The following is a 115,343-nucleotide window of genomic DNA, read 5'->3' as shown; positions in this document are numbered from 1 at the left end:
ATGAACGCGCCCGTACCCGGGGTTCGCGCAGAGAGCGGCTGCCGGGCCCGGCGACAGCCTGCCGTCCGGTGCTAGCGTGACGCCCAGCAGCTGCGGACCCGGCGGAGAGGACTCCGCTCGGTGGCGTCGCGGCCACCGAGGAGGGGACGATGAGCATGATCGGCAGCAGCCAGGGCCCGGCGGAGCGTGCGCAGAGGCAGCTGCATGGTCTGTTCCCCGAGGACCCCGCTCTGACGGCCGCGACGACCTGGGCGACCGAGACCCTGCGCAGCGCACAGCTGGACCCCTCGACCGCCCCGTTGCGCTCTCTGCGTGCCCTGCGACGGGCGGACCGCCGCCTCGGGGTGCTGGCTGCGCGCTATCTCGTCGAGGCCGCCGCCGGCCGGCCGGCGGCGCCCGGTCGGCGCCCCCACCCGCCCACCGTGCTCTGACCCTGCGCGGAGCATCAGCGATCGAGGTCGGGCAGTGGCGCTCCGGCGCGGCGCAGGGAGGCTCGTGGGGATCCGGCCGCTCGAGCACCGGGCCGCGTGCTAGCGGACATGCCAATCTCCCTGTAGGCGGACACGGACTTCCCTGCTGACGGACAGTTGATCTCCCTGTCAGTAGCCATGGGATCGGGCCGTGTCGGTCCCGAAATGCGCGTCCCTCCGGGGTTTGCTCGAGGTCTTCTACCACCACGAGCAGGTACCCACCGGAGGGACGCATGAAGAAGTCTGACAGGGAGATCATGGAAATTCTGGAAGCGTTCGACGCCACTGGCAGCGCGCACTCGGCCGCGGAGCTCGCAGGGGTGGACGCGAAGACGGTGCGCCGTTACGTCGCTGCGCGGGATGCGGGCGCTCCGGTGACGGGCCCGGGCCGGCGGCCGCAGATGCTCGATGGGTTCCTGCCGAAGATCGAGGAATGGGTCGATCGCTCCAGCGGCAAGGTCCGCGCGGACGTGGTCCATGAACGGCTGGCCGCGCTGGGATTCACGGGGACGGAGCGGACCACTCGGCGGGCGGTCGCGCGAGCCAAGGCTGCGTGGCGGGCCGGGCACCGGCGCACCTACAGGCCGTGGATCACGGAGCCGGGGCTGTGGCTGCAGTTCGACTGGGGCGAGGGCCCAAAGATCCCTGGCCCGGACGGTGCGCTGCGGCGGACGTGGCTGTTCTGCGCGTGGCTGGCATGGTCACGCTTCCGGGTGGTGGAGGGTGTTTCATTGACTGTGTAAGGGTCCGGTCTCTAATCGAGGTGTGACCTGCGGGCTCGCCTCTGAATAGGACCGATGACATGACCGATACCACTGATGCCCAGAACCCTCTTGCCGGGGTGCTGAGCGCCGACCAGGTCGACGCCCTCGTCAACGCTGCCGAGGACCTCGGAGAGGGCCGCCACGGGGTCGAGGAGCTGCTGTCCCGGATGACTCAGGCCGTGCTGGAGCGGGCTCTGGAGACCGAGATGAGCGACCACCTGGGCTACGAGGCCGGCGACCCCGCCGGTGCCGGCACGGGCAACTCCCGTAACGGCAAGACCACCAAGTCCGTCCATACCCTCCAGGGGCCGGTGGAGCTCACCGTCCCGCGGGACCGCAACGGCTCGTTCGAGCCGGTGATCGTGCCGAAGAGGACCCGCCGGTTGGGCAGGGTCGAGGACATGATCCTGTCGCTGTATGCCCGCGGGATGACCACCCGCGACATCGGCTCCCACCTCGAGGAGATCTACGGCTCGAAGGTCTCCGCCGCGACGATCTCCAGAGTCACCGACGTGGTCGCTGACGAGGTGGCTCAGTGGCAGTCCCGCCCTTTGGAGACGGTGTATCCGATCGTCTATATCGACGCGATCTGGCTCAAGATCCGTGACGGCGGAGTCGTGACCAACAAGGCCTGCCACGTCGCGGTAGGCGTGGATCTGGAGGGTCGCAAGCAGGTCCTGGGCCTCTGGCTGGGGGTCACCGAGGGCGCGAAGTTCTGGGCCAACGTCCTGACCGAGATCCGGAACCGGGGCACCAAGGACATTCTGATCCTGTGCTGTGACGGACTGACCGGGCTGCCGGCCGCGGTGAACAGCATCTACCCCGAGACCGTGGTCCAGACCTGCGTGGTTCACCTGCTGCGCTCGGCGATGAAGTACGCCTCCTACTCCGACCGCAAGACCATGGCCAAGGACATGAAGCCGATTTACACCGCGGCTACCGTGGCGGCCGCTGAGTTGGCGCTGGAGGCCTTCGCCGAGGGCTGGGGCAGCAAGGCGCCGGGGGCGGTGCTGGCGTGGCGGAACGCGTGGGAAGACTTCATCCCGTTCCTGGCGTTCACCCCCGAGATCCGGAAGGTCATCTACACGACGAACCAGATCGAGTCGATCAACTACCAGCTCCGGAAGATCACCAAGACGAGGGGCTCATTCCCCTCGGACGAGGCGGCGATCAAGCTGGTCTATCTGGGTATCCGGAACATCGAGACCCACCGTGGTGGAAAGCTCGGAACCGGCACCCAGGGATGGCACCAAGCCCTCAACGCCTTCGCCGTCCAGTTCCCCAACCGACTTCCGCTCTGACCACCCGGCAGAGAGGCTGATCGACCGGCCCCTTACACAGAAGATTTGACACCTCCGGGTGGTGATCCCGGTCTGGGACCAGACCCTGCCGACGCTGATCACGTGCCTGGATGCGACGCTGCACCGCCTCGGCGGGGTCCCGACCTACGTCCTGACCGACAACCCCAGGACCGTCTCCATCGATCACGTCGCTGGCGTCCCGGTCCGTCATCCGCAGATCGTCGAGGTCGGCCGGCACTACGGCATGCAGGTCCATACCTGTGTCCCCTTCGATCCGGAGTCCAAGGGCGGGACCGAGGCGACGGTGAAGATCGCGAAAGCTGATCTGGTCCCCACCGATGCGAACCTCCGCGCCGACTACGCCTCGTTCGCCGAGCTCGAGGCCGCCTGCGAGACGTTCACCAACAAGGTCAACACGCGCGTCCATCGGGAATCCGCACGGATCCCCGCCGAGGCCTTGGTCGAGGAACGTGCTCGCCTGCACGTGCTGCCGGCGGCTCCACACACGATGGCGCTGGGCCAGACCCGGTCCGTGAACACCGATCAGACGGTGCGGTTCGGGTCGGTGCGGTACTCGACCCCGCCGGGACTGGTCGGGGCCGAGGTCTGGGTCCGAGCCGCGGGGATGGAGCTGGTGATCATCGCCGACCTCGACGCCCTGGCCCGTATCCCGGACTGGGCGGGTGAGCGGCGCGGGCTGGTCGAGGTTGCCCGTCATCGCCTCTCCACCCCGGGCACTCCCCGGATCGACCTGGCTCACTATCCCGACCATCCCCAGGACCCCAGCGGCGCGCCCCGGATCCCGCGACCGCGAGCCCGCACCAGCGCCGAGCGGGACTTCCTCGCCCTGGGTGATGGGGCCACGGCCTGGCTGATCGAGGCCTCTGCCGCCGGGACCGTGCGGATCCGGGCGAAGATGACCGCCGCGCTCGAGCTGGCCGCTCTGGTCGGCACCGATCAGGTTGATGCCGGCCTCGGGATCGCCGCGACCGCCGGACGGTTCGCCGAGGGTGACCTCGCGATGATCGTGGATCACCACTTAAGCGGTGCCGCGGCCGCCGACCTGGTCATCGCCGATGAGGCCCACTCCGCCCAGCCCGGCACCACCAGCTGGGCCGGATTCACCACCACCACGAGCATGGAGACCACCCGATGACTGCCACCACGACGATGTCTGCCCCGCCGCTGCCCGAGGATCTCACCGCGGTCCTGAAACGCATGCGCATGCCCTATCTCCGCGCTGCCGCCCCGGACGTGCTGGCCACCGCGAAGTCCCAGCGCTGGGACCCCACCGAGGTCCTCCGCGTCCTGTTGGCGGAAGAGGTGAGGGGCCGGGACGCGGCCACCAAGACCGCCCGCCGCAAGAGCGCCGGCCTGCCGGCAGGGAAAACCTTCGATACCTGGCAGGAGAACGCCTCCACGATCCCGGCCCCGACCCAGTCAGCGCTGGCGACCCTGGAATGGATCCACCGCGCTGAGAACCTCGCCATCAGTGGCCCCTCCGGCACCGGGAAGACCCACTTCATCGAGGCGATCGCCCACCAGGCGATCGACGCTGACATGCGAGTCTCCTGGTTCACGCTCGAGTCACTTACCGCCGCGATCGGGCGGGCCAGCGTCGATGGGTCGATCAACAAGGTCATCGCCCGGATCACCCGTGCCGACCTGATCGTCGTTGATGACATCGGCATGCTGCCGGCCGGGCAGGCCGCTGCCGAGGCGTTCTACCGCCTCGTTGATGCGACCTACGAGCGCCGGAGCCTGGCCGTGACCAGCAATCTCCACCCCGCCGGGTTCGACACCTTCATGCCCAAGACCCTGGCCACCGCGACCGTCGACCGGCTCCTCCACCACGCCCACGTCATAACCACCGAGGGCACCTCGATGCGACTGGCCGAGGCCACCGCCGGCCGCGGCGTCGTCCCCCTGACCTAACCCCGCAGGGAGATCAACCGACCGCCGACAGGGAGATGAACTGTCCGCGGACAGGGAGATCAGCTGTCCGCCCACAGGGAGATCCCGATGTCCCTTGACACCGCGCTGACGACCGCTCAGGAGCGCAGGGGAGCGGTGCACGCTCCGGTGCCTGCGCAGAGGCTCTTGCGTCGACCGAGCGGTGGATGCCCGCGCGATGTGCGCAGCACGAAGGACGGGCCCCGAGGGAGGAGATTCCCCCGGGGCCCGTCCCGTGTGCCGTGGACCGGCACGGTGGTCGACTCAGTGCACGACCTTCTCGGCCGGGGTGCGGTAGTCCCCGCCGGTCGCCTCGTCGATGACGTGCTTCTCGTGGCCGGCGTGCTCGAGCGCTGCTCGCAGCTCCGCCGGCGTGACCGGCTCGATGCGGTCCTTGAAGAAGAAGCTGGTCGCCTTGGCGCGCAGCGAGGAGATGCCCTTGCCCGCGCTGAGCGGACGGTAGTCGTCGTGCTGGACCAGGACCCAGCGGTCGTAGTCGCTGAGCGGAGCGTGGATCTCCAGCGTCTCGCCGGTGCCCGTGCGGACCACGCGAGAGGTCTCCTCGCCGTGGAGGGCCTTCTGTCGCTTCTGGCGCTGGATCGACAGACACAGTCGCTTCGTGATGAAGAAGGCCAGGACCGGAGCCACGAATATCGCGATGCGGAACGCCCAGGTCAGGTCGTTGATGGAGAGATTCAGACCGATCGCGATGATGTCGTTCGTCGCCGCGAGCGCAAGGATCAGATAGACCATGATCCAGGAGACACCGAGCCCGGTGCGCACCGGGGCGTTGTAGGGCAGATCGTTCAGATGGTGCTCACGATCGTCACCGGTCACCCAGGCCTCGATGAACGGGTACAGCGCGAGGAAGGCGAGCAGAGCACCGTACAGCGCCATCGGGATCAGCATGTTCAGCGAGATCACGTACCCGAAGATGGTGAACTCCCAGCCCGGGATCAGGCGCAGCCCGCCGTCCGTCCAGAGCATGTACCAGTCCGGCTGCGAGCCCGCCGAGACGGGGGAGGGGTCGTACGGGCCGTAGACCCACACCGCATTGATCGAGGTCGTCGCAGAGATCAGCGTGATGACGCCGAAGACCAGGAAGAAGAACCCACCGGCCTTGGCCGCGTACACGGGGAACACCGGGAAGCCGACGACGTTGCGCTCGGTGCGGCCCGGACCGGGGTACTGGGTGTGCTTGTGCAGCACCAGCAGCACCAGGTGGACGCCGATGAGTCCGAGGATCATCGCCGGGACCAGCAGGATGTGGATCGTGAACAGGCGAGGGATGATGTCCGTGCCGGGGAACTCGCCACCGAACAGGAGCATGGACAGGTAGGTGCCGACCACCGGGATCGCCTTCATCAGGCCGTCGATGATCCGCACACCGTTGCCCGAGAGCACATCGTCCGGGAGGGAGTAGCCGGAGAAGCCGGCGACCATGCCCAGGATCATGAGCGTGAAGCCGACGATCCAGTTCAGCTCGCGCGGCTTGCGGAAGGCGCCGGTGAAGAACACCCGGAACATGTGCACGAAGATCGCGACCATGAACACGAGGCACGCCCAGTGGTGCATCTGGCGGAAGAGCAGGCCGCCGCGGAGCTCGAAGGAGATCTCGAGCGTGGACTCGTACGCCCTCGACATGGTCATGCCCTGCAGTGGCACGTACGGACCGCTGTAGACGACCTCCTCCATGGAGGGGTCGAAGAACATCGTCAGGAAGGTGCCCGAGATCAGCAGGATGACGAAGCTGTACAGCGCCACCTCGCCGAACATGAATGACCAGTGGTCGGGGAAGATCTTCCGGGCCATGAACTTGACGAAGCCGCCGCCGGCGACGCGCTGGTCGAGCCAGTCGCCGCCTACTGCGCCGAGCTGGTAGACGCGGGAGCTGTCCGCGTCGACGGAAGCCTGCTTCCGGGTGCTGGGAGTCGTGGTCGTCACGAGATCACTTGTCCTTGGGCGCGTCGGACATGGGCTTGTCCTTGTGGATGTTCCAGAAGCTGGGCCCGATCGGTTCGGTGAAGTCACCGGGGGCGACGAGGTACCCCTCGTCGTCCACCTCGATCGGCAGCTGGGGGAGCGGACGGTGTGCCGGGCCGAAGATCACCTTGGCGCCGTCGGTGACGTCGAAGGTGGACTGGTGGCACGGGCAGAGCATGTGGTGGGTCTGCTGCTCGTAGAGCGCCACCGGACAGCCCACATGGGTGCAGATCTTCGAGAACGCGAGCACGCCCTCGACGCCCATCGACGCACTCTGCTCGTTCTTGGAGAGCGCCGGGTCGATGCGGACGATCACCGCTGCGGCCTTCGCGCGCTCCTCGAGGAGGTGCGGAGTCTCGTGATTGAGACCCTCGGGCATGACATGGAAGATCGAGTTCAGCGCGACGTCGGAGAGCTTGATCGGCGTGCCGTCGTGATCCCGGGCCAGGCGCTGGCGCGGGTGCTGACCCCAGAAGGTGTGGTGGAGCTTGTTGCCCGGCAGCGGGCCCAGCGTGGACAGCGGGGCGAGCACCGCGATCGGCAGAGCCACGAGCGAAGCCACCATCGCGGTGACGATCAGGGGGCGTCGCGCGATGCCGGACTCCTCCAGGCCGTCGGTGATGATGCCCACCGCGGCCTCTCGGGTCTCATCGGAGCTGCGGATGTCGTGGCGCTCCTCGACCATCTCGTCATCGGGCATGAGGGTCTTGGCCCAGTGGACCGCGGCCGCACCGATGAAGAACATGGCCGCTGCGAAACCGAGTCCGGTGACGAGGTTCGACCACCACAGGGCGCTCGGGGATCCCTCCTCGGCGAAGATGTTCATGCCGGTCGGTGTCACCACGAAGTACGCCGCGATGAACACGACGGTGCCCACGACCGACAGCAGGAACATGGTGGCGACGATGCGCTCGGCGCGCTTCTCAGCGACCTTGGAGAGGTCTGCCTGACGAGGGACGTGGGGAGGCAGGCCCGGGTTCGGGAAGCCGCCGCCCTCCTTGGGGGCGACCGCGCTGAGACCACGGGAGGACGGGCTGCCGTCGGGAGTGTTGTTCATGCTCGCATTCACTTCGCCTTCGCTCCCAACCAGACTGCACAGCCCAGGAGCAGGGACAGGATGATCGTCCACGCGTACAGGCCCTCGGTCACCGGACCGAGCGAACCCAGGGAGATGCCGCCGGGGGAGCCGTTCTCCTCGAGCTCCTCGAGGTACGTGATGACATCGCGCTTGTCGGAGGGGTTGAGGTTGTTGTCGTTGAAGACCGGCATGTTCTGCGGTCCGGTCTCCATCGCCTCGTAGACGTGCTTGGCCTCGACGCCGATGACGGGCGGGGCGTACTTGCCGCGCGTCAGCGCACCACCGGCGCCGGCGGCGTTGTGGCACATGGCGCAGTTGATGCGGAAGATCTCGCCGCCTTTGGTGGCGTCGCCCTGGCTGGTGTCCAGCCACTCCTCGGCGGGGACCGCGGGGCCGGGGCCCAGGGAGGCGACGTAGGCCGCCAGCTGGCGGGTCTGCTCCTCGGTCATCTGCGGGGGCTTGCGGGGCGCCTGCACGCCGGAGGACTGCATCGGCATGCGGCCGGTGCCCACCTGGAAGTCGACCGCGGCGGCGCCCACACCGATCAGCGAGGGGCCGAGCGCGCTGCCGTCGGCATCGGTGAGGCCGGCGGCGTTGCGGCCGTGGCAGGTCGCGCAGTTGGCGAGGAAGAGCGCCTCGCCGGCCTCGACATCGTCCTGCGTGTAGGCCTCGGCCTGTGCCGTCTGCGGCTGGAGAGCCGCGTACAGCCCGCCGGTCGCGACGAGCGCGAGCAGCAGGATCACGAGTAGCGCCATCGGGTGATGACGACGTGCGGCGAGAGCCTTCACGGTGCGGACCTCGTTTCGTGGAGGGGACGGACGGAGGAGGGGGATGCTGGGGTGGAGCCGGGCGCGCTGACCGGGCTTTCTGCGGGGATCAGAAGATTCTCCAGTCGAACGTCACCGGGATCACGTGCCCCGAATCGCCGAGCGCCATGAGCGGGTCGAGCATGTACACGATGAAGAACAGCACGATCCAGACCACGTCGACGAAGTGCCAGTAGTAGGAGATGCAGATCGCCGAGACCTGCTCGTGCGCGGTGAACTCCTCCGCCACGTACGCCCGCATCAGCACCATCAGGAAGGCGATCAGCCCGCCGATCACGTGGATGCCGTGGAAGCCGGTGGCGAGGAAGAAGATCGAGCTGAACGGCGAGGACGACATCGTCACACCGTGATGGACGAGCTCGGTGTACTCGAAGGCCTGACCGGAGACGAAGATCGCGCCGAGGATGAAGGTGAGCGTGTACCACTCGATCATTCCCCAGCCGGCGACGTTGAAGACCGAGCCCTCGCGGCGCTTGCGGGGCGGGAACGGCTGGCCCCAGGGGAACCGGCCCTCGGCCATGAAGACGCCGATCTGGCAGGTGACCGAGCTGAACACCAGGATCGAGGTGTTCAGCAGGGCGTAGCCGTGCTTGAAGTTGGCTTCACCGGCCGTGAAGGTATCCGGCGCCATCGAGCGCAGGGTGAAGAACATCGCGAACAAGCCGCCGAAGAACATCAGCTCGCTCGCGAGCCAGACCAGGGTGCCTATCTGCGTCGGGTTCGGGCGGCCGACCGCTGGGGCGGCAGCGGCGGAGGGGCGCTCAGTCAGGGTCGCTGTAGTCACGTCACCATTATGTCGTGTCGTCAGATTCGGTGTGCCGGTACACGACGACCGAGCACATCGCGGGGCCTGCGCCCCGGGCGGACCGGGCCAGCATATCCCTCCTGACGACGTGTCACGAACCAGGACACGCGTCCGATCACTCCTGGTGACCGGCCCCTGCGGGGCTGTGACCGTTCCGTGATCCGTTCCGTGAGCAGGTCGACGGTCGGGGAGCCGGTGATGCGATGATCGGGTCATGAGCGAGAACACCCTGACCTGGTCACGGATCACGTCGCGTCTGGTGCGCGGCGAGGAGCTGGAAGCGGCCGCGGCGTCCTGGGCGATGGACGAGGTCATGGCCGGCGCCGCCAGCCCCGTGCAGCTCGCCGGCTTCCTGGTCGCTCTGCAGGCCAAAGGGGTCACCAGCAGCGAGCTGGAGGCGCTGGCGGACTCGATGATCGCCCACGCCCACGCCGTCGAGGTGCCGCGGCAGGCGGTCGACATCGTCGGCACCGGCGGCGACCTCGCGCAGACGGTCAACATCTCGACGATGGCGTCGATGGTGATCGCCTCCACCGGCAGGACGGTGGTCAAGCACGGGAACCGGGCCTCCACCTCGAGATCCGGGTCGGCGGACGTGCTGGAGGCCCTCGGCGTACGGCTGGATCTCCCGGTGCAGGACGTGGAGGACCTGGTGGGGAAGATCGGTATGACCTTCCTGTTCGCCCAGGTGTTCCATCCGTCGATGAAGTTCGCGGCCGAGGCGCGCCGAGGGCTGGGCATCCCCACCGTGATGAACATCCTCGGCCCGATCACGAATCCGGGCCGGCCGCGTGCCAGCGCAGTGGGCGTCGCGGACACCGTGATCGCACCCACGGTCGCGGGGGTCTTCGCCTCTCGCGGCACCAGTGCTCTGGTCTTCCGCGGCCACGACGGTCTGGACGAACTCACCGTCACCGCCCCCTCGGACGTCTGGGAGGTGCGTGGCGGGCAGGTGCGTGAGCACGTGCTGGACCCCTCGGTGCTGCTGGAGGTGCCGCGCAGCGGGCACGATGCGCTGCGCGGCGGCAGTGCGGAGGAGAACGCCGAGGTCGCGCGTGATCTCTACGCCGGTGTCCGTACGGGGCGGATGGGCGCGATCCGTGATGCAGTGCTGCTCAACGCCGCCGCCGGGGTGGTCGCCTTCGACGGGATCGATGAGGCGGCGGCGGACGGATTCGAGGAGCGCTTCGCCGCCGCCTACGCGGAGGTCGCCGCGGCGCTGGACTCCGGCCGCCCGGCCGCGCTGGTCGAGAGCTGGGCCGCCGCCTCGCAGGAGGTCGTCGCCCGCCGCGGCTGAACAGGCATGTCGCGCAGGCTCTGCTCATCGGGCAGGGTGGCTCCCGCCCGCAGGATCAGCCGTCGATGCCGAGATCGAAAGCGGCGTCGAGGTCCTGCTTCGAGTACGTCTTGAAGGCGATGTTCGTGGTGGTGTCCAGCACGCCGTCGACCCGGCTGAGTGCTCCGGCGATCACGCCGGCCAGATCCTCGTGCGCCCGCACCCGAGCGACCGCGATCAGGTCGACGTCCCCGGTGACCGAATACACCTGCTCGATCCCCTCGATGTCGACGATCTCCTGGGCGACCTCAGGGATGCGGCTGGGCTCGACGACGATCGAGACGATGGCGGTGATCATGGAATCTCCTTCGACGGGGCGCCGGGCACGGCGGGGCGTTCCCCCCGAGCCTAAGCCTCCGCGGCGCTGCCGGTCCGGGCGAAGCGCCGGGCGAGATGGTCCTGGTCGAACCGGGCCCGGGCCGGGACCTGCCAGCTGCCGTCGACCAGCACCGTGCGCACCCCCTCGCCCTCGAGCCACGACAGCAGGATCTCCGCCTCCTGGTGGTAGCCCTGGCACAGCGGTGCGGCCAGGTCCGCCTCCCCGGCCCCGGTCATCTCCAGGGAGCGTGCGAAGGGGAGCGGGTCCTTGCCGGCGGCCACCAAGGTGGTGCCGGAGAAGCGGCCGTGACGGACGGCGAGCAGCTCCCAGCCGCGCCCGCCGATCACCGCCTCCGTGCTGGGGCGCGCGGCGATCAGCAGCGGCACCTCCGCCAGGGCGCGGAGACGGCAGGCGCGCCGCGCCGCAGTGAGATAGGTGTGGGCGAGCCGGCGCAGCTTCTCGGCATCCTCGTAGCGGCCCGCCTCCACGTGGGAGCGCAGCCGGGTCGCGACATGGTCGAGCACCTCGGTGGGATCCTCGAGGATCGCCCGTCGCAGCCGGGCGCGGTGTCCGTCGGCCGTGACCTCCCGATGAGAGGAGGTCTCGAAGGCGGCGCCCCGTCCGAGGATCGCGTCGGTCAGCAGGGCGCGCAGCGGCTCGACCTCGTGCCGGGAGGTCAACGGCCCGAGCTGGGCGGAACCGTCCGTCTCGGCCTTCGCCAGACGGGCGGCCCGCAGGCCCTGCCCGCCGGGGCCCAGGCGCAGCCAGTGCGCCTTCTGCGGGTTCAGGCCGCGGCGGTTCGCCGCCGGCTTCTCACGGCCGATGATCCGCAGCTCCCGGATCCCCGCCTCGGTCGGGGTGGCGCACTCGATGACCCGGATCGACTCGACCCGCGGGAGGATGTCCAGCACCGTGCGCCGGGTCTCCGCAGCGGTGAAATAGGTGCGCACCCGCGACCGCAGGTTGCGGGAGGTGCCGACATAGAGCACCGCCCCCTGGGCGTCGAGGAACTGGTAGACCCCGGGCACCGGCGGGACGCCCGCGGCGAGGTGCTTCTTGCGCAGCTGCGTCGGCGTCGCCCTCCGGTGAGCGGTGCCCAGGTCCTCGAGGGTGGAGGCGCCGGCGGCACCGAGCCGCTCGATGATCGCATGCAGCACGTCGACGGTGGCCCGTGCGTCGGAGAGCGCCCGGTGGTCCGGCGTGATGCTCGCCCCGACGTGCCGGGCCAGGGTGGAGAGCTTGTGGTCGCGGACCTCGTCGCGACGGAACACGGTGCGGGCGAGCGCGAGAGTGTCCAGCACGCGGGGCCGGGGCCAGCTGATCTCGCAGGCGGCCGCCTGGGCGCTGAGGAAGCCGATGTCGAAGCGCGCGTTGTGCGCCACCAGCGCCGCCTCCCCGACGAAGTCCAGGAACATCGGCAGCACCGTGCGGATGGAGGGCGCCCCCGCCACGGAGGCGTCGGTGATCCCGGTGAGCGAGGCGATATAGGCGGGGATCGGCCGTTCGGGGTCGACGAAGGTGCGGAACTCCCCGAGCACCTCGCCGCCGCGGATCTTCACCGCGCCGATCTCGGTGATCGCGTCGGCCGCCGGATCCGTGCCGGTGGTCTCCAGGTCGACGACCACCAGGGTCGCCTCCGCCAACGGGGTGCCGAGATCATCGAAGCTCAGCTGGCGGCGCGCGGACATGGGCGAAGCGTACGACGCGACCCCGACAGCGCAGCGGCGCGAGGCCGCCCCGCCGTCGGGGTCGCGATCCCCGTGCGGTCAGCGCGTCGGCTTCTCGCGCGAGTAGATGGTCTCGATGATCGGCGCGAGGTCCTTGACCACGACGTTGCGCTTCAGCTTCAGCGAGGGGGTGAGGTAGCCGTTCTCCTCGGTGAAGTCCGAATCGATGACCTCGAAGGCACGGATGGACTCCGCCCGGGAGACGGTCTGGTTCGCCCGGTCCACCACCGTCTGCAGCTCCGCACGCACCTGCTCGTCCTTCGCGGCCTCGGCGACCGTCATCTCGGGCAGCCCGTTGTTCGCCAGCCAGGTGCTCAGCATCTCCGCGTCCAGGGTGAGGATCGCCGCGACGAAGGGCTTCTGGTCGCCGATCACCACGCACTGGCTGACCAGCGGGTGGAAGCGGAGCTGGTCCTCGAGCTGGGCCGGGGAGACGTTCTTCCCGGCGGCGGTGACGATGACCTCCTTGGAGCGGCCCGTGATGGTGAGGTTGCCGTCCTCGTCGAGCGCCCCCAGATCCCCGGTGCGGAACCAGCCGTCCTGGAGCGATTCGGCGGTGGCCTCGGGGTTGTTGTGATAGCCGGCGAAGACCATCACGCCCTTGACCAGGATCTCGCCGCTGTCGTCGATCGCGACGGTGCTGCCCGGCAGCGGCGGCCCGACCGTGCCGGGTCGTACGTCCCAGGGAAGGTTCACGCAGATCGGCGCCGTGGTCTCGGTGAGCCCGTAGCCCTCGAGGATCGTCACGCCGATGCCGCGGAAGAAGTGGGCCAGGCGTGCGCCGAGAGGTGCACCGCCGGAGACCGCCCACTGGACCTGGCCGCCCATCGCGTCCCGGAGCTTGCCGTAGACCAGCTTGTCGAACAGGGCGTGCTTCGCCCTGAGCAGGAACGGGACCGTGCCCGCGGAGAGCGCGATCGAGTAGGCGGTCGCGGTGTCGGAGGCGGCGGCGAAGATCTTGCCCTTGCCCCCGGCGATGGCCTTGGCCTCGGCGCTGTTGTACACCTTCTCGAAGACTCGCGGCACTGCGAGCAGGAACGTCGGTTCGAACGCGGAGAGATCCTGCAGCAGGTTCTTGGTATCGGAGGTGAACGCGGTGGTGATCGGCCAGGAGGCGGCGAGCACGGAGATCAGGCGGGCGAACACGTGAGCCAGCGGCAGGAACATCAGCAGGCGGCTGCCCGGGGGGAGCACCTGCTCACCCAGCAGGTTCAGTGCGCTGCGGGTGGTGTCCACGAAGTTCGAGTGGGTGAGCTCCGCGCCCTTGGGCCGGCCGGTGGTCCCGGAGGTGAAGATGATCGTGGCGATGTCGTCCAGCCGCCGGCTGGTGCGTCGCGCCTCGAGGTCCTCGTCGCTCACCTCGGCGCCGCGCGTCGCCAGGGCTGCGAGGACGCCGTCGTCCAGCACGCCGATGTGCGCGAGCTCGGGGAGCTCGCCGCGGACGGACTCCACGTCCTCCTGGTGCCGGGTCGACTCGACGAGCACGTACTTCGCCGCGGAGTCGGAGACGATCCACTGGATCTGGCTGGGGGAGGAGGTCTCGTAGACCGGGACGCTGATCCCGCCTGCCCACCACACCGCCCAGTCCATGAGCGCCCACTCGTAGCGGGTGCGGGAGAGGATCGCGACCACATCACCGGACTCGATTCCCGTGGCGATCAGCCCCTTCGCGATCTGCTTGACCTCCTCGATGAAGTCAGCGGTGCTCACGGGTCGGTAGGTCCCGTCGTCCTGGGCGAGCTCGAAGATGGGGACCGACGGGTTGGTGCGGAGCCTGCCGAGCAGGAGGTCGGTCGTGTTCTCGTCAGGGCGGCTCTCGTGCTGCGGCGGCGAGGTGAACTGCTTCATCGAATCTCCTTCGATCCGGCCAGGGGCGCGAGGCGGGCACGGCCGGCGGCTGCCCGGAAGCGCTGGTGGGGTCACCACAAGCTTACGGCAGGTGACGCATACGATGGCGCATGACAGGCAGAGGGGCGGATGCCCTCGCGACAGCAGTCCTCGGCAGTGTGAGGACGGAACTGACAGGAGCGGCATGCTCTCCATCGGAGTGGACATCGGCGGGACCAAGATCGCGGCCGGGGTGGTGGACGAATCGGGGGAGATCATCACCGCGACCACCCGCAGCACGCCCGCGACCGACGCCGCCCTGATCGAGGCCGCCGTGGCGGACGCGGTCGCCGAACTGCAGAAGGACCACGCCGTCGTCGGGGTCGGGGTGGGCGCCGCCGGTTTCGTGGGTGCCGACCGACGCACCGTGAACTTCGCGGCGAACCTCGCCTGGCGCCAGCATCCGCTGGCCGAGGAGCTGGAGCGCCTCACCGGCCTCCCGGTCGTGGTCGAGAACGACGCGAACGCGGCCGGCTGGGCCGAATACCGCTTCGGGGCCGCGACCGAGGCCGCCCACATGCTCATGGTGACCGTGGGCACCGGGCTGGGAGGGGCCATCGTCCTGGACGGTCAGCTGGTGCGCGGCAGTGCCGGGTTCGCGGGGGAGATCGCACATGTGACCGCGGTCCCGGACGGCCAATGGTGCGGCTGCGGCCGGCGCGGCTGCCTCGAGCAGTACACCGCCGGCACCGCCCTGGTGCGCACCGCGAAGCGGCGGGCCGGGGCGGGCGATGCGCTGATGAGCCCGCTGCTGCAGGCAGCAGGCGGGGACAAGCGGGAGATCGACGGCCCGCTGATCACCCGGCTCGCCCAGCAGGGAGATCCCGGATCGCAGGAGCTGATCGCGGAGATCGGCACCTGGCTGGGGACGGGCCTGGCATCGATCGCGTCCCTGCTGGACCCGGACGTGTTCGTCGTCGGCGGCGGGGTCGCCGCCGCCGGGGACCTGCTGCTCGAGCCGGCCCGTGCGGCCTACGCCAAGAATCTCACGGCGCGCTCGCACCGGCCGCTGGCACCGTTCGTCGTGGCGGGCATGGGCAACCGGGCCGGGATCGTCGGCGCCGCGGATCTCGCCCGCTGACCCCCGGGCGCGACGCCCTCAGAGCTCGGCGCCGTCGTCGCGATCGCCGTCGCGCTCCCGGGGTGCGCGCAGCAGGAGGGAGATCAGCCCTGCGAGCGTGGCGAGGCCGCCGAGCCAGCCGAGCGCGCCCGGCAGGGACGGGGTCACGGCGACGATGAGCATCAGCACGAATCCTCCGAGCAGTGCGGTCCACGACCACATCGCCGCGTCCGAGGGCGTGGGCAGGTCGGGGTCCGGCTCCTTGAAGTCCCCGTAGATGACCTCGTCGTCGTCGAGCTCCCGGGGCGCATCGGCATCGCGCGGTCCGGCGGGCGGACCGAGACCCCCTGCGGAGGGGTGTGCCGCCCGGGACCGGGCCACGGACTCCGCGCTGGGCGGCTCCGGCGGGGAGTCGGCGGTGCCGCCGGGTTCCCCGTCGCCCGGCGGGGCGGGATGCTCCGGTGCCGCGGGTTCCCGCGGCGCCTGCCCGGGACGCAGCTGCAGCCCCTCATCCTTGAGCATCCGGGCGAACTCGGCATCGACGTCCCGAGGCCCGGGGGACTGCCCGTGATCCGTGTTCATCAGCGACCTCCCGGTGCCGGGACGTGCTGGTCGAGGAAGCGTGCGGAGGCCTCGAACAGCAGCTCGGCGTCATGGTCCAGCGTCGCCAGATGGAAGCTGCGGGTCAGGGACAGCCGCTCCACGGGGCCGCGCACCCCGGCGGCGACGATGTCGCTGTCCGTGGGCGGGACGGTGTGGTCGACGCGCGAGGTGGCCAGCAGCACCGGCACCTCCACCGCGCCGAGCTCCCGGCGCGTGCGCCGGAACAGCCGGCGCAGCTGCGCGACCGCCGGCACCGGAAGGCGCCGGTAGGCCTCTTCATGGACTCCGCTCCGCGCGACGTCCGAGCCGATCCCCGGCAGGGTGCGCACCACCGGTGCGATCAGCTCCGCCACGTTCGCCGCCGCAGGCAGGGTCATCCCCGGATTCACGGCGACCACGGCGGCGAGGCGGCCGCGCAGCTGCGGGTCCTCGGCGAGCGCGAGGGCGAGCGCGCCGCCCATCGACAGACCGCCCACCGCGATCGGGCCCCGCTCCTGGGACAGGGTGAGCGCTGCCTCGCGCACGCCCCGGTACCAGTCCCGCCAGGAGGTCGCGGCGAGCTCCCGCTCCGTGGTGGCGTGCCCGGGCAGGAGCGGCAGGTCGACCGCCCATCCGCGAGCGGCATGGTCCTCGGCCCAGGGCCGCATCGATTGCGGCGAACCGGTGAACCCGTGGCACAGGAGCAGCCCGCCGCGCGGGTTAGGGTGTCCGGGCGCGCGCCAGGGGCGGGAGAGTTCACTGAACGCCATGTGCCCATCGTCGCACCCGCACCGTCATGCTTCATCCGGATCCCCGCTCGACAGAGCTCCGACCGAGGAGTCCCCACGTGCTGTACGAGATCGCCAAGCCCGTCGTCATGGCGGTGGTGAGGGTGGTGTGGAACCCCACGATCAGCGGGTCCGCGCACATTCCCGACCGGGGACCGGTGATCCTGGCGTCCAACCATCAGGCGTACTCGGACACGGTCTTCCTGCCCGGGCAGGTGCGGCGCAGTGTGAACTTCCTGGGGAAGTCGGACATCTTCGAGGGGCGCTCGCCGGTGCACCGCCTGGTCGCCGCGGTGATGCGCGGCATCCGGGTGATGCCCGTGGACCGCAGCGGCGGCAACGCCTCCCGCTCCGCGATCGAGGCCGGGCTCGCCGTGCTCGAGCGCGGCGAGGTGCTGGGAATCTATCCCGAGGGGACGCGCAGCCCCGATGGCCGGCTGCATCGCGGGAAGACGGGCGTGGCGCGCTTCGCCCTCGCCTCCGGGGCACCGGTCGTGCCGGTCGCGATGCTCGGCGCGCACGAGGCACAGCGCGGACGGCGCTGGTTCCCGCGGCGTCGGCCGCGCATCCACGCCCTCGTCGGACCACCGGTGGATGTGCAGTCGGTCCTGGCGGAGTGCGCGGGCGCCGAGGAGGCGAGGATCCTGCGGGCGGTCACCGACGCGGTGATGGACAGCATCCACGCCCTGTCCGGCCAGGAGCGGGTGGAGGAGTACGCGAGCGTCATGAAGCAGCGGCTGCGCGCCGCGGAGGGCCGGTCGCCGGGCTCGGCGGAGCCCGACTCCGCGGTGTGAGCGACCGTCCCGTGGGACCGCACCTCCGTACCGGGCGGCGACTGGCTACCCTGGGCGGGTGACTCCCTTCAGCTCTGATGCTCCCGCTCGCGCCCACGCCTTCACCCTGTCCTCGGCCGACGACGGCCTGGCGGCCCTCGGCGCCTGGCGCGAGTATCCGCGGGTGCAGCAGCCGGTGTGGCCCGACGAGGCGGCGCGCGAGAAGGTCTTCGGCGACCTGCGCGCCGCCCCGCCCCTGGTGTTCGCCGGCGAGGTCGACGTGCTGCGTGACCGCATCGCCGCCGCCGCCCGGGGCGAGGCCTTCCTGCTCGCCGGGGGCGACTGTGCGGAGACCTTCGCGGACTCCACCGCCGATCGGATCCGGAACAAGATCCGCACGATCCTGCAGATGTCGGCCGTCCTCACCTACGGGGCCTCGCTGCCGGTGGTGAAGATGGGCCGCATGGCGGGACAGTTCGCCAAGCCCCGTTCGGCCGATGAGGAGACCCGTGACGGGCAGACCCTGCCCACCTACCGCGGAGATGCGGTCAACGAGTTCGACTTCACGCCCGAGTCGCGGATCCCGGACCCCGCCCGACTGTGGAAGACCTACACCACCAGCGCCACGACCCTGAACCTCCTGCGCGCGTTCACCGGCGGCGGCTTCGCCGATCTGCGCGAGGTCCACTCCTGGAACCGCGGATTCACCTCCGGCGCCGGGTACGACCGCTACGAGGAGCTGGCCGGCCAGATCGACAAGGCCGTGCGCTTCATGGACGCCATCGGCGCGGACTTCGATGCCCTGAAGGTCGTGGAGTTCTATGCCTCCCACGAGGCTCTGCTGCTGGACTACGAGGAGGCGCTGTCCCGCATCGACTCCCGCACGGGCGAGATCTACGGCTGCTCCGGCCACTTCCTGTGGGTCGGGGAGCGCACCCGGCAGCTCGACGGCGCGCACGTGGACTTCATGGCCCGCCTGCGGAACCCGATCGGGGTCAAGCTCGGGCCGACGGCCACGGTCGACGACGCTCTGCGCCTGATCGACCGGCTCGATCCGGAGCGCGAGCCGGGCCGCCTGACCTTCATCACCCGCATGGGTGCCGGCACGATCCGCGATCGACTCCCGGCGCTGGTCGAGGGCGTGCGGGACTCCGGCGCGCAGGTGGCCTGGGTGACCGATCCGATGCACGGCAACACCATCACCTCCTCCAACGGGTACAAGACGCGTCGCTTCGAGGACATCCTCGACGAGGTGGTCGGTTTCTTCGAGGTGCACCAGGCGCTGGGGACCGTCCCCGCCGGTCTGCATATGGAGCTCACCGGCGATGACGTCACCGAGGTGCTCGGCGGCAGCGGCGAGATCGACGAGGAGGGGCTCACCCGCCGCTACGAGACCCTCGTGGATCCGCGGCTGAACCACCAGCAGTCCCTGGAACTGGCCTTCCTGGTCGCCGAGATGCTCTCGCGTCGCTGAGCCGAGCGGTCAGAAGACCTTGAGGGTGATGGTCGAGCCCTTCTCGAGCTCCGCCCCCGCGGCCGCCGACTGCTCGTAGACCAGCCCGAACACCGGCTCCCCCTTGTCGTGCACGACCTCGACCGCGAAGCCTGCCTGCTCGAGCGCGGCCTTCGCCTCGGCCTCGGGGGTGCGGAACACGTCGGGCACCGTCACCATCTCCGGACCGAGCGAGGTGACGATGTGCACGCTCTCGCCGCGGAACAGCGTTCCGGAGGCGGGGGACTGGGAGATGACCGCGCCGCGCGGCACGCTGCCGGAGTGCGCCTGCCCACTGGTGACCTCGAATCCGGCGTCCTCGAGAGCGGTGCGGGCGGCCTCACCGCCGCGTCCGCGCTGATCGGGCACCGAGAGCGGCTGGCGTCCCTGGGAGAGCACCACGTGCACCTCGCCACCGGCGGGCAGCGCGTCGGCCGAGGCGGTCTGGGAGATGACCTCGCCCTCCGGCACGGTCTCGGAGTATTCCGGGGCATCCTCCACGAGGTCCAGGCCGAGCGCTCCCACCTCGGTGCGGGCGGTGTCGAGGTCGAGCCCGACCAGCTGGGGGACGGGGAAGGTCTGCTCGCCCTTGGAGACCACCACCTGGACGTCGGCACCCTTCTTGACGGCGCTGCCGGTGGAGGGGGAGGCGGAGATGACATGGCCCGCGGGGACGGTGTCGTCGAACTGCTCCTCGGTGCTGACCGACAGATCGGCGGCGGTGAGGGCGGCCTCGGCATCAGCGAGCGGCGTGCCGATGACCAGGGGGACGGTCCTGTCGGCACCGGGCCCGGTGTTCAGGTACCAGTCACCTCCGGCCCATGCCCCGAACGCGAGCGCGAGCAGCAGGCTCAGCGTCGCGAGCATCGCCATCGGCCGGGAGCGTCGGCGGGTCCCGGGCGGGAGATGGCGCCCCCGGGGTGTGCGCGGGGCGCGCAGCACCACGATCCGCTGATCGCTCTCGTCCTCGGTGTCCTCCTGCTCGGCGGAAGCCTGCTCCGTGCCGTCCGCCGCCTGCGGGTCCTCGGCAGCGGTGGGAGGCTGCTCGGCGTCCTCGCCCGGAGCGAGCAGGTCGGCGGGGAACGTGCGCGGGCCGTGGTCGAGCGCAGAGGCGACCTCCTGAAGCGAGGTCGTCAGCTGCGGGACGTCGGCGGTGCTGCTCGACTCCCGCGTCAGCGGCCGGGAGTCGAGCACCGCGGCCGGGAGGGTCGCGGCGAGCTCCTGCACCGCTCGCAGCAGATCCGCCGCGGTCGCCGGACGCTGCTCGACCTGCCGCGCCGCGGACCAGGTGACCAGGGAGTCGAGTTCGCGAGGGATGCCGGAGACGAGGGAGGAGGGCGCCGGGATGTCCTCATGGACGTGCTGGAACGCGATATGGACCGGCTGCTCGCCCAGGAAGGGCTGGCGCCCGGTGAGCATCTCGAACAGCACGATCCCGAGGGAGTACAGATCGCTGCGCTCATCGGCATGGCCGCGGGTGACCAGCTCGGGGCTGATGTAGGCGACCGTTCCCAGCAGCGCCGCGCTGGCCGAGGAGTTGCTCGATCCGGTGGCGCGGGCCAGGCCGAAGTCCGCGACCTTCACCAGGTCGTCCTGGTCGATGAGGATGTTCTCGGGTTTGATGTCGCGATGGACGATGCCGGCCTCATGCGCGGCCACCAGGGCCTGCAGCACCTGGGTGGTGACATCGAGGCTGTCGCGGAGCGTGAGCCGCTCCTGGGCGACGATGCGGGCCCGCAGCGTCTCACCCTCGATCAGCTCCATCGCGAGGTAGATGCGGTCCTCGTCCTCGCCCTGGTCGAACACGCCGACCACATTGCGATGGGCCAGGCGAGCGGCGGAGCGGGCCTCCCGCCCGAAACGACGTCGGAAGTCCTCGTCCATCGCCAGATGGGGGTGCATGATCTTCAGGGCCACCACGCGGTCGAGCCGTTCGTCATGGCCGCGATGGACGGTCGCCATTCCGCCGCGCGCGATCAGCTCCTCGACCCGGTAGCGGTCGTCGAGGAGCTGGCTGATGCCGGGGGAGGTCGACGTCGCCGCGCTCACGGGGCCAATCTAGGTGGGCCGATGCCCGGTATGCGGCACCGACACACGGCAGGCGCCGGTGCGAATCCGAGGCGGAGCCCACGACGGGCCGGTTCCGGGGTGCGCTCGGGGGCACGGACGTGGCATTGTGGTGCCGTGGACGATCTCGATGACCTCATCCCCGAATGGCTCCCTCTGCCCGACGTCGCCGAACGGCTGGACGTGGAGGTCTCACGCGTCCGACGCCTGATCGAGGAGGGGCAGCTGATCGCGCTGCGCCGCGGGAGCCCCGTGGTGCGCAGGGTGCCCGCCCTGATGGTCACCGAGGACGGGCTCATCCCGCACCTGGCCGGCACCATCACGATCCTCCGCGACGGGGGTTTCTCCGACGAGGAGCTGCTGGCCTGGCTGTTCACCGAGGACGAGAGCCTGCCGGGTCGCCCCATCGACCAGCTCCGCAGCGGTCAGCGCGGCGAGGTGCGCCGACGCGCGCTCGCCCTCGCGCTCTGACCTCGCCGCCGTCCCGGCGCCGTCCCGCCGCGGTGGTGGGCGCCTGCCGGATCAGGCGGTGAAGGACTCCACATCGGTGGCCGTCGCGGCGAGCGCTCCGAGGCCGGTGCGGCCGGTCCCTCCCAGCATCGACGCGTTCGCGAGCAGGTCGCGGCCGTGCTCCGCCCGCTGTCGGACCTCTCGCACCACCGACTCCACCGCCCCGGTGGAGACCATCAGGTCGTGCACCGCCGCGATCTGCTCCGCGGAGCTCCCGGCGCGGCCGACGACCTCGGTCAGCAGGGCCCGGCCCTCCACCCCTGTCGCCGCCTCGGTGCGCGCCAGCAGCACCGTGCGCTTGCCCTCGACGATGTCGCCGCCGATCGGCTTGCCGGTCTCGCGCTGGTCGCCGACCACGCTCAGCAGGTCATCGCGCAGCTGGAAGGCGGTGCCGACCTCGATGGCCCAGCCCGAGAGCGTCTCCAGCGCGTCCTCGGAGGCACCCATCAGCGCGGCGCCGATGCGCACCGGCCGCAGCACGGTGTACGGGACCGTCTTCCACCGGATCACGGAGAGTGCGGCCTGTTCCGCGTCGACGGCGGAGGAGAAGCCCCCCGCCTGCTGCAGGATGTCCAGGAACTGGCCCGACATCACCTCGGTGCGCAGGGCGTCGAACTCGCGGCGGGCCGCGGCGACGGCGTCGGGCTCGCCGGCGATGCCGGCGGCGATCTGCTCCGCCCAGCTCAGCGCCAGGTCACCGAGCACGATCGCGACCGCGATCCCGTAGTCGTCCGCGGAGCCGGCGAGCCCGGCGTCGCGGTGGCACCGACCCGCCTGGACGTGGAGCGCCGGCCGGCCGCGGCGGACGGGGGAGTGGTCGATGACGTCGTCGTGCATCAGCGCCGCCGCCTGGACCAGCTCGATCGCTGCACCGTAGCGGGCCAGGGCGTCGATCTGGGCCTCCGTGGGCTCCTGGCCGAGAGCCGCGACCCCTCCCCAGAAGCAGAAGCGGGGGCGCAGCAGCTTGCCGCCGTCGAGGTAGTCGAGCAACCGGGCGGGCAGCTCCGCGGTCTCGGGGGAGATCGCCGACAGCTCGCGGCGGCGCTCCGCGAGCTCGTCGCGGGTGATCTCTGCGACCCGGGCGACCAGCCGCTCATCGAGGTCATGCGGCACGGCGTCGACGTCAGGGGAGTCAGCGGAGGTCATCGAGGGGTCCTTTCCGGGCGGGCCCCACGATCCTCCCACGTCCCTCCGAGCGGCAGCGCACCGGGGCCGATGGTTCCTCCCCACACCGGGTCCGTCCCCATTCGCCGGCGCGCCTCCCCGCAGCGGCAGGGAGTCGGACAGGGTCTCCTGCATGACGACCGACACCACGCCCGCTGACCATGGCCGCCCCCGCCTCGGGGTGGAGGATCCCGCCGAACTGCTCGCCGAGGCCCGTCTCTGCCTGGGGGAACCGCCCACCGACTGCCTGCTCCTCGCCGGCGGCGAGGGGAGGGGCTCCTCCGCGCTGATCACCCGCTCCCCGCTCCACGATCTGCTGGGCCCCCGCGGGGGCGCCCACCTGCAGCGCCACCTGGCACTGATGCGGGAGCGGGGCTCCGGGGCCGTGCGTGCCCTGATCGTGCTCGGCGACGGCCACCAGGCACTGCTCGCCCCCGTCGTCGAGGACATCCTGCGACGGGCCGGGACGCTCGTGCACGAGGCCGCGCAGGCGCTCGGAGACGAGGCCCGCACCATCAGGAGCGTCCACGGCGCAGCGGGCTCGACCTGCTGGACGCTGCACCGCGTGCCCTCCCGCTCCGGGGGTGCGGAGGTGCGCCTGACGGAGTCCGGGCCGCTGCGGGAGTTCGCCGATACCCGCACTGCGGCGACCGCCGTGCTGCGCGGGCACCCGATCCCGCGGGGCGAGGCGGACGCGGCACGGCTGCACGAGATCGGTCGAGGTCTGGAGCTGCCGGCCGTCGACATCGCCTCCGCCGCGGATCCCGGCATCCTGTTCGCGACCGCGCGAGCGGCGCTCGTCCCGCTCCTGGCGGGGCCCGGGAGGCTCTCGGGCCAGGACCGGATGACGAAGTGTGAACAGGTGGCCGCGCTGCTGTCCGCAGTCGCCGTGGACCGCCTGCACTGGGAGCTCCTGGCGCAGTGCGTCGAGCACGGCGGCGCGCGCGAGATCGACCGGGAGACCCTTCTCCAGGCTCTCGTCGCCGATCGGGACCGGGCCCCGCATCCTGATGTCTGTGCTGGTGGTGAATGGTATGTGGGACTGGAGCGGATGCGTTCGATCGCCACAGCGGCGACCTTAGAGGGGAGCCCGGCCCAGCGCAGCACGGCACGGTCCGCATGGCGGGCGCTGACGGCGCTGCTGGTGCTGCTGGCGTGGTGGAACCACCGCTTCGCCACCGCGGGCGGTCTCGTCGACGAGCTCCGGGAGCAGGAACCGGACTCGACTCTGGCACCCTTGCTGTCACGGATGACCGACACCCCGATCTTCCCCGCCTGGTGGCCCAGCGCCTGACCCGAGGACGCGGTCCGCGGAGGCCGGGAGGGCTCTGAAGGAGCAGCACCGATGACGATTCTCGGAGAGCACCGCGACCTCGATGCGGCCGTCTCCGTCCAGGACGGAGCGTCGGGCCCGGGATCGCCGGCGCCGTCGACCGGCAGCACGGGCGGGGCATGGCATCCGCGGCACGGGATCGGGGAGCGCCGCTTCGCCGGGATCGGTGCGCTCGCGCTCGAGAGCGGCGCCGTGCTCCCGGACGTCACCCTCGCCTACGAGAGCTGGGGGAGGCTGGACGAGGACCGTGGCAATGCCGTGCTGGTGCTGCACGCGCTGACCGGGGACTCCCACCTGCGCGGACCGGCCGGGCGATCGCATCCGAGCGCCGGCTGGTGGGAGGAGATGGTCGGTCCCGGCCGGCCGATCGACACCGACCGCTTCCACGTCATCGCCCCGAACGTCCTCGGCGGCTGTCAGGGCAGCACCGGCCCGAGCTCTCCGGCTCCGGACGGCCGCGCCTTCGGCTCGCGGTTCCCGGTCCTGACCACTCGGGACCAGGTGGCCGCCGAGCGTCGGCTGCGCGAGCAGCTCGGCATCGAGCGCTGGGCCCTGGTGATCGGCGGCTCCATGGGCGGGATGCGCGCCCTCGAATGGGGCGTCTCCTACCCGGAGGAGGTGGAGCGACTGGCCGTGATCGCCTCCTCGGCCCGGGCGACGGCGGACCAGATCGCCTGGAACAACGCTCAGATCGCCTCCATCCGGCTCGACCCGGAGTTCCGTGGCGGCGACTACTACGACACCGGCACCGGCGACGGCCCCCGCACCGGGCTCGGCATCGCCCGCCGCATCGCGCACACCACCTACCGCACCGCCGAGGAGCTCGAGGACCGCTTCGGCAACCGCCCCCAGGGGCAGGAGGACCCCTTCGACGGCCGCGGCAGGCACCAGGTGACCAGCTATCTCGATCATCATGCGGGCAAGCTCGCCCGCCGGTTCGACGCGAACTCCTATCTCACCCTGGCCGAGACGATGAGCACGCACGACGTGGGGCGCGGCCGCGGCGGCGCGGCCATCGCGCTGCAGCGGGTCACGGCCCGCACCCTCGTGGTCGCCATCGACTCCGATCGCCTGTTCCCGCCCGCGCTGGTGCAGGAGGCGGCGCTCCACATCCCCCGGTCCGCATGGCACGTGGCGTCCTCACCCATCGGGCACGACGCGTTCCTGCTCACCCATCCGGGACTGGAGAAGTGGATCAGCGAGCTCCTCGCCGTCTAAGCTGAGCTCGCAGGTCACTGAGCGCCGCCGCCGGCGCCCAGGTCACCGGGAACCGCTCGTGCAGTGAGGAGACGTCGCATGACCATCGTCGTGGGGTACTCCCCGTCGGGCCAGGGACGGGCCGCGCTGCGCGCCGCGATGCGCTACGCGGCACGCAACGCCGAGGGGATCGCCGTCGCCTCGCACCAGTACCACGACCCGGAGCGCGGGGTCGCCGCCGCGACCGAGGACGAGGTCCGGGCGGAGCTGGAACGGGTCGGGGGCGACTGCGGAGACGTCACCGTCCGCACCAGTGCGGAGCGCGACATCGGGGAGTTCCTGCTCGCCGTCGTCGACGAGGTCGAGGCGAGCCTGGTCGTGATCGGGCTGCGGCGCAAACCCCCCATCGGCAAGCTGAACCTCGGAGCGTCCGCGCGCCGGGTCGTGCTCGGGGCGCCGTGTCCCGTGCTGGCTGTCAAGGACGATCCTCTGACCACCGCGAACACTCACTTCTGAAGCGCGCGGACGCGTGGGAATAAACCCGCGCGACGGGCGTTATACTCGACAGGCTTGACGACACCGTGCGTTCGTGCGCCGTGAGACCGGTCCCTACCGGATCCGCAGCGCACAGCGCAGACCGCGAGCCGCGCCGAGAAGACTGATCGCCCGAGTGTGGCGGACCGCCCGCACCGGGCCGCCGCCGGAAGAAGGAACTCTGTGACCTCCTCCAGTACTGCTGAGACCTCGCCCACGGCGAAGAGCTCGACCCGCGCCTCGGCCCCGAAGGCAGCGAAGAACACCGAGGCCGAGGCCGTCGTGACCGACGCCGCCGACTCCTCCCCGGAGGCGACGACCAGCGCCGAGAAGGCGCCTGCGACGAAGGCCGCCGCCAAGAAGGCTCCTGCCAAGAAGGCCGCGGCCAAGAAGGCTCCGGCATCGACGACGGGCCCCCGCAAGACGGCCGCGAAGAAGGCCGCGGTCAAGGCCGTCGAGCCCGAGGCCGAGAACGACGCCGAGGACGAGACCGAGGACAGCGACGCCAAGAAGACCCAGTCCTCGAGCGATGCCAAGGTCGAGGCCTCCGGAGGCTTCGTCTACAACGCCGCGGTGGATGACGCCCCGGCCCAGCAGGTCGTCACCGCCGGCGCCACGGCCGACCCGGTCAAGGACTACCTCAAGCAGATCGGCAAGGTCGCGCTGCTGAACGCCGCGCAGGAGGTCGAGCTCGCCGAGCGGATCGAGGCCGGGCTCCTCGCCGAGCAGAAGCTCAAGGGCGACGAGTCGCTCAAGGACAAGAACGGCCGCCTGACCAAGCACGGTCGCGAGCTGACGATGATCGTCGACGACGGCCGCGCCGCCAAGGACCATCTGCTCGAGGCCAACCTCCGCCTGGTGGTGTCCCTGGCCAAGCGGTACACCGGCCGCGGGATGCTGTTCCTGGACCTGATCCAGGAGGGCAACCTCGGTCTGATCCGCGCCGTCGAGAAGTTCGACTACGCCAAGGGCTACAAGTTCTCCACCTACGCCACCTGGTGGATCCGTCAGGCCATCACCCGTGCGATGGCGGACCAGGCCCGCACCATCCGCATCCCCGTGCACATGGTCGAGGTCATCAACAAGCTCGCCCGCGTGCAGCGGCAGATGCTCCAGGACCTCGGCCGCGAGCCGACCCCGGAGGAGCTCGCCAAGGAGCTGGACATGACGCCCGAGAAGGTCGTCGAGGTCCAGAAGTACGGCCGGGAGCCGATCTCCCTGCATACCCCCCTGGGCGAGGACGGCGACAGCGAGTTCGGTGACCTCATCGAGGACTCCGAGGCCGTGGTCCCGGCCGACGCGGTCAGCTTCACACTGCTGCAGGAGCAGCTCCACTCGGTGCTGGACACCCTCTCCGAGCGCGAGGCCGGGGTGGTCTCCATGCGTTTCGGGCTCGAGGACGGCCAGCCCAAGACGCTGGACGAGATCGGCAAGGTCTACGGGGTGACCCGTGAACGGATCCGCCAGATCGAGTCCAAGACCATGTCGAAGCTGCGCCACCCCTCGCGCTCGCAGGTCCTGCGGGACTACCTCGACTGAGCGGGCTCCCCACCACGGCGACGGACCTCGGGCCCGGATTCGGGAGAATCCGGGCCCGAGGTCCGTCCGAGACCGCAGCTGCGGTCGGAGACGGCACCCATGTTCCCGGGAGAAGGTCGATGAGCACGACGTCGCGGACCGCCGCGCAGACGGGCACGACCCTGCGCGTCCATCGCGTCGGCGCCGAGGACTGGGAGTCCCATCGAACGCTGCGCCTGGACATGCTGGGCGCGGACCCGGACGCGTTCTGGGCCGATCCGGACGAGGCCCGTGCCCGCACCGCGCAGCAGTGGCGCGCGGAGATCGCCGGCCCCCGGCTGCACCTGCAGGCGCGCCGCGGCCACACGGTGCTGGGCGGCATCGCACTGCTGCCGGCCGGGTACACCCCGGAGCACCCGATCCCGCCGGACCGTGCGCACATCGTCTCCCTCTGGGTGCGGCCCGAGGCGCGGGGCCGCGGGATCTCCCGGCTCCTGTTCGCGGCCCTCGCCCGCCTCTCGCTCGACCTGGGGCGTCCGGATCTGCGCCTGGACGTGGACGAGTCCAACCACGCCGCACAGCGGCTGTACGAGCGTCTCGGCTTCGCGGCGACCGGTGAGCGGGATCCGCGTCCGGGCCGCAGCACCGCATGGGTGGAGTACGCGATCCGGACCGAGCACCTGCTGGAGAGCTGACGCGGGGCGTCCTGCCGCGGCTGCTCCGAGGCACGGACCCACGGGGGATGACGAAGGGCGCCCACCCTCAGGTGAGCGCCCTTCGTGCCGATCAGCGGCTGGGCTGCGGCGGTCTCAGCCTCCGCCGCATCGACCGAGCTGCGACCGCTGGGAAGCAGGCTGCTCGTCGATCGGCCGCGAGTCAGTCCTCGATCGGCTCGGGCTTGAGGTGCAGTCGCTCGGTCTCGTCGATGACCTCGGAGGCGACGGTGGTGAACGCGTCCTGGTGGGCGCGCGCGTGGTGGGCGCAGAACATCAGTTCGCCACCGGCCTCGAGGAGGACCTTGACGTAGGCCTGGGCGCCGCAGCGGTCGCAACGGTCATGTGCCGTGAGCCGGGGAGCTTCAAGAGTCAGGTTCATAGCCCCTTTGTAGCATCGCGGAGCATCTCCGGGGGAGTGTCCACAGCCGCGGTTCGCTGGGGGCGCAACGGGGTGTGAGCGGCGACGCGCAGGCGGGGCGCGGCGCCGGCCTGTGAGGGGGACGGCACGGCTCAATGCCGGGTTCGACGTGCTCGGACCCGTAGGATCCGAGGGGTGTCCACCACCAGCGCTGCGAAGAAGTCCGCCTACGATGCCCGCAACCTCCAGGTCCTCGAGGGCCTCGAGGCCGTGCGCAAGCGTCCCGGCATGTACATCGGCTCGACCGACTCGCGGGGGCTCATGCACTGCCTCTGGGAGATCCTGGACAATGCCGTCGACGAGGCGCTCGGCGGCCACGGGGAGTCGATCGAGGTCATCCTCCACGAGGATCATTCGGTGGAGGTGCGGGACACCGGCCGCGGTGTCCCGGTCGACGTCGAACCCCGCACCGGCCTGACCGGCGTCGAGGTCGTCTACACCAAGCTCCATGCCGGCGGGAAGTTCGGCGGCGGCTCCTATGCCGCCTCGGGCGGTCTGCACGGCGTCGGCGCGAGCGTCGTCAACGCGCTGTCCGGCCGCCTCGACGTCGAGGTGGATCGCGGCGGCAAGGTCTACGCCATGAGCTTCCAGCGCGGCCAGCCCGGCCGGTTCGCGGACACCGACGGCCCGGATCCGACCTCGCCCTTCACCCCGGCGGAGGGGCCTGCCGAGCTGCGCGTGGTGGGCAAGGCCAAGCGCGGCGTGACCGGCACCCGGGTGCGCTACTGGGCGGACCCGCAGATCTTCGTCAAGGGCTCCCACTTCTCGCTGGACGACCTGAACCGCCGTTCCCGGCAGACAGCCTTCCTGGTGCCCGGGCTCAAGCTCTCGGTCACCGATCACCGCCCTGAGGCGTCCCCGGACCAGCCGGCGACCCGCACCTACAAGTACGACGGCGGCATCAGCGAGTTCGTCGAGTACCTCGCTCAGGACCAGAGGATCACCGACGTGATCCGGCTGCAGGGCACGGGCGAGTACACCGAGACGATCCCGGTGCTGGATGCGAACGGCCACATGGTCTCCACCGACGTGGAGCGCTCCTGCGAGGTCGACATCGCCCTGCGCTGGGGCGCGGACTTCGACTCGACCCTGCGCTCCTTCGTGAACATCGTCGCCACGCCCAAGGGCGGCACCCACGTCACCGGCTTCGAGCAGGCGATGGTCAAGACCGTGCGCAAGCAGGTCGAGAACCAGGCCCGACGGGTCAAGTTCAACGCCAAGAACGAGAAGATCGAGAAGGACGACACGCTCGCAGGCCTCACCGCCGTGATCAGCGTGCGCATCGACGAGCCCCAGTTCGAGGGCCAGACCAAGGAGGTCCTCGGCACCCCCGCGATCCGCGCGATCGTCGCCAAGGTCGTCGAGGAGCGGCTGACGGACTTCCTCACCTCGACGAGCAAGGGCGAGAAGGAACAGGCCAACCTGGTCATCGACAAGGTGGTCTCGGAGATGCGGGCCCGCATCGCCGCCCGGATGCACAAGGAGGTCTCGCGCCGCAAGAACGCGCTGGAGTCCTCCACCATGCCCACCAAGCTCGCCGACTGCCGCACCCACGACGTGGAGCGCTCCGAGCTGTTCATCGTCGAGGGCGACAGCGCGCTGGGCACCGCGAAGAACGCCCGCTCCTCCGAGCACCAGGCACTGCTGCCGATCCGCGGCAAGATCCTCAACACCCAGAAGGCGTCCGTCACGGACATGCTGAAGAACACCGAGTGCGCCGCGATCATCCAGGTGATCGGGGCCGGTTCCGGCCGCACCTTCGACCTGGACGCCGCCCGCTACGGCAAGATCATCATGATGACCGACGCGGACGTCGACGGCGCCCACATCCGCACCCTGCTGCTGACCCTGTTCCACCGCTACATGCGACCGCTGGTCGAGGCCGGGCGGGTCTACGCGGCGGTGCCCCCGCTGCACCGGGTGGAGATCATCCACGGCGGCAAGAAGAAGAACGAGCTGGTCTACACCTACTCGGAGGCGGAGCTGAACAAGCTGCTGAAGAACCTCGAGCGCCGCGGCAAGAAGTACAAGGAGCCGATCCAGCGCTACAAGGGCCTGGGGGAGATGGACGCCGATCAGCTCGCGGACACCACCATGGATCCCGGTCATCGCACCCTGCGCAGGGTGCAGATCGAGGACGCCGAGGCCGCCAGCGCCGTCTTCGAGCTGCTGATGGGCTCCGAGGTGGCCCCGCGCAAGCAGTTCATCATCGAGGGAGCCGAAGAGCTCGACCTGGAGAGGATCGACGCATGAGCCTCGCCGTCCGAGTGATCCCGTGCCTGGACGTCGACGCGGGCCGCGTCGTCAAGGGCGTGAACTTCAAGGACCTGCGCGATGCCGGGGACCCGGTGGAGCTCGCCGCCCGCTACGGCGCGGAAGGCGCCGATGAGCTGACCTTCCTCGACGTCACCGCCTCCTCCGGCGGCCGGGACACCATGATCGACGTGGTGCGTCGGACCGCCGAGCAGATCTTCATCCCGCTGACCGTCGGCGGCGGCGTGCGCTCGGTGGACGATGTCGACCAGCTGCTGCGCGCCGGCGCCGACAAGTGCGGGGTGAACACCGCGGCGATCGCCCGCCCCGCGGTGATCTCCGAGATCTCCCGCCGCTTCGGCAATCAGGTGCTGGTGCTGTCGATCGACGCCCGTCGCGTCACCGATGACACCCCCGAGGGCACGGCCCGTTCCGGCTCCGGATTCGAGGTCACCACCCACGGCGGCCGCCGCGGCACCGGCATCGATGCGATCGCCTGGATCCGCGAGGTCACCGAGCGGGGGGCCGGGGAGATCCTGTTGAACTCGATGGACGCCGACGGCACCAAGCAGGGCTTCGACCTCGAGCTGATCCGCCTGGCGAGGGAGGCGACGTCCCTGCCGCTGATCGCCTCCGGCGGCGCGGGCACGCCCGAGGACTTCGCCCCGGCGGTCCAGGCCGGCGCCGATGCGGTGCTGGCCGCGAGCGTCTTCCACTTCCAGCAGATGACGATCGCGGAGGCGAAGGCGGCGATGGCCGCCGACGGTCTCGCCGTGCGGTGACCGCGCCCCTCTCGGTCGCGCCCCGCCGCAGTGTGCCGGGGCGCAGCCTCCGGGAACGGTTCCTGCGGACCGCTCTCGTGGCGGTCCTCGTGCTGCTGCTCGTGGCCGGCTGGCTGCTGTGGGACAACCGTCGCCTGGACGTCACCGACTACGACGTCGCCGTCCCCTCCCTGCCGACGAGCGCCGAGGGGCTGCGGATCGCACAGGTCTCGGACCTGCATGCCGCGGACTTCGGCACCTTCCAGGACCGGGTCCTGGCCGCCGTCGACACATCCCGGCCGGACCTCATCGCACTCACCGGGGACCTCATCGACTACCGCACCTCCGACCTCACCGGGGTGCTGGAGCTGGTGGAACAGCTGCAGCTGATCGCCCCGACGTATTTCGTGCTCGGCAACCACGAGGCGGACTCGCCGTTGCGGGACGAGCTGCTCGCAGGGCTCGAGGGCCGCGGCATCGTGGTGCTGCGGGACGAGGCGGTGCAGGTAGGGATCGGGGGCACCGAGCTGACGCTGATCGGACTCGATGATCCCCGCGTGCGGGCCGCCGCCGGTCTGCCCGCGCGGGATCCCGCCGCTCTGCTCGCGAGGCTCGCTCCGTCGGAGCGGGAGACCGCGATCCTGCTCGCGCATCGCCCGGAGCTGCTGGAGAGCTACACCCGCCAGGGGATCGATCTGGTGCTGTCGGGGCATGCCCACGGCGGTCAGGTGCGGCTGCCGATCGTGGGCGGGCTCTACGCGCCGCACCAGGGATGGCTGCCCGAGCTCAGCGAGGGTGTGCACGAGCGGGGCGGCACCACCATGGTGATCAGCCGCGGCCTGGGCAACAGCATCGCCGCGGTGCGGGTGAACGACCCGCGCGAGCTGGTGCTGGTGGAGCTGCACGGCACGGAATGAGACAGGGCACGTCATGACCATGATGCGTGCCCGTGCTGCGTGCTGACGTCATGTGCCGATAGGTCACCGCTGCTGCGGACGCCATGGATCTACTCATCGGGAGTATACCTAGTGTGTATAGTAGTGATATGAGCACCGCGCACGCCTTGCTGGGACTGCTGGATCGGTCACCGGCCTACGGCTATTCCCTCAAGCAGGACTTCGATCGGCTCCTCGCCCCGGAGAGGCCGCTGGCCTTCGGGCAGGTCTATTCCTCCCTGGCGAGGTTCGAACGGCAGGGATGGGCCGAGATCCTCACCGTCGAGAGCGGCTCCGGTCCGGAACGGAAGCTCTACGGCATCACCCCCGACGGGGTCACCGAGCTCGAGACCTGGCTCTCTGCGCCCCAGGCTACCGGAGCCTTCGCCGCCTCCACGCTGTTCGTCAGGATCTCGATCGCCCTGCTCTCCGGCCGTGATGCCCAGGAGGTCCTCACCGCGCAGCGGGAGAGCCATATGGTGCGGATGCGGGAGCTGACCTGGCGCCGCCGGGGCGCCGAGCCCGCGCTGCTGCTGCAGCTGGACTACGAGCTCACCCACCTCGATGCCGACCTGCGCTGGATCCAGGAGGCCGGCCAGCGCCTCGACGCGCTGCGGACGCAGTGGCAGGGCGCAGCCGGTGCACGGCCCGATGAGACCGGGGAGCAGCGATGACCGCCGCCTCCACGCGCCGGGAGCGGGCGAGCACCACCTCCGGCTCGGCGCCCGTCATCGACCTGCACGGAGTCCGGGTCTCCTACGGGCATGACCCCGCGCTGCGTGGCATCGACCTGCAGATCGCCGCCGGGGAGCAGGTCGCCGTGATGGGGCCTTCCGGATGTGGGAAGTCCACGCTGCTGCATGTGCTCGCCGGTGTGCTGGATGCCGACGAGGGCACGCGTCAGGTGCTCGGCGAGGAACTCGGTGCTCTGCGCGAGAAGGACCGCGCACAGCTCCGCCTGGCCCGGATGGGCATGATCTTCCAATTCGGCGATCTGATCGGCGAGCTCACCCTGGCCGAGAATCTCTCCCTCCCGCTGCAGCTGCTCGGCGGCAGGCCCGCGCGGATCCGCGCCGAGGTCGAGGCGATGCTCGAACGCCTGGGACTGGGTGAGGTCGCGGGCCGCCGCGCCGCCCAGGTCTCCGGAGGGCAGGCGCAGCGCGCCGCCGTCGGCCGCGCGCTGATCCACCAGCCCGCCCTGCTGCTGGCCGACGAACCGACCGGCGCTCTGGACACGGTCGCGGCCGACACCGTGATGGACGCGCTGATGGAGACCGTCACGGAGCAGGGCACGACCCTGGTGGTCGTCACCCACGACAATCGCGTCGCCGCGCACCTGGACCGCCTGGTGAGCATGCGCGACGGGGAGCTGGTGAGCTGAGATGCTGCCCTCCCTGCGCCTCGGCCTCACCCTCGCGCTGCGCGCCACCGACCATGGCCGCTTCCGCGCGCTGAGCGCCTTTCTCGTGTCCCTGATCGGCTGCGCGCTGCTGGTGGTGGTGCTGTCCCTGCTGGATGCGGCCAGGCCCCGCAGCCTCGCCCCCGGGATCGGCGCCACGGAGGTGTTCGGGATGATCCTGCCGGGGATCGTGGCCCTGGCGATCGGTCTTCCCGTGCTCGCCGCCGCCGCGGCGACCGGTCGCATGTCCGAGCAGGACCGCTCTCGGCGCATCGCTCGTCTGCAGCTTCTCGGGATGCGTCGACGCGATCAGGTGCTGATGGGCATCGGGGAGAGCCTGCCGCCTGCGCTCCTCGGTGCGGCCGGAGGCCTCGTGGCCGGAGCGCTGCTGGTGCCCTGGGCCGGGCGGGCGCTGCTGGGGATGAGCCCGGCGCCGAGCATCGCGGTGGTCTCGCTCGTCGTGGCCCTCGCGGTGCCGCTGTGCCTGATCGCCGGGACCGCGATGTCGGCTCGGACCTCTGGTGCGGGGACGCTCGAGCGGGCTCGCGGTGAGGTGGCCCGGCGTCCGGGGCTCTGGCGGGCGGTGATCCTGGTGGTCGGCCTGTCGATGCTGATCCTCAGCTGGAGCCTGCCGGGGCTCTCGAACCCCGTGCTCGTCGTGCTGTTCCTCGGCGGAGCCGGGCTTGCCGCGCTGGGCAGCATCCTGCTGCCCGCACTGCTGGTGCGGCGCAGCGCTGACGTGCTCGTCCGGGCCGGCTCCCCGGTGACCGTCGTGGCGGGTCGGCGACTGCAGTCGCAGCCGGCCGTGCTCGGCAGGGTGCTCGGAGCCCTGGTGATCGGCGTGGTGGTGACGACCGCAGGGCAGGGTCTGATCAGCGTCCTGTCCGCCACCCCGGTCTACCAGGCCGGGCGTCACTACCGAGATGTCGAGGCCGTGGCGTCGGCGTTCCTCCCGGACCAGGCGGCCGTCGCAGACCTGGAACGGGCACTGGAGCAGGTCGGCGGAGCCCGGGAGGTCGCCGTCAGCACGGACGGCTTCGTCGTCGCCCCGGGCAGCGCCCCCCAGGAGCACGCCCTGCGGGCGCTGGTGAGCACCTGCGACGAGCTCCGCATCCTCCGACCGGGGGTGGAGGGCTGCCGAGATGATCGTGCGGCGTGGATCCCGGCCTCGCGCGAGCTCGGTCTCGGGACACCGCCGCGGGGCACTGTGGAGCTGTTCGGCACCGAGTACGAGGAGAGCACCGGCGGATTCGGGGACCCCGTGCTGCGGATCGATGTCTCCGAGGACGATCTCACCCGGGTGCCGATCCCTGCGTGGCAGGACACGGATCCGGCACCGACCCTGTTCGTTCCGCGAGCTCTGGTCACGCCGGAGCAGTTCTCGCAGTTCGGCGGGGTGTCCGCGATGATCACCGCATCACCGCGCCCAGACCTTCCCGCAGAGCTCAGAGCCCAGGGCATCGATTCCTACATCGGCTGGACGGCGGAGGACTTCGCCCCGTATCAGGCCACGATCACGACCATCCGCCTGCTGAACCTCGTGGTCCTGGCCGTCGGCCTGGGCGCCTTCCTGCTCGGCACGGCGGACCTGGCGATGGGGCGCCGAGCGGAGCACGCCCGCCTCCGGCTGCTCGGCACCCCCGTGGGCGTGCTGCGCCGTGCGCACTGGCTGGAGGTGGCGCTTCCGCTGGTGGTGGGCGGGGGAGCGGCGCTCGCGATCGGGCACCTGGTCGCCGTCGCCTTCGTCGAGACCGGGAATCGCGGCGCGGATCCGGGCCTGGTGACGCATCTCGGCGCAGGAAGCCTCACGGGACCAGTGCTGGCCGTCGCGGGCGGCGCGGTGGCGATCGCAGCGCTCACCTCGCTCGGCATCGGTGCACCGCTTCGACCGGATCACATCCGTCGGGCCTGATCGGCCCCGCTGGTCATCGGGCGCGGCACAGCCCGATGCAGCACGGGCCCGCCCGGGATGGTTCCGGACGGGCCTGCTCGGACCTCACCGCAGGTGGGCAAGGCCGGTGCCGAGCAGCGCGCGCTGGACGAGCAGCTCGTGCTCCTGGCGCGCCTGCTGGGCGGCCAGCTCCCGGCGGGCCTGTCGCACCGCACGACGACGGACGAGGAAGTCCCGCAGCAGTGCGTCGACGGCGTGTTCGTCGGTCACCTGCTCCAGCTGGCGCAGGCTGCGGTCGGCGATGGTCGGGTCGAAGGTGGTGCCGGTGGCTGTGGTGGACGTGGTGTTCTGGTCGAGGGTCTCGAAGGTGGCGTGCAGGGACACGGCGGGCTCCTGGGGGAGTGGGGTGTGGTCGAGGATCCGGCACGGCGCGGACAGCGACTGTCCGTGAAGCGTGCGGAAGGGTGCGCTCGCTGCGGGCGACGTCCTCAGGTGTGAGGGCGTCGTGCGGCGAGAGCTGGTCTCAGGGGCGCCGGCGGCGTGGCCGCACGGCGGGGCGCGGAGCGGTCTGCTCCGTCAGCCGGCCATCGGCGCGGCGGGCCCGGCGGTGCTGCGACCCCCAGCGGCCGCTCGCAGAGCCACGGGACGTCCGTGAGGCGGGGTGGGGGATGCGGCGAGGCCGGGCGACGCCGCGGCCGGGCCGGCCGAGGTCGTGATCGGGGTCGTGTGCATCTCCATACGGACAGTCGACCATCCCGTCACTGGACGGCACAACTGATTTATCGGCGGTTCTATCGGCGGTCCGCCGGCGCGGGTCCAGGACCGGCGGAGCAGAGCCGGGCACGACGACGAGGACCCAGCCACCCGTCGGGGGCGGCTAGGTCCTCTGCACGGTCCCCGCTGGGCGGGGCGGAGGTCAGCGCTCGATGCGGTAGGTGACCCCGATGCGGTGCGAGTCCCCGGGCGCGAGGGCCACGTAGCCGTCCTTGGCGATGGCCGGCTCGATGCACACGAAATCGGACCAGGCCGCATCGGGGATGTCGGCCATCTCCGTCACCTGAGCGTCCCAGGGGTTCCAGACCACGGTCTTGGCCGTGCCGCGCGGAGTGGAGACGATGCGGCGAGCGTTCTTCGTATCGTGCACCGTCACCTCGGCGGCGGAGTCCACCACCCGGTCGGTGGAGGCGGTCGGCCGCAGCGGCTCTCCCTCCGGCATGACGTCGCTGACCAGGCCACGAGTGTTGTCGAGGAAGGCGGCGCCCTCCAGGCCGTGGATCTCGATCCGGCGCACATCGCCGACGGCGAGATAGGTGTGCAGCGCCGCCTCCAGCTCGAGCGGGCGGGGACCGGCGGTGATCGTGAGATCCACCGACAGCTCGGCGCCGAGGCGGAACCGGGCGGTCGCGGACAGCGCCCTGACGTCCTCGGGGGTGGCCAGGGTGATGACCACCTCATCGCCTGCGCGCTCGGCGGCGGCCAGGTCCCAGCGGAGGTTCCGCAGCCAGCCGTGCTTGACCTCCATCGCCATGTCGCGGCCCGGTCCGAACCAGGGCCCGATCAGCGGGATCCCGCCGCGCACCGCCTCGCGCTCGCCGAAGGCGGAGTCCGGGCTGAGCCACAGCAGATCCTGCTCGCCGGTGGGGATCCAGCTGATCAGCTGCGCCCCGTCCAGGAGCAGCTCGGCCGTGGCGGCCGGGGTCGTCACCAGCAGCGCCGGGACCCCGTGGGTCTCGCCGAGGCGGACCCCTTCGGGAAGCGGGACGGACGGGGTGGGGGCATCGGTGCCGGTGGAGTTCATGACCTCATCGTCGCACGTCACCGCGCACAGGATCCGGGCCGTCAGTCTGTTGCCGCGCCGCCGATCTGCTCCTCTGTGCCCTCCGCGGCGGCCGAGACCGTGCGGATGAACAGCAGCAGCCAGCCGTACACGATCCCCGCGGCACCCATCTCGAAGGCGGTCATGTTCAGATAGTCCACCCCCGCGTACAGCACGATGGCGGTCACCAGCAGGGCGAAGGCGCCGGCAGTGACGGCGATCAGCGCGCCGGGCAGTCGCCGCAGCAGCACCGGCACGGCGAGCAGGGTGAGGCCGAAGACGACCACCAGCGACTGGGCGACCACGTCGTGCCAGACGATGCTCACGGAGCGCGAGATCACCGCCACCAGCGCGACCAGCACCCCGACCGTGGTCAGCAGGGAGCGCACGGCGGTGATCCGCCACGCCGCTTCACCGGCGCTGCGCGCCCAGCGGTCCAGGTCGTGGGCGAGGAATTCGGCCACGGTCACCAGCGCCGCCCCGGTCAGCAGCAGGGTGAGGTTGAAGGTGACGCTCGCGAGGTCCTCGCCCTCGCCGAGCTCGGAGAAGTACTGCTCCCACCAGTACGGGTCCTCAGCGCTCAGGGCGCTCGCGAGCACCCCGACGGTGAGGAACGCGGCGAGCAGGGTGGCCAGGGAGCGGGTGGTCAGCGACGCAGCCGCCGCCGAGGTGACATAGGCGGCGACCCCGCCCGCGACGGCGACCCAGAAGGTGCCGGCCAGGCGATCGAGCGCGACGCCCTGGAACGCCTGCTGGAACACGCCGAACAGCGCCCCGGCGAGGAACAGGCCGAGGATCCCGTAGATCAGGGAGAGGCCGATCACGTCCAGCGCGCGGCGCCACCAGCGACCTCCGCCGAACCACGGCAGGAACTGCCGGGTGAGGGTCGTCAGCGTGAGAGCGGACGAGGTCGCCGCACAGCCGAACGTCGTCAGCGCGGCGACCTGGCCGATCGATCCCGTCCCCGCGAGCGGCGCGGTCCCGCGCAGGGCGATCAGCCCGACGAGGAGACCCGCCAGGGCACCGGCCACTCCGAGGGCGACATGCCGGGACTCCCTCCGCGTGGCGCGGGAGGACCGGTGGCCGCCGGGCCCGGTCGGCACCGGCACCGGCCGGCCCGTGGCGGCGTGCACGGCTCAGCCGACCGCGGCGATCGGCACGGCCACCGGGGTGCCCGAACCGTCCCGGCGTCCCGTCGGCTCCGGCAGATCGATCGGCTGTCCGGCTTCCGAGGAGGCGCGGGCCGGGTGCGGCACCACCCAGGCGCCGATCAGCGCGTCCTCGCCGCGCAGGAAGCGATGGCAGCGCAGCCCGGCCGTGGCCCGGCCCTTGGCGGGGAACTCGGTGAGGGCGGAGACCTTCAGCGAGCCGGTCTGCAGCAGCGGCAGGGTGCCGGAGCTGCCGGCGACGGTGACCACGTCGGCCGGAGCCGTCACATCGATCGCTCCGAAGGACACCACCCGGTCGCCGCCTGCGAGCTTGATGCCCGCGACGCCGCCCGCGGTGCGGCCCTGGGGGCGGATCCCCGAGGCGGGGAAGTGGAGCAGCTGCGCCTCGGCGGTGAGGAAGACCAGATCGAGGTCCTCGTCCTGCTCGAGATCCACGACCCCGACCACGGTGTCGCCGTCCTTCAGCGAGATGATCTCGAAGCCGTCGGACCGCGGGAAGTCGAGCTGGACCCGCTTGACCACACCCTGCGCCGTGCCCAGCGCGATCGCTCCGCCGCGGGCGATGTCCGCCTCGGCCAGACGGACCAGGCCCAGGGCGCGCTCCCCGCGCTCGAGGTCGATGAGGTCCGAGAGCCGGGTGCCCCCGGCCAGCGACGGCGCACCGGCCGTCGGGGCGAGCGAGGGCAGGTCCACGACCGACAGCCGCAGCACCCGGCCACGATCGGTGACCACGCCGACACCCGAACGGGTGGTGGAGCGGGCGTCGGAGACGATCACGTCGTGCGCGCCGCGCGGTCCCTCGCGCAGCAACGGCTCCGCGCCGGTGACCCGGGCGATCAGCCCGGTCCCGGTCAGCAGCACCCGGCACGGCTCATCGGCCACCTCGAGAGAGGCGCCGGAGATCGCGGCCGGCTTCTCCGCGGCCTCCAGCAGCACGGTGCGGCGGGAATCACCGTGCTCGGCGGCCACGGCGGCGAGCTCCTCGGAGACCAGCGCGCGCAGCACGGCCTCGGAGCCCAGGATCTCCTCAAGATGCTCGATCTCCCGGCGCAGCTCATCGCGCTCGGCCTCGAGGTCGATCTGCGAGAACTTCGTCAGCCGCCGCAGCCGCAGCTCGAGGATGTACTCGGCCTGCAGATGGGAAAGGTCGAAGACGGTCATGAGCCGCGTGCGCGCCGTCTCGGAGTCATCGCTCTGCCGCACGATCTGGATGACCTCGTCGATGTCCAGGATCGCCAGCAGCAGGCCCTCCACCAGGTGCAGGCGGGCCTTGCGCCTGCTCAGCCGGTGCTCGGTGCGGCGCCGCACCACCGTCACCCGGTGCTCGACGAACACCTCCAGCAGCTGCTTCAGGCCCAGGGTGCGCGGCTGCCCCTCGACCAGGGCCACGTTGTTGATGCCGAAGTTCTCCTCCAGCGGCGTGTACCGGTACAGCTGCTGCAGCACGGCCTCGGGGTCGAAGCCCGACTTCACGGTCATCACCAGGCGCAGGCCGTGGTGGCGGTCGGTGAGGTCCTGGTAATCGGTGATGCCGGTGACCCGCTTGGCCTGCACCGCATCACGCAGCTTCTCGGCCAGCCGCTCGGGACCCACCTGGTACGGCAGCTCGGTGACCACGATGCCCTTGCGGCGGGAGGTCACGTTCTCGATCCGGGTGGTGGCCCGCATCTTGAAAGAGCCGCGCCCGGTGCGGTACGCGTCCCGGATGCCGTCCAGACCCACGATCCGGCCACCGGTGGGCAGATCCGGACCCGGCACCAAGCGCATCAGCTCCTCGAGCTCCGCGTCGGGGTGATCGATCAGGTGCCGGGCGGCGGCGACGGTCTCGACGAGGTTGTGGGGGGCCATGTTCGTGGCCATACCGACAGCGATCCCGGAGGCCCCGTTGACCAGCAGGTTCGGGTACTGGGCGGGCAGCATCTCCGGCTGCAGCAGCTGGTTGTCGTAGTTGGGGATCATGTCCACGACGTCCTCGTCCAGCGAGTCCGTCATCAGCAGCGCGGCCTTCGCCAGCCGGGCCTCGGTGTAGCGCGGCGCGGCCGGCCCGTTGTCCAGCGACCCGAAGTTGCCGTGGCCGTCCACCAGCGGCATGCGCATGTTGAAGCTCTGCGCCATCCGCACCAGCGCGTCATAGATCGCCGTGTCGCCGTGGGGGTGCAGCTTGCCCATCACCTCGCCGACGACGCGCTGGCTCTTGACATGGCCCTTCTCCGGACGCAGCCCCATCTCGGCCATCATGTACAGGATGCGCCGCTGGACCGGCTTGAGGCCGTCGCGGGCGTCCGGGAGCGCCCGGGAATAGATCACGGAGTACGCATACTCGAGGAACGACGTCTCCATCTCACTGGTGACGTCGATGTCGACGATGGTCTCCTCGGCGGCCTCGTCTGCGGAGGGCGGGGTGGTGCTGCGTGATCGGGCCATGCAGAACATCATGACGCATGACCGGCCATGATCCCGGGAGCCCGGTGCCGGGGAGGTCGTGAATCCCGTCAACCTCCGGGCCCACCCCACCGCCTCGACGCTAGGATCGCACCATGGCGGACAGACGAGAGGGACTGCGCTCCCTGCGCCGTCGCACCCGGGGCGACGAGGAGACCGAGCCCGCCTATCCGGCGCACTGGGAGGCCGACATCGCGCTGGGCGACGGCTCCGCCGCCCATCTGCGTCCGATCCGGCCCGCGGACGCCGACGCCCTCCAGGAGTTCCATCAGCGCCAGTCCGAGCACTCGCGCTATCTGCGCTTCTTCGCCCCGATGGCGCGGCTCTCCCCGCGGGACCTCGCCCGCTTCACGACCGTGGACCACGTGGACCGGGTCGCCTTCATCGTGCTGGTGGGGCAGGACATCGTCGCCGTCGGCCGCTACGACCGGGTCACCCCGCACTCCGCCGAGGTGGCCTTCAACGTCTCCGACTCCCGCCAGGGCACGGGGCTCGCCTCCGTGCTGCTGGAGCATCTCGCGGCCGCCGCCCGGGAGCGCGGCATCGACGAGTTCACCGCCGAGGTGCTGCCGCAGAACGCGAAGATGCTCAAGGTCTTCACCGAGACCGGCTTCGACGTGGACCGCGCCCTGGACGACGGCGTCGTGATGGTCTCCTTCCGCCTGGACCCCACCGCCCGCTCGCTCGCCGTGATGGCCGAGCGGGAGCACCGCGCCGAGTCCCATGCGATGGAGAGGCTCCTGGATCCCCGCTCCGTGGTGCTGATCGGGGTCTCCTCGAGAACGGACTCCTCCGGGGGCCGCTTCCTGACCGCTCTCGAGGACTCCGGGTACACCGGCACGGTGCATCTGGTGGCACGCGACGCCCTCGAACTGCGCGGCCACCGCACCTGGGCGCGGGTGGCGGACGTCCCCGGCGCCGTCGACCTGGCCGTCATCGCGCTGCGCCCCGAGGCCTGCCTGGGCGCCATCGAGGAATGCGCCGCGATCGGCGTGCGCAGCGTGGTGATCCCCACCGAGGGGTTCTCGGACACCGACGAGGGCCGCCGCCTGCAGCGGGAGCTGGTGGCCCGGGCCCGCCGGCACGGCATGCGCCTGCTGGGACCCGGCTCCCTCGGCTTCCTGCGCACCGGCGAGGATCCGATCAGCCTCTCCCTCTCGCCGCGGATGCCCCGTCCCGGCACGGCCGCGCTCGCCGGGCAGTCCAGCGCGCTCTCGGCCATGCTGCTGGCCGGCACCGACGCCCGCGGCATCGGGCTGCACGAGTTCGTGGGGGTCGGCAACCGGGCCGACGTCTCCCTCAACGACACCCTCCAGCACTGGGAGGACGACGAGCAGGTCGGCGTGATCGGCCTCGCCCTGGAATCCATGGGCAACCCGCGCAAGTTCACGCGCATCGCCCGGCGGCTCACCCGCACCACGCCCCTGATCGTGCTGCGCCCCCCGGGCAGTGAGTCGCACCGGCCGCCCGGCCACGACGTGCGGGCCTCGACCCTGCCGCGCCGCGCCCTGGACCAGGTGCTCGATGCCGCCGGCGTGGTGCAGGCCAGGGGAGTGGACCATCTCCTGGACGTGGTCGATGCCCTCGACAGGCAGGGGGTGCCGCTCGGCCCTCGGGTGGGCCTGCTCTCGAACACCGCCGCGCTCGGGGCGTCCCTGCGCGGCGCCGCCGACCAGGCCGGGCTGGAGGTGGTCGCGGACAACGACAGCGTCCCGCTCTCGCCCGACGTGCGCCTGATCCAGCGTGCCTTCACCTCGATGGCCGCCCCCGGCCACGTGGACCTGGTGATCGCCGGGATCCTGGATCCGCTGACCGGGGACGCCGCCGAGGTGCTGCGACAGATGGCGGTGGTGGCGAAGCACGCCGAGGTGGTGCTGCTGGTGTGCCTGGTCTCCTCGACCGAGCGCTTCAGCGCCGTGCAGGAGGCGGTGCGCGAGGACGGCTCGCTGCCTCCGGTCCACGCGACCCCGTACGCCGTCGCGCGCGCCGCGGCCGGCATGCAGGCCGCCGCGCTGCGCCCGCAGGTCGACGACGAGGCACCCGCCCAGCGCGAGGACGTCGACCGCGCCGCCGCCCGGACCGTGGTGGAGCGCTGGCGGGCCGGGGTGGGGACCGCGGGCGGGGACCTCAGCACGGAGGAGACCCGTGAGCTGCTCGCCGCGTACGGGATCGGCCTGCTCCCCGCGCGCCCGATCACCGACGCCGACGACGCCCCGATCCAGGCCGCCGCGATCGGGTACCCGGTCGCGCTCAAGAGCACCGACCCCGAGCTCCGCCATCGGGCGGACCTCGGGGGCGTGCGCCTGGGGATCCCCGACGCGGCCCAGCTGCGCCATGCCGTGGCGCGCATGCGCGAGGACCTGTCCTATTCGAGCGCCCCGCTCGAGGTGCAGGCCATGGGCCCGGCCGGCGTGCCGATGGTGGTGCGCAGCGTCGAGGATCCCTCGCTCGGTCCGGTGGTCTCCCTGTCGGTCGCCGGAGACGCCACCGACCTGCTCGACGACATCGCCTATGCGATCCCTCCGTTCAGCGAGAGCGGAGCGGCGCACCTGGTGGACGCCCCGGCCTCGGCGATCAAGCTGCGCGGAACCCGCGGGCTGCCGCCCGCGGACCGGGAGGCGCTCGCCGACCTGGTGGTCCGCGTCGGTCTGCTCGCGGAGGACCGGCCCGAGCTCGCCCTGCTGGAGCTGTATCCGGTGCTGGTCGCACAGCACGGCCTCGCGGTGGTCGGCGGGCGGGCCCGGCTGGCCCCCGCCCCCAACCGCACCGACAGCGCTCGCCGCGCACTGTCCGGACCGCCCGCAGCGGAACCGCGCGCCGGCGGCGGTCGTGGGACAATGCCGGGATGACCACAGCTCTCCCCGCCGACCTCCTGACGGACCTCGAGACCGCCGGCTACTTCCCGCAGACGGCGGCGCAGAGCCTGGAGCGCCTGCTGCGCACCGCGCGTCCCGTCGCCCATCTGGTGCGGCCCGAGACCACCTTCGACGGCCCCGAGGTGCGCCGCCATCTCACCGTCGTGGTCCTCACCGCCACCCACCTCCTGATCACGCACCTCGACGATGATCCGGCCGACGCGCTCAACCCCAGCCAGGTGGTCTCCACCACCGAGCGGATCCGACTGCGGGCCATCACCTCCACCGGCCTCTCACAGGTCTTCGACACCGACGGCAAGGGGAGCCCCGGCACGGAGGCCGAGATCACTCTCGGGGTCAGCTGGGACGGGAGCCGGCGGGTGGATCTCGAACGAGCCATCTGCGAGGATCCGAACTGCCAGATCGACCACGGTTACACCGGGACCATCGCTCCCTCCGACCTCGCGCTGCGGGTCTCGGCCCTGGCCGACGGCGTCGACGCGGTGGACGCGGCGCTGGCCTTCCATGACCGTCTGGTCGACGCGATCGACGCGGCAGGGGACTGACCGGTGCACGTCCCCCGCACCGCCCGGGACCGCCGATGACCGCGCCGGACCGCCCGGCCGGCTGGCCCGCGGACCTGCTGCCCCCGCCGTTCGCCGGGACGGACCGTCCGGCGCTGCTGGATGTGATCCCACCGCTGCTCGAGCACCCCGACCCCGGACGCGACCTGGTGGTGCTGCTGGACGGGGTGGGAGCCGACCTGCTCGCCGAGCACCGCTCGCTGACCCCCACGCTGCGGCGGGCGGAGTCGCAGATCTCGCGGATCCGCACCGTGACCCCGGCGACCACCTCGAGCGCGATGGTCTCCCTGCACACCGGCCAGCCCCCGCTGAGGCACGGCGTGCTCGGCTATCTCACCCGGGATCCGCGCACCGGGCGCAGCCTCAACCAGCTCACCGGCGCCCCGGGCACCGACCCCGGGCAGTGGATGCCGCTGCTCACCCCGGTCGAGACCGGGTCTCGCCGAGCCGTGCAGGTGGCACCCGCGAAGCACGCCGGTTCCCATCTCAGCGGCGTCGCCTTCCGCGGCTGGGAGTTCCTCGGCCACGGCCGCGGCGACCGGGTCGAGGCGGTGCGCACCGCGCTGCACCGGGCGGGACCGGACGGACTGGTGCACCTCCACGTCGACGACGTCGACCACGCCGGGCACCGGCACGGGATCGACTCCGAGCAGTGGAGGACCGCGCTGGCCGAGGTCGACTCCCTGCTCGGCACCCTGCTGCGCCGGCTCCCGCGCGGCACCCGGATCCACCTCACGGCCGATCACGGGATGGTCGACACCTCGGCGGAGCACACCATCGATCTCGCCGCTCAGCCGCAGCTGCTGCGCCTGGTCGAGGAGGCCGCGGGGGAGGCGCGCGCACTCGCCCTGCACACCGTGCCGGGAGCGGGGGTGGACGAGGAGCTCGCGGAGGGACTCACCGCACTGCTCGGCGAGCGGGCGCTGGTGCTCCGCCGCCCGGACATCCTCGCCGCAGGCCTGCTGGGACCCGCCGGTGCCGCGGTCCCCGAGCGGGTCGCACCCCGGATCCCGGACGTGCTGGTGCTCGCCCGGGGGCGCTGGAGCATCGACGACTTCTCCCGCCGGCCCGACACCGCCCGCCGCATGATCGGCGTCCACGGATCGCTGACCTCGGCGGAGGCCTGGGTGCCGCTGCTGCGCACCGAGAGCTGAGCTGCGCGGAGCGCCAAGCACCATCCCGCAGGGCTGTCCAGCTCCGCGGCGCGGTGCCGTCGCGGGTCAGTCGTGCTTGGAGCCGAAGACGATCTCGTCCCAGCTGGGCATCGAGGCCCGCTTGCTGCGGGGCCGGGACTTCTTCGCCGACTTGGGCTCCGCGGGCTCCTCCGTCTCCTCCGCCGGGGCGTCCGCGGACGAGGGCTCGTCGAAGCCCGGCAGCGGAGTGAGATCCACGGTGTCCTGGTAGCTGAGCGACGCGGCGGCGGCCCCTGCATCCTCCTCCGTCGCGGACCCGGACTGCTCGGACGGAGCGGTCGCCCCGTCCGCGGAGTCCGTGCCGTCGGCGTCGAGCGCTGCGGAGTCGAGGTCCGTGAACACGCTGTCCTCGCCGGCACCGACCGAGTGCTCGAGCGCGGCCTCACGGTCCGGATCGGCCACCTCCCGCTCCGCGGTGAGAGCCGGATCCGCGGATCCGTCGGGCCGCGCGGAGGCGTCCGCGCGGCGTCCCTGCCCGTCGTCCGAGCCGTGCGAGGGGGTGTCCTCGGCCGCCACGGCGGGCTCCGCGTCCTCGAGACCGGACCAGACGGTGCCGGAGTTCTCGGGACGCGGCACCGAGCGCAGTCCCCGACGGGCGTTGAGCGCATCGAGATCGTCGTCGTCGATCACCGAGGGGTGCTCCTCGGGCACCGGCCGTCGCGGCGGCCAGGTGCGGGCACGCGGGGTGGACGCGGGCGAGCCCTCCAGCGAACCGTCGGCCTCGAGGTCGTAGACGGCGCTCTTGACGGCCTGGAGCCGGCCCCGACCGCGGGACGGCTCCGGTGGGGCATCCTCGTCGCTGATCCAGCGGGCCTCGTCATCCACCGGCGCGACCGACCGGTTGTCGAGGTCGGCGACCCAGTGCGCCTGACGCGTGCGGCCGCCGGCGGAGAAGGTCAGCTCGAGGGTCCAGGTGCCGTCCTGCCGCCGCCAGGCGTCCCAGGCCGTCTCCCCGGTCGCCTCCCGCGCGGCGAGCCGCTCGGAGACGACGTCGAGCAGGCTGGGGCCGCCCCGGCCGACGGGGAAGACGCGGGCCCGCTGCGCGGTCCACTCGCGCTCGGCGAGGACGGGGCCCTCATAGCGGCGCACGTGCTCCAGCGGGATCTCGGAGGCCTCCGCGATGTCCTCCGCGCTGCGGCCGGAGCGGAGCATCGCCTGGATCTCCCGGGGCCGCAGGGGCGCGGCGTCGACTGCCTGGATCATGTTCAGCGCCGGGCGGTCCGAGCGCACCGCGGCGCGCAGAGCCTTGTCGATGCGCAGCGTGTACCGCTCGCCATCGGAGTCGACCAGGAGCACATGTTCCCCGTCGTCATGGATCCCGTCGAGTTCGAGCTCGCGCATCGTCGTCCTCTCCGTCGGAGCCTGGTCGCTGGCGTGCAGACGTGTCGCTTGGTGCAGAAGTCTAGGCCGTGACCATATCGTGCGCGGCGCCGCGGCGCCCGCTCCCGGGGCCTGTGCCGGTGGCGTGTTGCCATCCCTTGCGGACACGGTGTTGTAGGTCGCAGTCCACTCTGCAATAATGCCGCCGCATTCAGCGTTGACAGCGTGGCCGCCGCGATGCGGCCCGCGAGGACACCCCCGGCGCGGATTTGCCCCAGGACCCCCGGTCGGATCTTCCGACGACTACCAGGAACGGACCGTAGATGGCCACTGATTACGACGCCCCGCGCAAGAACGACGACGACTCGAACGATGACTCCATCGAGGAGCTGAAGGGTCGGCGGAGCGAGGCCGCCACCCCCACCGTCGACGAGGACGAGGCCGAGGCCGCGGACTCCTACGAGCTCCCGGGGGCCGACCTCTCCGGCGAGGAGCTCTCGGTGCGGGTGCTGCCCCGCCAGGCGGACGAGTTCACCTGTGCCAGCTGCTTCCTCGTCAAGCACCGCAGCCAGATCGACCACGTCGAGGGCACGCTCATCATCTGCAAGGAGTGCGCGGCGGCCTGATCCTCGGCTCGCTGGCGGAGGACGGTCATCGCGCGGCACCGTCACAGCGCAGCACAGCGGCACCGCACCCGAAGGGGGCGGTGCCGCTGTGCATGTCGCTGAGGAGGGCGCCGGCGTCAGCGGCTCCCGCCCTCCCGCAGCGTCTGCGCCGTGCGCAGGGCCAGGGCGAGATCGTCCGGGCGGCGGGTGGAGGCGACCCAGGCCGTAGCGGGGTCCTCGTCGTCGAGCACCTCGATGCGCAGCCCGGTGCGCGTCCAGCCGCGCACGCAGTGGTGCGCCAGGGGCTCGAAGTCCTGTCCGATGGTCCGCGCCCACTCCTGACCACGCAGCACCACCGGGACGCCGAGCAGCTCCACCTCGATCCGGGCACGGCCCAGACGGAACCGGCCCTCGGTGACCTCGAGCACCGGCGAGTACAGCACGACCAGGAGGAGCGCCACGATGATCGCGACCGCCGAGACCACGATCGCGACCGTGAGGTTCACCGGCACCAGGATCAGGCCCAGTGCCCCGCCCACGAGCACGGCGGTGATCCACAGCCCCGGTCCCGGCAGCAGGCGCTCGTGGAACAGCGGGGCATCCTGGGCGGCGGGGAGGTCGCTCCCCGCGGGGGTCGGGGATGCGGGCTCGGCGGTGTGATCGGCTGCTGCGGGCATGCAGTCATGGTCTCACGCACCGTCTGAGGATCTGCTCGGTCGGCCCGCTGCCCGCGAAGCTCCGCGGCGGCTGGATGCACCCGTTCGCAGACGACATACTCTGGGGCCATGCCTGTCGACCACGCTGACACCCTGCCAGAGGCCGCCCAGCCCGCTTCCGCCCCCGAGCCGCCCGCACTGCGGATCCGTCGCCGCGAGGCGGTGCCCATGCCGCACCGCGCCCACCCCGACGACGCCGGACTGGATCTGGCCAGCGCCGAGGAGCTCGTGATCCCCGCCGGGGGGCGGGCGCTGGTGGACACGGGCCTCGCCCTCGCACTGCCGGCCGGGACCGTGGGGATGGTGTGCCCCCGCTCGGGCCTCGCCGCCCGTCACGGCATCACGGTGCTGAACGGCCCCGGTATCGTGGACGCCGGCTACCGGGGCCCGCTCAAGGTCGCCCTGCACAACACCGATCCGTCGGAGCCCTTCGCCCTGCATGTCGGGGACCGCATCGCCCAGCTGGTGGTGGTGCCGTTCCTCGCCCCGCGCCTGGACGAGGTCGAGGATCTGGACCAGACCGCCCGGGCCGGTGCCGGCTTCGGCTCCAGCGGCGGTTTCGGTGGGGGCGGCGCCCCCACCGGAGCCCACGAGACCAGGAAGGGATGACCATGGGACTGTTCTCAGGCAGGAAGCGGAACCGGACCGAGGAGGCCGACGCGACCGCTCACCGCGATCAGCGCCGGCCCGACGAGTTCGCGGAGTCCGCCGAACCCGCAGAATCCGCAGAATCCGACGAACCCGCCGAGCGCGCCGAGGAGCACCGGGAGCAGGACGACGCCGCGCCCCAGCAGGCCGCCGCGGACCGGCCGGAGGCCGAGGTCGACCAGGCGCCCCGCGGTGAGCATCTCGAGGACGGCCCCTACGACGAGGCCGACGCCCCGGAGGAGGACCGCATCGACCTCGGCGGGCTGCAGGTCCCCACCATCGACGGCATGGAGCTGCGGATGGAGGTCGATCAGCGCAGCGGCGCGGTCACCGGCGCGAATCTCGTCCTGGGAGGCTCCTCGCTGCAGGTCCAGGCGTTCGCGGCCCCGAAGTCACGCGGTCTGTGGGAGGACGTGCGCCAGTCGCTGCGCGACTCCGTGGTCACGCAGGGCGGCACCGCGGAGACGCGCACCGGGGCATTCGGCACCGAGCTGATCACCCGGCTGCCGGTCAAGCGGGCCGACGGACGCACCGGCTACCGTCCGGCACGATTCATCGGCGTCGACGGCAGTCGCTGGTTCCTCCGGGCGATCCTCACCGGCAAGGCGCTCGGCGACCCCGAGCAGTCGCGCCGTTTCGAGACCCTGGTCTCACGCCTGGTCGTGGTGCGCGGCACCGGGGCGATGGCCCCCCAGGAGCTGATCCCGCTGCACCTTCCCGGAGAGCGTCCCGGTCTGGACCAGATCCGCTCCGGACCGCTGGACCCGCTGGCCCGCGGTCCCGAGATCACCCAGATCGGATGAGCCCCGCCACGGAGGACCCGGTCCCCTCGCGGCAGCTGCCGTCGCAGGAATCGCCCTCCTCGCCGCCGCCGCACTCCTCGCCGGACCCTGCTCCGAGCGGCGACGAGGAGCGGCGCAGCGGACTGGGCGCAGTCCTCCAGGAGGAGGAGTTCTCGGTCGCCGCCGCCATCGGCGGGCCGCGCGGCATCATCGAATCGGCGCTGCCCACGCTCCTGTTCGTCGTGCTCTTCGTCTCCACCCGCTCGGTGATGATCGCCGCCGTCGCCGCGACCGCGGCGGTGGCGGTGCTGCTGATCGCCCGCATCGTCCAGCGCCAGAGCATCAGCACCGTCCTCGGCGGCCTGATCGCCGCCGCGCTCGGCGCCGTGCTCGCGATCCGTTCCGGCGAGGGCTCGGACTTCTACTGGCCCGGCATCGTCACCAACGCGGTCGCGCTGCTGGTGCTGCTGACCTCGCTGGCCCTCCGCCGCCCTCTGGTGGGGCTGATGGTGGGCCTGCTGGACCCGCGGGTGAAGGACTGGGTCGAGGATCCCGACGCCCGGCGCGTCTACACGCGCGCGACGCTGCTGTTCGTGCTGCTGTACGCCGCGAAGCTCGCCGTCCAGCTGCCCCTGCTGCTGACCGGCCAGGTGGCGGCGCTCGGCGCCGCGAAGATCGCGATGGGGCTGCCGGCCTTCGTCATCGTCGCCTATCTGGTCTGGCTCATGCACCGCGGCCTGCTGGCCCGCCGCGACCGCGGCTGATCACCGGGGCGCGCACGTCGGCGAGCGTCGGAGCGCTGCGTGTCCGAGGACGGTCCACCCGATGAGACAATGGGGACGAGGGTCCTGTGAGCAGGTATCTGCTGTCGGTCCCACCATCCGTACGAGCAGCCACGGTCCGCGTCGTCCCCGACCCGGACGGGAAGAGAGTGTCCGATGAGCCCGGATGCCGACCGCATGCCGAGTGACGCCGCCCTCGGCGATCGCCTCCTCACTCTCACCGTCGGCCCTCCCGCTGCCGGTGGCACCTTCGTGGCCCGCCACGAGGGCCGTGTGGTGTTCGTGCGCGGCACCACGCCGGGGGAGACCGTCACCGCCCGCCTGCTCGAGGATCCCCGCGAGAAGCGCGATGCCCGCTTCTGGCGGGCCGAGGCGCTGGACGTGCTCGAGGCCGGGGTGGACCGGGTCCCCTCGGTCTGGGAGGAGGCCGGGGTCGACGGCGTCGGCGGCGCGGAGTGGGCTCATATCGCCCTGCCGGCGCAGCGCCGGATCGCCAGCGAGGTCCTGCAGGAGCTGCTGCGCCGGGCCGGCGTGACCAGCTACCCGATCGAGCAGGTGCAGGTCGAGCCCGCACCCCACGATGCCGACGGCCTGGCCTGGCGCACCCGCGTCCGCTACGCCGTCGATGCCGAGGGACGGGTCGGCATGCGCGGCTGGCGCTCCCATGCCGTGCGGCCGGTGGGCGAGGATCCGCTCTCCGCCCAGAGCATCCGCGAGCTGCGCCTGGGGGAGTGGACGGCCCCCACGGGCACCGAGGCGATCGACGCCGTGGCCCCCTCCGCCGGTCCCGCCTCGGTGGTGCTGATCGGTCGGGAGCTGGACCCCGATGCCGTGCGGATCCCGGAGACCTGGGGCGATGCGGACGTCGCGGTGCGCACGGCTCGGGAGCTGGTCCTGCTGCGCGGTGACGGCACCGTGCACGAACGCGTGGGCGAGCGGATGTTCACCGTCGGCGCCACCGGCTTCTGGCAGTCGCACCGGCGTGCCGCCGAGCTGCTCTCCGACGTGGTCGAGACGACTCTGCGCGCCCCCCACGGAGGCAGCGCCTGGGATCTCTACGGCGGCGTGGGGCTCTTCGGTGCGGTGGCCGCTGAGCAGGTGGGTCCGGACGGCTCGGTGGTCACGGTCGAGGGGAACCGCCGCGCCTCCCAGCTCGCTGCCGAGAACCTCGAGCACCTGCCGCAGGCCTCCACGGCCACCGCGGACGTCACGGACTGGGTCCGCGCCCGGCGCGGAGGCGTCGACGTGGTCGTGCTGGACCCGCCCCGCAACGGCGCCGGCACCGAGCTGATGGGTCTGCTCGCCCGGGCGGTGCGGCAGCGGATCGTGTACGTCTCCTGCGAGCCGTCCACCCTTGCCCGCGATCTGGCCGCGATCGAGAAGCAGGGCTGGCAGATCGCCGACCTGCGCGCCTTCGACCTCTTCCCGCACACCCACCACATCGAGTCCGTCGCGGTGCTCGAGCGCACGGCGGGCTGACGCCCACGCCGCACCGGCGGCAGCTGACAGCCTGTCAGGACACGGCGGCGCCTCGTGGTATTATTTATCTTGACTTCAAGATAACAGTCGGGGTCCGCCCGACCGACCCTCCCACGACCTGCACGGGCACCCGTCCGCGGCGAGGTGGGCGTTCGCCTGCTTCCCGCGACGGACGCGCCTACGATGGAGGGGTCACCTCAACCCAAAGGAGTTCGCCTGATGAGCACTGTCGACTCATTCGCCGCGAAACAGGATCTCACCGTCGGCGGGACCGACTACGAGATCTACGCGCTCGACGCCGTGGAGGGCGCCGACAAGCTTCCCTACAGCCTGAAGATCCTGCTCGAGAACCTGCTGCGCACCGAGGACGGTGCGAACATCACCGCCGATCACGTGCGTGCGCTGGCGGGCTGGGACCCCGAGGCCGATCCGTCGGTCGAGATCCAGTTCACCCCCGGCCGCGTGATCATGCAGGACTTCACCGGCGTGCCCTGCGTCGTCGACCTGGCCACCATGCGTGAGGCGATGCAGGATCTCGGCGGCGATCCGGAGAAGATCAATCCGCTGGCCCCCGCCGAGATGGTCATCGACCACTCCGTGATGATCGACGTGGCCGGCCGCCTGGACGCGCTCGAGAAGAACATGGAGCTCGAGTACGAGCGCAATCGCGAGCGCTACCAGTTCCTGCGCTGGGGTCAGACCGCCTTCGACGACTTCAAGGTCGTCCCCCCGGGCACCGGCATCGTCCACCAGGTCAACATCGAGTACCTGGCCCGCACGGTCATGACCCGTGAGGTCCCGAACAGCACGGGGGACGGGTCCGTGCTGCGCGCCTACCCCGACTCCTGCGTCGGCACCGACTCCCACACCACCATGGTCAACGGCCTGGGCGTGCTGGGCTGGGGCGTCGGCGGCATCGAGGCCGAGGCCGCGATGCTCGGGCAGCCGGTCTCCATGCTGATCCCGCGCGTGGTCGGCTTCAAGCTCACCGGCGAGATCCCTCCGGCCGCGACCGCCACCGACGTGGTGCTCACCATCACCGAGATGCTGCGCGACCACGGCGCGGTGGGCAAGTTCGTCGAGTTCTACGGCGAGGGCGTCACCCAGGTGCCGCTGGCCAACCGTGCGACCATCGGCAACATGAGCCCCGAGTTCGGCTCCACCTGCGCGATCTTCCCGATCGATGAGGTGACGGTCGACTACATGCGACTGACCGGCCGCTCCGAGGAGCAGCTCGCGCTGGTCGAGTCCTACGCGAAGCGCCAGGGCCTGTGGCACGATCCGTCGAAGGAGCCCGTGTACTCGGAGTACCTGGAGCTGGACCTGTCCACCGTGGTGCCCTCGATCGCCGGCCCGAAGCGTCCCCAGGACCGCATCGTGCTGACCAAGGCCAAGGAGTCCTTCCGCGAGGTGCTGCCGTCCTACGCGGCCCACCACGAGGCCTCCGGGAACGGCGGGGACACCGCCGGCACCTTCCCGGCCTCCGACCCGGCGAGCCAGGGCTCGGACAACGACTCCGGCGGCTCCGCCCCCGAGCACCAGCACGTGGCCGGCCGGGCCTCGAACCCGGTCCGGGTCAAGGGCGAGGACTTCTCGATCGACCACGGCATCGTCTCGATCGCCTCGATCACCTCCTGCACCAACACCTCGAACCCGTCGGTGATGATGGCCGCCGGCCTGCTCGCGCAGAACGCGGTGGACCGCGGCCTGGTCGCCAAGCCCTGGGTGAAGACCTCCATGGCCCCGGGCTCCCAGGTGGTCACGAACTACTACACCAAGGCCGGCCTCTGGCCCGCGCTGGAGTCGCTCGGCTTCCATCTGGTGGGCTACGGCTGCACCACCTGCATCGGCAACTCCGGACCACTGGACCCGGAGATCTCCGAGGCCATCGCCGAGAAGGACCTCGCCGTCACCGCCGTGCTCTCGGGCAACCGGAACTTCGAGGGCCGCATCAACCCCGACGTGAAGATGAACTACCTGGCCTCCCCGCCGCTGGTCATCGCCTACGCCCTCGCGGGCACGATGGACTTCGACTTCGAGAACGACTCCCTGGGCACGGACAAGGACGGCAACGAGGTCTACCTCCGCGACCTGTGGCCGAGCCCGACCGAGGTCGAGAAGGTCATCGCGGAGTCCATCTCCCAGGAGATGTTCACCGAGGACTACCAGGACGTCTTCACCGGCGATGACCGCTGGCGAGCGCTGCCGACCCCCGAGGGCGCGACCTTCGAGTGGGACTCCGAGTCCACCTACGTGCGCAAGCCCCCGTACTTCGAGGGCATGGGCGCGACGCCGGACCCGCTCACGGACGTCTCCGGTGCGCGCGTGCTGGTCAAGGTCGGCGACTCGACCACCACCGACCACATCTCGCCCGCCGGCGCGATCAAGCTGGACTCCCCGGCCGGTCGCTACCTGCAGGAGCACGGGGTCGCCCGCAAGGACTTCAACTCCTACGGCTCGCGCCGCGGCAACCACGAGATCATGATCCGCGGCACCTTCGCCAACATCCGCATCAGGAACCAGCTGCTCGACGGCGTCGAGGGCGGATACACGAAGAACTTCCTGACCGGTGAGCAGGAGTTCATCTACGACGCGGCCCAGGCCTACGCCGCGCAGGACATCCCGCTGGTGGTCCTGGCCGGCAAGGAGTACGGCACCGGGTCCTCCCGCGACTGGGCGGCCAAGGGCACCAAGCTCCTCGGCGTCGAGGTCGTCATCGCCGAGAGCTTCGAGCGCATCCACCGCTCGAACCTGATCGGCATGGGCGTGCTGCCCCTGCAGTACCCCGCGGGCGAGAGCGCCGAGTCGCTGGGCCTGGACGGCACCGAGACCTTCTCGGTCTCCGGTGTGACCGCGATGAACGAGGGCTCGGTCCCGAAGACCGTCAAGGTCGTCGCCGAGAAGCAGGACGGCAGCTCCGCCGAGTTCGACGCGGTGGTCCGCATCGACACCCCCGGTGAGGCGGAGTACTTCCGCAACGGCGGCATCCTGCAGTACGTGCTGCGCTCGCTCGTCGCCGCCGCCTGAGCGACGCACGCGGCGTACGACGCCCCGGCCCAGTGGGCCGGGGCGTCGTCGCGTCCGGGGCCGGGAGGGACGCCCGGGCCCGCTCCCGTGCACCGATGCGCGGCCTCTCTGCACCCTGATGCAGACCTCGGTGATGACCCGTGAACCCTCGGTGAAGATATGCACAGATGTGACCATGTCGCACGTCGTGACAGGTCAGGACCACGTAACCTGGGCCTGTTCCGGCCCCGTCCCCGAGGGAGGTCCACGCGTGTCCACCACTGAGCAGCGTCCCGTCGCCCCGTCCTGCGGGCCCGCCGCGGTGACGCCGTCGATCCCGGCACCGGTATCGGCCGAGGTGCCGATCCCCGCGGATCCGGGCGCGCTGCGGGCACTGTCCGCCGGGCAGCTGCCCGGGCTCGCGCGCACCGTGCGCCGGCGTCTGGTGGAGATCTGCTCGCGCAGCGGCGGGCACCTGGGCCCCAACCTCGGCGTCGTCGAGCTGACGATCGCCCTGCATCGCGAGTTCCGCTCCCCGGCCGAGCCGATCGTCTTCGACACCGGTCATCAGGCCTATGTGCACAAGATGCTCACCGGCCGCGCCGAGCTGGACGGGCTCCGCACCGCGGGCGGCACCGCCGGGTATCCGGACCGCAGCGAATCCGTCCACGATCTGGTGGAGAACTCGCACGCCTCGGGGTCGATCGCCTGGGCCCACGGACTGGACCGCGCCCATCGGCTCGCCGGGGACGGCGGGAGCGCCGTCGCGGTCATCGGGGACGGCGCCCTCACCGGCGGGGTGGGGCTGGAGGCCCTCAACGTGCTGGCGGCCGATCGCGGATCCCGCACCGTGGTGGTGCTCAACGACAACATGCGCTCCTACGCTCCGACCGTCGGCGGCATCGCCGACCATCTCGCAGCGCTGCGCGGAGGGCGGGTCCGGGCCGGGGAGGACATGTTCACCGCCCTCGGGCTCACCTACGTCGGACCGGTCGACGGTCATGATCTCGAGGCCCTCGCCGAGGCTCTGGTCTCGGCGCGCCGTGCCGCCGAGGACCCGAGGAGCGCCGGGGTGCTCGTCCACGTCCTGACCCGCAAGGGTGCCGGTTTCGCCCGCGCCGAGGCCGATGCCGTGGACCACTGGCACGCCACCGGCCCCTTCCCGCTCGAGGAGCAGCCGGCCGCGAGCACCCCGACTGCCACCTGGACTGCGAGGCTCGGGGCCGCGGTGCTCGCTGCGGCCCGCGCCGACGAGCGCGTGATCGCGCTCAGCGCCGCGATGGTCCACCCCGTGGGCCTCACCCCGATGCAGCAGGAGATGCCGGGGCGCGTGCTCGACGTCGGCATCGCCGAGCAGCTCGCCCTGGACACCGCCGCCGGACTCTCCGCAGGCGGCCGCAGGCCGGTCGTCTCCCTCTACGCGACCTTCCTGAATCGGGCGCTCGACCAGCTCCTGCTCGACGTCGCCCTGCATGGCGAGGACGTCACGATCACCCTGGACCGGGCAGGCATCACCGGGGACGACGGCCCCAGCCATCACGGCATCTGGGACCTCGCACTCGCCACGACGGTGCCCGGGCTCTCGCTGTGGGCACCGCGGGACGCCGTCCGGCTCGACGCCGCGGTCCCCGCCGCGCTGGCGACCTCCGGTCCGTCCCTGGTGCGCTTCCCCAAGGGCGCCTGCCCGCCGGAGCTGCCCGCCCTGGCACGCCTGCCCGCCGGGGAGATGCTGGCCGGGGATCCGGAGGCCCCGGTGGACATCCTGCTGGTCTCGATCGGCGCTCTCGCGCCGCGTGCCGTCGAGGCCGCCGCCGACCTCGCAGGCGGCCATGGCGAGCTCAATGTCCTCGTGCTCGACCCGGTCCGCGCTCTGCCGCTGGGCGAGGAGCTCCTGGAGCTGGCCTCCTCCGCCCGGGCGGTCGTCACCCTCGAGGACGGTCTCACGGAGCGCGGGATCGGTGCCGCGCTCGGCACCCGTCTGGCCCGCCGTGCCACGCTCGCGGCCCCCGGCCCGGTGCTGCGCACCCTCGGCATCGACGCGGAGTTCATCCCGCACGGCAAGCGCGAGGCGATCCTCGCGGCGCAGGGACTGGACGCCTCCGGCATCGCCGCGAGCCTGCGCGGCCTGCTGCAGGGTTCCTGACGGGGGACCGGCGCGCGCTCCCGGAACGTTCCCAGCGGTCGGAGCCGCCGGGGGACCGGATCAGCCCTGGGAGCTGCGGGGCGCGGGATCATCCGCCCGGGCGGTGAGGACGATCGGGGCGCCGTCGGTGACCTGCAGCGTGTGCTCGGCGTGGGCGCCCCGGGAGCCGTCGGCGGAGAGCTGGGTCCAGCCGTCGCGCTCATCGACGCGCAGTGCGGACGTGGTCGGCACCAGGAACGGCTCGACCGTGATCAGCTGACCGGCGATCAGCTCGGCCCCACCTCCGGGAGTGCCGTGGTTGGGCACGAACGGCGCCTCATGCATGGTGCGCCCCACGCCGTGGCCGCCGAAGCGGTCGTTGATCAGGTAGCCCAGCGCATGCGCCCGGTTCGTCACCGCATGGCCGATGTCGCCCACCGTGTTCCCGGCCCGCACCTGATCGATGCCGGCCCACATCACCTGCTCGGTGTCCCGGATCAGCTGCAGGTCCTCCGCGCGGGGCGTGCCGACGGTGATCGAGAGGCAGGAGTCGGCGACCCAGCCCTCGACGGCGACCGCGAAGTCGAGGGAGAGCAGGTCGCCGTCGGCCAGCACCCGGTCGTAGGGCCGGCCGTGCAGGACGCCGTCGTTCAGCGAGGTGCAGATGACGTGCCCGAAGGGGGAGGCCCCGAACACCGGGTGGTAGTCGAGGTAGCAGCTGGTCGCCCCGGCCTCGCGGATCAGTCGATGCGCCTCCGCATCGACCTCGAGCAGGTTCCAGCCCACGTCCACCACCTCGCGCAGGTGGGAGAGCGTCGAGGCGACGAACTCGCCCGCCGGGCGTGCCTGGGCCAGGGTGGGCAGCTCCTGCGTGGAGCTGCGGCGGCGTCGGCCGAGGATCATCGTGCCTCCGTGGAGTCGTGGGCGAGGGGCGCGTCGCCGTGGTCCGGGTCGGCACCGGTGTCGGCCTCCTGCCAGGTGACCAGCCGGGCTCCCACCCACGCGATGCTCGCGGCGAACAGCGCCGCCCCGATCATGTGGAGGAATACCACCAGCTCGGGCAGACCGAGGTAGTACTGGATGTAGCCGATCACGCCCTGCGCGAGCGTGAGCACCACCAGCCACCAGGCGGCGACGACCGCCTCGCGACGGGCGCGGGCGCGGTGCAGGACCAGCAGCAGCACGGCGAGCAGCGCGCAGAACGCGTAGACCGCGAGCGCATGCATGCGGGCGGCGATCATCGGGTTCAGGGCGATCCGGGTGACGTCCCCGGAATCTCCGGAGTGCGGCCCGGTGCCGGTGACGATGGTGCCCAGCACCAGGACCACGAATCCGACCACGGCCAGCGGCACGAACACGCCCATCGCCCGGGCGGGGACCGCCAGACGCATCCGGCCGTCACCGTCGTACAGCCGCACCAGCAGCACCATCGAGACGGCGCCGAGCAGCGGGGAGATCAGGAAGTGCGGGCTCACCAGCCCGGGGTGCAGGTCGAGCCAGACCACGAAAGCGCCGATCATCGCCTGCAGAGCGGTGCCGATCAGCGGCACCCAGGCCAGGCGCCGGAAGCCGAGGCCCTTATGCCTCAGCCAGCGCCAGGTCACCAGCAGCAGCGCGATCGCGAAGACGCTCAGCACCCCCGTCAGCATCCGGTTCCCGAACTCCACGAAGGGGTGGATGCCGGAGGCCATCGTCAGCTCCGGCGTGAACTGGCCGGGCTTGCAGTTCGGCCAGGTGGAGCAGCCCAGACCGCTGGCCGTCAGCCGCACCGCCGCGCCGGAGAGGATGATGCCGATCTGGCTGAGGAGGTTGCCCCAGAACACGACGGCGGCCAGTCGGGCCCGACGCCGCGGTCCCCAGGACGTCAGTCGGCGGTCGGGCAGCGTGGTGACGCGGCCGTGTCGCTCGGGCAGACGCGTCGTGGTGTGGGTGGGGCGGGACATGCCTCGAGTCTAGATTCACCGGCCGGGAATTCGCTGGGCCGTGTGGACCGATGCGACGGATGCCGCACCGCTGCCGGGAGGTGCAGCTCAGCTGTCCGTCCACCGGAACCAGCGCACCACGGCGAGGACACCGGCGACGGCCCAGGCGAGCAGCACCAGAGCGGAGCCGGGGGAGAAGGGGCCGGAGGCCAGGCAGGCCCGCAGCAGCTCTCCCAGGGCACCCGAGGGCAGCAGATCCACCAGACCGGCCAGGATCCGCGGGTAGGACGAGGTGGGGAAGGCGACGCCGCCGACGGCGACCAGCAGCACGAACACCAGGTTGGAGACCGCCAGCACCGCCTCGGTGCGCAGGGTGCCGGCCACCAGCAGACCCAGTGCGCCGAAGGCGACGGTCCCCGCCAGCCATACCGGCAGTGCGCCGAGGAGGCCCAGGAGGTCCGGGCGCCAGCCGATCAGCAGTGCGATGACGCCGAGGACGAGCACCTGGAGCACATGGGTGGCGAGGGTGGCCAGGATCTTGCCGGCGAGATAGCCGCCGCGGCCCAGCGGCGTCGTCGCCACCCAGCGCAGCACGCCGTTGCGCCGGTCGAAGCCGGTGATGATCGCCTGCGAGGTGAAGGAGGTGGAGATCAGCGCGGTGGCGAAGGTCGCCGCGACCGCGGTGTCGATCGCGGGGACGCCGTCGAGGCGCCCCAGCGGGAGCAGCCACAGTCCGATCAGCACCATCGCCGGCAGGGCGATGGCGACGGTCAGCTGCTCCCCGTTGGACAGCAGGATCCGGGCCTCCAGGTTCGCATGGGCGAGGATGCGACGCAGCGGCGGGGCGGGGCGCGGGGTGCGCTCGGCGCGGTCGGGGGAGGCGGGCTCGCGCAGGACGGTCATCGGGGGTCCTCCTCGGCCGGGGCGGCGGCTGCGGCGGTCCGGGTCGCGGTCGGCGCCGCCTCCGGGTGATCCGCATCCATCAGGTCCAGCAGCACGGTCTCGAGATCGGCCGCGCCGCCGGAGGTGATCTCCAGCCGTGCGCCGTGCCGGGCGGCGGCGGCGCGGAGATCGGCCTCGAGCGCGGGGACCGTCTCGGGGTCCACGCCCGAGGCGGTGGCCTGCACCACCACCGCACCGTCGGCCGAGCGATGCTCGCTGATCACCTCCTGGACGGAGCCGGAGGCGAGCACCCGGCCGCGGGAGATGACGCGGACCGCATCGGCCAGCCCCACCACGTCGTCCATCAGATGAGTGGTGAGGATCACGGCGGTGCCGGTGCGGGCGAGCCCACGGATCAGCTCCCGCACCCGTCGTCGGATGGAGGGATCCATCCCGGCGGTGGGCTCGTCGAGGAACACCAGATCGGGGCGTCCGATGATCGCCAGCGCCAGCGCCAGGCGCTGGCGCTGGCCCCCCGAGAGGCGCCGCACCAGAGTGCGGGCGAAGTCGTCGATCCCCAGATGCGCGGCGACCTCGGCGACGTCCAGCGGCGCGGCGTGCAGGCTCGCGCCGTAGCGCAGCAGCTGCATCGCGGAGGCCCCGGAGGTGAGACCGCCGTCCTGGACCATCACCCCCACCCGTGCCCGGTGCTCGGGGCTCGAGCGCCACGGATCGGTGCCGAGCACCCGCACCGATCCGGCATCGGGGTGCAGCAGGCCGGTGGCGCAGGAGATGGCGGTGGTCTTGCCGGCGCCGTTGGGGCCCAGCAGCGCCGTGACGGCGCCGCGCTCGGCGGTCAGGCTCAGCCCGTCCAGCGCACGCACGGAGCCGTAGCTGAGCGTGAGGTCGTGGGCGACGAGGGCGGGGGAGTGGTCTTCCATGGCGCGCCCATCGTAGGCCGCGAAGGAGGCAGGGGGCACCGGACCCTCAGCGGCCGCTCACGTGCAGCGGCGTGTGTGCGGGATCGACCACCTCGGCGGCGAGCGGTGCCTGCGGCGCGGTGCCGTCCGGCCCCCAGGTCTCGGTCCGGAAGCGGTCGCGGTCATGAGCCTCCAGCAGCGGGGTCGGATCCGGCCCCAGCGGCACCACCTGCGTGGGATTGAGGTCCTCGTGCACGTAGTAGTAGTGGCGCTTGATCTGCGCGAAGTCGACGGTGTCGCCGAAACCCGGGGTGGTGAACAGGTCCCTGGTGTAGTTCCACAGGTTCGGCATGCTCGCCAGCGTCTGCCGATTGGCCTTGAAATGACCGTGGTAGACGGGGTCGAAGCGGATCAGGGTGGGGAACAGCCTCACATCGGCCTCGGTGATCCTCGGCCCCATCAGGTAGCGGCTGCGCCCCAGTCGCTCCTCGAGCTCGTCCAGCGCCTCCCACAGTGCGGTGAACTCCTTCTCGTACACCTCCTGCGAGCCTGCGAAGCCGACCTTGTACACGCCGTTGTTGACGCGGTGGAGCATCCACCTGTTCAGGGCATCGATCTCCGCACGCTGCGCGGCGGGGTAGAGGTCCGGGGCACCCTCGCGGTGGTGCGCGGTCCACTGGGTGGCGAAGTCGAGGGTGATCTGCTGGAAGTCGTTGGTGACCACGGCCTTCGTGGGGACATCGACGACTGCCGGCACCGTGATCCCGCGCGGGTAGTCGGGGAACCGGGCGAAGTACGCCTCCTGGAGGCGCTCGTGACCCAGCACGGGATCCACACCGCCCTCGTCGAGGTCGAACGTCCAGGAGCGCTGGTCATGGGTGGGGCCGGGCATGCCCACCGACAGCGCCTCCTCCAGTCCCAGCAGTCGGCGGGAGATCAGGGTGCGGTGCGCCCAGGGGCAGGCGCGCGCGGCGATCAGGCGGTAGCGGCCGGCCTCGACCGGCCAGCCGCCTCCGCCCTCGCGCGTGATGCGGTCGTCGATGTAGTTCATGTCGCGGTCGAAGGACGCGCCCGTGACATAGGCGCCCCGGGTGGAGTGCTCCTCGGTGGGAGCGGCCGGCTGCGGATTCTCGGTGGTCATCTGAGGTCCCTTGGGATCGACGAGGAGGACGCCCCCACAGTAGTTGAAAGCGGTATTAGAGGGAAGCGGGGGTCGCCCCGACTCCGTCCGACGCATCGACCCGAGGGGAAGATCCGCAGGTTAGGGCACCCTTGGTGCTGTGCCACACAGTGGACGGGTCGTATTTGGCAAGCCTGATGTTGTAAAATGAAAGACGTCGAGGGATGGGAGGAGGCCACCGTGAGCACATCGGAGTCCGCGCCGGGCGTCGCGCAGACCACGCGCGACCGTCTCGTGCAGGACATCTCCACGTACGGCCCGATCACGGCACGGCAGCTCGCCGAGCGCTTCGACCTCACCAGCGCTGCGGTGCGGCGGCATCTCGCGGCGCTCGAGGCCGACGGGGTCATCGCCGAGCACGAGATGCCCGCCAGCCCGCGCGGCCGCGGTCGCCCGAGCAAGTCGTTCGTCCTCTCGCAGTCCGCGCACGAGAACCTGCCCGGCGGGTACGACGAGATGGCGGTGATGGCGGTCGACGAGCTCGCCCGGATCGGCGGCGAGGAGGCGGTGACCGCTCTGGCGGAGCGCCGCATCGCCGACTGGGAGAGCACCGTCGCCGAGATGGTCGCGCAGCGGGAGGCGGCAGGAGAGACCGTCACGCCCGTGCGCAAGCTGGAGCTGCTCTCGGCACTGCTCACCGAGCGGGGGTACGCCACCACCGTGCGCCCCCTGCACGTGCCGCTGCCGGCCCGGGGCGCGCACTCCGGCGCTGCGGCGCGTACGCTCGTGACGGCCCAGCTGTGCCACGGGCACTGCCCGGTCCTCGACGTCGCGGCAGATCATCCAGAGCTGTGCGAGGCCGAGACCAGGGCCATCTCCCGGCTCATCGGAGCGCCCGTCCAACGCCTCGCCACCCTGGCGCAGGGCGCCCATGCCTGCACGACACACATTCCACTCACAGAGGGAAGGACACCATGACGAGCGCACCAGAAAAGCTCTCGCAGGACGAGATCATCGATTCGATGGGCCAGTACGCCTTCGGCTGGCACGACGAGGACTCTGCCGGTGCCAATGCGCGCCGCGGACTGTCCGAGGACGTCGTGCGGGACATCTCGGCCCGCAAGAGCGAGCCCGAATGGATGCTCGAGCGCCGGCTGAAGGCGCTCCGGCTCTTCGACAAGAAGCCGATGCCCACCTGGGGACCGGACCTGTCGGGGATCGCCTTCGACGACATCAAGTACTTCGTCCGCTCCACCGAGAAGCAGGTCACCTCCTGGGAGGACCTGCCTGCGGACATCAAGGAGACCTACGACCGCCTGGGCATCCCCGAGGCGGAGAAGCAGCGTCTCGTCGCCGGCGTCGCCGCGCAGTACGAGTCCGAGGTCGTCTACCACCAGATCCGCGAGGACCTGGAGCAGCAGGGCGTCATCTTCCTGGACACCGATACCGCGCTCAAGGAGCACCCGGAGCTGTTCAAGGAGTACTTCGGCACCGTCATCCCCTCGGGTGACAACAAGTTCTCCGCCCTGAACACCGCCGTGTGGTCCGGCGGCTCCTTCGTGTACGTCCCCAAGGGCGTCCACGTCGAGATCCCGCTGCAGGCCTACTTCCGGATCAACACGGAGAACATGGGCCAGTTCGAGCGCACGCTGATCATCGCCGACGAGGGCTCCTACGTGCACTACGTCGAGGGCTGCACCGCCCCGATCTACGATTCGGACTCGCTGCACAGCGCGGTCGTCGAGATCGTGGTGAAGAAGGACGCCCGCGTCCGCTACACGACGATCCAGAACTGGTCGAACAACGTGTACAACCTGGTCACCAAGCGCACCACCGTCGAGCAGGGCGGCGTCATGGAGTGGGTCGACGGCAACATCGGCTCCAAGGTCACCATGAAGTACCCGGCGGTCTGGCTGATGGGCGAGCACGCCCGCGGCGAGACCCTCTCGGTCGCCTTCGCCGGCGAGGGCCAGAACCAGGACACCGGCTCGAAGATGGTGCACATGGCACCGCACACCTCGAGCTCGATCGTCTCGAAGTCGGTCTCGCGCAGCGGCGGGCGCAGCTCCTACCGCGGGCTGGTCCAGGTGATGCCGGGTGCCGAGCACTCGGCCTCGACCGTGCTGTGCGATGCGCTGCTGGTGGACACCATCTCGCGCACCGACACCTACCCCTACGTCGACGTCCGCGTCGACGACGTCCAGATGGGCCACGAGGCCACCGTCTCCAAGGTCTCCGAGGAGCAGCTCTTCTACCTGATGAGCCGCGGCATGGAGGAGACCGAGGCGATGGCCATGATCGTGCGCGGGTTCATCGAGCCCATCGCGCGCGAGCTCCCGATGGAGTACGCCCTGGAGCTGAACCGCCTGATCGAGCTGCAGATGGAAGGAGCAGTCGGTTGATGACGACCACCGATGTGAAGGGCGCGGAGAGCGCCGGAGACCCCACGGCCAATGAGGCCGTCGGCCACGCGGCCGGTGCCGCGCCGGTCGCCGCCGGAGGCGCCCTCGAGGGCACGGACACCGTCGCGGCGCCCGAACTGGAGGAGGAGAACCTGACCCTGCCGGGCCAGGACGTCTCCGCAGCCCACGCCGCGTCGAACCGCGGAGCCCGCAAGCGCTCCTTCGAGGTCTCCGACCACGAGGTCCCCAAGAGCGATATCGAGGAGTGGCGCTTCACCCCGCTGCGCCGCTTCGCGGCACTGTTCCGGGACGAGGCGACCGACGACCGCGAGGGCGACCCCGCGGTGGACTACCGGGTCACGGTGCCCGAAGGGGCTCCCGAGGCCGGCACGCTGGCGCCCGGTCAGGCCCCGCGCGGCACCGTGCTGGTGCCCGAGGACCTCGCCACCGCGGTGGCCTCGGCCCGCAGCGAGCAGGCGCTGCACCTGGTCGCCGCGAAGAACGTCGCCTACGACGCGCCGTTCCGGGTGGACATGATCGGCCGCGGCGCCGATCGTCGTGCCAACGCGCACATCGTGCTCGAGGCGCAGGAGTCCTCCTCGGCGACGTTCATCCTCAATCACTCCGGCGCCGCGCAGTATGCGCAGAACGTCGAGATGATCGTCGGTGACAACGCACAGATGACCGTCATCACCCTGCACGACTGGGACGACGACGCCGTGCACATCGCCACCCACCATTCCCGCGTGGGTCGCGACGCCCGCCTCAAGCACGTCGCGGTCACCCTCGGCGGCAGCGCCGTGCGCCTGAACTCCATCGGCGAGTACGCGGCACCCGGCGGCGAGATCGAGAAGCTGGGCCTGTACTTCTCCGACGAGAACCAGTTCTTCGAGAACCGGCTGTTCGTGGACCACAGCGCGCCGAACTGCGTCTCCAACGTCGCCTACAAGGGTGCGCTGCAGGGCAAGAACGCCCGCTCGGTGTGGGTCGGCGACGTGCTGATCCGCAAGGAGGCCGAGGGCACCAACACCTACGAGCTCAACCGCAACCTGGTGCTCACCGAAGGGGCGCGCGCCGACTCGGTGCCGAACCTCGAGATCGAGACCGGTGAGATCGAGGGAGCGGGCCACGCCGCGGCGACGGGTCGTTTCGACGACGAGCAGCTGTTCTACCTGCGTGCCCGCGGCATCCCCGAGATCGAGGCCCGTCGTCTGGTGGTGCGCGGCTTCTTCGCCGAGATCATCCAGCAGATCGACGTGCCGGAGATCCGTGAGCGCCTGTCCGCCTCCATCGAGGACGAGCTCGCACGGAGCATGAACTGATGTCGGACGCCTTCGTCCCCGTCGCCGCCCTGGCGGACCTCGCCCCCGGCGAGGCCATCGACGTCGTCATCGGCGACCTCGAGATCGCCGTGGTGCGCGACGAGGACGGCGGCGTCCACGCCCTCGAGGACATCTGCTCGCACGACGAGATCGCGCTGAGCGACGGCGACGTCGAGGGATGCACCATCGAATGCTGGAAGCACGGCAGCCAGTTCGACCTGGTCACAGGTCGCCCGCTGCAGCTGCCGGCCGTCCTTCCCGTGCGGGTGTTCCCCGTGCGCATCGACGAGAGCAGCGGCGCGATCCTGGTGGATCCGACCGCGGCTCCCGCCACCTGAACACTTCGGGCACCGCCTGCGGCGCCCATCCGTCGTCACGAATCCACCAGCACCACTGGTCAAGGAGAACCACTTATGTCGATTCTGGAGATCAAGAACCTCCACGCCACCGTCGAGACCCCCGAGGGCACCAAGGAGATCCTCAAGGGCGTCGACCTCACGATCAGGGCGGGCGAGACCCACGCGATCATGGGCCCCAACGGCTCCGGCAAGTCCACCCTCGCCTACGCGATCGCCGGGCATCCCAAGTACCAGATCACCGACGGCGAGGTCACCCTCGACGGTGAGGACGTGCTCGAGATGAGTGTCGACGAGCGCGCCCGCGCCGGGCTGTTCCTCGCGATGCAGTACCCCGTCGAGGTCCCCGGCGTCACCGTCTCGAACTTCCTGCGCACCGCCAAGACCGCGGTCGACGGCGAGGCCCCCTCGCTGCGCACCTGGGTCAAGGACGTCAAGGGCGCCATGGACGACCTGAAGATGGATCCCGTCTTCGCCGAGCGCAATGTCAACGAGGGCTTCTCCGGCGGTGAGAAGAAGCGCCACGAGATCCTGCAGATGCAGCTGCTGAGGCCCGGCATCGCCGTTCTCGACGAGACCGATTCCGGCCTCGACGTCGACGCGCTGCGCGTGGTCTCCGAGGGCATCAACCGCGCCAAGGAGAACACCGAGGTGGGCATCATGCTGATCACCCACTACACCAGGGTCCTGCAGTACGTGAAGCCGGACTTCGTCCACGTCTTCGTGGCCGGCAGGATCGCCGAGCAGGGCGGCCCCGAGCTGGCCGAGCGCCTCGAGGCCGAGGGCTACGACCGGTTCCTCGTCGGCGCCTGACGCCACCGGCCGGCCCGGGCCGGGAGCGATCCCGGACCGGGCCGGCACCCACCCCTCGGGGAGCCGCCCCGCGGCCCCCATCCCATCGGGAGGATCCCATGACCGATCAGAAGTCCCCGGATGCGACGGTGAGCTCCGATGACGTCATCGAGGCGATGAAGGACGTGATCGATCCCGAGCTCGGGATCAACGTCGTCGACCTCGGTCTCGTCTACGGCGTCACCATCGAGGACGGCCACGCCGTCGTCGACATGACGCTGACCTCCGCCGCGTGCCCGCTCACGGACGTGCTCGAGGAGCAGACCTTCGCCGTGCTCGACCCCATCACCGAGTCGCACCGCATCAACTGGGTGTGGATGCCGCCGTGGGGCATGGAGAAGATCACCGAGGACGGCCGCGAGCAGCTGCGCGCGATCGGCTTCAACCTCTGACTCGCTGAGCCGACGGCGAGCCCCGGCCGGCGCCCGCCCGGACGGGCGGAGATGCCCCTGCAGGACGCATGCGAGAACTCGCGTGGGTCTGGCAGGGGCATCTCTCTGCTCCCGTGCCCGGGCAGGGGCCGTTCCCCCGCCGGGTGCCGGGCGGACCAGCTGTGGTGCGCGGCACCGTGGGCGGGTATTCGCAGGCTCCTGGGGCGGTGCGGCCCTAGACTCGGTCCGGCCCCGCGCGGAGCCGGGTCCGGGATCGGGCGGCCCGCGCACGGTCCCGCAGTCATCGTCCGAACAGGAGCCAGCCCGTGATCACCGTGCACGACCTCGCCATCCGAGTCGGCGCCCGGCTCCTGATGAGCGACCTCTCCTTCCAGATCACCTCCGGGGATCGGGTGGGACTGGTGGGGCGCAACGGCGCCGGCAAGACCACCCTGACCAAGGTGCTCTCGGGAACCCTGGACCCCTCCGAGGGCAGCGTCGAGGTCACCGGGGAGCTCGGCTACCTGCCGCAGGACACCCATAGCGGGGAGGACACCGAGCCGGTCCTGGCCCGCATCCTCTCCGCCCGCGGCCTCGACGGGATCTTCAAGAAGCTGCGTCGCGCCGAGCAGGAGATGGGGGACATGAGCCTCTCGGAGGCGCGTCGCGAGAAGGCGATGAACCGCTACCCGCGGATCGAGGCGGAGCTCGACGCGGCCGGCGGCTACGCGGCCGAGGCCGAGGCGAAGCGGATGTCCGCGAACCTGGGCCTGCCCAACCGCCTGCTCGAGCAGGAGCTGGGCACGCTCTCCGGCGGCCAGCGCCGCCGCGTGGAGCTCGCGCGGATCCTGTTCTCCCAGGCCGCCACCATGATCCTGGACGAGCCCACGAACCACCTCGACCACGACTCGATCGTCTGGCTGCGCGAGTACCTGATGGGCTACCGCGGCGGACTGATCATCATCAGCCACGACGTGGAACTGGTCGAGCACGTCGTCAACAAGGTGTTCTACCTCGACGCGAACCGCGCCTCGATCGACATCTACAACATGGGCTGGAAGCTGTACCAGCGCCAGCGCGAGGACGACGAGAAGCGCCGCAGGCGCGAGCGCTCCAATGCCGAGAAGAAGGCGACCCAGCTCACCGCCCAGGCCGAGAAGATGCGCGCCAAGGCCACCAAGGCCGTCGCCGCCCAGAACATGCTCAAGCGTGCCGAGCGGATGCTCGACGGCGTCGAGGGGGAGCGGCAGAAGGACCGCGTCGCCTCGCTGCGCTTCCCCAAGCCCGCCCCCTGCGGGAAGACCCCGCTGATGGCCGAGGACCTCTCGAAGTCCTACGGGAGCCTGGAGATCTTCACCGGGGTGGATCTGGCGATCGACCGCGGCTCGAAGGTGGTCATCCTGGGGTTGAACGGCGCGGGCAAGACGACGCTGCTGCGGATCCTCGCCGGCGTGGACGAGTCGGACACCGGCGGCCTGCTGCCCGGGCACGGCCTGCGGGTCGGCTACTACGCCCAGGAGCACGAGACCCTCGATCTGGACCGCACGGTGCTGGAGAACATGATGACGGCGGCCTACGAGCTGCCGGAGGTCGAGGCCCGCAAGATCCTCGGCTCCTTCCTGTTCACCGGGGACGACGTCCACAAGCCCACCCGTGTGCTCTCCGGCGGCGAGAAGACCCGCCTGGCCCTGGCGACGCTGGTGGTCTCGAGCGCGAACGTGCTGCTGCTGGACGAGCCGACGAACAACCTCGACCCCGCCAGCCGCGAGGAGATCCTCGGCGCCCTCGCCGCCTTCGAGGGGGCCGTGGTGCTGGTCTCCCACGACCCGGGGGCCGTCGCCTCGCTCTCCCCCGAGCGCGTGCTGATGATGCCGGACGCGGTCGAGGACCTCTGGAACGCCGAGTACCAGGAGCTCATCGAGCTCGCCTGAGCCCGACCCCGCGCCACCGACACAGGTCCACAGATCAGCGTTTGCACGCTGTATCGTAGGAGACGACCGGCAATCGCTGTGAAAGGTGCCGCATGTTCGTCCTCTCCCTCTCCGGCCGGCCCGGCCACGGCCGCAGCGTCGGCGATCCCGTCCCGGCGCTGCTCGAGGCGCTCGCGGACCTCGAGCTGCCGCTCGCTCCCGAGCGCACCGCCGGCCCCGAGGCGCTGGTGCTGGCAGACCGTGCGGAGGAGGCGCTGGAGGCCCTGCTGCGGGCCGCGGAGGTCGGGTCCCTGGCCGTCGGCCTCGGCGTGGGCGCCGTGCGGCGGCCGCTGCCCGCCTCGGTGCGCGAGATCGCCGGCCCCGCAGTGGCGGCCGCCGAGGAGGCCCTCCGCACCGCCGGCACCACCTCCCAGGTGCCGCTCGCGGTCCGCGCCGCCGACGCCCGCCACCAGGACACCGCCGCCGACGTGGAGTCCGTGCTGCGGCTGGTGGGCTGGATGATCCGAGCCCGCAGCCGCGGACAGTGGGAGGCGGTCCGGGCGCTGCGCCACGAACCCGGCGCGACCCAGGCCCGGCTCGCCGAGCGCCTCGGCGTCACCCAGCAGACGGTCTCCCGCGCGGTGAAGACCAGCGGGTGGCGCGAGGAGAGCGCCGCCCACCCGCTCGCCGTGCGCCTGCTGAGCATGATCGACCTCACGTCCGCCCGCTGAGCTCCGCGCAGACCGAGGATGCAGGGCTCCTGGGCGCTATCCTGGGTCCGCCACGACGACAACCGAGGAGACCCATGGCGACGACGAACGATCTGAAGAACGGGATGGTCCTGGTGCTGGACCAGCAGCTCTGGAGCGTGGTCGAGTTCCAGCACGTCAAGCCCGGCAAGGGACCGGCCTTCGTGCGCACGAAGCTGAAGAACGTCCTGTCCGGCAAGGGTGTGGACAAGACCTTCAACGCCGGCCTCAAGGTGGAGACCGCCACCGTGGACCGACGCGACATGCAGTTCTCCTACCTCGACACCGACATGTACGTGTTCATGGACACCTCGAACTGGGAGCAGACCAGCCTCACCGCGGAGATCGTCGGTGGCGCCAAGGACTTCATGGTCGAGGGCCAGGACGTGGTGGTCGCCTTCCACGAGGGCCAGGCGCTGTTCGTCGAGCTGCCCACGTCCGTGGTGCTGGCCATCGAGTTCACCGAGCCGGGCCTGCAGGGCGATCGCTCCAGCGGCGGCACCAAGCCCGCCCGTCTGGAGACCGGCCTCGAGGTCCAGGTCCCGCTGTTCCTCAACGAGGGCGACCAGGTCAAGGTCGATACCCGCAGCGGCGACTACCTCGAGCGCGTCAAGTGAGCTCAGGCTCACCCGCCGCGGACGCCGGCGGCACCGGGGAGCGTCCCGCCCCCCGGGCCACCGGCCTGCCCCACCCCACCCGCGAGGGTGCGGAGGTGGAGTTCGAGCGCACCGTCCCGGCCCCCGCGGACCGTCTCCACGGACGCTCCCGGGACCGGATCCGCGCTATCGACGTCCTCTTCGAGGCCGACGCCAAGCGGGCGCAGGTCCTGGACGTGCTCCAGGAGCGTCTGCGGCGCACCGCCGCCCAGACCCCGCTGCCGCAGCGCGCCCGCGAGCTGGTCGAGCTCTACGCGCCGCACGCCGCCGACATCGACGAGGACCTGGCCACGCACTCGCGCGACTGGCCGTTGCACCGCATGCCGGCGGTGGACCGCGCGATCCTGCGCCTGGGCTGCGCCGAGCTGCTGTACGGCGAGGACGCGGCGGGACGCGGCGCCATCCTCGGCGAGTACACGAAGATCGCCGAGGTGCTCTCCACCGACGACTCCCCGCGCTTCGTCAACGGGCTGCTGCAGCGGCTCGTCGAGGTCCGCGGCCTGCTCTCCTGAGCACGGCCGTGTCCGAGGGGCGGGCGGCCGCGGCCGCCATCACCCCGGCCGAGTAGGATCGACCACGCTCACCCGAGCACACCACCCTTTAACGACACGTCCTGTGAGGCGTGGAAGGGAGAAGACCGCATGACCGAACGACCCCTGAACTCCGAGTCCGCAACGCCCGAGGGAGCTGACAGCTCCCGGGTGCTGGGCCCCCAGGAGATCCGGCGGGCACTGATCCGCATCGCGCACGAGATCCTCGAGAGCGGCCACGGCGCCGAGGAGCTGGTGCTGCTGGGCATCCCGCATCGGGGCGTGCCGCTCGCCCGCCGCCTCGCAGAGCTGATCGCACGCTCCGAGGGTCTGCCCCAGGACGCAGACCTCAGCGAGCTGTACGGCGCGCTGGACATCACCATGTATCGCGACGATCTGCGCTCGAATCCCACCCGGGCCCCCAGCCCCACCCGCATCCCGCGCTCCGGGATCGACGGCCGCACCGTCGTCCTGGTCGACGACGTCCTCTACTCCGGCCGCACCGTCCGGGCCGCGCTCGACGCCCTGGGAGCGATCGGTCGCCCCGCCGCAGTGCGCCTGGCGGTGCTGGTGGACCGCGGCCATCGGGAGCTGCCGATCCGCGCGGATCACGTGGGCAAGAACCTGCCCACCTCCCGCACCGAGCGCGTCCATGTCCAGCTCGCGGAGACCGACGGCCAGGACGCGGTCGACATCGTGCGACCCGTCGCCCCCGCCCGCGAGGGGGAGCAGGCATGAAGCACTTCATCGCCATCTCCGACCTCACCCGCGAGGAGGCGCTGAGCGTGCTCGCCACCGCCGAGCACATGGCCGACACCCAGTCCCGGGCGATCCGCAAGCTGCCCACCCTGGTCGGCGCCACCGTGGTGAACCTCTTCTTCGAGGACTCCACCCGCACCCGGATCAGCTTCGAAGCCGCCGCGAAACGGCTCTCCGCCGATGTCATCAACTTCTCCGCCAAGGGATCGAGCCTGTCCAAGGGCGAATCCCTCAAGGACACGGCGCTGACCCTGCAGGCCATGGGGGCCGACGCGGTCGTGGTGCGCTCGGGATCCTCCGGCGCCGCGCACCTGCTGGCCCATGCCGGATGGATCGATCAGCCGATCGTCAACGCCGGCGACGGAGCGCACGAGCACCCCACCCAGGCGATGCTCGACGCCTTCACCCTGCGTCGCCACCTGCGGCCCGGGGACCCCCGGGCCGGTCTCGACGGGCTCCACGTGGTGATCGTCGGCGACGTGCTGCACTCGCGGGTGGCGCGCTCGAACGTCCTGCTGCTGACCCTGCTCGGCGCCCGCGTCACCCTGGTCGCACCGCCCGCGCTGGTGCCCGTCGGCGCCTCTGCCTGGCCCTGCGCGATCAGCTACGACCTCGATGCGGCCCTCGCCGACTCCCCGGATGCCGTGATGATGCTGCGGGTCCAGCGCGAACGGATGGTCGGCGGCGGCTTCTTCCCCACGGAGGGCGAGTACTCCCGCCGCTACGGGCTGACCGTCGCCCGCGCCGCCGCACTGCCCGAGCACGCGATCGTCCTGCACCCCGGGCCGATGAACCGCGGTTTCGAGATCGCCGGCGCCGTCGCGGACTCCCCGCGCAGCGTCATCGTCGAACAGGTCGCCTCCGGCGTCTTCGTGCGGATGGCCGTCCTCTACCACCTGCTCGCCACCGACGCCCGGGAGGCGCACCGTGAGAACTGAGACCACCGACAGCGCCGTCACCACCGGCGACGCCGCCACGACACCGCTGCTGATCCGCGGCGGCCGCCCCTACGGCGAGGACGTCCAGGACGTCCTCCTGGTCGGCGGCCGCATCCGGGCCGTCGGCACCGAGCTGGAGCTCCCCGAGCACACGGAGGTCATCGAGGCCGAGGGCTGCATCGTGCTGCCCGGCCTGGTGGACCTCCACACCCACCTGCGCGAGCCCGGCGGGGAGGAGGCCGAGACGGTCGAGAGCGGTACCCGCGCCGCGGCCCGGGGAGGCTTCACCGCCGTGCATGCCATGGCCAACACCACCCCGGTCGCGGACACCGCCGGCGTGGTCGAGCAGATCGCCCGTCGCGGCGACAGCGCCGGCTGGTGCACGGTGCGACCCGTCGGAGCGGTCACCGTGGGCCTGGCGGGGGAGCGTCTGGCGGAGCTCGATGCGATGGCGAACTCCGGCGCCCAGGTCCGCGTGTTCAGCGATGACGGCAAGTGCGTCCACGACCCGGTGCTGATGCGCCGGGCCCTGGAGTACGTGAAGTCCTTCGACGGGGTCATCGCCCAGCACGCCCAGGACCCGCGGCTGACCGCGGGCGCCCAGATGCACGAGGGCGTGGTCTCCGCGGAGCTGGGGCTCACCGGCTGGCCGGCCGTCGCCGAGGAGTCGATCATCGCCCGTGACGTGCTGCTCGCCCAGCACGTCGGCTCCCGCCTGCACGTCTGTCACCTCTCCACCGCCGGCAGCGTCGACATCATCCGCTGGGCGAAGCAGCGCGGCATCGCGGTGACCGCCGAGGTCACCCCGCATCACCTGCTGCTGACCGACGAGAACGTGCGCCAGTTCGACGCGGTGTTCAAGGTCAACCCGCCGCTGCGCACCGCCGCCGATGTCGAGGCGGTCCGGGCAGGGCTGGCCGACGGCACCATCGACATCGTCGCCACCGACCACGCCCCGCATCCCCGCGACGCCAAGGACCGGGAATGGGACCAGGCCGCGATGGGCATGACCGGCCTGGAGACGGCGCTGTCGCTGGTGCAGCTGACCATGGTCGACCAGGGCCGGCTCAGCTGGCGCGACGTCGCCCGCGTGCTCTCCGAGAAGCCCGCCGAGATCGGACGGGACCGGGAGCAGGGGCACCCGCTCGAGCCCGGCTTCCCGGCCCATGTGCTGGTCTGGGACCCGCGCCCGGTGCAGGTGGCCGATCCCGCCGAGCACGCCTCCCTCAGCCGGAACTCGCCCTTCGCGGGGCTCCAGCTGCCCGGCACCAACCGCCTGACCGTGCTCGGTGGGCGCCCCACCGTCCGCGACGGGCAGGTGGTCCGGCGATGAGCGAGCGGCTGGTCCCCGTCCTGCTGCTCGTGGTGCTGTTCGCCGCGGCCCTGGCCGCCATGGTGTGGGGATGGAAGCGGCGCGGTCGCTCCCAGCAGCACCTGCCCCGTCCCGCGGATCACCCCCTCGCCCACCTGGGGGAGGGGATCGACCACGGACCCGTCGACGCCGTCTACGTCGACACGGTGCTCGCCGCACAGCCCCTCGAACGGGTCGTCGCCCACGGTCTCGGCCAGCGTGCGAAGGCCCGGGTGACCCTCGGCGACGGCGGCTCCTGGCGCCTGGAGCGCGAGGGGGCCCCGGACCTCACCATCCCCGCCGCGGACCTCGTGGAGATCACCTCCGGTCCGGGCATGGCCGGGAAGTTCATCGGCGGCGACGGGCTGCTCATCCTCCGCTGGCGCCTCGGCGGCCAGCTCCTCGACACCGGTCTGCGCCTCGCCCGGCGCACCGACCACGACCTCCTGCTCTCCCGGAAGGAGCACGCATGACATCCCCCGCTTCCACCGATCCCTCGAGGTCGCCGCGCCGCCGCGCGCGCCCGGACAGGGCGCTGCTGATCCTCGAGGACGGCACCGTCCTGCGCGGCTCCGCCTACGGCGCCCGCGGCTCCCGCCTCGGCGAGGTCGTCTTCACCACCGGCATGACCGGGTACCAGGAGACCCTCTCGGATCCGTCCTACGCCGGCCAGATCGTCGTGCAGACGGCCCCGCACATCGGCAACACCGGCGCCAACGCCGAGGACATGGAATCGCGGAAGGTGTGGGTGCGCGGCTACGCCGTCCGCGACGCCAGCCGCATCGCCTCCTCGTACCGCGCCGAGCAGACCCTGGACGAGCTGCTCATCGGCAGCGACGTCGTCGGCATCAGCGACATCGACACCCGCATGCTCACCCGTCGGCTGCGCGAGACCGGTTCGCTGCGCGGCGGGATCTTCTCCGGCGACGCGCTGCGGATCCCCGAGGGGCGGCTGCTCGACCAGGTGCGGGAGCAGCCCGAGATGAGCGGTGCCAGCTTCGTCGAGGAGGTCACCATCGCCCAGCCGGTGGTCCTGGAGCCCGAGGGCGAGGTGCGCGCCACGATCGCGGCCGTGGACCTCGGCATCAAGAGCGCCGCCCCGCGCAGCATGCTCGCCCGCGGTCTGCGCGTCCACCTGCTGCCGGCGACCACCTCCCTCGAGGACCTGCGCGCGCTCGAGCCCGACGCCGTGTTCTTCTCCAACGGCCCCGGGGACCCCGCCGCCGCCACCGAGCAGGTCGAGCTGCTGCGCGGAGTCCTCGACGCCGACCTGCCCTTCTTCGGCATCTGCTTCGGCAATCAGCTGCTGGGCCGTGCCCTCGGCTTCGACACGTACAAGCTGAAGTTCGGCCACCGCGGCATCAACCAGCCCGTCCAGGACCGAGAGACCGGGCAGGTGGCGATCACCGCCCACAACCACGGCTTCGCCGTCGACGTCCCCCTTCAGGGGGAGCACATCGCTCCGCACGACGGTGGCCGCTACGGCCGCGTCACGGTCTCGCACGTCGGCCTGAACGACGACGTGGTCGAGGGGCTGCGCTGCCTCGACCGCCCCGCGTTCTCGGTCCAGTACCACCCCGAGGCGGCCGGCGGACCGCACGACGCCTCGCCCCTCTTCGATCGTCTGGCAGAGCTCGCGATCGCCCACCGCGCCGCCTCTGCATCCAAGGAGTCCTGATGCCCCGTCGCCCCGACCTCTCCTCCGTCCTGGTCATCGGCTCCGGCCCGATCGTCATCGGCCAGGCCGCGGAGTTCGACTACTCCGGCACCCAGGCCTGCCGGGTGCTGCGCGAGGAGGGCCTGCGGGTCATCCTCGTCAACTCCAACCCGGCCACGATCATGACCGACCCGGAGATCGCCGACGCCACCTACATCGAGCCGATCGACCCGCAGATCATCCGCACCATCATCGAGAAGGAGCGGCCCGACGCGCTGCTGCCCACCCTCGGCGGGCAGACCGCGCTGAACGCCGCGATCGCCCTCGCCGAGAACGGCACCCTGGCGGAGTTCGGCGTCGAGATGATCGGCGCCAGCCTCGAGGCGATCAACAAGGCCGAGGACCGCCAGCTGTTCAAGGAGGTCGTGGACCGGGTGGGCGGCGAGTCCGCGCGCTCGAAGATCTGCCACACCGTGGAGGATCTGCTGGACGGCGCCGAGGAGCTCGGCTACCCGATGGTGGTGCGACCCAGCTTCACCATGGGCGGCCTCGGCTCGGGCATGGCCTACGACGAGCGGGACCTGCGCCGCATCGGCGGCGACGGCCTGCACTATTCGCCGACCTCCGAGGTGCTGCTGGAGGAGTCGATCCTGGGCTGGAAGGAGTTCGAGCTCGAGCTGATGCGCGACAGCGCCGACAACTGCGTCGTGATCTGCTCGATCGAGAACGTGGACCCCGTCGGCGTGCACACCGGCGACTCCGTCACCGTCGCCCCGGCCCTCACCCTCACCGATGTGGAGATGCAGACCCTGCGGGATCTCGGCATCGCGATCATCCGCGAGGTCGGCGTCGACACCGGTGGCTGCAACGTGCAGTTCGCGACCCATCCGGAGACCGGCCGCGTGGTGGTCATCGAGATGAACCCGCGCGTCTCCCGGTCCTCGGCGCTGGCCTCGAAGGCCACCGGCTTCCCGATCGCCAAGATCGCCGCCCGCGTCGCGATCGGCTTCACGCTGGACGAGATCCGCAACGACATCACCGGCACCACGCCGGCGAGCTTCGAGCCGGCGCTGGACTACGTCGTGGTGAAGGTCCCGCGCTTCGCCTTCGAGAAGTTCCCCGCCGCGGACGCGACCCTGACCACCACCATGAAGAGCGTCGGCGAGGCGATGGCGCTGGGCCGCAACTTCACCGAGGCGCTCGGCAAGGCGCAGCGCTCCATCGACGTCAAGGGCGCCGCCTTCTCCTACGAGGGGGCGCCCCCCACGCCCGCCGAGGTCACCGAGCTGCTGGACGCGTCCCGCACCCCGACCGCCGAGCGTCTGGTCGACATCGGTCGGATCCTGTGGTCCGCCGCCGAGGGCGTCGTCGATCCCGCGGAGACCCTCGACCGGCTGGTGGAGGCCACCGCCATCGATCGCTGGTTCCTCGACCAGATGCTGATCATCGCCGAGCTCGCCGCCGAGATCCGCTCCAGCGATGTGCTCGATGCCGACCTGCTGTCCCTGGCCAAGCGCCACGGGCTCTCCGACGACCAGATCGGTGCTCTCAGCCGCCACAGCGGCGACGTGGTCAAGGGGGTGCGCGAGGCGCTGGGCATCAACCCGGTCTTCAAGACGGTCGACACCTGCGCCGCGGAGTTCGCCTCCGCCACCCCGTACCACTACTCCACCTACGACCAGGAGACCGAGGTCGAGCCGCGCGAGCGTCCGGCGGTGCTGATCCTCGGCTCGGGACCCAACCGCATCGGCCAGGGCATCGAGTTCGACTACTCCTGCGTCCACGCCGCCATCGCGCTGGGCAACCCGGAGCTGCCCGGCGGCGGCTTCGAGACCGTGATGATCAACTGCAACCCCGAGACGGTCTCGACCGACTACGACATCGCCGACCGGCTCTACTTCGAGCCGCTCACCTTCGAGGACGTGGTCGAGGTCTACGAGGCGGAGAAGGCCGCGGGCCCGGTCGCCGGGGTCATCGTCCAGCTGGGCGGCCAGACCCCGCTCGCGCTCGCCCGCCGGCTCGAGGCCGCCGGGCTGCCGATCATCGGCACCAGCCCCTCCGCGATCGACAACGCCGAGGACCGCGGCCACTTCGGTGCGCTGCTGGCCGAGGCGGACCTGCCGGCGCCCCCCTACGGCACGGCCTGGGGCCTCAGCGATGCGATCGAGGTCGCCGCCCAGGTCGGCTACCCGGTGCTGGTGCGGCCGAGCTACGTGCTCGGCGGCCGCGGCATGGAGATCGTCTTCGATGAGCCCGGTCTGATCGACTACGTCGGCCGGAACCTGCCCGACGGCGGCCGTGCCGAGGCCCCGATCCTCATCGACAGCTTCTTGGACACCGCGATCGAGATCGACGTCGACGCCCTCTACGACGGCACCGACCTGTACCTCGGCGGGGTCATGGAGCACATCGAGGAGGCCGGCATCCACTCCGGCGACTCGGCCTGCACCCTGCCGCCGGTCACCCTCTCCGATGCGGTGCTCGAGCGGATCCGCACCTCCACGCTCGCGATCGCCGAGGGGGTGGGGGTGCGGGGACTGCTGAACATCCAGTACGCCCTCTCCCACGGCGTCCTCTACGTGCTCGAGGCCAATCCGCGCGCCTCCCGCACCGTGCCCTTCGTCGCCAAGGCCACCGGCGTCCCGCTCGCCCAGGCCGCGGCCCTGCTGATGGCCGGCACCTCGATCGCGGAACTGCGCCGCAGGGGAGTGCTGCCTGCCCAGGGGGACGGCGCCGACCTGCCCGATGATTCGCCGATCGCGGTCAAGGAGGCCGTGCTCCCCTTCAAGCGCTTCCGCACCCATGAGGGACGCGCGGTGGATTCCGTGCTGGGCCCGGAGATGCGCTCCACCGGTGAGGTGATGGGCCTGGATTCCACCTTCCCGCTGGCCTTCGCCAAATCGCAGCTGGCGATCGCCGGCCAGGGCCTGCCCACCTCCGGCACCGCCTTCGTCTCGGTCGCCGACCGCGACAAGCGCTCCCTGCCGCTGCCGGTGGCGCGCCTGGCGGCCCTCGGCTTCGAGATCCTCACCACCGCCGGGACCGGCCGGGTGCTGCGTCGCTACGGCATCCCCTGCCGGGTGCTGCGCAAGGCCTCCGAGCCGGGCGCGGACGCCAGCGTCATCGAGCTGATCGAGAACAGCCGGGTGGACCTGGTGATGAACACACCGTCGGGCTCCAACGCCCGGGTCGACGGCTACGCGATCCGCGCCGCGGCCACCAGCATGGACGTCCCGATGATCACCACCCTGCAGGAGTTCCAGGCGGCCGTGCAGGCGATCGAGGCACGACCGGTGGAGCGCTTCGAGGTCACCAGCCTGCAGGACCACACCGCACGCCTGGCGGCGGTCCGCGCCGCTCAGCTCGGCGCATGAACGGGCCGGAGCGCGGCCCGGCGGGGGCCGAGGGGTTCGGGGAGCGTCTGCGTCGAGCCGTGCAGGCCCACGGCCCGGTGGTCGCCGGCATCGACCCGCACTCCTCCCTGCTGGAGGCGTGGTCGCTGCCGGACACCCCGGAGGGCCTGCGGGAGTTCTCCCGGATCACGCTGGCCGCAGTGCGCGGGACGGTCGCGGCGATCAAGCCGCAGTCGGCCTTCTTCGAACGCCACGGCTCCGCCGGGGTCGCGGTGCTCGAGGAGCTGCTCGCCGCCGCCCGCGAGGCGGGGATGCTGACCATCCTCGACGTCAAGCGCGGGGACATCGGCTCCACCATGGGCGCCTATGCCCAGGCGCATCTGCTCCCGGGCGCCCCGCTGGAGGCCGATGCGATCACCGTCAGCCCGTACCTCGGTGCCGGCTCGCTCGACCCGGCGGCCGCTCTCGCCGCCGAGCACGGCAAGGGCCTGTTCCTGCTGGCGCTCACCTCGAACCCGGACGGACCGCAGGTCCAGCACGCCCGGACGGCGAGCGACACGCCGGTGGCGCTGGAGATCGCGCGACACGCCGAGCGGATCGGGAACGCCGGGCCGGGGGAGTGGTCGAGCGTGGGTCTGGTGGTCGGCGCGACCGTCGGCCGCGCCTACCGCGAGCTCGGCCTGGCTGGTGCCGCGCCGTCCGTCCCGCTGCTGGCCCCGGGCTTCGGAGCACAGGGCGCCGGACCTGCGCAGCTCTCCGAGGTGTTCGGAGAAAACGCAGGTCACGTGCTTGTTTCGCTGTCCCGTGGGCTGTCGGTCGCCGGTCCGGACGAGGCGACGCTGCGGGCCCGGGCCGAGGCGCTGCAGGCGGACTTCCGCTGAGTGCTTACCGCCCGGACCGCCGCCTCCCGGCGCTGGTCCGGGCGGTCCCGCGGCGGGTCGCCGCACGCCCCGATCTGCACCGGACCAGCGACGAAGCGTGTCAAAAGTGCGCTCCGCCACGAATATGGGGTTACGCTCTTCCCACACCGAGGTCCGCTCGGATCTCCCCGTCACCAGCAAGAGAACAAGAGGTAAGAACAGTGGCTCTCCCTCCCCTCACCCCTGAGCAGCGGGCCGATGCCCTGAAGAAGGCCGCAGAGGCTCGTCGCGAGCGCGCGGCCATCAAGGCACGCCTGAAGGACAGCGCCGGTCATCGTGGCGACGAGATCAAGAAGGTCCTCAAGGAGGCCGAGACCAACGAGATCGTCGGTCGTCTCCGGGTCTCGGCACTGCTGGAGGCGCTCCCGGGCGTCGGCAAGGTCAAGGCGCAGCAGATCATGGAGGAGATCGGCATCTCGCCCTCCCGCAAGATCCGCGGCCTCGGCTCGCACCAGGCGGAGAAGCTCGTCGCGCACTTCGCCGAGTGAACGATTCCTCCCCCGGGGTCGGCGCCGAGAAGGCGTCGGCCCCGGTCACCGTTCTGGCCGGCCCCACGGCGGTCGGCAAGGGCACCGTCTCCGCGGCGATCCGTGCCCGCTATCCCGAGATCTGGCTGTCCGTCTCTGCGACCACCCGGGCCCCGCGCCCGGGTGAGGTGGACGGGGTGCACTACCGCTTCGTGAGCGAGGAGGAGTTCACCTCCCTGATCGAGAACGGTCAGATGCTGGAGTGGGCCGTGGTGCACGGACGCCACAAGTACGGCACCCCGCGCGGCCCCGTCGAGCAGAAGGTCGTCGAAGGACGCCCGGTGCTGCTGGAGATCGATCTGGCCGGCGCGCGGCAGGTCCGCCAGACGCTCCCGGACGCCCGCTTCGTGTTCCTCGCCCCACCGGACTGGGACACGCTCGTGGACCGCCTGGTGGGCCGCGGCACGGAGGACGCCGAGGAGCGCGAGCGCCGCCTGGCGACCGCACGGGTCGAGCTCGCCGCGGAGGACGAGTTCGACGTCACCATCGTCAACGACGCCGTGGACCGGGCCGCCGGAGAGCTCGCCGGCCTGCTCGGCGTGCGCGACCTCACCTGAGGCCCGGGGTCCGCGGCCTCGCCCCCGTCCGGGGAAGGGCGTATCCTGAGGCGTCGCCCGTCATATCTCACGAAGGGACATCCGTGGCCGGAACAGTCGCACAGCCCGAAGGCATCACGAACCCCCCGATCGACCGTCTCCTGGAGACCGTCGACTCGAAGTACGCCCTGGTGCTGTACGCGTCCCAGCGTGCTCGCCAGATCAACTCGTACTACTCGCAGCTCTCCGAGGGCCTGCTGGAGTTCGTCGGCCCGCTGGTGGACGTCGAGAACCAGGAGAAGCCGCTCTCCATCGCCCTGCGCGAGATCGATGAGGACCTGCTCACGATCCGCGAGATCGACGAGGAGGAGTACGCCGCGCAGAACGAGCCGGACCCGAACGCTCCGGCCCCGCTGATGCTCGGCGACGACGCCCCCGAGATCCCGCCGACCGACTTCCCGCTCTGATCCCGGCCTCCGCCGGATGATCCGATGAGCAGCGAGCTGCGCACCCTCACCGGTGCCCGCGTCCTGGTCGGCGTCGGGGGCGGCATCGCCGCATACAAGACCGCGCACCTGGTGCGCGGTCTTGTCGGCGATGGGGCCGATGTCCGCGTCCTGCCCACCGCCTCCTCCCTCGAGTTCGTCGGGGCCGCGACCTGGGAGGCGCTCAGCCACCACCCGGTCCTCACCTCGGTCTTCGAGGACGTCGAGGAGGTCGCCCACGTTCGCCTCGGCCAGCAGGCCGATCTGGTGGTGATCGCCCCGGCCACCGCGGACCTCCTGGCCCGGCTGCGCATGGGCCGCGCCGACGACCTGCTGACCGCCTCCGCCCTGGTGACCCGGGCCCCGATCGTGGTGGCACCGGCGATGCACACCGAGATGTGGGAGCACCCCTCGACCGTCGAGAACGTGGCGGTGCTGCGTGAGCGCGGTCTGACGGTGCTCGAGCCCGCCGTCGGCCGGCTCACCGGCCCCGACTCCGGCCCGGGCCGCCTCCCCGAGCCCGCAGCGATCCGCGAGGCCGCCCGCGCCGCGATCGCCGCCCCCCGGGACCAGCGGGGCGCCGTGCGCCGGGACCTCGTCGGCCGGGAGCTGCTGATCACCGCCGGCGGCACCCGCGAGGACCTCGACCCGGTCCGCTTCCTGGCCAACCGCTCCTCCGGTCGGCAGGGCTGGGCGCTCGCCCACGCCGCCCTCGTGCGCGGCGCCCGCGTGCGCCTGGCCGCCGCGAACGTGGACCTGGAGACACCACCCGGCGCCCAGCGCCTGGACGTGGGCAGCGCCGCCGAGCTCGCCGCACTGGTCGCCGCGCATCGCGGCCGGGCCGACGCGCTGGTGATGGCCGCCGCGGTGGCCGACTTCACCGCGGCCGAGCGGGCGCAGACCAAGCTCAAGAAGGATGAGTCCGCCGGGGACGACAGCGACGCGGTGCCCGCGATCGCCCTGCGCCGCACCCAGGACATCCTGCGGCTCAGTGTGCTCGAGCGCACGGACTCCGGATCGGCCCGCCCGGCGATCGTCGGCTTCGCCGCCGAGACCGGCTCCGACGAGGTCAGCGCTCTCGACCTGGCACGCCAGAAGGCCCGGCGCAAGGGCGCGGATCTTCTGGTCTTCAACGACCTGACCGCCGGGGTGTTCGGCGCCGCCGACAACGCCGTGCGGATCCTGGACCGCAGCGGTGAGGAGGTCGCCCGCGCCGAGGGTTCCAAGACCCTCGTCGCCCACGCGGTGCTCGACCAGCTCCTGTCCGTCCTGCCGGAAGTACCCTGATCCCCATGACCACCAGCGAGCTGCGCACCTTCACGTCCGAATCGGTCACCGAAGGGCATCCCGACAAGATCTGCGATCAGATCTCCGACGCCATCCTCGACGATCTGCTGGCCCAGGACGCCGGCGCCCGCGTCGCCGTGGAGACCATGGTGACCACCGGACTCGTCCACGTCGCCGGAGAGGTCCGCACCAGCGGGTACAGCGACGTCGCCACGATCGTGCGCGACGTGATCCGGGAGATCGGCTACGACTCCTCCGAGAAGGGCTTCGACGCCGATTCCTGCGGCATCGAGGTCTCCATCGGCGCCCAGTCCCCGGACATCGCCCAGGGGGTCGACACCTCCTTCGAGACGCGCGGGGACGTGGCGGCGGAGGCGTTCGCGAAGCTCGGCGCCGGGGACCAGGGGCTCATGTTCGGCTACGCCTGCCGCGACACCCCCGAGCTGATGCCGCTGCCGATCCACGCCGCCCATCGCCTCACCCGCAACCTGTCCGCGGCCCGCCGCGACGAGGTGCTGCCGTACCTGCGCCCGGACGGCAAGACCCAGGTCTCGATCGGCTACGACGAGGACGGCGTGGCCCGCAGCGTCGACGCGATCGTGGTCTCCACCCAGCACAGCGCCGAGGTGGACCTCGACAGCCAGCTGGCCCCGGCGATCTCGAAGATCGTCATCGCCCCGGTGCTCGAGGACCTCGAGTCCCTGGGCCTGGACACCTCGTCCGTGGTCACCCACATCAACCCCTCCGGCCGCTTCGTGCTCGGCGGCCCCAAGGGCGATGCCGGCCTGACCGGCCGCAAGATCATCGTGGACACCTACGGCGGCATGGCCCGTCACGGCGGCGGCGCGTTCTCCGGCAAGGATCCCAGCAAGGTGGACCGCTCCGGTGCCTATGCGATGCGCTGGGTGGCCAAGAACATCGTCGCCGCAGGGCTCGCCGACCGCTGCGAGGTGCAGGTCGCCTACGCCATCGGCGTCGCCGAACCGGTGGGCCTGTACGTGGAGACCTTCGGCACCGGGCACGTCCCCTCGCATCAGATCGCCGCCGCGGTGAGGAAGGTCTTCGATCTGCGCCCGGCCGCGCTCATCGACGCCCTGGACCTGCTGCGCCCGATCTACTCCCTGACCTCCGTGCACGGCCACTTCGGTCGTGAGCTGCCGGAGTTCACCTGGGAGCGTGCGGACCGCGCCGGGGAGCTGGAGCGCGCCCTGTGACCACGCCCGATCCCCGCCTCGACCCCGCGCTCGCCGCCCGCCTCAAGCACGACGACGCCGGACTGCTCACCGCCGTGGTGCAGGACGCCACCGACCACCGGGTGCTGATGGTGGGCTGGATGGACGACGAGGCGCTGGCCCGCACCCTGAGCTCCGGACGCGTCACCTACTGGTCCCGCTCCCGCGGCGAGTACTGGCGCAAGGGCGACACCAGCGGACACGTCCAATGGGTGCGCTCGGTCGCCCTGGACTGCGACGGCGACACCCTGCTGGTGAGCGTCGACCAGGTCGGGGCCGCCTGCCACCGCGGCACCGACACCTGCTTCGACGGCGGCGACCTGGGCGCCGTCGTCCTTCCCCCCACGGAGCGCACCGCATGAGCGATGATCCCACCACGACCTCGGCCCGCGCCGAGGCCTACCCCGAGCAGGTCGGCGGGCGCGAGGGCGACGCCCTCGGCGTGATCGTCCCCGACCGCGAGACCTTCCGGGACCTCGCCTCCCGTCAGCGCGTGGTCCCGCTCAGCGTGCGGCTGCTGGCCGACGAGGACACCCCGGTCTCCCTCTACCGCCGGCTGACGGCCGACGGCGGCACCCGCGGCACCTTCCTGCTCGAGTCCGCCGGGGAGGGCGAGGCGTCCCGCTACTCGATCATCGGCACCCGGGCCCGCGCCGTCCTCACCGAGCGGGACGGCCAGGCGCACTGGCGCGGGGACGTCCCCGCCGGGGTCCCCACCGCGGGCAGCCCGGTGGAAGCGCTGCGCGCGGTGACCAGCGAGTTCCGTGCCGCCCGCCAGCCTCACCTGCCGCCCTTCTCCGGCGGTATGGTCGGTTTCGTCGCCTACGACGCGGTCCGGCACTGGGAGAAGCTCGCCCCGTCCCCGCCCGACGAGATCGGACTGCCGGATCTCTCGATGCTGCTGGCGCAGGACGTCGTGGTCCACGACGCGCACGACTCCACCGTGGTGCTGGTCGCCAACGCCCTGAACCTCAACGCCACCGACGACGGCGTCGATGCCGCCTACGACGACGCCCTCGCCCGGCTGGAGACGATGCGGGAGCGGCTGCGCACCCCGATCGGCGGCGGCCCGGTGGTCTACGACACCGTGCGCGAGCTCGAGCCCAAGGCCCGCACCTCGCAGCTCGAGTACGAGCGGGCCGTCCAGGAGGCGGTCCGCGACATCATCGACGGCGAGATCTTCCAGGTGGTCCCCTCGCAGCGGTTCTCGCTGCCGATCGCCGCGGATCCGCTGGACGTCTACCGCGTGCTGCGGCGGATGAACCCCAGCCCGTACATGTATCTGCTGCGCACCGTCGACGCCGAGGGGGAGCCCATCGACGTGGTCGGCGCGAGCCCGGAGTCGCTGGTGAGCGTGCGAGGGACCACGGCCACCACCCATCCGATCGCGGGCTCGCGGCCGCGCGGCGCCACCCCGGAGGAGGACGAGCGGCTCGGAGCCGAGCTGCTCGCCGACCCCAAGGAGCGCTCGGAGCACCTGATGCTCGTCGACCTCGCCCGCAACGACCTGCAGAAGTTCTGCGCCCCCGGCACGGTGGTGGTCCGCGATTTCATGCATCTCCAGCGCTTCTCGCACATCCAGCACATCGTCTCCACCGTCACCGGGCACCTGCGGGACGATGTCGGGGCCTACGATGCGCTGCGGGCCACGTTCCCGGCCGGGACGCTCTCCGGCGCCCCGAAGCCCTCCGCGATGCGGATCATCGACCGGCTCGAACCGGTGCGGCGCGGCGTCTACGGGGGCACCGTGGGGTACTTCGACTTCGCCGGCGACATGGACATGGCGATCGCGATCCGTACCGCTGTCATCAAGGACGGCACCGCCCACGTGCAGGCCGGCGGGGGAGTGGTCGCCGACTCCGACGCGACCATGGAGCACCGCGAGACCCAGTCGAAGGCCGCCGCCGCGCTGCGGGCCGCCGCCGCCGCCGACACGCTCCGCCCGGCATGAGCGCGCAGGAGCCCGCCGCTCGCCGCGCCCTGCCCGGCCGGCGCGCCACCGTCCTCGCCGGCACCGCGGCCTCCGCGCTGCTGGCCGGCACCACCCGCACCACCTGGATCCACGCGACCGCACCGGATCTGACCGGCACCGTGCAGCAGGTGGACGTGCTCGGCGCGGAGGCGGCACCGGCGGTGCTCGCCCTCGCGCTGGTGGCGATCGCCGGCTCGCTCGCCACCGCCCTGCCCTCGGCCTGGCTCCGCTTCCTGACCGGTCCGGTGCTGCTGCTGACCGGTGCCGGTGCCGCCCTCGCGGCGCTCGGCGTGGTGCGGGATCCGGCCGCTGCGGCGGGCTCCGCCACCACCACCGCCACCGGGGTGGTCGGCGCCGCGGTCGCGGGCGGGACCACCGCGTGGCCGCTGCTGACCCTGGTGCCTGCGCTCGGGGTGCTGGCGGTCGGGGTGCTGGTGCTGCTCGCGGGAGGCGGCTGGCCGCGCCGCGACCGGTATCGCAGCGCCGCCGTCGCCGTCACCGCCGACCCCGCGGAGGATCCCGCGGCCGCCTGGGACGCCCTCAGCCGCGGCGAGGACCCCAGCATCGAGCACGCGCAGCAGCCGAGATCGCCGAGCCCGCAGGAGCCCCCCGGGACGGCACCGCCCCCGCCTGCGCGGTGATCACGCTCACCCGGTGTGCGACACCTCGTGCGCAGCGATGGACGATGCGCCGTCCAGGACGGCCCGGCGTGGCACAATGGGCGCGACCGGGACCCTGACTGGAGAAGGATCATGCCGAAGAGCTACACCGTGCCGCCGCCGCCCCACCACAACGAGGGCAAGACCGCCGCGGCCTGGACCATGAACCTCGGTATCGTGCTGGGCTCCCTCGGGATCGGCATCGGCATGGTCGTCAGCGCCCTGAGCATCCTGATCTGGGTGGGCGCCGGCGTGGTCGTGCTGGCCATCATCGTCGGCGCGGTGCTGTCCCTGACCGGCCGCGGCCAGCCGCGCCGCTACGGCGTGGCGGCGGCCGCCGCCACCGCCGCGGACGGCTCCGCCCGCAACACGCGCTCCGGCCGGCCCGCCGAGGCCGACGCGAGGTGACCTCGCCGGCGCGGCGGGAGCACGGCGCCGCCGTGTCCCTCGCCCCCGCCCGGGGCCCGCGCCGGCTGCTGCTGCCGCTCGCGATCGGGGCCTCCGGCCTCGTTCTCGCCGTCCTGGTGCAGCTGGTCTTCGATCCGTTCCGCACCCACATCCCGCTGTGCGTGCTGAACCACCTCACCGGTCTGGAGTGTCCCGGCTGCGGAGCGATCCGTGCCGTGCACGCCCTGCTGGCCGGTGATCCGCTGCTCGCCCTGCGGAACAACGCGCCGGTGACGGTCGCGGTCCCGCTGGTCGGGATCGGCATGGCGGTCTGGGCCGGGCGGCGCGCGCGCGGCCTGCGCACGGACCTGATGCCCTCGAGGACCGTGCTGCTGGTCCTGGTCGGGCTCCTCGCCGTCTTCACCGTGCTGCGGAACCTGCCGCAGTTCTGGTTCCTGGCCCCGATCTCCCTCGTCGGCGGCTGAGACCCGCCCCCGACCCCGCGGGGTGCCCACCACCCCGACCTGCTGCAGGAGGCCTGTGTGACCACCACCGGAACCGTCCTCGACGAGATCATCGTCGGCGTGCGGGAGGATCTCGCGCCGCGCCGCGCCGCGGTGCCCGAGGCGGAGATCGCTCGTCGGGCCCACGCCGCCCCGCCGGCCCTCGACGCCGCCGCGCGACTGCGCGGCGACGGCACCACGATGGGTCTGATCGCCGAGGTCAAGCGTTCCAGCCCGTCCAAGGGAGCTCTCGCCGAGATCCCCGAACCGGCCGCGCTCGCCGCGCTCTACGCGGACTCCGGCGCCTGTGCGATCAGCGTCCTGACCGAGCAGCGCCGCTTCCGCGGAACCCTCGCCGACCTCGATGCCGTCCGGGCCCGGGTCGACGTCCCGGTGCTGCGCAAGGACTTCGTGGTCGAGCCCTACCAGGTGCTCGAGGCGCGCGCCCACGGCGCCGATCTGGTGCTGCTGATCGTCGCCGCCCTGGACGACGCCGAGCTGCGGGACCTGCACGACCTCACCCGCGAGCTCGGCATGCAGGCGCTCGTGGAGACCCACACAGCGCCCGAGCTCGAGCGCGCGCTCGCCCTCGGGGCGGACCTCATCGGCGTCAACGCCCGCAACCTCAAGGACCTCACCGTCGACCTCGGCCGGGCAGCGGACCTGCTGGCCAGGATCCCCGCCGGGCCCCTCGCGATCGGCGAGTCGGCGGTGGCCTCGGTCGCCGACGTCGAGGCCTACGCCGCCGCCGGTGCCGACGCCGTCTTGGTCGGCGAGGCACTGGTCACCTCCGGTGATCCGGCCGGCGCCGTCGCCTCGTACCGTCGGGTGGCCCGCCGCGGCCGCCCCCTCCCGGAAGGAGCTCAGGCATGAGCAGCCCCGACCACCAGCGCGTCCCCGGCGAGGACGTCGTCCTCGATCTCACCCGCCCCACCACCGAGCTGCGCTCCGAGACCGGGCCGTACTTCGGCGACTTCGGCGGCCGCTTCCTGCCCGAGGCGCTGGTGCCCGCGCTCGACGAGCTGATCGAGGTGTACGAGAAGGCGATCGTGGACCCGGAGTTCACCGCCGAGCTGCAGCGGCTGGCTGCCGACTACACCGGGCGTCCCTCCCTCCTCTCCGAGGCCCCGCGCTTCTCGCAGCTCGCCGGAGGTGCCCGGATCCTGCTCAAGCGGGAGGATCTGAACCACACCGGCAGCCACAAGATCAACAACGTGCTGGGGCAGGCGCTGCTGACCAAGCGCATGGGCAAGACCCGGGTGATCGCCGAGACCGGCGCCGGTCAGCACGGCGTCGCCACCGCGACCGCCGCGGCGCTGTTCGGGCTGGACTGCACCATCTACATGGGCGGTGAGGACACCGAGCGCCAGGCCCTGAACGTGGCCCGCATGCGACTGCTGGGCGCGGACGTGGTCCCCGTCGAGCAGGGCTCGCGCACCCTCAAGGACGCGATCAACGAAGCATTCCGCGACTGGGTCGCGAACGTCGAGACCACCCATTACCTGCTGGGCACCGTCGCCGGTCCCCATCCCTTCCCGGCGATGGTCCGCGACTTCCACCGCATCATCGGCGAGGAGGCCCGGGCCCAGACCCTGCAACGGGTGGGCCGGCTCCCCGACGCGGTCGTCGCCTGCGTGGGCGGAGGCTCCAACGCGATGGGGATCTTCCACGCCTTCCTCGACGACACGGACCCGCTGGTGCGGCTGATCGGCTGCGAGGCCGGGGGCGACGGCATCGACTCGGGCCGGCACTCGGCGACCCTCAACGGCGGCTCCGCCGGGGTGCTGCACGGTGCCCGCAGCTTCGTGATGCAGGACGAGGACGGTCAGACCATCGAGTCCCACTCCGTCTCCGCCGGGCTGGATTATCCCAGCGTCGGTCCCGAGCACGCCTGGCTGGCGGACATCGGCCGCGCCGAGTACCGGGCCGTCGACGACGGTCCCGCGATGGACGCCTTCGCGCTGCTGTCGATGACCGAGGGCATCATGCCCGCGATCGAATCCGCCCATGCCCTCGCCGGTGCCCTGCAGCTGGGCCGGGAGCTCGGGGAGGACGCCGTGATCCTGGTGAGCCTCTCCGGCCGCGGGGACAAGGACGTCGACACCGCCTCGACCTGGTTCGGCCTGGTGGGCGACGAACCGGCCCGCGCCGACCTGTCCGCGCTCCGCGCCGCCGCCCGCGAGACCAGCCCGGACCGGGCCGCACAGAAGCCCGAGGAGTCACGATGACCACCGCCGACACCGCCCGCCTGCGCGCCGGCGAGGTCCTGGACCGCACCCGCTCCGAGAACCGCGCCGCGCTCATCGCCTATCTTCCCGTGGGCTACCCCGATCTGGAGCGGTCGATCGAGGCCGCCCGGATCCTCATCGACCACGGCGCCGACATGATCGAGCTGGGACTGCCGTACTCCGACCCCGTCATGGACGGCCCCGTGATCCAGCAGGCGGCCTCCGCCGCCCTCGCCGGCGGCACCCGCACCCGCCACGTGCTCGAGGCCGTCGAGGCGCTCTCGGGCCGGGGCGCGGCGATCCTGGTGATGAGCTACTGGAACCCGATCCTCGCCTACGGCCCCGACGCCTTCGCCCGCGACCTCGCGGCCGCCGGCGGCGCCGGCGTGATCACCCCGGACCTCATCCCCGACGAGGGCGCCGACTGGATCGAGGCCGGCGAGCGGCACGGCGTGGACCGGGTGTTCCTGGTGGCTCCGAGCTCCCCGCGCGACCGCCTCGCGCATGTGGTCTCGCACACCGAGGGCTTCGTCTACGCCGCCAGCGCCATGGGAGTCACCGGCACCCGGGCGAGCGTCTCCGCGGCCACGGAGGGCCTGGTCGAGCGGACCCGGGCGGCCGGCGCGAAGAACGTCTGCGTGGGGCTGGGCGTCTCGAACGGTGAACAGGCCGCGCAGGTCGGCGCGTATGCTGATGGGGTGATCGTCGGGTCCGCCTTCGTGCGCGCACTGATCGAGAACCAGGGCGACCACGCGGCGGCCCGCACCGCCCTGGCGGCGGTGGCAGACGACCTGCGCGCCGGCGTCGAGCGCGCCCGCACCGAGACCTGAGCGGAGGACGGACATGATCCCCAGCCCGTCGATCTCCGCGCTCTCGATCGGACCGCTCACGATCCACTTCTACGCCCTGTGCATCCTCTCGGGGATCGCCGTGGCGATGTGGTGGGCGACCAAGCGCTGGGAGCGGCGCGGCGGTGATGGCGACACCTTCTTCGACATCATCTTCGTGGCGATCATCGCAGGCATCGTCGGCTCCCGCATCTGGCACGTGCTCACCTCCCCGGCGCCCTTCTTCGGCCCCGACGGGGACCCGCTGGCCGTGCTCTACATCTGGCAGGGCGGGCTCGCGATCTACGGCGGAGTCGCCGGCGGTGCGCTCGCGGTCTGGCTGATGGCACGCCACAAGGGCGTCTCCTTCACCGCCCTGGCCGACACCGTCGCCCCCACGCTGCTGATCGCCCAGATCCTGGGCCGCTTCGGCAACTGGTTCAACCAGGAGCTCTACGGCCCTGCGCTGGATGCCTGGTGGGCATGGGACATCACCTGCGTCACCAACGGGCAGCCCATCGGCGGCTGCGTCCCCGGCACCTACCACCCCACCTTCCTGTACGAGCAGCTGTGGATGCTCGCGGGACTCGCCGTCCTGCTGCTGCTCAGCCGTCGCCACCACTGGGCCGGCGGCCGGATCTTCTGGGCCTACGTCGCGATCTACTCCACCGGGCGCGCCCTCGTGGACGCGATCCGCACCGAGCCGGTGCTGATGATCGGGCCGCTGCGCATCCACACCCTGGTCGCGATCGTGATGGCGCTGGTCGGCATCGCGATGTTCATCGTGCTCACCCGGCGCAGGCAGCAGCGCGGGGGAGAGGTCGTCGCCGCCGACGGCTCCTTCGAGCTGCCTGCGCAGACCGCGGGCAACGGCCCGGACGAGGACGAGATCGAGAAGTCCGGGACGCCTCCCTCCCCCGGCCCCGACCCGGCACCCGGACCCCAGGGACCCCACCCCGAGCGACGCTGATCGCCGGCACGGGAGGCGCCCCGGGTGAGGGTGCACGTCATCACGACGATCCCGCCACCGGCCGCCCACCCAGAAGGGCTCAGGCATCATGCTCCCGCTCAGCTCCCGCTTCTCCACCCTCCCCGCCGCTCACGGGCTCTACCACCCGGGTTCCGAGGTCGACTCCTGCGGCGTGGCGATGATCGCCACCCTTCGCGACCCCGGCCACCACATCGTCGAGCACGCCCTGACGGCGCTGCGCAATCTCGAGCACCGCGGCGCCGTCGGCGCCGAGGAGGAGACGGGCGACGGCACGGGGATCATCGTCCAGCTGCCCGATACGTTCCTGCGGGCGGTCAGCGGGATCACCCTCCCGGCCCCCGGCGCCTACGCCGCCGGCACCGCCTTCGTGCCGCGCGATCGGAGCGGACGCGAGCGGGTGCTGGCAGCCCTCGCGCAGATCGCCGCGCAGGAGGGCCTGCAGCTGCTGGGGACCCGCGACGTCCCGGTCACCGAGGGGATCGTCGGTCCCTCCGCGGAGGCGGTGCGTCCGGACATGGTGCAGGTCTTCCTCGCCGACACCGCCGGCGAGCGCACCGGGCTCGCCCTCGAGCGCGCCGCCTTCGCGGTGCGCCGCCGGGTCGAGCACAGCACCGCCGGCTACTTCCCCTCCCTGTCCACCCGGGTGATGGTCTACAAGGGCATGCTCACCCCGGTCCAGCTCGATGCGTTCTACCCGGACCTGCGCGATCCCCGCTTCGCGACCCGGCTCGCGATCGTGCACTCGCGCTTCTCCACCAACACCTTCCCCGCCTGGCCGCTGGCCCAGCCGTTCCGCACCCTCGCGCACAACGGCGAGATCAACACCGTGATCGGCAACCGCAACCGGCTGCGCGCCGCCGAGGGCTCCATGGCCACCGACGCCTTCGGCGAGGACTTCGCCCGGCTGCTGCCGGTGAACACCCCCGGTGCCTCCGACTCCGCCGGCCTGGACGAGGCGCTCGAGCTGCTGCACCTGTCCGGCCGTTCCCTCGCCCACTCGCTGATGATGCTCATCCCCGAGCCGTGGGAGAACGACGCCTCGATGGATCCGGATCTGCGGGCCTTCTACGAGTACCACGCAGCGCTCCAGGAGCCGTGGGACGGCCCCGCCGCGGTGGTCTTCACCGACGGCACGCAGGTGGGTGCGAGGCTGGACCGCAACGGGCTGCGGCCGCTGCGCTACTGGGTGACCGACGACGACCTGATCGTGCTCGGCTCCGAGACCGGGCTGGTGGACGTGCCGCGCAGCGCCGTGGTCCGCACCGGCCGGGTCGCACCGGGGGAGATCTTCCTGCTCGACCTCGAGCGCGGGGAGATCCTCCCCAGCCAGGAGCTCACCCGCGCCCTCGCCACCGCGCACCCCTACCACACCTGGGTGCGGGAGCAGAAGGTCCCGCTCGCGGACCTGCCCGCGCGTGAGCACATCACCCACTCCCGCGCCTCCGTGGTGCGGCGCCAGCAGACCTTCGGCGTCACGGAGGAGGAGCTGCGCGTCCTGCTCGCCCCGATGGCGGCGAAGGGCGCCGAACCGCTCGGCGCGATGGGCACCGACACCCCCATCGCGGCGCTCTCGGACCGTCCCCGCCTCCTGTTCGACTACTTCACGCAGATGTTCGCGCAGGTCACCAACCCGCCGCTGGATTCCTTGCGGGAGGAGATCGTCACCTCCCTGGGCGTCACCATCGGCCGCTCCCGGAACCTGCTGGACGCCACCGCGCAGCATGCCCGCCAGCTCGCCCTGGACTTCCCGATCCTGGACAACGACGAGCTGGCGAAGATCGTCGCGATCGATGCGCACCCCGCCACCGCCGACTTCCGCACCGTGCGGCTGCGCGGCCTGTACCCGGTGGGCGGGGGCACCGCCGCGCTCGAGCAGCGGCTGCACGAGCTCTGCGAGGAGGCGGTCACCGCGATCGACGAGGGCGCCACCTTCCTGCTGCTGTCGGACCGTGACGCGAACCAGGTGCTCGCCCCGATCCCGTCCCTGCTGCTGACCAGCGCCATCCAGCACCACCTGGTGCGCACCGGCCGGCGCACCTCCGCCGCACTGCTGGTGGAGGCGGGGGACGTGCGGGAGGTGCACCACGCGGCCCTGCTGATCGGCTACGGCGCGAGCGCGATCAACCCCTATCTCGCGATGGAGAGCGTCGAGGAGCTCGTCGACCGCGGTGTGGTCAGCGACCTCACCGCCGAGCAGGCGGTCGCGAACCTCAACCGCGCACTCGGCAAGGGGGTCCTGAAGATCATGTCCAAGATGGGCATCGCGACCGTCGCCTCCTACCGCGGCGCCCAGACTTTCGAGGCCGTCGGCCTCGCCGACGAACTCGTGGAGGCCTGGTTCCCCGGCACCATCAGCCGCATCGGCGGGATCACGCTGGACGTCATCGCCGCGGAGAACGCGGCCCGCCACGCGCTGGCCTATCCGGTGGACGGACAGCGGCCCGCGCACCGCGCCCTCCCCGTCGGCGGCGAGTACCAGTGGCGCCGTGAGGGGGAGCCGCACCTGTTCACGCCCGAGGCGGTGTTCCGCCTCCAGCACTCCACCCGCACGCGGCAGTACGAGGAGTTCCGTCGCTTCACCGATGAGGTCGACGACCAGCACGAGCGCCTGATGACGCTGCGCGGGCTGCTGCGCCTGCGCACCGGCCGGCTCGAGCCGGTGCCGCTGGACGAGGTCGAACCGGTCGAGGCGATCACCCGGCGCTTCATGACCGGGGCCATGAGCTACGGCTCGATCTCGCAGGAGGCCCACGAGACCCTCGCGATCGCCATGAACCGCCTGGGCGGCATGTCCAACAGCGGCGAGGGCGGCGAGGACCCCGAGCGCCTGCGCGATCCGGAGCGACGCAGCGCGATCAAGCAGATCGCCTCCGGCCGCTTCGGGGTCACCAGTGAGTACCTCACCTTCGCCAGGGACATCCAGATCAAGATCGCCCAGGGCGCCAAGCCCGGGGAGGGCGGGCAGCTGCCTCCTCAGAAGGTCTATCCGTGGATCGCCCGCACCCGGCACTCCACCCCCGGGATCGGGCTGATCTCGCCCCCGCCGCACCACGACATCTACTCGATCGAGGACCTCGCCCAGCTGATCCACGACGCGAAGTCCGCGAACCCCGCGGCGCGCATCCACGTCAAGCTGGTCTCCCGCTTCGGCGTGGGCACGGTCGCCGCCGGCGTCTCCAAGGCACATGCGGACGTGGTCCTGATCTCCGGCCACGACGGCGGCACCGGCGCCAGCCCGCTGAACTCCCTCAAGCACGCCGGCACCCCCTGGGAGCTGGGCCTGGCCGAGACCCAGCAGACCCTGCTGCAGAACGGTCTGCGCGATCGGATCACGGTGCAGGTGGATGGACAGCTGAAGACGGGACGCGACGTCGTGATCGCCGCGCTGCTGGGCGCGGAGGAGTACGGCTTCGCCTCCGCGCCGCTGGTGGTCTCCGGCTGCGTGATGATGCGCGTCTGCCACCTGGACACCTGTCCCGTCGGCGTGGCCACCCAGAACCCCGAGCTGCGGGAGCGCTTCACCGGGAAGGCCGAGCACGTGGTGACCTTCTTCCGCTTCCTCGCCGAACAGGTCCGGGAGCAGCTGGCGGCGCTGGGGCTGCGCACCCTCGACGAGGCGATCGGCCGCGGCGACCTGCTGGCCCTGGCCGAGGGCGAGCGGGCCGCCACCGTGCTCGGCGCCGCCAAGCGCGAGGGCCTGGACCTCACCGCGATCCTCGCCCCGCCGCTCGTCCACGAGGGCGACTTCCGCCGTCGGCGGCGCGGGCAGGACCACCAGCTGGACCGCGCCGCCGACCATCCCTGGATCGCCGGTGCCCGGGAGGTGCTCGAGGGCACCGCCGGGTCGGTGCGCCTGCGGGACACCCTGCGCAACGTCCAGCGCAGCGCCGGCACCCTGCTCGGGCACGAGGTCACCCGCCGCACCGGCGGCCAGGGCCTGGCCGAGGACGCGATCGTGCTGGACCTGGAGGGCACCGGCGGCCAGTCCCTCGGCGCCTTCCTGCCGCGCGGGATCAGCATGCACCTGAGAGGGGATGCCAACGACTACGTCGGCAAGGGCCTCTCCGGCGGCATCGTCGCCGTCGGCCACGGCGCCGGGACCGCCCCGTCACTGACCTCCGCCCCGATCGCCGGGAACACCTGCGCCTACGGCGCGACCAGCGGCCGACTGCTGCTGGCCGGCGCCGCGGGGGAGCGGTTCGGGGTCCGCAACTCCGGGGCGACCCTGGTCGTCGAGGGGATCGGCGACCACGGCGCCGAGTACATGACCGGTGGCGCCGTGCTGGTGCTGGGGCCGACGGGCCGCAATCTCGGGGCCGGGATGAGCGGCGGCACCCTGTTCGTGCTCGATCTCGACCCCGCCCGCCTGAATCCCGCCGATGCCCCCGGCTTCGCGGTGACACCGGTGCGGGACGAGCACCGCGGGTTCGTGCTCGAGACGGTGGCCGACCATGTCGCGCGCACGGGCTCCGACCGGGCGGCCGCGCTGCTCGCGGACGAGGAGGAGCTGCTGGAGCGGCTGACCGAGATCGCCCCGCGCGCCTTCCTCACCATCACCGCCCTCCGCGAGGACGCGGCGGCCCGGGGCGAGGACCCCGATGCGAACCACGTCTGGAACGAGATCATGGAGGCCACCCATGGCTGATCCCCGAGGATTCCTGCGCGAGCGCGACCGGGAGCTGCCCGCCCGGCGCCCGGTCCCGCTGCGCCTGATGGACTGGCGGGAGGTCTACGAGGCCAGGGAGCACGGCGCCCTGGACGTCGTCTCCCGGCAGGCGGGACGCTGCATGAACTGCGGCATCCCCTTCTGCCATCAGGGCTGCCCGCTGGGCAACCTGATCCCGGAGTGGAACGACCTGGTCTACCGCGAGGACTGGCGGGAGGCGAGCGAGCGCCTGCACGCGACCAACAACTTCCCGGAGTTCACCGGCCGCGCCTGCCCGGCGCCCTGCGAGTCCAGCTGCGTGCTGGGGATCAACCAGCCCCCGGTGACGATCAAGAACGTCGAGGTCTCCATCATCGACCGGGCCTTCGCGGAGGGCTGGGTGCAGCCTGTCGAGCCCACGCGGCAGACGGGCCGCTCGGTGGCCGTGGTCGGCTCCGGACCGGCCGGGCTCGCCGCCGCCCAGCAGCTGACCCGTGCCGGGCACTCCGTGGTGGTCCTCGAGCGCGAGGACCGGATCGGCGGACTGCTGCGCTACGGGATCCCCGAGTTCAAGCTCGAGAAGCGCCATCTCGAGCGGCGGCTGGGGCAGATGCGCGCCGAGGGCACCCGCTTCCGCACCGGGGTCGAGGTGGGAGGGACGGGGGAGGGCTCGCTGAGCGTCCCGGAGCTGCGCTCCCGCTTCGACGCGGTGGTGCTCGCCACCGGAGCGAGCGTGCCGCGCGAGCTGGCGGTGCCCGGCCGTGAGGCCGGCGGGATCCATGCCGCGATGGACTACCTCACCCAGGCGAACCGCCTGGTCGAGGGCGACCGGGTCGAGGACCCGCTCACCGCGGAGGGGAAGGACGTGGTGATCATCGGTGGCGGGGACACCGGCGCCGACTGCCTGGGCACCGCGCTGCGCCAGGGCGCCCGCTCGGTGACCACCCTCGCGATCGGCACCCAGCCACCGGCAGAGCGCGACGAGAGCCAGCCCTGGCCCACGCATCCCGTGCTGTTCGAGGTCTCCGCCGCCCACGAGGAGGGCGGGGAGCGCTCCTACCTCGCCTCGACCACCGGCTTCCGGGTCGACGCAGACGGCTCCGTGAGCGGGCTCGTCGTGGCCCGCACCCGGTACCAGGACGGGTCCCGCGTGCCCACCCCCGGCACCGAGACCGTGCTGCCCGCCACCCTGGTGCTGCTCGCCCTGGGCTTCACCGCGGCCCGCAGAGAGGGCCTGCTGGAGGAGCTGGGAGTGGACATCACCTCACGCGGCAACATCGTGCACGATGCTGACTGGTCCACGACCGTGCCCGGGGTCTTCACCGCCGGGGACTGCGCCCGAGGCCAGAGCCTCATCGTGTGGGCGATCGCCGAGGGGCGCTCCTGCGCCGCGGCGGTCGATGCCCAGCTGATGGGGAGCTCTTCGCTGCCGCGCCCCGTGGACCCCGGAGAGAAGCCCGTCACAATGTGAAAGACTAGGGCTCAGAACACGCGATGCCGCGGCCCTCCTGCGGCGCACTCGCGCTGTTCCGGGAGGGAACGCGGCCCTCACACGAACTACAGATGGGTTGACATGCGCAAAGCGAAGATCGTCTGCACACTCGGTCCCGCGACCGGTACCTACGAGCAGATCCGCACCCTGATCGAAGCCGGGATGAACGTCGCCCGGATGAACTTCAGCCACGGCACGCACGACGATCACTCGCAGGTGTACGCGAACATCCGTCGCGCCGCCGAGGACCTCGGGAAGAACGTCGCCGTGCTGGTGGACCTCCAGGGCCCGAAGATCCGCCTGGGCAAGTTCTCCGACGGACCGCATCAGCTCGAGGTCGGTGAGACCCTCACCATCACCACCGACGACATCGAGGGCACCCGCGAGCGCGTCTCCACCACCTTCAAGGGCCTGCCGGGCGACTGCCGCCCCGGTGACGTCCTGCTCATCGACGACGGCAAGGTCTCCGTGCGCGTCACCGAGGTCACCGACACCGAGGTCGTCACCGTCGTCGAGGTCCCCGGGCCGGTCTCGAACAACAAGGGCATCAACCTGCCGGGCGTGGCCGTGTCCGTTCCCGCGATGAGCGAGAAGGACGTGGCGGATCTCCGCTTCGGTCTGGGCCTCGGCGCGGATCTGGTGGCGCTGTCCTTCGTCCGCGATGCCCACGACATGGACGACGTCCTGCGGATCATGCAGGAGGAGAACCGTCGGGTGCCGGTGATCGCCAAGATCGAGAAGCCGCAGGCGGTGCGGGCGCTGCGCTCGATCGTCGGCGCCTTCGACGGCATCATGGTCGCCCGTGGCGACCTGGGTGTCGAGCTGCCGCTGGAGCAGGTCCCGCTGGTGCAGAAGCGCGCCATCGAGCTGGCCCGCCGCAATGCGAAGCCCGTGATCGTCGCCACCCAGGTGCTCGAGTCGATGATCGAGAGCCCGCGGCCCACCCGCGCCGAGGCCTCGGACTGCGCCAACGCGATCCTCGACGGCGCCGACGCGGTCATGCTCTCCGGAGAGACCAGCGTGGGCAAGTACCCCTTCGAGGCCGTGCGCACCATGGCCCGGATCATCATCAACACCGAGGAGAACGGCGCGGACCGCATCCTCCCGCTGGGCACCATCCCGCACACCCGCGGCGGTGCGATCACCCGCGCGGCCGCCGAGATCGGCGACCAGCTCTCCGCCCAGTACCTGGTGACCTTCACCGAGTCCGGGGACACCGCTCGCCGCCTGTCCCGCCTGCGTCCCAGCATCCCGCTGCTGGCACTGACCCCGTATCCCGAGGTCGCCCGCCAGCTGTCGATGACCTGGGGCATCGAGGCGCATCTGGTCCCGATGCAGAAGGATTCCGATGCGATGGTCGGCAAGGTCGACGATCTGCTGCGCGAGGAGAAGGGCCTGCAGAAGAACGATCTGGTCATCGTCGCCGCCGGTTCCCCTCCCGGCGTGCACGGCTCCACCAACACGCTGCGCGTGCACCGCATCGGTGACCTCGACGGCACCGAATCCGCCCGGATCGAAGCGGACCGCATCGCCTCCGGCGTGCACAGCTGAGAGATAGGACGTTCCGCGTTGGCGGCGGCCGGCAGCCCCTGGGCCGCCGGCCGCCGCTCTCGTGGGACGAGGTGCCGGACAGCGGGGACCGACCCGTTGCCCTCCTGCGCGTGAGCCTGCAGCCCCTGCTCACCACCTGCTCGCGGTGCGGGTCACGGGCGGGAGCGCGGTGGTGGCAGGGAGTGCTCACCGGCCGACCCGGACCGGTTCTCGGTCCGGGGCCGGCCTCGGTGGAGTCAGGGGGTCGGCGGTTCCTCGGCGAGTCCGAACTCGCGGACCTGAACCCACTTCCCGCCGGGATTGGGTCCGGTCACGCGAAGGCGGCCGTACCGCGCCTCGACAGGCTCGTCCAGGGTCACCTCCACGACCGGCTCACCGGTGGTGGCACCGACCTCGTTCCAGCTGTCGCCGTCGGCAGAGAGCTCGAGCGCTCCGTGATAGATCTGATCGCCGGCAGCGGTGTCGCCGCGGGCCATCTGCACGCGCACGAATCCGATCGGGTGGCTCTGCTCGAGCTCGACGCGGATCTCGTCGCCGACCTGTGGGGCCCGGGAGGACCAGTAGAAGGTGGACAGGTCGCCGTCGACCATCCGCTCCGGGAGGTAGTCGCCATAGGTGCCGATGGTGGTGCTGGCCGTGCCGGGCAGACCGCGGAAAGGCAGCGAGGGGTCGTTCGGCAGGACGGCGCGCAGCTCCTCCCAGGCCCGGGAGGCGAAGGTCTCGAACCGTCCATCGCCGACGGAGGGGACGATCTGGTCCTCCCGATACACACCGTCTTCTCGCTGGTCCGGGACGGTCGCCTTCCCCGCCTCCGCGATGTGGTCGCCCACGCGGGCGGCGGCCGCCGAGGCGTCCTTCAAACGGTCCTCCGCGAGCGCGATCAGCATCTCGACCTGGGCGAGCAGTCCGTCGGCCCAGTGCCCCGCGGCGATGATCCACGGTCGGGTGTCCTGGTGGAACTGGGCGTACGCCATCGAGGCCAGGACGCCGTCCAGAGCGGTGATGGCCGCCAGGCGGTCCTGGAGGTCCTGTCCGCTCGGTGCGCCGGCCTCGTACGCCGTCCAGAAGTCCTCGATGTCTGCTCCGAGCTCGGGGGCCGACGGGGACCCCGCCCGATAGGGCCAGTTCTGGTTGAGATCCGCGAAGACCCGTAGAGCGGCCCGGACCTCCTCGTCCGCGCCTGCGAGCTCGTCGAGCACGGCCTCCCAGGACTCCCACGGGTCGTAGGCGGGCGGGTTCCAGCAGTAGTCGCCGTAGTTCGACAGGGAGATCAGCGAGGCGTAGGGCTCGATCATGGGATTGGCGGTGAAGCCGGCCAGCAGCTCGTGCAGGGAGTCGTCACGGCCCTCGAGGGGGTTGAGGAACAGGCGGTCGCGGCGGCCGTCGTTCACGGGGAAGTTGTCCCAGATGAACAGATGCTCGGTGTGGTAGCTCGCGACCGCGCGGGCGACGGATTCCTCGGTGATCGACGGGGAGAACACGCCCTCACCGGTCCACTGGATGCGGATGTCGGGATCGGCGCCGGTGCCGAAGGCGGTCTTGTACGCGCTGGGTCCGGAGCCGGCGTAGTGCGTGGGGACGGTCTGCAGAGGGACCAGTCCGTTCGCGTCCACGTACTCGCTCTGGACTCGATTCAGGTAGTGCACCTGGGCCGCGGCGAGGGAGCCGAACTGGGCGGCGTCCTCCTCGCCGAGATCGGTGGGGATGTCGTCGAGGGCGATGTAGAAGCTGGTCACGCCGAGCTCGCGCAGCTGATCGAACTTGGTCACGGTGGCCTCGAAGTCCGCGTCGCTGCCGTAGGTGATGTCATTGCCGGGGGAGAGGGCATAGGTGAAGGCCACGTGGTGGGCGTTCGCGGTCTTCACGAGCTCCGCGAGACGGTCCAGCTCCTCGCCCTCGTAGAGCTCGCGCCACTTCGAGCGCAGCAGCAGATCGTCCTTCGGGGTGTAGATATAGGTGTTGAGCTTGTGGGCGCCGTAGAAGGCGAAGTGGTCCAATCGCGCTTGATGCGACCAGGGGATGCCGTAGAACCCCTCGATGGCCCCGCGGATCTCCATCAGCGGCTCGTCGCGCACCTGCACGGCGGGGATCGTCGAGCTGCCGGCCAGGAGCTGGCGCAGGGTCTGGACGGCGTAGTACGTGCCCCGGGCGTCCCGGCCGGCGAGCACGGCCACGGGACCGCGGTCGCGGCCGGTGGCCAGGACGTACCCGTCGGGCGCGAGATCGCCCGGACCCTCGACGCCGAGGCCGGCGAGAGCGGGGGCCACCGTCGGGTTGTCCTCCGTGGTGCCGAGGTGGATCCGAGGGCCGTCGGCGGTGGTGCTCTCGTCGGTCGCCAGGACGACCTCGATGGGCCCGCCGGGACGCTCGAGCAGAGCCTCCAGGGCGGCCAGCGCGGCGGGGTCGGTGTCCGGGCCGACGATGATCGAGACCTTCCCACCGAGATTCATGCCGTGCTCACTCGGTGCCATCGCGCTCGGTCGTGGGCGGACGACAGGCAGCTCTCCGCCGTCCGGGGACGCGAGAGCCGCAGCGCCGGGCAGGGCCGCGACGCCGCCCAGAGCGAGGCCGAGGCCGAGAACGCCGCGGCGCGACAGCATGGCCGCGCCGGGGAGTCGTGAGCAGTCGAAGGAGGAGGAGGGCGTCGACGATGTGTATCGATTCACGTTGTCGCCTTTCTGGGTCCGTGTGCGCTGGGTGGCGCTCGCGGGATGGGTGGTGTGTCCTGCGCCACGGTGGAGTGACGTGCGGCACGTTCGCCGGTCCACGGTAGCAGGGTGCCCCAGATTCTGAAGGGGTATTGCGGAATGAATCTGCGCGACGGGTCCGCAGTCCCGGGACGTCGCGCAGCAGTCCTTCGGTGAGAAGGGCGATGCGGCAGCGGGCGAGGACGTCGAGGCCGCGGGAGCGGCGTCCTCGGCCCATTCATCGGTCTGCTCGGCCAGCCGACCGATGAGATCTCGAGGCTGGTCAGTGCCCGTCTCGGGCCATACGCTGGGACCAGCAGTTCGTCACCGGAATACTCATTCTCGATGGACGGAGGATCATGCTCAGCACGGACAGCATCGAAGGCACCAACATCGTCACCGCGGACTACAGCGGCTCGGTGGCGACCGAGGAGATGGAGCGTCTGCGCTCCGAGACCAAGAAGGTCATCGACCGCGACGGCAGTGTCAGGCTGCTCATCGAGTACGGCGACATCGAGCCCGGTCGCATCGAGCCGAAGGCGTGGATCGAGGACTTCAAGATGGCAGGTGTTCTCGACGACGTCGAGAAGCTGGCGGTGGTCACCGACGCCTCCTGGATCCAGACCGGCTCCGGGCTCTTCGGCAACCTGATGTCCGGCGAGGTCCGGACGTTCGACGCCGGCGAACGCGACGAGGCATTGGTCTGGCTGCGCGGTTGACCGCCGCGCTGCTCTGACATCCTGTGCTGCTCGTCGTCGTCGGTGGCTCGGGAGCCGGTCCGAAGAACGCACCGATCCGGCACACGCAGCCCGATCAACTCTCGACGACCTGCGGGCAAGCCCCACAGCAGCCGCTCGACTCGGCGCGTGGTGATCGAGCGGACCGAGTGCACCAGAAGTGCTGTGCTCAGCCGGGATCGGAAGTCCGGCGCCCCATCACCCGGTGGCACCACCGCGAACAGCTCGGGCTCGCAGCGACGGATCCGCGCGCTGCAGGCCCCGCCGGGCTGCTGGCTCAGTGGCGGGTACCTCGTGAAGAGCTAGTGGGGCTGATCGAAGCGGGCCTCTACGCTCGCGAAGTCCACAGAGAAGCAGAGCGTGGGGTAGTCCTCGTCAAACACGGCCGCGATCACGGGCGCGCAGCGGTAGTCGTGCCGGACTGTGATGGCGGCATCGCCAGGGAGGTCGGCAAGCAGGACGCGCAGTTCGTCGACGGTCATGGGGACATCACCTTCGCAGTGGGGGGAGGAAGACCCGGTCGGGCCCGGGCCGAATGGACAGGCCGTCGAGATCGCAGGGTAGGCAGCTTCTTGCCAGGTTCTCATCCGTCAACGGGCGGTTTCTGTCAGCCACCTCTGGTCGAGCTCGAGCACGTGCACCAGCGTGCCTGCGGACCTCGCGGGTCGGCCATGGCAGCTCATCCTCCTCATGTCCTGGTGTCTCCGAGAACAGAGCGCGCGCGGGTCCACGACCCGCTGGGACGCCTGGTGACGTGGGAAGTCCCACCGTCGATGGAGGCGCGGACAGCCTCTCGGGCGTAGCGCTCATCACGCGCTGGGGGAGGGGCGAGGACCGGCGGAGAGGCCGCCTGCGATTCTTCGCCGAGCTGGCGCCTGAGAGGGGCGGTCTGCCCGGGCCGGCCCGGGCGTGCCGGAAGAAGCATGTGCTCGAACCGTGCTCAGAACGGCCCGTCCTGCGTCGTCCTACGAGCATCATCGCTGGTCACGCTGCATGCAAAGGGGTGCCGGGTGCGGGACTCGAACCCGCACGCCCTCACGGACAGCGCATTTTGAGTGCGCCGCGTCTACCATTCCGCCAACCCGGCTCACCCCCCGTGCAGGAGGGCTGGATTAGGATACCGCTGATGACCACCGGCCTTGACCCTGGAGGTGCTGTGCACCGATGGAGAGGCCCTTCTCGAGACACAGGGCGACATGACTGACGACACGACTTCCCTCCCCGACGACGCCCAGGACGATGCCCCGCCGCAGGCGGACGCACCGCGCCGCACCGCCGTGGTGGCCGAGGACGAGAGCCTCATCCGGATGGACATCGTCGAGACGCTGACCGAGGCGGGCTTCGACGTGATCGCGGCCGTCGGCGACGGCGAGAGCGCCGTGGCCAAGGCCCGCGATCTGCGCCCCGACATCGTGGTGATGGACGTCAAGATGCCGCAGATGGACGGTGTCACCGCCGCCGAGCGGATCGGGGAGGACAATCTCGCGCCCGTGGTGATGCTCACCGCCTTCTCGCAGGCCGAGCTGGTCGAGCGGGCCCGGGACGCCGGCGCGATGGCCTACGTCGTCAAGCCCTTCACCCCGGCGGACCTGCTGCCGGCGATCGAGATCGCCATCTCCCGCTTTCAGCAGATCACCCAGCTGGAGTCCGAGATCGCTGATCTGGGGGAGCGGTTCGAGACCCGCAAGCGCGTGGATCGGGCCAAGGGGCTGCTGCAGACCAACATGGGGCTGAGCGAGCCGGAGGCGTTCCGCTGGATCCAGAAGACGTCGATGGATCGTCGTCTGACCATGCGGGAGGTCGCTGACGCGGTGGTGGACCAGCTGGGCGGCCCGAAGGACTGAGAGGGGACCGTCCGGACCCGGGGTGGGCCGGGCGGAGAGGGGGACTGCACGACGATGGCGATCACACGACGCGCCCTGGTGCGCGGTCTCGGGGCCGGGATCCTCGGCGCCGGCGCGCTGACCGGCTGCGGGCGGGGCCGGGGGGCCGGACCGACGCAGCCTCCTCCCACCGCCCAGGCGCTTGAGGAGCCCGACACCCCGCTGGCGATCGGACAGATCGGTGCGACCTACGGCCGGATGGCCGCCTTCGAGGAGGCGATCTCCGTCTCCCTCGAGGAGGCGCGGATCGACGTCAACGCTCGCTGGGACGGCCTGTTCGGTCACGAGGTCACCCTCCTCGACCGCCACGTGATGCAGGAGCCCGGGGAAGATCTCACCGGGGTCATCGAGGAGCTGGCCGGCGCGGGCGCGACCTGCCTGATCACCTCGATCGACGAGGAGTCGCTGATCGCGGCGATGCCCGCCATCGTCGAGGCGGGCCTGGCGGTGATCGACGTGTTCACCTCGGGCATGAGCGTGCGCGCCGCAGAGGTGCAGACCGCGAACCTGCTGATGCGGCTGGCTCCCGATGACCGGATCCTCGCCGCGCAGTACAGCCAGATCGCGCTGGGCACCGATTCCGCCGACGGCGGGACCCCGGGAACGGTCGCCTTCCTCTCCGAGGACACCGCCCAGGGACGCAGCCTGCTCCAGGAGCTGGAGCTCTACCTCAACCCGCGCAGCGGGCGGATCGTGTCCGAGCAGTTCTACCCGGTGGGAGACCTCGGCGACATCGGTGCCCGGGTGAAGGCCGTGCTGAAGGAGCCACCGGCGCTGCTGGTGCTCAACGGCGGTCAGGAATCGGCGCCCTTCCTCTCCGCGCTGTACGCCGCCACCCTGGATGAGGACGGCCGCCCCACGATCCAGATCCCCGCGCGCCTCTCCCCGGCCGCGACGGTCGACTACTCACAGCTGCCGGTCGCCGAGGAGCTGCTCCCGGAATGCCTGACCTCCGCCACCGGGTACCAGCCCGGGGGCGAGATCACCGATGAGCACGAAGCGATGATGCTCAACCGCAGCAGTGACTTCCTGCGCACGGGCTTCGCCTACTCCCAGCAGGGGTACGACGCGTTCACCATGGCCTGCCTGGCCGCACAGCACGCACTGTCGGTGACCGGCACGGCACTGGCCGCGGCGGTCCCGGCGATCCTCACCGGCTCCGAGGCCTGCACCGACTACGAGACCTGCCGGCGGGTGATGCGGACGGCCCTCGAGACCCAGGACCGCGCGACCGTGGCCTACGAGGGACGGATGGGGAAGCTCGAACTGGGACCCCTCTCCGACGCCCGGATCGGGGAGCTGCGCGAGTACTCCTGGTCTGCGGCGCACGCGCTGGAGGGCGGCGCGGCGACGAGCTTCGAAGCCGCCGGATGATCCGCAGCGTGGCCCGGCGCCGCCGATGAGCGGACGTCAGCGCGGCGGCAGCAGCTGGGTCGCGACGCTCACGGTGCTCAGCAGTCCTCCCTGCTCGTCGTGGACATCGACCTGATAATTGGCCACCTGACGTCCCAGATGCAGCGGCGTGCAGGAGGCGAGGACCCTGCCGCTGCGGGCCGAGCGGTGGTGCAGGGCCGAGACCGACGTCCCCACCGCCTGCGCCCCGTCGCCGTGGGCCGCACGGGCCTGCAGGAGTGCGGCGAAGGAGGCGATGGACTCCGCCAGCGCGATGGTCGCACCGCCGTGCAGGAGCCCGGCCGGCTGGGTGTTGCCCTGCACGGGCATCGTCGCCGTGCCGCCGCCCGCGTCCAGGGTGAGCAGCTCGATCCCGCAGCGCTCCAGGAGCGTCCCCTGCAGCAGCGGGGCGAAGTGCTCGCGCAGCTCGTCGCTGACCGGCGGCGCGCTGGGGGCACCGCCCGGGACGGACGCGGCCGGTGAGGGATCGGGGGTGCGCAGGGAGTCGCTCATGCCCCGAGCGTGCCACAGCCGAGCAGGCCGCGAGCGCCTCAGCGACGTGGGAGACTGCTCCCCATGAGTGCGAGTGACACCGACGACCAGCGCATCCTTCTCATCGACGGGCACGCGATGGCCTTCCGGGCCTTCTTCGCCCTGCCCGCCGATGGCTTCAGCGACGGCCGCGGCCAGGCGACCAACGCGGTGTACGGCTTCGCCCGGATGATCATCAACGTGGTCGCCTCCGAGCGCCCCACTCATGTGGCGGTCGCCTTCGACCTGCCCGGCGGCACCTTCCGCGACCGCATCTACGACCAGTACAAGGGCGGCCGCGACGAGACCCCACCGGCCTTCCACGGCCAGATCGACCTGATCATGCAGGTCCTCGACGCGCTCGGGGTGCGGTGGCTGACCTACGAGGACTACGAGGCCGACGACATCATCGCCACCCTCGCCGCCCGCGCCGAGGAGGCGGGCGATGAGGCGCTGATCGTCTCCAGCGACCGTGACGCGATCCAGCTGATCGGGGAGAAGGTCACCCTGCTGCAGCCCATCAAGGGCGTCACCGAGATGCGTCGGATGACCCCGGACGCGGTGGAGGAGAAGTACGGCATCCGGCCTGAGCGCTATCCCGATCTCGCGGCCCTGGTGGGCGAGGCCGCGGACAACCTCCCGGGCGTGCCCGGCGTCGGCCCGAAGACCGCCGCGAAGTGGATCGTCCAGTACGGCGACCTGCCCGGCGTGATCGCCCACGCCGAGGAGATCACGGGCAAGGCGGGCCAGTCCCTGCGCGATCATCTCGCGGACGTCGAGCGCAACCGGCTGATGAACGCCGCCTTCACCACCCTGGACCTCCCCACCGACGCGGAGCACTACGCCCTGGGCAGGGGAGACCGCGCCCGCGTGCTCGAGGTGTTCGACGACCTCGCCTTCGGTGACACCATCCGTCGTGACCTCCCGGCCGTTCTGCTGGGCGAGGGGGCGGACGAGGAGGCCGCCGAGGAGGCGGCGCAGGCCGCAGAGGTCCTGGACGTCCAGGACGCCGCCACGCTGCAGCAGCTGCTGGACACCGGCGGCGACGTGCTCGCCCTCGACGCCGTGGAGGACGTCCGCGGCGGGGCCCTGGTCGGCCTCGCGACCCCCACCGTGGCAGGGGCGATCCAGCTGGGACGACTGGACCCCGAGGCCACCGACCTGCTCGCCGCCGCCCTCGCCGCCGCCACCGAGATCCGGGTCGCGGATGCCCCGGCGGTCCGCGCCTGGCTGGAGCTGAACGGGTACCGGCTGGGGGAGCGAGCGCGTGACCTCTCGCTGGAGTCCTTCGTGCTGCGCCCCGGTGCGCGCAGCTACGACGCCGAGGCGCTCGCGACCGATCTGGGCGGCGCGAGCTTCGAGCCGAAGCCCCGCAAGCCCGCGGAGTCGACCCTGAAGAAGGAGACCCCGGAGGTGCGGGCCGAGCACGTCGCCCGCGCCGGGGCCCGCCTGGCGGCCGCGGCCGCGGCGCTGCACCCCGCGGCCGAGGAGCTCACCGCCCGCACCGCCGGCGAGCCATGGGCCCGCAGCATCCTCGACGACCTCGAACAGCCCCTGCAGACCGTGCTCGAGACGATGCACGAGCGCGGCATCGCGATCGACCAGGAGGCGCTGGGGACCCTGCGGGACGAGTTCGAGGGCTTCGTGGCGCAGGCCAAGCGCGAGGCCGGGCAGATCGTCGGGGAAGAGGTCAACCTCGCCTCGCCCAAGCAGCTCCAGGTGGTGCTGTTCGAGACCCTCGGTCTGCCCACCACGCGCAAGATCTCCTCGGGCCACTCCACCGACGCCGAGTCCCTCACCGATCTGCTGGAGTCGCTCGACCCCGACTCCGCCGGGCACCGCTTCCTGTCCTGGCTGCTGCGCTTCCGCGAGATGAGCAAGCTGACCGGGTACCTGGTGGGGCTGGACAAGGTGGTCGATGCCGGCTCCCGCGTGCACACCACCTTCCAGCAGACCGCCGCGGCGACCGGTCGTCTCGCCTCCACCGAGCCGAACCTGCAGAACATCCCCGTGCGCACCGCCGAGGGCCAGCGGATCCGGGACGTGTTCGTCGCCGGGGAGGGCTTCGAGACGCTGCTGACCGCGGACTACTCGCAGATCGAGATGCGCATCATGGCGCACCTGTCCGAGGACACCGGCCTGATCGAGGCCTTCCGCTCGGGGGAGGACCTGCACAACTTCGTCGCCTCCCGCGTGTTCGGGGTGAGCCCCGACGCGGTGGACCCGGCGATGCGCTCGAAGACCAAGGCCGTCAGCTACGGCCTGGCCTACGGCCTGTCCGCCTTCGGCCTCTCTCGGCAGCTGCGGATCTCCCGGGCCGAGGCGTCCGCGCTGCGGGACGGCTACTTCGAGCGGTTCGGCGGGGTGCGCGACTATCTCCACCACAGCGTGGAGACCGCCCGGGGCACCGGATATACCGAGACGCTGCTGGGTCGCCGGCGCTACCTCCCGGATCTCACCTCCGACAACCGTCAGCGCCGTGAGAACGCCGAGCGGGTCGCGCTGAACTCCCCGATCCAGGGCAGCGCGGCGGACATCATCAAGCTCGCGATGCTCGCCGTCGAGCGCCGGATGCGGGAGGCGGAGCTCTCCTCCCGGATGCTGCTGCAGGTCCACGACGAGCTCGTGGTCGAGGTCGCGCCGGGGGAGCTGGACCGGGTGCGAGCCCTCGTCGAGGACGGCATGGACTCGGCCTACGAGCTGTCCGTCCCGCTCGAGGTCGGTGTCGGCATCGGCCGCACCTGGCGTGAGGCCGCGCACTGAGCGGACGCCCCGGGCGGAGCCGGAGCGGCGGGCAGGGCCCGACAGGACGGAAGTCACATCGGGGGCGCCGTCGGTCGATGCCCTGGTCCTCGCGGATCTGCGGCCGGGCTGTTAGGCTTTCCGAGGTCTGTGCGCGAGCCGACGCCGCCGTGGTCACCACGTCGAGCGCCGCCCGGGCACCGACCGGCCCTCCGCGGAGGGCCGGCACGTCCATCGACCCTACTCATTTCCTGTCCCGACGGAGTCCTTACCTACATGACCGACACCACGACCCCCCAGATCGCCATCAATGACATCGGCGGCGCCGACGAACTCATGGCCGCCATCGATGCCACCATCAAGTACTTCAACGATGGCGACATCGTCGAGGGCACTGTGGTGAAGGTCGATCACGACGAGGTCCTCCTGGACATCGGCTACAAGACCGAGGGCGTCATCCCCTCGCGCGAGCTGTCCATCAAGCACGACGTCGACCCCGGTGAGGTCGTCGAGGTCGGCGACGAGATCGAGGCCCTGGTCCTCCAGAAGGAGGACAAGGAAGGCCGTCTGATCCTGTCCAAGAAGCGCGCCCAGTACGAGCGCGCCTGGGGCACGATCGAGCAGATCAAGGAAGACGAGGGCGTCGTCACCGGCCGCGTCATCGAGGTCGTCAAGGGCGGTCTCATCGTCGACATCGGCCTGCGCGGCTTCCTGCCCGCCTCCCTCGTGGAGATGCGTCGCGTCCGCGACCTGCAGCCGTACGTCGGCCAGGAGATCGAGGCGAAGATCATCGAGCTCGACAAGAACCGCAACAACGTGGTCCTGTCGCGTCGCGCCTACCTCGAGGAGACCCAGTCGGCGGTCCGTTCGGACTTCCTGCAGACCCTGCAGAAGGGCCAGGTCCGCGAGGGCGCCGTGTCCTCCATCGTCAACTTCGGCGCGTTCGTCGATCTCGGCGGTGTCGACGGCCTGGTGCACGTCTCCGAGCTGTCCTGGAAGCACATCGATCACCCCTCCGAGGTCGTCGAGGTGGGCCAGAAGGTCAAGGTCGAGGTCCTGGACGTCGACATGGACCGCGAGCGCGTCTCCCTGTCGCTGAAGGCGACCCAGGAGGACCCGTGGCAGCTCTTCGCCCGCACCCACGCCATCGGCGAGGTCGTCCCGGGCAAGGTCACCAAGCTGGTCCCCTTCGGCGCGTTCGTGCGTGTCGAGGACGGCATCGAGGGCCTCGTGCACATCTCCGAGCTGGCTCAGCGCCACGTGGATCTGCCCGAGCAGGTCGTCACGGTCGACCAGGACGTCTTCGTCAAGGTCATCGACATCGATCTCGAGCGTCGCCGGATCTCCCTCTCGCTCAAGCAGGCCAACGAGGGCGTCGACCCCGAGGGTGACGACACCACCTTCGATCCCGCGCTCTACGGCATGGCCGCGGAGTACGACGCCAACGGCGAGTACAAGTACCCCGAGGGCTTCGACCCGGAGACCAACGAGTGGCTCGAGGGCTACGAGACCCAGCGCGAGGAGTGGGAGGGCCAGTACGCGGCCGCCTACGAGCGCTGGACCGCGCACAAGGCTCAGGTCATCGAGGCCATCAAGGCCGACGAGGAGTCCGCGAACGCTCCGGCCGCCGCGTCCACGAGCTCGTCCTCCTCGGAGCCCGCCGCCCCCGCCGCGGCGCAGTCCTCCTACCAGTCGAGCTCCTCGGACGAGGGCACCCTGGCCTCCGACGAGGCCCTGGCCGCCCTGCGCGCCAAGCTCACCGGCAACTGATCCTCGGATCCTTCCGAGGAACGGCCCGGTCCCCGCATCGCGCGGGGGCCGGGCCGTTCCCGTCGGCGGACCGTGAACGGGCTGGGCGGCGGCGCGGCGGAGACGGCACACTGGTGCCATGACCACGACTCTCGATGACCACCCGATCCACTCCTGGCTCACCGACATGGACGGAGTGCTGGTCCATGAAGAGGCCGCGCTGCCCGGTGCCGCCGAGTTCATCGCCGCCCTGCAGCGGTTCGGGCGTCCGTTCCTGGTGCTGACCAACAATTCGATCTTCACCCCGCGGGATCTGCGGGCCCGGCTGTCCCGCAGCGGGATCGATATCCCGGAGCAGTCCATCTGGACCAGTGCGCTGGCCACCGCACGCTTCCTGGCCGAGCAGCAGCCCGGCGCCGCCGCCTACGTCATCGGGGAGGCAGGGCTCACCAGCGCGATGCACGAGGAGGGCTTCATCCTCGCGGACTCCGACGTGGAGTTCGTGGTGCTGGGGGAGACCCGCACCTACTCCTTCGAGGCGATCACCCGGGCGATCCGTCTGATCACCGGCGGCGCGAAGTTCATCGCCACCAACCCGGACGTCTCCGGCCCCAGCGCCGGAGGTCCGCTGCCGGCGACAGGAGCGGTCGCGGCCATGATCACGGCCGCCACCGGGATCCAGCCCTACTACATCGGCAAGCCCAATCCGCTGATGATGCGCACCGCGCTGAACCGGATCGGTGCCCATTCGGAGACCTCGATCATGATCGGCGACCGGATGGACACCGATGTGAAGTCCGGGCTCGAGGCCGGGATGCGGTCCGTGCTGGTGCTGACCGGCTCCACCCGTCAGGAGGAGATCACGCAGTACCCGTACCGGCCCACGGCGGTGCTGGACGGCATCGCCGACGTGGTCCCGCTGGTCGAGCAGCTCACCCCGGTGCCGTCCGTGGAGCTGGACGAGGACTGAGTTGCCGGCCCTGGACGCCGGGGCGGGGAGGCTGCGCCGCATGAGAGACTCGAGGCCATGTTGCGCTGGCTCACGGCCGGGGAATCCCATGGCCCCTCCCTCATCTCCCTGCTCGACGGCGTCCCGGCCGGTATCGAGCTGACCAGTGACGATCTGAAGGCGGCGCTGGCACGGCGCCGGCTCGGGCACGGCCGCGGCAGTCGGCAGAAGTTCGAGCAGGACGTGCTGACGGTCCACGGCGGGCTCCGCCACGGCCGCACCCTCGGCTCGCCGCTGGCGATCGAGGTCGCGAACTCGGAGTGGCCGAAGTGGGAGAAGGTGATGAGCGCCGATCCGGTCCCGCGTGAGGACCTGCTGGTCGATGCCGGCACCGGCGACGAGCGCGAGATCGCCCGCAACCGGGCCCTCTCCCGTCCCCGTCCCGGACACGCCGACCTCTCGGGGATGCTGAAGTACGGCTTCGACGAGGCCCGGCCGATCCTCGAGCGCGCCAGCGCTCGGGAGACCGCCGCTCGGGTCGTCGCCGGCCGGGTCGCCGCGGCCCTGCTCGAGCAGGCCGCCGGCATCCGGCTGGTCGCGCACACGCTGCAGGTCGGCGCGGTGCGGGTGCCCGAGGATGCGGACCTGCCCACCCCGGAGGACCTCGAGGCGCTGGACGCCGATCCGCTGCGCTGCTTCCACCGGGAGACCTCCGCCGCGATGGTCGCGGAGGTCGACGCCGCCAAGGCCGACGGCGACACCCTCGGCGGCGTGGTCGAGGTCCTCGCCTACGGCGCCCCCGTCGGCCTCGGCTCCCACATCCAGTGGGACCGCCGTCTGGACGGCCGGCTCGCCCAGGCGATCATGTCCATCCAGGCGATGAAGGCCGTCGAGATCGGGGACGGCTTCGCCACCGCCGGTCGCCGCGGCTCCGCCGCCCACGACGAGATCCTCGCCATCGACGAGTCCCGGACCGGGCCCGGGCCCGGCTCTCCCTCCTCGGGGAGCTACCCGCGCGTGACCAACCGCGCCGGCGGGATCGAGGGCGGCATGACCAACGGCCAGGTCATCCGGGTGCGCGGTGCCCTGAAGCCGATCTCCACAGTGCCCCGCGCGCTGCGCACCGTCGACGTCTCCACCGGTGAGCAGACCACCGCCAACCACCAGCGCTCCGACACCTGCGCCGTCGCCCCGGCGGCGGTGATCGCCGAAGCCGTCGTCGCGCTGACCCTGGCCGACGCCCTGCTGGAGAAGACCGGCGGCGACTCCGTGGCCGAGATCCGCGCTCACCTGGAGGGGACCCAGGATCTGCAGTCGGCGCTGACCGACCGCCGTCCGGACCCCGCTCCGTGACCGGCCCCCTCGCCATCCTCATCGGCCCGATGGCCGCGGGGAAGACCAGCGTCGGCCGCGCTCTCGCCTCCCGGCTCGAGGTCCCGTTCGCGGACCTCGACGCCCTGATCGTGGAGACCGACGGTCGCACCATCCCCGAGATCTTCGCCGCCGACGGGGAGGCGGCCTTCCGCGAGCTCGAGGCCGCGACCCTCGCCCGAGCGCTCCAGGAGCACCCCGGGGTGCTGTCCCTCGGCGGCGGTGCCCCGCTGCACCCCGGCTCCCGGGAACTGCTGCGGGGCGCGCCGGTGATCTGGCTCGACGTCGACGAGAGCGTCGCCGCCCGCCGGATCGCGCACGGCACGGGCCGCCCGCTGCTGTCGGGCGAGGACCCGATGTCCCGCTGGCGGGAGCTGGCCGTGCAGCGCGGCCCCTGCTACCGCGAGCTGGCGGCGCTCCGCATCGACTCCGGCCACGGCACCCCGGCCCGGGTCGCCCGCTCCATCCTCCGCGTCCTGCGCGACGATCCCACGACCCACCCCGAGAAGGAGACCTCATGAGCACGACGGTCATCCCCGTGACCACCCCGACCGGCGGCTACGACGTGCACGTCGGCCGCGGTCTGCTCGCCGACCTCCCCGCCTTCGTGCCCGCGCGCGTGCGACGCATCGTCATCGTGCACCAGCCGAGCCTGCGCGACGTCGCGGAGCAGGTGCGCAGCGCGATCGCCGAGACCGGCCGGCAGGCCTTCGCCGCCGAGATCCCCGACGGCGAGGAGGCCAAGACCGCCCAGGTCGCCGGCTTCCTCTGGGGAGTCTGCGGCCAGGCCGAGATCGGCCGCAGCGACCTGGTGGTGGGTCTGGGCGGCGGGGCCGCGACCGATCTGGCCGGCTTCGTCGCCGCGTCCTGGCTGCGCGGGATCGACGTCCTCCAGGTGCCCACCACGGTCGCCGCCATGGTCGACGCGGCCGTGGGCGGCAAGACCGGCATCAACACCGCCGAGGGCAAGAACCTCGTCGGCGCCTTCCACCCGCCGATCGCCGTGGTCGCGGATCTCGACGTGCTGGGCACCCTCGGCGCGAACGACATCGCCGCCGGTCTCGCCGAAGCGGTCAAGGCCGGCTTCATCGAGGACGCGCGCATCCTGGACATCGTCGAACAGGATCCCGCGGCGGCCCTCGACGTCGCCACGGAGCAGTTCCGCGAGGTCGTCGAGCGTGCGATCCGGGTCAAGGCCCGGGTGGTCTCGGCCGATCTGCGAGAGGCGGGGGAGCGCGAGATACTCAACTACGGCCACACGCTCGCCCACGCCATCGAGCGCAATGAGCGCTACCAGTGGCGCCACGGCGCCGCGGTGAGCATCGGCATGATGTTCGCTGCCGAGATCTCCCACCTGTCGGGCAAGCTCTCCGAGGCCGAGGTGGATCGCCACCGCGAGATCCTCACCTCGCTGGGCCTGCCCACCACCTACCGTGATCGGCAGTGGCCGAAGCTCGAGGACGCCATGAAGCGGGACAAGAAGACCCGCGCCGGTCTGCTGCGCTTCGTGGTGCTGGATCGGATCGGGAAGGTCTCCCGCATCGAAGGTCCCGACCCTGCCCTGCTGCTGTCCGCCTACGCCGCGATCACCGAGGAGTGAGCATCCCATGAACGACGAGCACCCCGTCCACGACGCGACACCCGCCGACA

Annotated in this window: 100 protein-coding genes, 1 tRNA gene and 1 pseudogene (1 of these 102 only partly in view); 75 read left to right on the top strand and 27 right to left on the bottom strand. The window is 71.5% G+C overall.

Annotated features, from left to right (window positions below):
* Positions 1–149 precede the first annotated feature (149 nt).
* From CFK38_RS12515 to istB, 5 genes and pseudogenes are all read left to right on the top strand, one after another.
* Positions 150–431, top strand: coding sequence for a hypothetical protein (locus tag CFK38_RS12515; protein ID WP_245851034.1), 282 nt, complete (start codon positions 150–152; stop codon positions 429–431).
* Between the two features lie 272 nt (positions 432–703).
* Positions 704–1,189, top strand: a pseudogene (locus CFK38_RS12510) (IS21 family transposase); the annotation flags it as partial.
* Positions 1,190–1,272: 83 nt separating this feature from the next.
* Positions 1,273–2,535 (top strand): IS256 family transposase, encoded by a 1,263-nt coding sequence (locus CFK38_RS12505; protein ID WP_096802761.1) that lies wholly within the window; start codon positions 1,273–1,275, stop codon positions 2,533–2,535.
* Between the two features lie 58 nt (positions 2,536–2,593).
* Complete coding sequence (locus CFK38_RS12500) at positions 2,594–3,691, top strand: Mu transposase domain-containing protein (protein ID WP_245851032.1); 1,098 nt, start codon at positions 2,594–2,596, stop codon at positions 3,689–3,691.
* Positions 3,688–4,470 (top strand): IS21-like element helper ATPase IstB, encoded by a 783-nt coding sequence (istB, locus tag CFK38_RS12495; RefSeq protein WP_096803372.1) that lies wholly within the window; start codon positions 3,688–3,690, stop codon positions 4,468–4,470. Before CFK38_RS12500 ends, istB begins: the two co-directional genes overlap by 4 nt.
* A gap of 282 nt (positions 4,471–4,752) precedes the next feature.
* Here the strand turns inward: istB and qcrB are convergent, their stop codons facing one another.
* The 4 genes from qcrB to ctaE form a co-directional block, all read right to left on the bottom strand.
* Positions 4,753–6,432: a cytochrome bc1 complex cytochrome b subunit gene (gene qcrB / locus CFK38_RS12490; RefSeq protein ID WP_096803371.1), complete on the bottom strand. Its 1,680-nt coding sequence runs from the start codon at positions 6,430–6,432 to the stop codon at positions 4,753–4,755.
* A gap of 4 nt (positions 6,433–6,436) precedes the next feature.
* The gene (gene qcrA, locus CFK38_RS12485) at positions 6,437–7,528 is read right to left on the bottom strand and encodes a cytochrome bc1 complex Rieske iron-sulfur subunit (protein ID WP_096803370.1); all 1,092 of its coding nucleotides are present in this window, start codon (positions 7,526–7,528) and stop codon (positions 6,437–6,439) included.
* Between the two features lie 8 nt (positions 7,529–7,536).
* On the bottom strand, positions 7,537–8,337 hold the full coding sequence (qcrC, locus tag CFK38_RS12480) for a cytochrome bc1 complex diheme cytochrome c subunit (protein ID WP_096803369.1): 801 nt from the start codon (positions 8,335–8,337) through the stop codon (positions 7,537–7,539).
* Positions 8,338–8,425: 88 nt separating this feature from the next.
* The gene (gene ctaE, locus CFK38_RS12475; protein WP_096803368.1) at positions 8,426–9,160 is read right to left on the bottom strand and encodes an aa3-type cytochrome oxidase subunit III; all 735 of its coding nucleotides are present in this window, start codon (positions 9,158–9,160) and stop codon (positions 8,426–8,428) included.
* A 235-nt stretch (positions 9,161–9,395) separates the two neighbouring features.
* Here ctaE and trpD point away from each other — a divergent pair, with 235 nt between their 5' ends.
* Positions 9,396–10,478: an anthranilate phosphoribosyltransferase gene (trpD, locus tag CFK38_RS12470; protein ID WP_096803367.1), complete on the top strand. Its 1,083-nt coding sequence runs from the start codon at positions 9,396–9,398 to the stop codon at positions 10,476–10,478.
* Positions 10,479–10,533: 55 nt separating this feature from the next.
* Here trpD and CFK38_RS12465 read toward each other — a convergent pair whose 3' ends face one another.
* The 3 genes from CFK38_RS12465 to CFK38_RS12455 all read right to left on the bottom strand — a co-directional run bounded on the left by CFK38_RS12465 (position 10,534) and on the right by CFK38_RS12455 (position 14,411).
* Positions 10,534–10,815 carry an Lrp/AsnC family transcriptional regulator gene (locus CFK38_RS12465; RefSeq protein ID WP_096803366.1) on the bottom strand — a complete coding sequence of 94 codons (282 nt, stop codon included), beginning with the start codon at positions 10,813–10,815 and terminating at the stop codon, positions 10,534–10,536.
* A 50-nt stretch (positions 10,816–10,865) separates the two neighbouring features.
* On the bottom strand, positions 10,866–12,524 hold the full coding sequence (locus CFK38_RS12460; RefSeq protein WP_096803365.1) for a DEDD exonuclease domain-containing protein: 1,659 nt from the start codon (positions 12,522–12,524) through the stop codon (positions 10,866–10,868).
* Between the two features lie 78 nt (positions 12,525–12,602).
* Positions 12,603–14,411 carry an AMP-dependent synthetase/ligase gene (locus tag CFK38_RS12455; RefSeq protein WP_096803364.1) on the bottom strand — a complete coding sequence of 603 codons (1,809 nt, stop codon included), beginning with the start codon at positions 14,409–14,411 and terminating at the stop codon, positions 12,603–12,605.
* Positions 14,412–14,595: 184 nt separating this feature from the next.
* Here CFK38_RS12455 and CFK38_RS12450 point away from each other — a divergent pair, with 184 nt between their 5' ends.
* Complete coding sequence (locus CFK38_RS12450) at positions 14,596–15,531, top strand: ROK family glucokinase (RefSeq protein WP_096803363.1); 936 nt, start codon at positions 14,596–14,598, stop codon at positions 15,529–15,531.
* A gap of 18 nt (positions 15,532–15,549) precedes the next feature.
* Here the strand turns inward: CFK38_RS12450 and CFK38_RS12445 are convergent, their stop codons facing one another.
* Positions 15,550–16,092: a hypothetical protein gene (locus CFK38_RS12445; protein WP_096803362.1), complete on the bottom strand. Its 543-nt coding sequence runs from the start codon at positions 16,090–16,092 to the stop codon at positions 15,550–15,552.
* Positions 16,092–16,862 carry an alpha/beta hydrolase gene (locus tag CFK38_RS12440; protein ID WP_096803361.1) on the bottom strand — a complete coding sequence of 257 codons (771 nt, stop codon included), beginning with the start codon at positions 16,860–16,862 and terminating at the stop codon, positions 16,092–16,094. Before CFK38_RS12440 ends, CFK38_RS12445 begins: the two co-directional genes overlap by 1 nt.
* Positions 16,863–16,939: 77 nt before the next feature.
* Between CFK38_RS12440 and CFK38_RS12435 the strand changes: the two genes are divergently transcribed.
* Positions 16,940–17,674 (top strand): lysophospholipid acyltransferase family protein, encoded by a 735-nt coding sequence (locus CFK38_RS12435; RefSeq protein ID WP_096803360.1) that lies wholly within the window; start codon positions 16,940–16,942, stop codon positions 17,672–17,674.
* Between the two features lie 58 nt (positions 17,675–17,732).
* Complete coding sequence (locus CFK38_RS12430) at positions 17,733–19,127, top strand: class II 3-deoxy-7-phosphoheptulonate synthase (protein WP_096803359.1); 1,395 nt, start codon at positions 17,733–17,735, stop codon at positions 19,125–19,127.
* Positions 19,128–19,136: 9 nt separating this feature from the next.
* Here the strand turns inward: CFK38_RS12430 and pknB are convergent, their stop codons facing one another.
* Positions 19,137–21,194: a Stk1 family PASTA domain-containing Ser/Thr kinase gene (pknB, locus tag CFK38_RS12425; protein WP_096803358.1), complete on the bottom strand. Its 2,058-nt coding sequence runs from the start codon at positions 21,192–21,194 to the stop codon at positions 19,137–19,139.
* Positions 21,195–21,329: 135 nt separating this feature from the next.
* Between pknB and CFK38_RS12420 the strand changes: the two genes are divergently transcribed.
* Positions 21,330–21,683 carry an Rv2175c family DNA-binding protein gene (locus CFK38_RS12420; protein ID WP_096803357.1) on the top strand — a complete coding sequence of 118 codons (354 nt, stop codon included), beginning with the start codon at positions 21,330–21,332 and terminating at the stop codon, positions 21,681–21,683.
* 51 nt (positions 21,684–21,734) lie between these two features.
* Here CFK38_RS12420 and CFK38_RS12415 read toward each other — a convergent pair whose 3' ends face one another.
* Positions 21,735–22,868: a polyprenyl synthetase family protein gene (locus tag CFK38_RS12415; RefSeq protein ID WP_096803356.1), complete on the bottom strand. Its 1,134-nt coding sequence runs from the start codon at positions 22,866–22,868 to the stop codon at positions 21,735–21,737.
* Between the two features lie 151 nt (positions 22,869–23,019).
* Between CFK38_RS12415 and CFK38_RS12410 the strand changes: the two genes are divergently transcribed.
* The 5 genes from CFK38_RS12410 (at position 23,020) to CFK38_RS12390 (ending at position 28,163) form a co-directional block, all read left to right on the top strand.
* On the top strand, positions 23,020–24,180 hold the full coding sequence (locus CFK38_RS12410) for a hypothetical protein (RefSeq protein WP_096803355.1): 1,161 nt from the start codon (positions 23,020–23,022) through the stop codon (positions 24,178–24,180).
* 51 nt (positions 24,181–24,231) lie between these two features.
* The gene (gene metX, locus CFK38_RS12405; protein ID WP_096803354.1) at positions 24,232–25,437 is read left to right on the top strand and encodes a homoserine O-acetyltransferase MetX; all 1,206 of its coding nucleotides are present in this window, start codon (positions 24,232–24,234) and stop codon (positions 25,435–25,437) included.
* A 78-nt stretch (positions 25,438–25,515) separates the two neighbouring features.
* Positions 25,516–25,932, top strand: a complete 417-nt coding sequence (locus CFK38_RS12400; RefSeq protein WP_096803353.1) for a universal stress protein — start codon at positions 25,516–25,518, stop codon at positions 25,930–25,932.
* 156 nt (positions 25,933–26,088) lie between these two features.
* The gene (locus CFK38_RS12395) at positions 26,089–27,489 is read left to right on the top strand and encodes an RNA polymerase sigma factor (RefSeq protein ID WP_096803352.1); all 1,401 of its coding nucleotides are present in this window, start codon (positions 26,089–26,091) and stop codon (positions 27,487–27,489) included.
* A gap of 119 nt (positions 27,490–27,608) precedes the next feature.
* Positions 27,609–28,163: a GNAT family N-acetyltransferase gene (locus CFK38_RS12390; protein WP_096803351.1), complete on the top strand. Its 555-nt coding sequence runs from the start codon at positions 27,609–27,611 to the stop codon at positions 28,161–28,163.
* Positions 28,164–28,344: 181 nt separating this feature from the next.
* Here the strand turns inward: CFK38_RS12390 and CFK38_RS12385 are convergent, their stop codons facing one another.
* On the bottom strand, positions 28,345–28,563 hold the full coding sequence (locus CFK38_RS12385) for a DUF7455 domain-containing protein (RefSeq protein WP_096803350.1): 219 nt from the start codon (positions 28,561–28,563) through the stop codon (positions 28,345–28,347).
* 174 nt (positions 28,564–28,737) lie between these two features.
* On the opposite strand from CFK38_RS12385, the gene CFK38_RS12380 reads away from it, so the two are divergent.
* The 6 genes from CFK38_RS12380 to CFK38_RS12355 all read left to right on the top strand — a co-directional run bounded on the left by CFK38_RS12380 (position 28,738) and on the right by CFK38_RS12355 (position 35,862).
* Positions 28,738–30,855, top strand: a complete 2,118-nt coding sequence (locus CFK38_RS12380; protein WP_096803349.1) for a DNA gyrase/topoisomerase IV subunit B — start codon at positions 28,738–28,740, stop codon at positions 30,853–30,855.
* Positions 30,852–31,637: an imidazole glycerol phosphate synthase subunit HisF gene (gene hisF / locus CFK38_RS12375; RefSeq protein WP_096803348.1), complete on the top strand. Its 786-nt coding sequence runs from the start codon at positions 30,852–30,854 to the stop codon at positions 31,635–31,637. Before CFK38_RS12380 ends, hisF begins: the two co-directional genes overlap by 4 nt.
* Positions 31,634–32,533, top strand: coding sequence for a metallophosphoesterase (locus tag CFK38_RS12370; RefSeq protein WP_096803347.1), 900 nt, complete (start codon positions 31,634–31,636; stop codon positions 32,531–32,533). Before hisF ends, CFK38_RS12370 begins: the two co-directional genes overlap by 4 nt.
* A 128-nt stretch (positions 32,534–32,661) precedes the next feature.
* On the top strand, positions 32,662–33,225 hold the full coding sequence (locus CFK38_RS12365; RefSeq protein WP_096803346.1) for a PadR family transcriptional regulator: 564 nt from the start codon (positions 32,662–32,664) through the stop codon (positions 33,223–33,225).
* Positions 33,222–33,932 carry an ABC transporter ATP-binding protein gene (locus tag CFK38_RS12360; RefSeq protein WP_096803345.1) on the top strand — a complete coding sequence of 237 codons (711 nt, stop codon included), beginning with the start codon at positions 33,222–33,224 and terminating at the stop codon, positions 33,930–33,932. Before CFK38_RS12365 ends, CFK38_RS12360 begins: the two co-directional genes overlap by 4 nt.
* A 1-nt stretch (position 33,933) precedes the next feature.
* On the top strand, positions 33,934–35,862 hold the full coding sequence (locus CFK38_RS12355; RefSeq protein WP_096803344.1) for an FtsX-like permease family protein: 1,929 nt from the start codon (positions 33,934–33,936) through the stop codon (positions 35,860–35,862).
* A gap of 84 nt (positions 35,863–35,946) precedes the next feature.
* On the opposite strand, the gene CFK38_RS12350 is transcribed toward CFK38_RS12355, so the two are convergent.
* The 4 genes from CFK38_RS12350 to CFK38_RS12335 all read right to left on the bottom strand — a co-directional run bounded on the left by CFK38_RS12350 (position 35,947) and on the right by CFK38_RS12335 (position 41,250).
* Complete coding sequence (locus CFK38_RS12350; RefSeq protein WP_096803343.1) at positions 35,947–36,225, bottom strand: hypothetical protein; 279 nt, start codon at positions 36,223–36,225, stop codon at positions 35,947–35,949.
* A gap of 532 nt (positions 36,226–36,757) precedes the next feature.
* Positions 36,758–37,639 carry a D-hexose-6-phosphate mutarotase gene (locus CFK38_RS12345; RefSeq protein ID WP_096803342.1) on the bottom strand — a complete coding sequence of 294 codons (882 nt, stop codon included), beginning with the start codon at positions 37,637–37,639 and terminating at the stop codon, positions 36,758–36,760.
* A gap of 41 nt (positions 37,640–37,680) precedes the next feature.
* Entirely contained in the window at positions 37,681–38,790 is a 1,110-nt protein-coding gene (locus tag CFK38_RS12340; protein WP_245851029.1) for a hypothetical protein, read from the bottom strand.
* Positions 38,791–38,793: 3 nt separating this feature from the next.
* Positions 38,794–41,250 (bottom strand): DNA gyrase/topoisomerase IV subunit A, encoded by a 2,457-nt coding sequence (locus tag CFK38_RS12335; protein ID WP_157773486.1) that lies wholly within the window; start codon positions 41,248–41,250, stop codon positions 38,794–38,796.
* 113 nt (positions 41,251–41,363) lie between these two features.
* On the opposite strand from CFK38_RS12335, the gene CFK38_RS12330 reads away from it, so the two are divergent.
* From CFK38_RS12330 to CFK38_RS12320, 3 genes are read left to right on the top strand one after another with little or no spacing between them, the layout of a single operon-like run.
* The gene (locus CFK38_RS12330) at positions 41,364–44,117 is read left to right on the top strand and encodes a bifunctional acetate--CoA ligase family protein/GNAT family N-acetyltransferase (RefSeq protein ID WP_096803340.1); all 2,754 of its coding nucleotides are present in this window, start codon (positions 41,364–41,366) and stop codon (positions 44,115–44,117) included.
* Entirely contained in the window at positions 44,114–44,689 is a 576-nt protein-coding gene (locus tag CFK38_RS12325; protein ID WP_096803339.1) for a DUF5998 family protein, read from the top strand. The genes CFK38_RS12330 and CFK38_RS12325 overlap by 4 nt, the downstream gene beginning before the upstream one ends.
* 35 nt (positions 44,690–44,724) lie before the next feature.
* A complete protein-coding gene (locus CFK38_RS12320) occupies positions 44,725–45,861 on the top strand; it encodes an alkaline phosphatase family protein (protein ID WP_096803338.1) in 1,137 nt (378 codons plus the stop codon).
* A 66-nt stretch (positions 45,862–45,927) separates the two neighbouring features.
* Here CFK38_RS12320 and sepH read toward each other — a convergent pair whose 3' ends face one another.
* Complete coding sequence (gene sepH / locus CFK38_RS12315) at positions 45,928–47,241, bottom strand: septation protein SepH (RefSeq protein WP_096803337.1); 1,314 nt, start codon at positions 47,239–47,241, stop codon at positions 45,928–45,930.
* 302 nt (positions 47,242–47,543) lie between these two features.
* Here sepH and CFK38_RS12310 point away from each other — a divergent pair, with 302 nt between their 5' ends.
* On the top strand, positions 47,544–47,846 hold the full coding sequence (locus CFK38_RS12310; RefSeq protein ID WP_096803336.1) for a DUF4193 domain-containing protein: 303 nt from the start codon (positions 47,544–47,546) through the stop codon (positions 47,844–47,846).
* Between the two features lie 116 nt (positions 47,847–47,962).
* Here CFK38_RS12310 and CFK38_RS12305 read toward each other — a convergent pair whose 3' ends face one another.
* Positions 47,963–48,502, bottom strand: coding sequence for a DUF3093 domain-containing protein (locus CFK38_RS12305; protein ID WP_096803335.1), 540 nt, complete (start codon positions 48,500–48,502; stop codon positions 47,963–47,965).
* A 108-nt stretch (positions 48,503–48,610) separates the two neighbouring features.
* Between CFK38_RS12305 and dut the strand changes: the two genes are divergently transcribed.
* The 6 genes from dut to CFK38_RS12275 all read left to right on the top strand — a co-directional run bounded on the left by dut (position 48,611) and on the right by CFK38_RS12275 (position 57,381).
* The gene (gene dut / locus CFK38_RS12300; RefSeq protein WP_096803334.1) at positions 48,611–49,150 is read left to right on the top strand and encodes a dUTP diphosphatase; all 540 of its coding nucleotides are present in this window, start codon (positions 48,611–48,613) and stop codon (positions 49,148–49,150) included.
* Between the two features lie 2 nt (positions 49,151–49,152).
* Positions 49,153–49,992: a DUF3710 domain-containing protein gene (locus CFK38_RS12295; protein ID WP_096803333.1), complete on the top strand. Its 840-nt coding sequence runs from the start codon at positions 49,153–49,155 to the stop codon at positions 49,990–49,992.
* Positions 49,989–50,735, top strand: coding sequence for a DUF3159 domain-containing protein (locus tag CFK38_RS12290; protein WP_096803332.1), 747 nt, complete (start codon positions 49,989–49,991; stop codon positions 50,733–50,735). Before CFK38_RS12295 ends, CFK38_RS12290 begins: the two co-directional genes overlap by 4 nt.
* Before the next feature lie 174 nt (positions 50,736–50,909).
* Positions 50,910–52,232 (top strand): class I SAM-dependent RNA methyltransferase, encoded by a 1,323-nt coding sequence (locus CFK38_RS12285; RefSeq protein WP_096803331.1) that lies wholly within the window; start codon positions 50,910–50,912, stop codon positions 52,230–52,232.
* A gap of 219 nt (positions 52,233–52,451) precedes the next feature.
* A complete protein-coding gene (acnA, locus tag CFK38_RS12280; protein ID WP_096803330.1) occupies positions 52,452–55,259 on the top strand; it encodes an aconitate hydratase AcnA in 2,808 nt (935 codons plus the stop codon).
* Positions 55,260–55,509: 250 nt separating this feature from the next.
* Positions 55,510–57,381: a 1-deoxy-D-xylulose-5-phosphate synthase gene (locus CFK38_RS12275; RefSeq protein ID WP_245851027.1), complete on the top strand. Its 1,872-nt coding sequence runs from the start codon at positions 55,510–55,512 to the stop codon at positions 57,379–57,381.
* 60 nt (positions 57,382–57,441) lie between these two features.
* Here CFK38_RS12275 and map read toward each other — a convergent pair whose 3' ends face one another.
* The 5 genes from map to CFK38_RS12250 all read right to left on the bottom strand — a co-directional run bounded on the left by map (position 57,442) and on the right by CFK38_RS12250 (position 62,225).
* Positions 57,442–58,263, bottom strand: a complete 822-nt coding sequence (map, locus tag CFK38_RS12270; protein ID WP_096803329.1) for a type I methionyl aminopeptidase — start codon at positions 58,261–58,263, stop codon at positions 57,442–57,444.
* Entirely contained in the window at positions 58,260–59,303 is a 1,044-nt protein-coding gene (locus tag CFK38_RS12265; RefSeq protein WP_172895794.1) for a COX15/CtaA family protein, read from the bottom strand. Before CFK38_RS12265 ends, map begins: the two co-directional genes overlap by 4 nt.
* A gap of 87 nt (positions 59,304–59,390) precedes the next feature.
* A complete protein-coding gene (locus tag CFK38_RS12260) occupies positions 59,391–60,185 on the bottom strand; it encodes an ABC transporter permease (protein ID WP_096803328.1) in 795 nt (264 codons plus the stop codon).
* Positions 60,182–61,105 (bottom strand): ABC transporter ATP-binding protein, encoded by a 924-nt coding sequence (locus tag CFK38_RS12255; RefSeq protein WP_245851025.1) that lies wholly within the window; start codon positions 61,103–61,105, stop codon positions 60,182–60,184. Before CFK38_RS12255 ends, CFK38_RS12260 begins: the two co-directional genes overlap by 4 nt.
* 46 nt (positions 61,106–61,151) lie before the next feature.
* Positions 61,152–62,225 (bottom strand): glutathione S-transferase family protein, encoded by a 1,074-nt coding sequence (locus CFK38_RS12250; RefSeq protein ID WP_096803327.1) that lies wholly within the window; start codon positions 62,223–62,225, stop codon positions 61,152–61,154.
* A 219-nt stretch (positions 62,226–62,444) separates the two neighbouring features.
* Between CFK38_RS12250 and CFK38_RS12245 the strand changes: the two genes are divergently transcribed.
* The 34 genes from CFK38_RS12245 (at position 62,445) to pyk (ending at position 99,652) form a co-directional block, all read left to right on the top strand.
* Positions 62,445–63,182 carry a helix-turn-helix transcriptional regulator gene (locus tag CFK38_RS12245; RefSeq protein ID WP_096804342.1) on the top strand — a complete coding sequence of 246 codons (738 nt, stop codon included), beginning with the start codon at positions 62,445–62,447 and terminating at the stop codon, positions 63,180–63,182.
* Positions 63,179–64,606, top strand: coding sequence for a Fe-S cluster assembly protein SufB (gene sufB / locus CFK38_RS12240; protein WP_096803326.1), 1,428 nt, complete (start codon positions 63,179–63,181; stop codon positions 64,604–64,606). The genes CFK38_RS12245 and sufB overlap by 4 nt, the downstream gene beginning before the upstream one ends.
* Complete coding sequence (gene sufD, locus CFK38_RS12235) at positions 64,606–65,928, top strand: Fe-S cluster assembly protein SufD (RefSeq protein WP_096803325.1); 1,323 nt, start codon at positions 64,606–64,608, stop codon at positions 65,926–65,928. Before sufB ends, sufD begins: the two co-directional genes overlap by 1 nt.
* On the top strand, positions 65,928–66,266 hold the full coding sequence (locus tag CFK38_RS12230; RefSeq protein ID WP_096803324.1) for a non-heme iron oxygenase ferredoxin subunit: 339 nt from the start codon (positions 65,928–65,930) through the stop codon (positions 66,264–66,266). The genes sufD and CFK38_RS12230 overlap by 1 nt, the downstream gene beginning before the upstream one ends.
* 75 nt (positions 66,267–66,341) lie before the next feature.
* Positions 66,342–67,097, top strand: a complete 756-nt coding sequence (gene sufC, locus CFK38_RS12225) for a Fe-S cluster assembly ATPase SufC (protein ID WP_096803323.1) — start codon at positions 66,342–66,344, stop codon at positions 67,095–67,097.
* A 98-nt stretch (positions 67,098–67,195) separates the two neighbouring features.
* Positions 67,196–67,528, top strand: coding sequence for a metal-sulfur cluster assembly factor (locus CFK38_RS12220; RefSeq protein WP_096803322.1), 333 nt, complete (start codon positions 67,196–67,198; stop codon positions 67,526–67,528).
* Positions 67,529–67,833: 305 nt separating this feature from the next.
* Positions 67,834–69,438, top strand: a complete 1,605-nt coding sequence (locus CFK38_RS12215) for an ABC-F family ATP-binding cassette domain-containing protein (RefSeq protein WP_096803321.1) — start codon at positions 67,834–67,836, stop codon at positions 69,436–69,438.
* Between the two features lie 92 nt (positions 69,439–69,530).
* Positions 69,531–70,148, top strand: a complete 618-nt coding sequence (locus CFK38_RS12210) for a MarR family transcriptional regulator (RefSeq protein ID WP_096803320.1) — start codon at positions 69,531–69,533, stop codon at positions 70,146–70,148.
* A gap of 74 nt (positions 70,149–70,222) precedes the next feature.
* Positions 70,223–70,783, top strand: a complete 561-nt coding sequence (gene efp / locus CFK38_RS12205) for an elongation factor P (RefSeq protein WP_096803319.1) — start codon at positions 70,223–70,225, stop codon at positions 70,781–70,783.
* Positions 70,780–71,334 (top strand): transcription antitermination factor NusB, encoded by a 555-nt coding sequence (gene nusB, locus CFK38_RS12200; protein WP_096803318.1) that lies wholly within the window; start codon positions 70,780–70,782, stop codon positions 71,332–71,334. Before efp ends, nusB begins: the two co-directional genes overlap by 4 nt.
* A gap of 129 nt (positions 71,335–71,463) precedes the next feature.
* Positions 71,464–72,090 (top strand): bifunctional pyr operon transcriptional regulator/uracil phosphoribosyltransferase PyrR, encoded by a 627-nt coding sequence (pyrR, locus tag CFK38_RS12195; protein WP_096803317.1) that lies wholly within the window; start codon positions 71,464–71,466, stop codon positions 72,088–72,090.
* Positions 72,087–73,049: an aspartate carbamoyltransferase catalytic subunit gene (locus CFK38_RS12190; protein WP_096803316.1), complete on the top strand. Its 963-nt coding sequence runs from the start codon at positions 72,087–72,089 to the stop codon at positions 73,047–73,049. Before pyrR ends, CFK38_RS12190 begins: the two co-directional genes overlap by 4 nt.
* Positions 73,039–74,382 carry a dihydroorotase gene (locus tag CFK38_RS12185; protein WP_096803315.1) on the top strand — a complete coding sequence of 448 codons (1,344 nt, stop codon included), beginning with the start codon at positions 73,039–73,041 and terminating at the stop codon, positions 74,380–74,382. The genes CFK38_RS12190 and CFK38_RS12185 overlap by 11 nt, the downstream gene beginning before the upstream one ends.
* Positions 74,379–74,873: a PH-like domain-containing protein gene (locus tag CFK38_RS12180; protein ID WP_096803314.1), complete on the top strand. Its 495-nt coding sequence runs from the start codon at positions 74,379–74,381 to the stop codon at positions 74,871–74,873. The genes CFK38_RS12185 and CFK38_RS12180 overlap by 4 nt, the downstream gene beginning before the upstream one ends.
* On the top strand, positions 74,870–76,078 hold the full coding sequence (carA, locus tag CFK38_RS12175) for a glutamine-hydrolyzing carbamoyl-phosphate synthase small subunit (protein WP_096803313.1): 1,209 nt from the start codon (positions 74,870–74,872) through the stop codon (positions 76,076–76,078). Before CFK38_RS12180 ends, carA begins: the two co-directional genes overlap by 4 nt.
* Positions 76,078–79,431: a carbamoyl-phosphate synthase large subunit gene (carB, locus tag CFK38_RS12170; protein WP_096803312.1), complete on the top strand. Its 3,354-nt coding sequence runs from the start codon at positions 76,078–76,080 to the stop codon at positions 79,429–79,431. The genes carA and carB overlap by 1 nt, the downstream gene beginning before the upstream one ends.
* Complete coding sequence (gene pyrF, locus CFK38_RS12165; protein WP_096803311.1) at positions 79,428–80,291, top strand: orotidine-5'-phosphate decarboxylase; 864 nt, start codon at positions 79,428–79,430, stop codon at positions 80,289–80,291. Before carB ends, pyrF begins: the two co-directional genes overlap by 4 nt.
* Before the next feature lie 200 nt (positions 80,292–80,491).
* Positions 80,492–80,818 carry an integration host factor, actinobacterial type gene (gene mihF / locus CFK38_RS17375; RefSeq protein WP_096803310.1) on the top strand — a complete coding sequence of 109 codons (327 nt, stop codon included), beginning with the start codon at positions 80,492–80,494 and terminating at the stop codon, positions 80,816–80,818.
* Positions 80,815–81,414 (top strand): guanylate kinase, encoded by a 600-nt coding sequence (gmk, locus tag CFK38_RS12155; protein ID WP_096803309.1) that lies wholly within the window; start codon positions 80,815–80,817, stop codon positions 81,412–81,414. The genes mihF and gmk overlap by 4 nt, the downstream gene beginning before the upstream one ends.
* A gap of 83 nt (positions 81,415–81,497) precedes the next feature.
* Complete coding sequence (rpoZ, locus tag CFK38_RS12150) at positions 81,498–81,860, top strand: DNA-directed RNA polymerase subunit omega (RefSeq protein WP_096803308.1); 363 nt, start codon at positions 81,498–81,500, stop codon at positions 81,858–81,860.
* Between the two features lie 24 nt (positions 81,861–81,884).
* A complete protein-coding gene (gene coaBC, locus CFK38_RS12145; RefSeq protein ID WP_096803307.1) occupies positions 81,885–83,165 on the top strand; it encodes a bifunctional phosphopantothenoylcysteine decarboxylase/phosphopantothenate--cysteine ligase CoaBC in 1,281 nt (426 codons plus the stop codon).
* Between the two features lie 5 nt (positions 83,166–83,170).
* Complete coding sequence (gene metK, locus CFK38_RS12140) at positions 83,171–84,379, top strand: methionine adenosyltransferase (RefSeq protein WP_096803306.1); 1,209 nt, start codon at positions 83,171–83,173, stop codon at positions 84,377–84,379.
* The gene (gene hisI, locus CFK38_RS12135) at positions 84,376–84,759 is read left to right on the top strand and encodes a phosphoribosyl-AMP cyclohydrolase (RefSeq protein WP_096803305.1); all 384 of its coding nucleotides are present in this window, start codon (positions 84,376–84,378) and stop codon (positions 84,757–84,759) included. The genes metK and hisI overlap by 4 nt, the downstream gene beginning before the upstream one ends.
* Entirely contained in the window at positions 84,756–86,348 is a 1,593-nt protein-coding gene (locus CFK38_RS12130) for an anthranilate synthase component I (protein WP_096803304.1), read from the top strand. The genes hisI and CFK38_RS12130 overlap by 4 nt, the downstream gene beginning before the upstream one ends.
* Complete coding sequence (locus CFK38_RS12125; RefSeq protein ID WP_096803303.1) at positions 86,345–87,010, top strand: Trp biosynthesis-associated membrane protein; 666 nt, start codon at positions 86,345–86,347, stop codon at positions 87,008–87,010. The genes CFK38_RS12130 and CFK38_RS12125 overlap by 4 nt, the downstream gene beginning before the upstream one ends.
* A 111-nt stretch (positions 87,011–87,121) precedes the next feature.
* Positions 87,122–87,436: an HGxxPAAW family protein gene (locus tag CFK38_RS12120; protein ID WP_096803302.1), complete on the top strand. Its 315-nt coding sequence runs from the start codon at positions 87,122–87,124 to the stop codon at positions 87,434–87,436.
* Positions 87,433–87,900, top strand: coding sequence for a DUF2752 domain-containing protein (locus CFK38_RS12115; protein WP_096803301.1), 468 nt, complete (start codon positions 87,433–87,435; stop codon positions 87,898–87,900). The genes CFK38_RS12120 and CFK38_RS12115 overlap by 4 nt, the downstream gene beginning before the upstream one ends.
* A 57-nt stretch (positions 87,901–87,957) precedes the next feature.
* On the top strand, positions 87,958–88,791 hold the full coding sequence (gene trpC / locus CFK38_RS12110) for an indole-3-glycerol phosphate synthase TrpC (protein WP_096803300.1): 834 nt from the start codon (positions 87,958–87,960) through the stop codon (positions 88,789–88,791).
* Positions 88,788–90,146, top strand: coding sequence for a tryptophan synthase subunit beta (trpB, locus tag CFK38_RS12105; protein ID WP_096803299.1), 1,359 nt, complete (start codon positions 88,788–88,790; stop codon positions 90,144–90,146). Before trpC ends, trpB begins: the two co-directional genes overlap by 4 nt.
* On the top strand, positions 90,143–90,976 hold the full coding sequence (trpA, locus tag CFK38_RS12100) for a tryptophan synthase subunit alpha (RefSeq protein WP_096803298.1): 834 nt from the start codon (positions 90,143–90,145) through the stop codon (positions 90,974–90,976). Before trpB ends, trpA begins: the two co-directional genes overlap by 4 nt.
* A gap of 13 nt (positions 90,977–90,989) precedes the next feature.
* Entirely contained in the window at positions 90,990–91,943 is a 954-nt protein-coding gene (lgt, locus tag CFK38_RS12095; protein ID WP_096803297.1) for a prolipoprotein diacylglyceryl transferase, read from the top strand.
* A gap of 88 nt (positions 91,944–92,031) precedes the next feature.
* Entirely contained in the window at positions 92,032–96,609 is a 4,578-nt protein-coding gene (gene gltB / locus CFK38_RS12090; RefSeq protein ID WP_096803296.1) for a glutamate synthase large subunit, read from the top strand.
* A complete protein-coding gene (locus CFK38_RS12085) occupies positions 96,602–98,080 on the top strand; it encodes a glutamate synthase subunit beta (protein ID WP_096803295.1) in 1,479 nt (492 codons plus the stop codon). Before gltB ends, CFK38_RS12085 begins: the two co-directional genes overlap by 8 nt.
* A 102-nt stretch (positions 98,081–98,182) precedes the next feature.
* Positions 98,183–99,652: a pyruvate kinase gene (gene pyk / locus CFK38_RS12080; protein ID WP_096803294.1), complete on the top strand. Its 1,470-nt coding sequence runs from the start codon at positions 98,183–98,185 to the stop codon at positions 99,650–99,652.
* Positions 99,653–99,888: 236 nt separating this feature from the next.
* Here the strand turns inward: pyk and CFK38_RS12075 are convergent, their stop codons facing one another.
* Positions 99,889–102,252, bottom strand: coding sequence for a glycoside hydrolase family 84 protein (locus CFK38_RS12075; protein ID WP_096803293.1), 2,364 nt, complete (start codon positions 102,250–102,252; stop codon positions 99,889–99,891).
* A 446-nt stretch (positions 102,253–102,698) separates the two neighbouring features.
* Between CFK38_RS12075 and CFK38_RS12070 the strand changes: the two genes are divergently transcribed.
* Positions 102,699–103,058 (top strand): SpoIIAA family protein, encoded by a 360-nt coding sequence (locus CFK38_RS12070; protein WP_096803292.1) that lies wholly within the window; start codon positions 102,699–102,701, stop codon positions 103,056–103,058.
* Between the two features lie 320 nt (positions 103,059–103,378).
* Here CFK38_RS12070 and CFK38_RS12065 read toward each other — a convergent pair whose 3' ends face one another.
* Positions 103,379–103,558, bottom strand: coding sequence for a hypothetical protein (locus tag CFK38_RS12065; RefSeq protein ID WP_096803291.1), 180 nt, complete (start codon positions 103,556–103,558; stop codon positions 103,379–103,381).
* Positions 103,559–104,080: 522 nt separating this feature from the next.
* A tRNA-Leu gene (locus CFK38_RS12060) sits at positions 104,081–104,163 on the bottom strand.
* Between the two features lie 109 nt (positions 104,164–104,272).
* Here CFK38_RS12060 and CFK38_RS12055 point away from each other — a divergent pair.
* Both CFK38_RS12055 and CFK38_RS12050 read left to right on the top strand, forming a co-directional pair.
* Positions 104,273–104,920, top strand: a complete 648-nt coding sequence (locus CFK38_RS12055; protein ID WP_096804341.1) for an ANTAR domain-containing response regulator — start codon at positions 104,273–104,275, stop codon at positions 104,918–104,920.
* Between the two features lie 54 nt (positions 104,921–104,974).
* Positions 104,975–106,333: an ABC transporter substrate-binding protein gene (locus CFK38_RS12050; protein WP_096803290.1), complete on the top strand. Its 1,359-nt coding sequence runs from the start codon at positions 104,975–104,977 to the stop codon at positions 106,331–106,333.
* 36 nt (positions 106,334–106,369) lie between these two features.
* On the opposite strand, the gene CFK38_RS12045 is transcribed toward CFK38_RS12050, so the two are convergent.
* Positions 106,370–106,864 carry a hotdog fold thioesterase gene (locus CFK38_RS12045; protein WP_096803289.1) on the bottom strand — a complete coding sequence of 165 codons (495 nt, stop codon included), beginning with the start codon at positions 106,862–106,864 and terminating at the stop codon, positions 106,370–106,372.
* 63 nt (positions 106,865–106,927) lie between these two features.
* Here CFK38_RS12045 and polA point away from each other — a divergent pair, with 63 nt between their 5' ends.
* The 7 genes from polA to aroD all read left to right on the top strand — a co-directional run.
* Positions 106,928–109,645 carry a DNA polymerase I gene (gene polA / locus CFK38_RS12040; protein ID WP_096803288.1) on the top strand — a complete coding sequence of 906 codons (2,718 nt, stop codon included), beginning with the start codon at positions 106,928–106,930 and terminating at the stop codon, positions 109,643–109,645.
* Between the two features lie 255 nt (positions 109,646–109,900).
* Positions 109,901–111,394 carry a 30S ribosomal protein S1 gene (gene rpsA, locus CFK38_RS12035; protein ID WP_096803287.1) on the top strand — a complete coding sequence of 498 codons (1,494 nt, stop codon included), beginning with the start codon at positions 109,901–109,903 and terminating at the stop codon, positions 111,392–111,394.
* Positions 111,395–111,512: 118 nt separating this feature from the next.
* On the top strand, positions 111,513–112,343 hold the full coding sequence (locus CFK38_RS12030; RefSeq protein ID WP_096803286.1) for an HAD-IIA family hydrolase: 831 nt from the start codon (positions 111,513–111,515) through the stop codon (positions 112,341–112,343).
* Positions 112,344–112,400: 57 nt separating this feature from the next.
* Entirely contained in the window at positions 112,401–113,675 is a 1,275-nt protein-coding gene (gene aroC / locus CFK38_RS12025; RefSeq protein WP_096803285.1) for a chorismate synthase, read from the top strand.
* Positions 113,672–114,214 carry a shikimate kinase gene (locus tag CFK38_RS12020; RefSeq protein WP_096803284.1) on the top strand — a complete coding sequence of 181 codons (543 nt, stop codon included), beginning with the start codon at positions 113,672–113,674 and terminating at the stop codon, positions 114,212–114,214. Before aroC ends, CFK38_RS12020 begins: the two co-directional genes overlap by 4 nt.
* Positions 114,211–115,293: a 3-dehydroquinate synthase gene (gene aroB, locus CFK38_RS12015; RefSeq protein WP_096803283.1), complete on the top strand. Its 1,083-nt coding sequence runs from the start codon at positions 114,211–114,213 to the stop codon at positions 115,291–115,293. Before CFK38_RS12020 ends, aroB begins: the two co-directional genes overlap by 4 nt.
* Before the next feature lie 7 nt (positions 115,294–115,300).
* A protein-coding gene (gene aroD / locus CFK38_RS12010) for a type I 3-dehydroquinate dehydratase (protein ID WP_096803282.1) crosses the window boundary here: on the top strand, positions 115,301–115,343 show its 5' end (the start). 833 nt of this gene lie beyond the right edge of the window; only the first 43 of its 876 coding nucleotides appear in the window; its start codon is at positions 115,301–115,303; its stop codon lies off the right edge, out of view.

Origin of the sequence: Brachybacterium vulturis, assembly GCF_002407185.1 — a bacterium.
Taxonomy (GTDB): domain Bacteria; phylum Actinomycetota; class Actinomycetes; order Actinomycetales; family Dermabacteraceae; genus Brachybacterium; species Brachybacterium vulturis.
This window is presented reverse-complemented; position numbering and strand designations above follow the sequence as displayed.

Coding starts and splice junctions, on each gene's coding strand:
- trpD (WP_096803367.1), top strand. CDS start 9,396: ATGAGCGAGAACACCCTGACCTGGTCACGGATCACGTCGCGTCTGGTG.
- sufC (WP_096803323.1), top strand. CDS start 66,342: ATGTCGATTCTGGAGATCAAGAACCTCCACGCCACCGTCGAGACCCCC.
- istB (WP_096803372.1), top strand. CDS start 3,688: ATGACTGCCACCACGACGATGTCTGCCCCGCCGCTGCCCGAGGATCTC.
- CFK38_RS12465 (WP_096803366.1), bottom strand. CDS start 10,815: ATGATCACCGCCATCGTCTCGATCGTCGTCGAGCCCAGCCGCATCCCT.
- CFK38_RS12085 (WP_096803295.1), top strand. CDS start 96,602: ATGGCTGATCCCCGAGGATTCCTGCGCGAGCGCGACCGGGAGCTGCCC.
- CFK38_RS12130 (WP_096803304.1), top strand. CDS start 84,756: ATGAGCGATGATCCCACCACGACCTCGGCCCGCGCCGAGGCCTACCCC.
- CFK38_RS12355 (WP_096803344.1), top strand. CDS start 33,934: ATGCTGCCCTCCCTGCGCCTCGGCCTCACCCTCGCGCTGCGCGCCACC.
- CFK38_RS12360 (WP_096803345.1), top strand. CDS start 33,222: ATGACCGCCGCCTCCACGCGCCGGGAGCGGGCGAGCACCACCTCCGGC.
- CFK38_RS12120 (WP_096803302.1), top strand. CDS start 87,122: ATGCCGAAGAGCTACACCGTGCCGCCGCCGCCCCACCACAACGAGGGC.
- trpA (WP_096803298.1), top strand. CDS start 90,143: ATGACCACCGCCGACACCGCCCGCCTGCGCGCCGGCGAGGTCCTGGAC.
- CFK38_RS12515 (WP_245851034.1), top strand. CDS start 150: ATGAGCATGATCGGCAGCAGCCAGGGCCCGGCGGAGCGTGCGCAGAGG.
- CFK38_RS12180 (WP_096803314.1), top strand. CDS start 74,379: ATGAGCGAGCGGCTGGTCCCCGTCCTGCTGCTCGTGGTGCTGTTCGCC.
- dut (WP_096803334.1), top strand. CDS start 48,611: ATGCCTGTCGACCACGCTGACACCCTGCCAGAGGCCGCCCAGCCCGCT.
- CFK38_RS12325 (WP_096803339.1), top strand. CDS start 44,114: ATGACCACAGCTCTCCCCGCCGACCTCCTGACGGACCTCGAGACCGCC.
- pyk (WP_096803294.1), top strand. CDS start 98,183: ATGCGCAAAGCGAAGATCGTCTGCACACTCGGTCCCGCGACCGGTACC.
- CFK38_RS12330 (WP_096803340.1), top strand. CDS start 41,364: ATGGCGGACAGACGAGAGGGACTGCGCTCCCTGCGCCGTCGCACCCGG.
- CFK38_RS12320 (WP_096803338.1), top strand. CDS start 44,725: ATGACCGCGCCGGACCGCCCGGCCGGCTGGCCCGCGGACCTGCTGCCC.
- CFK38_RS12260 (WP_096803328.1), bottom strand. CDS start 60,185: ATGACCGTCCTGCGCGAGCCCGCCTCCCCCGACCGCGCCGAGCGCACC.
- coaBC (WP_096803307.1), top strand. CDS start 81,885: ATGAGCAGCGAGCTGCGCACCCTCACCGGTGCCCGCGTCCTGGTCGGC.
- CFK38_RS12385 (WP_096803350.1), bottom strand. CDS start 28,563: ATGAACCTGACTCTTGAAGCTCCCCGGCTCACGGCACATGACCGTTGC.
- metK (WP_096803306.1), top strand. CDS start 83,171: ATGACCACCAGCGAGCTGCGCACCTTCACGTCCGAATCGGTCACCGAA.
- aroB (WP_096803283.1), top strand. CDS start 114,211: ATGAGCACGACGGTCATCCCCGTGACCACCCCGACCGGCGGCTACGAC.
- CFK38_RS12210 (WP_096803320.1), top strand. CDS start 69,531: ATGTTCGTCCTCTCCCTCTCCGGCCGGCCCGGCCACGGCCGCAGCGTC.
- CFK38_RS12190 (WP_096803316.1), top strand. CDS start 72,087: ATGAAGCACTTCATCGCCATCTCCGACCTCACCCGCGAGGAGGCGCTG.
- CFK38_RS12050 (WP_096803290.1), top strand. CDS start 104,975: ATGGCGATCACACGACGCGCCCTGGTGCGCGGTCTCGGGGCCGGGATC.
- CFK38_RS12345 (WP_096803342.1), bottom strand. CDS start 37,639: ATGAACTCCACCGGCACCGATGCCCCCACCCCGTCCGTCCCGCTTCCC.
- CFK38_RS12055 (WP_096804341.1), top strand. CDS start 104,273: ATGACTGACGACACGACTTCCCTCCCCGACGACGCCCAGGACGATGCC.
- CFK38_RS12045 (WP_096803289.1), bottom strand. CDS start 106,864: ATGAGCGACTCCCTGCGCACCCCCGATCCCTCACCGGCCGCGTCCGTC.
- pyrF (WP_096803311.1), top strand. CDS start 79,428: ATGAACGGGCCGGAGCGCGGCCCGGCGGGGGCCGAGGGGTTCGGGGAG.
- efp (WP_096803319.1), top strand. CDS start 70,223: ATGGCGACGACGAACGATCTGAAGAACGGGATGGTCCTGGTGCTGGAC.
- gltB (WP_096803296.1), top strand. CDS start 92,032: ATGCTCCCGCTCAGCTCCCGCTTCTCCACCCTCCCCGCCGCTCACGGG.
- CFK38_RS12295 (WP_096803333.1), top strand. CDS start 49,153: ATGGGACTGTTCTCAGGCAGGAAGCGGAACCGGACCGAGGAGGCCGAC.
- CFK38_RS12220 (WP_096803322.1), top strand. CDS start 67,196: ATGACCGATCAGAAGTCCCCGGATGCGACGGTGAGCTCCGATGACGTC.
- qcrA (WP_096803370.1), bottom strand. CDS start 7,528: ATGAACAACACTCCCGACGGCAGCCCGTCCTCCCGTGGTCTCAGCGCG.
- polA (WP_096803288.1), top strand. CDS start 106,928: ATGAGTGCGAGTGACACCGACGACCAGCGCATCCTTCTCATCGACGGG.
- carB (WP_096803312.1), top strand. CDS start 76,078: ATGCCCCGTCGCCCCGACCTCTCCTCCGTCCTGGTCATCGGCTCCGGC.
- CFK38_RS12265 (WP_172895794.1), bottom strand. CDS start 59,303: ATGTCCCGCCCCACCCACACCACGACGCGTCTGCCCGAGCGACACGGC.
- CFK38_RS12065 (WP_096803291.1), bottom strand. CDS start 103,558: ATGACCGTCGACGAACTGCGCGTCCTGCTTGCCGACCTCCCTGGCGAT.
- map (WP_096803329.1), bottom strand. CDS start 58,263: ATGATCCTCGGCCGACGCCGCCGCAGCTCCACGCAGGAGCTGCCCACC.
- CFK38_RS12030 (WP_096803286.1), top strand. CDS start 111,513: ATGACCACGACTCTCGATGACCACCCGATCCACTCCTGGCTCACCGAC.
- acnA (WP_096803330.1), top strand. CDS start 52,452: ATGAGCACTGTCGACTCATTCGCCGCGAAACAGGATCTCACCGTCGGC.
- lgt (WP_096803297.1), top strand. CDS start 90,990: ATGATCCCCAGCCCGTCGATCTCCGCGCTCTCGATCGGACCGCTCACG.
- CFK38_RS12390 (WP_096803351.1), top strand. CDS start 27,609: ATGAGCACGACGTCGCGGACCGCCGCGCAGACGGGCACGACCCTGCGC.
- sufB (WP_096803326.1), top strand. CDS start 63,179: ATGACGAGCGCACCAGAAAAGCTCTCGCAGGACGAGATCATCGATTCG.
- CFK38_RS12445 (WP_096803362.1), bottom strand. CDS start 16,092: ATGAACACGGATCACGGGCAGTCCCCCGGGCCTCGGGACGTCGATGCC.
- CFK38_RS12075 (WP_096803293.1), bottom strand. CDS start 102,252: ATGCTGTCGCGCCGCGGCGTTCTCGGCCTCGGCCTCGCTCTGGGCGGC.
- CFK38_RS12230 (WP_096803324.1), top strand. CDS start 65,928: ATGTCGGACGCCTTCGTCCCCGTCGCCGCCCTGGCGGACCTCGCCCCC.
- CFK38_RS12310 (WP_096803336.1), top strand. CDS start 47,544: ATGGCCACTGATTACGACGCCCCGCGCAAGAACGACGACGACTCGAAC.
- pyrR (WP_096803317.1), top strand. CDS start 71,464: ATGACCGAACGACCCCTGAACTCCGAGTCCGCAACGCCCGAGGGAGCT.
- sufD (WP_096803325.1), top strand. CDS start 64,606: ATGACGACCACCGATGTGAAGGGCGCGGAGAGCGCCGGAGACCCCACG.
- CFK38_RS12305 (WP_096803335.1), bottom strand. CDS start 48,502: ATGCCCGCAGCAGCCGATCACACCGCCGAGCCCGCATCCCCGACCCCC.
- CFK38_RS12400 (WP_096803353.1), top strand. CDS start 25,516: ATGACCATCGTCGTGGGGTACTCCCCGTCGGGCCAGGGACGGGCCGCG.
- CFK38_RS12285 (WP_096803331.1), top strand. CDS start 50,910: ATGAGCCCGGATGCCGACCGCATGCCGAGTGACGCCGCCCTCGGCGAT.
- aroC (WP_096803285.1), top strand. CDS start 112,401: ATGTTGCGCTGGCTCACGGCCGGGGAATCCCATGGCCCCTCCCTCATC.
- CFK38_RS12410 (WP_096803355.1), top strand. CDS start 23,020: ATGACGACCGACACCACGCCCGCTGACCATGGCCGCCCCCGCCTCGGG.
- metX (WP_096803354.1), top strand. CDS start 24,232: ATGACGATTCTCGGAGAGCACCGCGACCTCGATGCGGCCGTCTCCGTC.
- CFK38_RS12365 (WP_096803346.1), top strand. CDS start 32,662: ATGAGCACCGCGCACGCCTTGCTGGGACTGCTGGATCGGTCACCGGCC.
- hisF (WP_096803348.1), top strand. CDS start 30,852: ATGAGCCTCGCCGTCCGAGTGATCCCGTGCCTGGACGTCGACGCGGGC.
- CFK38_RS12415 (WP_096803356.1), bottom strand. CDS start 22,868: ATGACCTCCGCTGACTCCCCTGACGTCGACGCCGTGCCGCATGACCTC.
- carA (WP_096803313.1), top strand. CDS start 74,870: ATGACATCCCCCGCTTCCACCGATCCCTCGAGGTCGCCGCGCCGCCGC.
- rpsA (WP_096803287.1), top strand. CDS start 109,901: ATGACCGACACCACGACCCCCCAGATCGCCATCAATGACATCGGCGGC.
- sepH (WP_096803337.1), bottom strand. CDS start 47,241: ATGCGCGAGCTCGAACTCGACGGGATCCATGACGACGGGGAACATGTG.
- CFK38_RS12505 (WP_096802761.1), top strand. CDS start 1,273: ATGACCGATACCACTGATGCCCAGAACCCTCTTGCCGGGGTGCTGAGC.
- CFK38_RS12125 (WP_096803303.1), top strand. CDS start 86,345: ATGAGCGCGCAGGAGCCCGCCGCTCGCCGCGCCCTGCCCGGCCGGCGC.
- CFK38_RS12450 (WP_096803363.1), top strand. CDS start 14,596: ATGCTCTCCATCGGAGTGGACATCGGCGGGACCAAGATCGCGGCCGGG.
- CFK38_RS12460 (WP_096803365.1), bottom strand. CDS start 12,524: ATGTCCGCGCGCCGCCAGCTGAGCTTCGATGATCTCGGCACCCCGTTG.
- CFK38_RS12250 (WP_096803327.1), bottom strand. CDS start 62,225: ATGACCACCGAGAATCCGCAGCCGGCCGCTCCCACCGAGGAGCACTCC.
- CFK38_RS12455 (WP_096803364.1), bottom strand. CDS start 14,411: ATGAAGCAGTTCACCTCGCCGCCGCAGCACGAGAGCCGCCCTGACGAG.
- CFK38_RS12440 (WP_096803361.1), bottom strand. CDS start 16,862: ATGGCGTTCAGTGAACTCTCCCGCCCCTGGCGCGCGCCCGGACACCCT.
- CFK38_RS12255 (WP_245851025.1), bottom strand. CDS start 61,105: ATGGAAGACCACTCCCCCGCCCTCGTCGCCCACGACCTCACGCTCAGC.
- CFK38_RS12335 (WP_157773486.1), bottom strand. CDS start 41,250: ATGGCCCGATCACGCAGCACCACCCCGCCCTCCGCAGACGAGGCCGCC.
- CFK38_RS12070 (WP_096803292.1), top strand. CDS start 102,699: ATGCTCAGCACGGACAGCATCGAAGGCACCAACATCGTCACCGCGGAC.
- trpB (WP_096803299.1), top strand. CDS start 88,788: ATGAGCAGCCCCGACCACCAGCGCGTCCCCGGCGAGGACGTCGTCCTC.
- CFK38_RS12290 (WP_096803332.1), top strand. CDS start 49,989: ATGAGCCCCGCCACGGAGGACCCGGTCCCCTCGCGGCAGCTGCCGTCG.